The organism is Pseudomonas nunensis (assembly GCF_024296925.1).
Taxonomy (GTDB): Bacteria; Pseudomonadota; Gammaproteobacteria; order Pseudomonadales; family Pseudomonadaceae; genus Aquipseudomonas; species Aquipseudomonas nunensis.
On sequence record NZ_CP101125.1, the window covers coordinates 3,270,964 to 3,385,997 of the forward strand.

General features: G+C 60.1%; 103 protein-coding genes (2 of these 103 only partly in view). 52 read left to right on the forward strand and 51 right to left on the reverse strand.

Translation table 11 applies throughout. The annotated features are described in order from the left end of the window. Positions 1 to 297: the end of a bifunctional aconitate hydratase 2/2-methylisocitrate dehydratase gene (acnB, locus tag NK667_RS13910; protein WP_054047462.1), read on the forward strand. Its footprint begins 2,313 nt before the window's first position; 297 of the gene's 2,610 nt are visible here — the last part of the coding sequence; the start codon falls outside the window, past its left edge; its stop codon occupies positions 295 to 297. A 177-nt stretch (positions 298 to 474) separates the two neighbouring features. Here the strand turns inward: acnB and NK667_RS13915 are convergent, their stop codons facing one another. Further along, entirely contained in the window at positions 475 to 2,121 is a 1,647-nt protein-coding gene (locus NK667_RS13915) for a SulP family inorganic anion transporter (RefSeq protein ID WP_054615109.1), read from the reverse strand. A gap of 279 nt (positions 2,122 to 2,400) precedes the next feature. Further along, entirely contained in the window at positions 2,401 to 3,681 is a 1,281-nt protein-coding gene (locus NK667_RS13925) for an HAAAP family serine/threonine permease (protein WP_054615110.1), read from the reverse strand. A 413-nt stretch (positions 3,682 to 4,094) separates the two neighbouring features. Here NK667_RS13925 and NK667_RS13930 point away from each other — a divergent pair, with 413 nt between their 5' ends. The 3 genes from NK667_RS13930 (at position 4,095) to NK667_RS13940 (ending at position 6,349) form a co-directional block, all read left to right on the forward strand. After that, on the forward strand, positions 4,095 to 4,478 hold the full coding sequence (locus NK667_RS13930) for a tautomerase family protein (RefSeq protein WP_054047456.1): 384 nt from the start codon (positions 4,095 to 4,097) through the stop codon (positions 4,476 to 4,478). 92 nt (positions 4,479 to 4,570) lie between these two features. Continuing rightward, complete coding sequence (locus NK667_RS13935) at positions 4,571 to 5,170, forward strand: TetR/AcrR family transcriptional regulator (protein WP_054615111.1); 600 nt, start codon at positions 4,571 to 4,573, stop codon at positions 5,168 to 5,170. A 213-nt stretch (positions 5,171 to 5,383) separates the two neighbouring features. Continuing rightward, entirely contained in the window at positions 5,384 to 6,349 is a 966-nt protein-coding gene (locus NK667_RS13940; protein ID WP_054615112.1) for a 2-hydroxyacid dehydrogenase, read from the forward strand. 679 nt (positions 6,350 to 7,028) lie between these two features. Here the strand turns inward: NK667_RS13940 and tssA are convergent. From tssA to NK667_RS13965, 5 genes are read right to left on the reverse strand one after another with little or no spacing between them, the layout of a single operon-like run. After that, positions 7,029 to 8,108, reverse strand: a complete 1,080-nt coding sequence (tssA, locus tag NK667_RS13945; protein ID WP_054615113.1) for a type VI secretion system protein TssA — start codon at positions 8,106 to 8,108, stop codon at positions 7,029 to 7,031. Further along, entirely contained in the window at positions 8,105 to 11,926 is a 3,822-nt protein-coding gene (locus NK667_RS13950; RefSeq protein WP_054615114.1) for a type VI secretion system protein, read from the reverse strand. Before NK667_RS13950 ends, tssA begins: the two co-directional genes overlap by 4 nt. Then, a complete protein-coding gene (locus NK667_RS13955; protein WP_054615115.1) occupies positions 11,923 to 12,690 on the reverse strand; it encodes a DotU family type IV/VI secretion system protein in 768 nt (255 codons plus the stop codon). Before NK667_RS13955 ends, NK667_RS13950 begins: the two co-directional genes overlap by 4 nt. An 18-nt stretch (positions 12,691 to 12,708) precedes the next feature. Continuing rightward, a complete protein-coding gene (gene tssK / locus NK667_RS13960) occupies positions 12,709 to 14,040 on the reverse strand; it encodes a type VI secretion system baseplate subunit TssK (RefSeq protein WP_054615116.1) in 1,332 nt (443 codons plus the stop codon). Between the two features lie 56 nt (positions 14,041 to 14,096). Further along, the gene (locus NK667_RS13965) at positions 14,097 to 14,546 is read right to left on the reverse strand and encodes a type VI secretion protein (protein ID WP_177331435.1); all 450 of its coding nucleotides are present in this window, start codon (positions 14,544 to 14,546) and stop codon (positions 14,097 to 14,099) included. Positions 14,547 to 14,772: 226 nt separating this feature from the next. On the opposite strand from NK667_RS13965, the gene tssB reads away from it, so the two are divergent. From tssB to NK667_RS14025, 12 genes are all read left to right on the forward strand, one after another. Beyond that, a complete protein-coding gene (gene tssB / locus NK667_RS13970) occupies positions 14,773 to 15,321 on the forward strand; it encodes a type VI secretion system contractile sheath small subunit (protein ID WP_054615118.1) in 549 nt (182 codons plus the stop codon). A gap of 28 nt (positions 15,322 to 15,349) precedes the next feature. Beyond that, entirely contained in the window at positions 15,350 to 16,831 is a 1,482-nt protein-coding gene (tssC, locus tag NK667_RS13975; RefSeq protein WP_054615119.1) for a type VI secretion system contractile sheath large subunit, read from the forward strand. Between the two features lie 235 nt (positions 16,832 to 17,066). Then, a complete protein-coding gene (locus NK667_RS13980; protein WP_054615120.1) occupies positions 17,067 to 17,564 on the forward strand; it encodes an Hcp family type VI secretion system effector in 498 nt (165 codons plus the stop codon). Positions 17,565 to 17,579: 15 nt separating this feature from the next. Continuing rightward, positions 17,580 to 18,023 (forward strand): type VI secretion system baseplate subunit TssE, encoded by a 444-nt coding sequence (tssE, locus tag NK667_RS13985; RefSeq protein ID WP_054615121.1) that lies wholly within the window; start codon positions 17,580 to 17,582, stop codon positions 18,021 to 18,023. Then, the gene (tssF, locus tag NK667_RS13990; protein WP_054615122.1) at positions 18,007 to 19,800 is read left to right on the forward strand and encodes a type VI secretion system baseplate subunit TssF; all 1,794 of its coding nucleotides are present in this window, start codon (positions 18,007 to 18,009) and stop codon (positions 19,798 to 19,800) included. The genes tssE and tssF overlap by 17 nt, the downstream gene beginning before the upstream one ends. Beyond that, positions 19,764 to 20,789 (forward strand): type VI secretion system baseplate subunit TssG, encoded by a 1,026-nt coding sequence (gene tssG / locus NK667_RS13995; RefSeq protein ID WP_054615123.1) that lies wholly within the window; start codon positions 19,764 to 19,766, stop codon positions 20,787 to 20,789. Before tssF ends, tssG begins: the two co-directional genes overlap by 37 nt. A 2-nt stretch (positions 20,790 to 20,791) precedes the next feature. Next, positions 20,792 to 23,335 carry a type VI secretion system ATPase TssH gene (gene tssH, locus NK667_RS14000; protein ID WP_054615124.1) on the forward strand — a complete coding sequence of 848 codons (2,544 nt, stop codon included), beginning with the start codon at positions 20,792 to 20,794 and terminating at the stop codon, positions 23,333 to 23,335. Positions 23,336 to 23,368: 33 nt separating this feature from the next. Next, positions 23,369 to 24,040: a hypothetical protein gene (locus NK667_RS14005; protein WP_054615125.1), complete on the forward strand. Its 672-nt coding sequence runs from the start codon at positions 23,369 to 23,371 to the stop codon at positions 24,038 to 24,040. Positions 24,041 to 24,147: 107 nt separating this feature from the next. Then, complete coding sequence (locus NK667_RS14010; protein ID WP_054615126.1) at positions 24,148 to 24,888, forward strand: hypothetical protein; 741 nt, start codon at positions 24,148 to 24,150, stop codon at positions 24,886 to 24,888. 107 nt (positions 24,889 to 24,995) lie between these two features. Then, the gene (locus NK667_RS14015; protein ID WP_054615127.1) at positions 24,996 to 25,688 is read left to right on the forward strand and encodes a hypothetical protein; all 693 of its coding nucleotides are present in this window, start codon (positions 24,996 to 24,998) and stop codon (positions 25,686 to 25,688) included. 66 nt (positions 25,689 to 25,754) lie between these two features. After that, entirely contained in the window at positions 25,755 to 27,764 is a 2,010-nt protein-coding gene (gene tssI, locus NK667_RS14020) for a type VI secretion system tip protein VgrG (RefSeq protein ID WP_054615128.1), read from the forward strand. 14 nt (positions 27,765 to 27,778) lie between these two features. Next, positions 27,779 to 28,321: a toxin-antitoxin system YwqK family antitoxin gene (locus NK667_RS14025; protein ID WP_054615129.1), complete on the forward strand. Its 543-nt coding sequence runs from the start codon at positions 27,779 to 27,781 to the stop codon at positions 28,319 to 28,321. 166 nt (positions 28,322 to 28,487) lie between these two features. On the opposite strand, the gene NK667_RS14030 is transcribed toward NK667_RS14025, so the two are convergent. Next, entirely contained in the window at positions 28,488 to 28,880 is a 393-nt protein-coding gene (locus NK667_RS14030; RefSeq protein ID WP_054615130.1) for a DUF4280 domain-containing protein, read from the reverse strand. 188 nt (positions 28,881 to 29,068) lie between these two features. Here NK667_RS14030 and NK667_RS14035 point away from each other — a divergent pair, with 188 nt between their 5' ends. The 3 genes from NK667_RS14035 (at position 29,069) to NK667_RS14045 (ending at position 32,340) form a co-directional block, all read left to right on the forward strand. Continuing rightward, positions 29,069 to 30,136, forward strand: coding sequence for a phosphotransferase family protein (locus NK667_RS14035; RefSeq protein WP_054615131.1), 1,068 nt, complete (start codon positions 29,069 to 29,071; stop codon positions 30,134 to 30,136). A gap of 38 nt (positions 30,137 to 30,174) precedes the next feature. Further along, a complete protein-coding gene (locus NK667_RS14040) occupies positions 30,175 to 30,942 on the forward strand; it encodes an SDR family oxidoreductase (protein ID WP_054047414.1) in 768 nt (255 codons plus the stop codon). Positions 30,943 to 31,224: 282 nt separating this feature from the next. Continuing rightward, a complete protein-coding gene (locus tag NK667_RS14045) occupies positions 31,225 to 32,340 on the forward strand; it encodes a Gfo/Idh/MocA family protein (RefSeq protein WP_054615132.1) in 1,116 nt (371 codons plus the stop codon). 640 nt (positions 32,341 to 32,980) lie between these two features. On the opposite strand, the gene NK667_RS14050 is transcribed toward NK667_RS14045, so the two are convergent. The 3 genes from NK667_RS14050 to NK667_RS14060 all read right to left on the reverse strand — a co-directional run bounded on the left by NK667_RS14050 (position 32,981) and on the right by NK667_RS14060 (position 36,008). After that, a complete protein-coding gene (locus tag NK667_RS14050) occupies positions 32,981 to 33,229 on the reverse strand; it encodes a DUF1652 domain-containing protein (protein WP_054047410.1) in 249 nt (82 codons plus the stop codon). A 193-nt stretch (positions 33,230 to 33,422) separates the two neighbouring features. Continuing rightward, the gene (locus NK667_RS14055; protein WP_054615133.1) at positions 33,423 to 34,919 is read right to left on the reverse strand and encodes a helix-turn-helix transcriptional regulator; all 1,497 of its coding nucleotides are present in this window, start codon (positions 34,917 to 34,919) and stop codon (positions 33,423 to 33,425) included. Positions 34,920 to 35,081: 162 nt separating this feature from the next. Then, entirely contained in the window at positions 35,082 to 36,008 is a 927-nt protein-coding gene (locus NK667_RS14060) for a transcriptional regulator GcvA (protein ID WP_054615134.1), read from the reverse strand. Positions 36,009 to 36,183: 175 nt separating this feature from the next. On the opposite strand from NK667_RS14060, the gene gstA reads away from it, so the two are divergent. Next, a complete protein-coding gene (gene gstA, locus NK667_RS14065; protein ID WP_054615135.1) occupies positions 36,184 to 36,795 on the forward strand; it encodes a glutathione transferase GstA in 612 nt (203 codons plus the stop codon). Between the two features lie 147 nt (positions 36,796 to 36,942). On the opposite strand, the gene NK667_RS14070 is transcribed toward gstA, so the two are convergent. The 5 genes from NK667_RS14070 to selD all read right to left on the reverse strand — a co-directional run bounded on the left by NK667_RS14070 (position 36,943) and on the right by selD (position 41,727). Beyond that, positions 36,943 to 37,200: a DUF6124 family protein gene (locus NK667_RS14070; RefSeq protein WP_054615136.1), complete on the reverse strand. Its 258-nt coding sequence runs from the start codon at positions 37,198 to 37,200 to the stop codon at positions 36,943 to 36,945. Positions 37,201 to 37,721: 521 nt separating this feature from the next. Beyond that, positions 37,722 to 38,642: a DHH family phosphoesterase gene (locus tag NK667_RS14075; protein ID WP_054615137.1), complete on the reverse strand. Its 921-nt coding sequence runs from the start codon at positions 38,640 to 38,642 to the stop codon at positions 37,722 to 37,724. Further along, positions 38,642 to 39,835, reverse strand: coding sequence for a cysteine desulfurase family protein (locus NK667_RS14080; RefSeq protein ID WP_054615138.1), 1,194 nt, complete (start codon positions 39,833 to 39,835; stop codon positions 38,642 to 38,644). The genes NK667_RS14075 and NK667_RS14080 overlap by 1 nt, the downstream gene beginning before the upstream one ends. A gap of 72 nt (positions 39,836 to 39,907) precedes the next feature. Next, positions 39,908 to 40,678, reverse strand: coding sequence for a sulfite exporter TauE/SafE family protein (locus tag NK667_RS14085; RefSeq protein ID WP_054615139.1), 771 nt, complete (start codon positions 40,676 to 40,678; stop codon positions 39,908 to 39,910). Further along, a complete protein-coding gene (gene selD, locus NK667_RS14090; protein WP_054615140.1) occupies positions 40,678 to 41,727 on the reverse strand; it encodes a selenide, water dikinase SelD in 1,050 nt (349 codons plus the stop codon). The genes NK667_RS14085 and selD overlap by 1 nt, the downstream gene beginning before the upstream one ends. Before the next feature lie 298 nt (positions 41,728 to 42,025). On the opposite strand from selD, the gene NK667_RS14095 reads away from it, so the two are divergent. Together NK667_RS14095 and NK667_RS14100 are read left to right on the forward strand one after the other, a co-directional pair. Further along, entirely contained in the window at positions 42,026 to 43,525 is a 1,500-nt protein-coding gene (locus NK667_RS14095; protein ID WP_054615141.1) for a metallophosphoesterase family protein, read from the forward strand. A 23-nt stretch (positions 43,526 to 43,548) separates the two neighbouring features. Further along, positions 43,549 to 44,313 carry a hypothetical protein gene (locus NK667_RS14100; protein ID WP_054615142.1) on the forward strand — a complete coding sequence of 255 codons (765 nt, stop codon included), beginning with the start codon at positions 43,549 to 43,551 and terminating at the stop codon, positions 44,311 to 44,313. A 52-nt stretch (positions 44,314 to 44,365) separates the two neighbouring features. On the opposite strand, the gene NK667_RS14105 is transcribed toward NK667_RS14100, so the two are convergent. After that, positions 44,366 to 45,649: a Zn-dependent hydrolase gene (locus tag NK667_RS14105; RefSeq protein ID WP_054615143.1), complete on the reverse strand. Its 1,284-nt coding sequence runs from the start codon at positions 45,647 to 45,649 to the stop codon at positions 44,366 to 44,368. A gap of 142 nt (positions 45,650 to 45,791) precedes the next feature. Next, positions 45,792 to 47,276 (reverse strand): NCS1 family nucleobase:cation symporter-1, encoded by a 1,485-nt coding sequence (locus NK667_RS14110; RefSeq protein ID WP_054047393.1) that lies wholly within the window; start codon positions 47,274 to 47,276, stop codon positions 45,792 to 45,794. A 622-nt stretch (positions 47,277 to 47,898) separates the two neighbouring features. Between NK667_RS14110 and hydA the strand changes: the two genes are divergently transcribed. The 3 genes from hydA to preA all read left to right on the forward strand — a co-directional run bounded on the left by hydA (position 47,899) and on the right by preA (position 52,140). Beyond that, the gene (gene hydA, locus NK667_RS14115; protein WP_054615144.1) at positions 47,899 to 49,338 is read left to right on the forward strand and encodes a dihydropyrimidinase; all 1,440 of its coding nucleotides are present in this window, start codon (positions 47,899 to 47,901) and stop codon (positions 49,336 to 49,338) included. Positions 49,339 to 49,497: 159 nt separating this feature from the next. Then, on the forward strand, positions 49,498 to 50,865 hold the full coding sequence (locus NK667_RS14120; protein ID WP_054615145.1) for an NAD(P)-dependent oxidoreductase: 1,368 nt from the start codon (positions 49,498 to 49,500) through the stop codon (positions 50,863 to 50,865). Beyond that, on the forward strand, positions 50,866 to 52,140 hold the full coding sequence (preA, locus tag NK667_RS14125; RefSeq protein ID WP_054047386.1) for an NAD-dependent dihydropyrimidine dehydrogenase subunit PreA: 1,275 nt from the start codon (positions 50,866 to 50,868) through the stop codon (positions 52,138 to 52,140). It abuts the gene before it with no gap. 107 nt (positions 52,141 to 52,247) lie between these two features. Here preA and NK667_RS14130 read toward each other — a convergent pair whose 3' ends face one another. Further along, on the reverse strand, positions 52,248 to 52,868 hold the full coding sequence (locus NK667_RS14130) for a TetR/AcrR family transcriptional regulator (RefSeq protein WP_054047384.1): 621 nt from the start codon (positions 52,866 to 52,868) through the stop codon (positions 52,248 to 52,250). 137 nt (positions 52,869 to 53,005) lie between these two features. On the opposite strand from NK667_RS14130, the gene NK667_RS14135 reads away from it, so the two are divergent. From NK667_RS14135 to copD, 3 genes are all read left to right on the forward strand, one after another. Then, a complete protein-coding gene (locus NK667_RS14135) occupies positions 53,006 to 53,446 on the forward strand; it encodes an acetyltransferase (protein ID WP_054615146.1) in 441 nt (146 codons plus the stop codon). Between the two features lie 67 nt (positions 53,447 to 53,513). After that, entirely contained in the window at positions 53,514 to 53,879 is a 366-nt protein-coding gene (copC, locus tag NK667_RS14140; RefSeq protein WP_054615147.1) for a copper homeostasis periplasmic binding protein CopC, read from the forward strand. Positions 53,880 to 53,882: 3 nt separating this feature from the next. Further along, the gene (gene copD, locus NK667_RS14145; protein WP_054615148.1) at positions 53,883 to 54,743 is read left to right on the forward strand and encodes a copper homeostasis membrane protein CopD; all 861 of its coding nucleotides are present in this window, start codon (positions 53,883 to 53,885) and stop codon (positions 54,741 to 54,743) included. A 104-nt stretch (positions 54,744 to 54,847) separates the two neighbouring features. On the opposite strand, the gene NK667_RS14150 is transcribed toward copD, so the two are convergent. Together NK667_RS14150 and NK667_RS14155 are read right to left on the reverse strand one after the other, a co-directional pair. Further along, a complete protein-coding gene (locus tag NK667_RS14150; protein ID WP_054047376.1) occupies positions 54,848 to 56,008 on the reverse strand; it encodes an HlyD family secretion protein in 1,161 nt (386 codons plus the stop codon). After that, positions 56,005 to 57,669, reverse strand: coding sequence for an MFS transporter (locus NK667_RS14155; protein ID WP_054615149.1), 1,665 nt, complete (start codon positions 57,667 to 57,669; stop codon positions 56,005 to 56,007). The genes NK667_RS14150 and NK667_RS14155 overlap by 4 nt, the downstream gene beginning before the upstream one ends. A 343-nt stretch (positions 57,670 to 58,012) precedes the next feature. Between NK667_RS14155 and NK667_RS14160 the strand changes: the two genes are divergently transcribed. The 4 genes from NK667_RS14160 (at position 58,013) to NK667_RS14175 (ending at position 62,358) form a co-directional block, all read left to right on the forward strand. After that, a complete protein-coding gene (locus NK667_RS14160; RefSeq protein WP_054615150.1) occupies positions 58,013 to 59,308 on the forward strand; it encodes an OprD family porin in 1,296 nt (431 codons plus the stop codon). A gap of 323 nt (positions 59,309 to 59,631) precedes the next feature. Further along, positions 59,632 to 60,450: an NAD-dependent epimerase/dehydratase family protein gene (locus NK667_RS14165; protein ID WP_054047371.1), complete on the forward strand. Its 819-nt coding sequence runs from the start codon at positions 59,632 to 59,634 to the stop codon at positions 60,448 to 60,450. Positions 60,451 to 60,476: 26 nt separating this feature from the next. Continuing rightward, positions 60,477 to 61,364, forward strand: coding sequence for an SMP-30/gluconolactonase/LRE family protein (locus tag NK667_RS14170; protein WP_054615151.1), 888 nt, complete (start codon positions 60,477 to 60,479; stop codon positions 61,362 to 61,364). A gap of 127 nt (positions 61,365 to 61,491) precedes the next feature. Continuing rightward, positions 61,492 to 62,358 carry an aldose 1-epimerase gene (locus NK667_RS14175; protein ID WP_054615152.1) on the forward strand — a complete coding sequence of 289 codons (867 nt, stop codon included), beginning with the start codon at positions 61,492 to 61,494 and terminating at the stop codon, positions 62,356 to 62,358. On the opposite strand, the gene NK667_RS14180 is transcribed toward NK667_RS14175, so the two are convergent. The 13 genes from NK667_RS14180 to pedF form a co-directional block, all read right to left on the reverse strand. Next, positions 62,355 to 64,082, reverse strand: coding sequence for a PAS domain-containing hybrid sensor histidine kinase/response regulator (locus NK667_RS14180; RefSeq protein ID WP_054615153.1), 1,728 nt, complete (start codon positions 64,080 to 64,082; stop codon positions 62,355 to 62,357). The genes NK667_RS14175 and NK667_RS14180 overlap by 4 nt on opposite strands. Beyond that, the gene (gene ercA, locus NK667_RS14185) at positions 64,066 to 65,229 is read right to left on the reverse strand and encodes an alcohol dehydrogenase-like regulatory protein ErcA (protein ID WP_054047363.1); all 1,164 of its coding nucleotides are present in this window, start codon (positions 65,227 to 65,229) and stop codon (positions 64,066 to 64,068) included. Before ercA ends, NK667_RS14180 begins: the two co-directional genes overlap by 17 nt. A gap of 239 nt (positions 65,230 to 65,468) precedes the next feature. Continuing rightward, complete coding sequence (gene pqqE / locus NK667_RS14190; protein ID WP_054615154.1) at positions 65,469 to 66,611, reverse strand: pyrroloquinoline quinone biosynthesis protein PqqE; 1,143 nt, start codon at positions 66,609 to 66,611, stop codon at positions 65,469 to 65,471. Beyond that, a complete protein-coding gene (gene pqqD, locus NK667_RS14195) occupies positions 66,589 to 66,861 on the reverse strand; it encodes a pyrroloquinoline quinone biosynthesis peptide chaperone PqqD (RefSeq protein WP_054615155.1) in 273 nt (90 codons plus the stop codon). The genes pqqE and pqqD overlap by 23 nt, the downstream gene beginning before the upstream one ends. Further along, positions 66,858 to 67,595 carry a pyrroloquinoline-quinone synthase PqqC gene (gene pqqC, locus NK667_RS14200; RefSeq protein WP_236708628.1) on the reverse strand — a complete coding sequence of 246 codons (738 nt, stop codon included), beginning with the start codon at positions 67,593 to 67,595 and terminating at the stop codon, positions 66,858 to 66,860. Before pqqC ends, pqqD begins: the two co-directional genes overlap by 4 nt. Positions 67,596 to 67,754: 159 nt before the next feature. Continuing rightward, the gene (pqqB, locus tag NK667_RS14205; RefSeq protein ID WP_054615157.1) at positions 67,755 to 68,669 is read right to left on the reverse strand and encodes a pyrroloquinoline quinone biosynthesis protein PqqB; all 915 of its coding nucleotides are present in this window, start codon (positions 68,667 to 68,669) and stop codon (positions 67,755 to 67,757) included. Positions 68,670 to 68,724: 55 nt separating this feature from the next. Then, positions 68,725 to 68,796: a pyrroloquinoline quinone precursor peptide PqqA gene (gene pqqA / locus NK667_RS14210; RefSeq protein WP_003253598.1), complete on the reverse strand. Its 72-nt coding sequence runs from the start codon at positions 68,794 to 68,796 to the stop codon at positions 68,725 to 68,727. A 257-nt stretch (positions 68,797 to 69,053) separates the two neighbouring features. Continuing rightward, the gene (exaC, locus tag NK667_RS14215) at positions 69,054 to 70,574 is read right to left on the reverse strand and encodes an acetaldehyde dehydrogenase ExaC (RefSeq protein ID WP_054047353.1); all 1,521 of its coding nucleotides are present in this window, start codon (positions 70,572 to 70,574) and stop codon (positions 69,054 to 69,056) included. A gap of 251 nt (positions 70,575 to 70,825) precedes the next feature. Further along, a complete protein-coding gene (locus NK667_RS14220; RefSeq protein WP_054615158.1) occupies positions 70,826 to 72,604 on the reverse strand; it encodes a PQQ-dependent methanol/ethanol family dehydrogenase in 1,779 nt (592 codons plus the stop codon). Between the two features lie 309 nt (positions 72,605 to 72,913). Further along, positions 72,914 to 73,852 carry a quinoprotein relay system zinc metallohydrolase 1 gene (locus tag NK667_RS14225; RefSeq protein WP_054615159.1) on the reverse strand — a complete coding sequence of 313 codons (939 nt, stop codon included), beginning with the start codon at positions 73,850 to 73,852 and terminating at the stop codon, positions 72,914 to 72,916. A gap of 15 nt (positions 73,853 to 73,867) precedes the next feature. Next, a complete protein-coding gene (locus tag NK667_RS14230; RefSeq protein WP_054047348.1) occupies positions 73,868 to 74,629 on the reverse strand; it encodes a quinoprotein dehydrogenase-associated SoxYZ-like carrier in 762 nt (253 codons plus the stop codon). Continuing rightward, complete coding sequence (locus NK667_RS14235; protein ID WP_054615160.1) at positions 74,629 to 75,504, reverse strand: substrate-binding periplasmic protein; 876 nt, start codon at positions 75,502 to 75,504, stop codon at positions 74,629 to 74,631. The genes NK667_RS14230 and NK667_RS14235 overlap by 1 nt, the downstream gene beginning before the upstream one ends. Positions 75,505 to 75,507: 3 nt before the next feature. Continuing rightward, entirely contained in the window at positions 75,508 to 75,969 is a 462-nt protein-coding gene (gene pedF, locus NK667_RS14240) for a cytochrome c-550 PedF (RefSeq protein WP_054615161.1), read from the reverse strand. 240 nt (positions 75,970 to 76,209) lie between these two features. Between pedF and NK667_RS14245 the strand changes: the two genes are divergently transcribed. The 6 genes from NK667_RS14245 (at position 76,210) to NK667_RS14270 (ending at position 81,409) form a co-directional block, all read left to right on the forward strand. Further along, positions 76,210 to 77,394, forward strand: a complete 1,185-nt coding sequence (locus tag NK667_RS14245) for an ABC transporter substrate-binding protein (protein ID WP_054615162.1) — start codon at positions 76,210 to 76,212, stop codon at positions 77,392 to 77,394. A gap of 37 nt (positions 77,395 to 77,431) precedes the next feature. Further along, positions 77,432 to 78,391 carry a YVTN family beta-propeller repeat protein gene (locus tag NK667_RS14250; protein ID WP_054615163.1) on the forward strand — a complete coding sequence of 320 codons (960 nt, stop codon included), beginning with the start codon at positions 77,432 to 77,434 and terminating at the stop codon, positions 78,389 to 78,391. Further along, positions 78,388 to 79,119, forward strand: a complete 732-nt coding sequence (locus tag NK667_RS14255; protein WP_054615164.1) for an ABC transporter ATP-binding protein — start codon at positions 78,388 to 78,390, stop codon at positions 79,117 to 79,119. The genes NK667_RS14250 and NK667_RS14255 overlap by 4 nt, the downstream gene beginning before the upstream one ends. Continuing rightward, positions 79,116 to 79,907: an ABC transporter permease gene (locus NK667_RS14260; RefSeq protein ID WP_054615165.1), complete on the forward strand. Its 792-nt coding sequence runs from the start codon at positions 79,116 to 79,118 to the stop codon at positions 79,905 to 79,907. The genes NK667_RS14255 and NK667_RS14260 overlap by 4 nt, the downstream gene beginning before the upstream one ends. Positions 79,908 to 80,130: 223 nt before the next feature. Continuing rightward, positions 80,131 to 80,688 (forward strand): PQQ-dependent catabolism-associated CXXCW motif protein, encoded by a 558-nt coding sequence (locus NK667_RS14265; protein ID WP_054615166.1) that lies wholly within the window; start codon positions 80,131 to 80,133, stop codon positions 80,686 to 80,688. Positions 80,689 to 80,743: 55 nt separating this feature from the next. Continuing rightward, positions 80,744 to 81,409 carry a response regulator transcription factor gene (locus tag NK667_RS14270; RefSeq protein ID WP_054047333.1) on the forward strand — a complete coding sequence of 222 codons (666 nt, stop codon included), beginning with the start codon at positions 80,744 to 80,746 and terminating at the stop codon, positions 81,407 to 81,409. 374 nt (positions 81,410 to 81,783) lie between these two features. Here the strand turns inward: NK667_RS14270 and nahK are convergent, their stop codons facing one another. The 6 genes from nahK to NK667_RS14300 form a co-directional block, all read right to left on the reverse strand. After that, the gene (nahK, locus tag NK667_RS14275; protein WP_054615167.1) at positions 81,784 to 84,381 is read right to left on the reverse strand and encodes a hybrid sensor histidine kinase/response regulator NahK/ErcS'; all 2,598 of its coding nucleotides are present in this window, start codon (positions 84,379 to 84,381) and stop codon (positions 81,784 to 81,786) included. Then, positions 84,350 to 85,513 carry a nitric oxide-sensing protein NosP gene (gene nosP / locus NK667_RS14280; protein WP_054615168.1) on the reverse strand — a complete coding sequence of 388 codons (1,164 nt, stop codon included), beginning with the start codon at positions 85,511 to 85,513 and terminating at the stop codon, positions 84,350 to 84,352. Before nosP ends, nahK begins: the two co-directional genes overlap by 32 nt. A gap of 258 nt (positions 85,514 to 85,771) precedes the next feature. After that, positions 85,772 to 86,956, reverse strand: coding sequence for a porin (locus tag NK667_RS14285; protein WP_054615169.1), 1,185 nt, complete (start codon positions 86,954 to 86,956; stop codon positions 85,772 to 85,774). 209 nt (positions 86,957 to 87,165) lie between these two features. Further along, complete coding sequence (locus tag NK667_RS14290) at positions 87,166 to 87,972, reverse strand: sulfite exporter TauE/SafE family protein (RefSeq protein ID WP_054615170.1); 807 nt, start codon at positions 87,970 to 87,972, stop codon at positions 87,166 to 87,168. 9 nt (positions 87,973 to 87,981) lie between these two features. Further along, the gene (locus NK667_RS14295; protein ID WP_054615171.1) at positions 87,982 to 89,226 is read right to left on the reverse strand and encodes an NAD(P)/FAD-dependent oxidoreductase; all 1,245 of its coding nucleotides are present in this window, start codon (positions 89,224 to 89,226) and stop codon (positions 87,982 to 87,984) included. A gap of 310 nt (positions 89,227 to 89,536) precedes the next feature. Next, the gene (locus NK667_RS14300) at positions 89,537 to 89,872 is read right to left on the reverse strand and encodes an ArsR/SmtB family transcription factor (RefSeq protein ID WP_054054409.1); all 336 of its coding nucleotides are present in this window, start codon (positions 89,870 to 89,872) and stop codon (positions 89,537 to 89,539) included. A 104-nt stretch (positions 89,873 to 89,976) separates the two neighbouring features. Between NK667_RS14300 and NK667_RS14305 the strand changes: the two genes are divergently transcribed. Further along, complete coding sequence (locus tag NK667_RS14305) at positions 89,977 to 90,840, forward strand: MBL fold metallo-hydrolase (protein WP_054615172.1); 864 nt, start codon at positions 89,977 to 89,979, stop codon at positions 90,838 to 90,840. 161 nt (positions 90,841 to 91,001) lie between these two features. Here the strand turns inward: NK667_RS14305 and bkdR are convergent, their stop codons facing one another. Next, positions 91,002 to 91,490 carry a Bkd operon transcriptional regulator BkdR gene (gene bkdR / locus NK667_RS14310; protein ID WP_054054414.1) on the reverse strand — a complete coding sequence of 163 codons (489 nt, stop codon included), beginning with the start codon at positions 91,488 to 91,490 and terminating at the stop codon, positions 91,002 to 91,004. Between the two features lie 186 nt (positions 91,491 to 91,676). Here bkdR and NK667_RS14315 point away from each other — a divergent pair, with 186 nt between their 5' ends. The 5 genes from NK667_RS14315 to NK667_RS14335 all read left to right on the forward strand — a co-directional run bounded on the left by NK667_RS14315 (position 91,677) and on the right by NK667_RS14335 (position 97,947). Next, positions 91,677 to 92,912, forward strand: coding sequence for a 3-methyl-2-oxobutanoate dehydrogenase (2-methylpropanoyl-transferring) subunit alpha (locus NK667_RS14315; RefSeq protein WP_054054416.1), 1,236 nt, complete (start codon positions 91,677 to 91,679; stop codon positions 92,910 to 92,912). 1 nt (position 92,913) lies between these two features. After that, a complete protein-coding gene (locus tag NK667_RS14320) occupies positions 92,914 to 93,972 on the forward strand; it encodes an alpha-ketoacid dehydrogenase subunit beta (protein ID WP_054054417.1) in 1,059 nt (352 codons plus the stop codon). Beyond that, positions 93,973 to 95,244, forward strand: coding sequence for a dihydrolipoamide acetyltransferase family protein (locus NK667_RS14325; protein WP_054615173.1), 1,272 nt, complete (start codon positions 93,973 to 93,975; stop codon positions 95,242 to 95,244). Between the two features lie 3 nt (positions 95,245 to 95,247). Continuing rightward, positions 95,248 to 96,630, forward strand: a complete 1,383-nt coding sequence (gene lpdA, locus NK667_RS14330) for a dihydrolipoyl dehydrogenase (RefSeq protein ID WP_054615174.1) — start codon at positions 95,248 to 95,250, stop codon at positions 96,628 to 96,630. 297 nt (positions 96,631 to 96,927) lie between these two features. Further along, positions 96,928 to 97,947, forward strand: coding sequence for a branched-chain amino acid aminotransferase (locus NK667_RS14335; RefSeq protein ID WP_054615175.1), 1,020 nt, complete (start codon positions 96,928 to 96,930; stop codon positions 97,945 to 97,947). 200 nt (positions 97,948 to 98,147) lie between these two features. On the opposite strand, the gene NK667_RS14340 is transcribed toward NK667_RS14335, so the two are convergent. Both NK667_RS14340 and NK667_RS14345 read right to left on the reverse strand, forming a co-directional pair. Next, complete coding sequence (locus tag NK667_RS14340) at positions 98,148 to 98,990, reverse strand: TIGR03915 family putative DNA repair protein (protein ID WP_054615176.1); 843 nt, start codon at positions 98,988 to 98,990, stop codon at positions 98,148 to 98,150. Continuing rightward, positions 98,987 to 100,207, reverse strand: coding sequence for a putative DNA modification/repair radical SAM protein (locus NK667_RS14345; RefSeq protein ID WP_054615177.1), 1,221 nt, complete (start codon positions 100,205 to 100,207; stop codon positions 98,987 to 98,989). Before NK667_RS14345 ends, NK667_RS14340 begins: the two co-directional genes overlap by 4 nt. A gap of 157 nt (positions 100,208 to 100,364) precedes the next feature. Between NK667_RS14345 and NK667_RS14350 the strand changes: the two genes are divergently transcribed. Further along, entirely contained in the window at positions 100,365 to 100,706 is a 342-nt protein-coding gene (locus NK667_RS14350) for a hypothetical protein (protein ID WP_054054428.1), read from the forward strand. Here NK667_RS14350 and NK667_RS14355 read toward each other — a convergent pair. Then, entirely contained in the window at positions 100,652 to 101,410 is a 759-nt protein-coding gene (locus NK667_RS14355; protein ID WP_054615178.1) for an ArsR/SmtB family transcription factor, read from the reverse strand. The two genes, NK667_RS14350 and NK667_RS14355, sit on opposite strands and share 55 nt — an antisense overlap. 82 nt (positions 101,411 to 101,492) lie before the next feature. On the opposite strand from NK667_RS14355, the gene NK667_RS14360 reads away from it, so the two are divergent. After that, positions 101,493 to 102,611, forward strand: a complete 1,119-nt coding sequence (locus NK667_RS14360; protein WP_054615179.1) for a cytochrome P450 — start codon at positions 101,493 to 101,495, stop codon at positions 102,609 to 102,611. Between the two features lie 3 nt (positions 102,612 to 102,614). Here NK667_RS14360 and dmeF read toward each other — a convergent pair whose 3' ends face one another. From dmeF to NK667_RS14380, 4 genes are all read right to left on the reverse strand, one after another. Continuing rightward, entirely contained in the window at positions 102,615 to 103,535 is a 921-nt protein-coding gene (dmeF, locus tag NK667_RS14365) for a CDF family Co(II)/Ni(II) efflux transporter DmeF (RefSeq protein ID WP_054054435.1), read from the reverse strand. Between the two features lie 12 nt (positions 103,536 to 103,547). Further along, a complete protein-coding gene (locus tag NK667_RS14370; protein WP_054054437.1) occupies positions 103,548 to 103,823 on the reverse strand; it encodes a metal/formaldehyde-sensitive transcriptional repressor in 276 nt (91 codons plus the stop codon). Positions 103,824 to 103,940: 117 nt separating this feature from the next. Then, positions 103,941 to 104,180, reverse strand: a complete 240-nt coding sequence (locus NK667_RS14375; RefSeq protein ID WP_236708594.1) for an HAD family hydrolase — start codon at positions 104,178 to 104,180, stop codon at positions 103,941 to 103,943. Positions 104,181 to 104,316: 136 nt separating this feature from the next. Then, positions 104,317 to 104,655: an FKBP-type peptidyl-prolyl cis-trans isomerase gene (locus tag NK667_RS14380; RefSeq protein ID WP_054054439.1), complete on the reverse strand. Its 339-nt coding sequence runs from the start codon at positions 104,653 to 104,655 to the stop codon at positions 104,317 to 104,319. Between the two features lie 173 nt (positions 104,656 to 104,828). Here NK667_RS14380 and NK667_RS14385 point away from each other — a divergent pair, with 173 nt between their 5' ends. Next, complete coding sequence (locus NK667_RS14385; protein ID WP_054615181.1) at positions 104,829 to 105,902, forward strand: sensor domain-containing diguanylate cyclase; 1,074 nt, start codon at positions 104,829 to 104,831, stop codon at positions 105,900 to 105,902. A 34-nt stretch (positions 105,903 to 105,936) separates the two neighbouring features. On the opposite strand, the gene NK667_RS14390 is transcribed toward NK667_RS14385, so the two are convergent. Next, positions 105,937 to 106,245 carry an RcnB family protein gene (locus NK667_RS14390; RefSeq protein WP_054615182.1) on the reverse strand — a complete coding sequence of 103 codons (309 nt, stop codon included), beginning with the start codon at positions 106,243 to 106,245 and terminating at the stop codon, positions 105,937 to 105,939. 182 nt (positions 106,246 to 106,427) lie between these two features. Between NK667_RS14390 and NK667_RS14395 the strand changes: the two genes are divergently transcribed. The 4 genes from NK667_RS14395 (at position 106,428) to NK667_RS14410 (ending at position 110,495) form a co-directional block, all read left to right on the forward strand. After that, positions 106,428 to 107,033 carry a LemA family protein gene (locus tag NK667_RS14395; RefSeq protein ID WP_054054444.1) on the forward strand — a complete coding sequence of 202 codons (606 nt, stop codon included), beginning with the start codon at positions 106,428 to 106,430 and terminating at the stop codon, positions 107,031 to 107,033. Positions 107,034 to 107,055: 22 nt separating this feature from the next. Beyond that, positions 107,056 to 108,102 carry a M48 family metallopeptidase gene (locus tag NK667_RS14400; protein WP_054615183.1) on the forward strand — a complete coding sequence of 349 codons (1,047 nt, stop codon included), beginning with the start codon at positions 107,056 to 107,058 and terminating at the stop codon, positions 108,100 to 108,102. A gap of 302 nt (positions 108,103 to 108,404) precedes the next feature. Beyond that, positions 108,405 to 109,697, forward strand: coding sequence for an MFS transporter (gene tcuC, locus NK667_RS14405; protein ID WP_054054448.1), 1,293 nt, complete (start codon positions 108,405 to 108,407; stop codon positions 109,695 to 109,697). A 27-nt stretch (positions 109,698 to 109,724) separates the two neighbouring features. After that, positions 109,725 to 110,495, forward strand: coding sequence for a substrate-binding domain-containing protein (locus NK667_RS14410; protein WP_054615184.1), 771 nt, complete (start codon positions 109,725 to 109,727; stop codon positions 110,493 to 110,495). Here NK667_RS14410 and NK667_RS14415 read toward each other — a convergent pair. Further along, positions 110,485 to 111,399, reverse strand: coding sequence for a LysR family transcriptional regulator (locus NK667_RS14415; RefSeq protein ID WP_054615185.1), 915 nt, complete (start codon positions 111,397 to 111,399; stop codon positions 110,485 to 110,487). The two genes, NK667_RS14410 and NK667_RS14415, sit on opposite strands and share 11 nt — an antisense overlap. Before the next feature lie 542 nt (positions 111,400 to 111,941). Here NK667_RS14415 and NK667_RS14420 point away from each other — a divergent pair. Then, a complete protein-coding gene (locus NK667_RS14420) occupies positions 111,942 to 113,753 on the forward strand; it encodes a monovalent cation:proton antiporter-2 (CPA2) family protein (protein WP_054615187.1) in 1,812 nt (603 codons plus the stop codon). Between the two features lie 187 nt (positions 113,754 to 113,940). Here the strand turns inward: NK667_RS14420 and hcnC are convergent, their stop codons facing one another. Then, positions 113,941 to 115,034: the 3' portion of a cyanide-forming glycine dehydrogenase subunit HcnC gene (gene hcnC / locus NK667_RS14425; protein ID WP_054615188.1), read on the reverse strand. 166 nt of this gene lie beyond the right edge of the window; the window shows 1,094 of its 1,260 coding nt (coding positions 167-1,260); its start codon lies off the right edge, out of view; it ends in the stop codon at positions 113,941 to 113,943.

Below are 115,034 nucleotides of genomic sequence, written 5' to 3' on the forward strand. Positions count from 1 at the left end.
TGCTCGCTGTGCATGGGTAACCAGGCACGTGTAGAGCCGAATTCGACTGTTGTGTCGACTTCGACCCGTAACTTCCCGAACCGTCTGGGTGACGGCGCGAACGTTTACCTGGCTTCGGCTGAGTTGGCGTCCGTTGCTTCCATCCTGGGTCGCCTGCCGACCGTCGAGGAGTACATGGAATACGCTGGCAAGATCGACAGCATGGCGGCTGATGTTTACCGCTACCTGTCCTTCGACCAGATTGCCGAGTTCCGTGAAGCTGCTGCGAACGCCAACATTCCGGTCGTTCAAGCCTAACGCTGCAACGCAATAAAAAACGCCGCCCATCGCGAGATGGAGCGGCGTTTTTTTATGCCCGTAAGATTCACGCTGAACCCCCTTGTGGGAGCGGGCTTGCTCGCGAAGGCGGTGTATCAGTCACATCATTGCTGGATGACACACCGCTTTCGCGAGCAAGCCCGCTCCCACAAGGGGTTATGTGGATGGCTTTAGGGCTTGTTGGACCGCACCATCGACACTCAACCCACTGAGTACCACCTGCTCCAACTCCTGCGCCGGCAACAACGCCAGCACCGCTTTGGCCTCGTGCTTGAGTCGCGCCAGGATCAACAACTTGTCCTCCGCCCGCACCTGCAAAAAGAACGCTTCCAGCGCTTCGATGCTGGTGCCGTCCAGATCGGGCGACTCTTCCAGGCTGAGAATGATCGTGTGCACGGGTGGCGACGCATGCCGGGCCAGCCTCAGCGCGCCGCCGAGAATCCGTTCCACATTGGCAAAAAACAGCGCCTCACTGGGCCGCACAATCAGCACGCCAGGGATCTGCATGGCATCAGGATGGCGTTGCACATCAACGTAATCGTGACCGCCGTCCATTTGCCCCAGCACTTGGATATCTGCCGATGACATCTGCTTGAGCATCAGCACCACGCTGATCGCCACCGCCACCAGCAAGCCGTCCAGCACACCCAACACCAGCACCGCCGCCACCGCGCAGATCACCAGCACACGGTCGCGACGCCAGATGAAATAACGGCCCAATGGCTGCAGGCTCAAGCCTCGCGCCAGGGCATGAATGACGATGGCGGCCAGCACCGGTTCAGGCGTCAGGGCGATGTAGGGCAACACCGTCAGGACGATCAGCAACACCACCGCCGCCGCAACCATACCGGCCAGCCGTGACCCGGCACCCGCTGCCTCGTTCGCCGAGGTCGCGGAGTAACCGGCGCCCGCCGGCATGCCATGAAACAGGCCGGACAACAGATTCGCCGCGCCGAGGGCCAGCAGGTCGCGGTTCGAGTAGACCCGGTCGCCATGCTTGAGCGCAAAGGAGCTGATCGAGCCGTAGGATTCGGCGTACAGAATCATCACCATGGCAAACGCCAGTTCCCCGAGGCGCAGCCAGTCGGCAAACGGCAACACCGGCAGCCGGGGCACTTCCAGGCTCAGGTCAATCACGCCGATCAGGTCCACCCCGTAGGCCGGCAGGTTCAGCCACTGGCCGGCGGCGATGCCGAGCGCCACCACCAGCAATCCGCCCGGCACCCGCCGAAACCGCGCGCACACCCACAACACCAGCAGTGCCACCGCCGCGACCAGCAAGCCGACGCGGTTCCACTGCGGCCACTGTTCCAGCAGTTGCGGGACGAAACGGATCAGGTTGCCGTTGCTCAGGTGCACGTCAACAATGCTCGCGACCTGCTTGAGGATGATGGTCGCCGCCAGGCCCAGGGCAAAGCCACGCAGTACCGGTTTGGCGATAAAAGAGGTGACGCTGCCGAGCTTGAACAGCCCGGCCAGCAGGAAGAACCCGCCGGTGACCAGCACCAGGCCGATGGCCAGGGTCATGCGCAGGCCGGCTTCGCCATTGGCCAACGTGGCGGTGGCAGCTGCGAGAACCGCCGCCGAAGATGAGGTCGCGGAAACAATGGCAAAGCGGCTGGTACCCAGCAGTCCGTAGCACAGCAAACCGGCAAACAGCGCGATCACCCCGGCCTGGGGCGGCACGGCGGCGATACTGGAGTAGGCCACCGCCTCCGGTAACAGCAAACCGGCAATCGACAGCCCGGCCAAGAGGTCTCGCCAACGGTTGGGATTATCGGCAAGGGACAGCGCACGAGCCATGAAGCGTCTCCAGAGAAAATCGACAGGCCGTCGAAGACGCGTCAATGAAGGCTCTAGGTTAGCCGTTTATCGGGCTCGGCGTGTGCTCTGGGTCATGGCGTACGCCATAAAAAACGCCGCTCCTTCCGTAGGAGCGGCGCTTTGTTATGCCTGTATGAAGATCACCTGTGGGAGCGGGCTTGCTCGCGAAGGCGGTGCATCAGCCAATATCACTGCTGAATGACACACCGCTTTCGCGAGCAAGCCCGCTCCCACAAGGTATTCAGCATCTTCTGATACTTAAGCTGTCAGCGAATAAACCAACGCCGAAATCGCCACCAGGCCCACCGCCGTGACAAACACGTTGGACGCCTGGCCGCGATAGCGCGCCATGGCCGGCACTTTGCGGATCGCGTACATCGGCATCAGGAACAGGATCGCCGCGATAACCGGGCCACCGAGGGTTTCGATCATGCCGAGGATGCTCGGGTTCAGGGTCGCGACGATCCAGCAAACCACCAACATAAATGCAGCGGTCATGCGGTCCAGGGCTTTGGGCGACGGACGCTTGCCGCTCTTCACGATCAGGCCTTTCAAGCCTTCGCTGGCGCCGATGTAGTGGCCCAGGAACGACTTGGAAATCGCCACGAAAGCAATCAACGGCGCGGCGAAGGCGATGGTCGGGTTGCTGAAGTGGTTGGCCAGGTACGACAGGATCGACAGGTTCTGCGCCTTGGCTTCGGCCAGTTGCGCCGGGGACAGGGTCAGCACGCAACTGAAGACGAAGAACAGCACCATCACCACCATCAAGGCGTGGGCGCGGGACAGGATCTGCGAGCTGCGCTCTTCAGCGTGTTCGCCGTAGCGACGCTTCTGGTCCACCGCAAACGCCGAGATGATCGGCGAGTGGTTGAACGAGAACACCATCACCGGGATCGCCAGCCACAACGTGTGCAGCAGTGCCGACGGTTCAGGCAGCGTGGACGCGGTGCTGAGGATGCCACCGTTCCAGTGTGGAATCAGGAACACTGCCAGGAACAGCAGCGCAACGATGAACGGATAGACCATCAGGCTCATGGCCTTGACGATCACCTGCTCGCCGCAACGCACCACCGCGAGCAGGCCGAGGATCAGCACGAACGACAGAATCGCCCGTGGCGGCGGCATGATGTGCAGTTGATGTTCGAGGAAGCTGCCAACGGTGTTGGTCAGCGCCACGCTGTAGATCAGCAGGATCGGGAAGATCGCGAAGAAGTACAGCAAGGTGATCAGCGCACCGGCCTTGATGCCGAAGTGTTCTTCGACCACTTCGGTGATGTCCGCGCCTTCGCGACCGGACAACACGAAACGGGTCAGGCCACGGTGGGCATAAAACGTCATCGGGAACGCCAATACCGCCAGCACCAGCAGCGGCCAGAAACCGCCCAGGCCCGCGTTGATCGGCAGAAACAAAGTACCGGCCCCGATCGCCGTGCCAAACAGGCCGAGCATCCAGGTTGTGTCTTGGCGATTCCAGCCTTCAATAACTACTGGTTTCGCCGCTACATAGCGTTCGTCGACGCTATTGGCCTGATCATTCATCCGGTGGGATCTCCGCATTCCGGTCAGTTGCTACCCGGTCAGGACGAGTCGGAAAAACCCGACAGGCAGCGCCCTGGCCGAAACAGGGGCGCGATTGTCCGGGATTAATGAACAGAAGCAAAGACTTAGCTGAGGAGCGGTTATGCGGATCAGATGCCAAAAGCGCCGCGAGGCCGCAGTGGCAGCGACTTATAGACCTGTGGGAGCGGGCTTGCTCGCGAAGGCGGTGTGTCAGTCGACATCATTGTTAACTGATCCACCGCCTTCGCGAGCAAGCCCGCTCCCACATTGGATTGTTGTTGGCCTTGTGTCGGATTTAATAGATGCTCTGAAAAATCTATTTAATAAAAGACAGCTGTCATGTATTTTCGATCTCACCTGCTGACCGGCAGCTTCACTCGCGGAGCTCTCCCATGCCACTCGTTCGCATCGACATCAAAAAACACCAGGACCCGACCTTCGCCAAGCGTGTCGGCCAACTGATCTACGCGGCGATGCACAGCACCATCAACGTCCCCGAGAACGACAACTTCCAGATCCTCGCCGAACACGATGAGAACCACTTCATATACGACCCGACCTTCATGGGCATCAACCGCACCGATGGCTTGGTGATCATCCAGATCACGCTGATGGAAGGCCGCACCACCGAGCTGAAAAAACTGCTCTACAAGACCATTGCCGAGAGCCTGAATACTGAACTGGGCGTACGCCTGGAAGATGTGTTTATCAATCTGGTGGAGGTCAAGCGCGAGAACTGGTCGTTCGGCAATGGCATCGGTCAATTTGCTGGCTAAGCGGTCTAACTCGTCACCTCGTCAGGGAGACACGGCGCCGGCAGTTGCCTAAGATGCCGGTCATCGATACGTTTTAAGAATGTGAGCAGCCCATGCCCCGAGTCTCCCGCAAACAAGCCGAACTCAACCGCGAAATCATCGTCGAGGCCGCCACGCGGCTGTTTCGTGAGCGCGGCCTGCATGGGATCAGCGTCGTCGACGTGATGGGCGCCGCCGGTCTGACTCACGGCGGGTTCTACGGACACTTCGAGTCCAAGGAAGCCCTGGCGCAAGAGGCCTGCAGCCGGGCGTTCAGCCAATCGCTGGAACGCTGGAAGCAGAGAATCGACGACAGCAGCGACCCACTCTCGGCCCGCGAAAGCATCATCGCGCCGTACCTGTCAGTGGCCAATCGCGACAATCCGGGGGAAAGCTGCCCGGTGACCGCGTTTGCCGGCGATATGTGCCACGAAACGGCTGAAAGCGGTTTGCACCAGACCTACACCCAAGGCCTGGAAGCCTTGCTGCAAATGCTCACGCCGCTGATGGGTGCAGATCAGCCCGAAGCCAATCGGCAACGGGCGCTGGTGGATTACTCGCTGATGGTCGGCGCCCTGACCCTGGCCCGGGCGACTCGCGGGGAGGCGTTGTCCGAGGAAATCCTCGATGCGGCGCGAGGTTTTCTGTCGGCGGACACCACGCCGGTCGCGTAATCAGCCACGCTTTTAAAAGATCGCAGGCTTCACCAGCTCCTACACTGAACGCATTCGTCGACACAGGGTCGATTAACGCAATCCGTAGGAGCTGCCGAAGGCTGCGATCTTTTGATCTTTCCGGCGATCTTTGGTAATTGCCAAACCGCTCTGGAATCAGCAATCTGAGACGACTTACGAGCCCCGACATTTCGATGCCCACAGGAGCCCAGCATGACTGCAACCGTCCTGGTATTGGTTGAAACCATCAATGACTATTTACCGATTCTCGAACATCAGGGCTTTCATCTGATTCTGGCGCCTACGCCTGCCGAACGAGCCCAAGCCATAGCCTCACACGGATCGCGCATCGATGCCGTGCTGACTCGCGGCCCGCTGGGTTTATATGCCGAAGAGATTGCCGAGCTGCCCGCGCTGAAAATCATCTGCGTGATCGGCGCCGGTTATGAACACGTCGACCTGCAAGCAGCCAGCGACCGTGGCATTACCGTAACCAATGGCGCCGGGGTCAATGCCTCGTCGGTGGCCGACCATGCGATGGCGTTGTTGTTGTCGCTGGTGCGTGACATTCCCCGGGCCGATGCCGCCGTGCGCCGTGGCGAATGGCCGAAGATCATGCGCCCTTCCCTGGCCGGCAAACGCCTGGGCATTCTCGGGCTGGGGGCGGTCGGTATGGCGATCGCCAAGCGTGCGGGCAACGGCTTCGACATGAGCGTGAGTTATCACAATCGTCAGCACCGTAGCGATGTGCCCTACAGCTACTGCTCGACGCCGACGGAACTGGCCCGGGCTTCGGACTTTTTGATCGTCGCCACGCCTGGCGGAGTGGGCACGCAGCACTTGATCAACCGCCAGGTGCTGGACGCACTGGGGCCTAACGGCTTTCTGGTCAACATTGCCCGGGCCAGCGTCGTGGTCACGGCGGATCTGATCAGCGCCCTGGAACAACGAAGAATTGGTGGCGCCGCGCTGGATGTGTTCGACCACGAACCCAAAGTCCCCGACGCCCTCAAGGCCTTGACCAACGTGATCCTGACACCCCATGTCGCCGGCCTGTCCCCGGAAGCGACCCAAGGCACCGTGGAACTGGTGGGCAAAAACCTGGTGGCATTCTTTGCCGGCCGTCCGGTGTTGACGCCGATTACGTTACCGATGTCTGTGATTACCCGGACGGTCTGACCCCAGACTTCCCGACCATACACACAACCCTTGTGGGAGCGGGCTTGCTCGCGAAGAGGCCGGGTCAGTCGGCATCATCTTTGACTGACACACCGCTTTCGCGAGCAGGCTCGCTCCCACACAGGGGAATGTGGTGTACGCAAATTCCCGACTCACCGCAGAAAAAATGTGGGAGCGAGCTTGCTCGCGAAGAGGCCGTGTCAGCCGGCATCATTGTTACCTGATACACCGCCTTCGCGAGCAAGCCCGCTCCCACAGGGGGATGTGGTGGATACAAATTCCCGACTCATCACCGAAAAAAATGTGGGAGCGAGCCTGCTCGCGAAGAGGCCGTGTCAGCCGGCATCATTGTTACCTGACACGCCGCCATCGCGAGCAAGCCCGCTCCCACAGGGGAATGCGGTGTATGTAAATTCCCGACTCACCACAAAAAAATGTGTGCGGGCTTGCTCGCAAAAAGGCCGTGTCAGTCGGCATCATTGTTACCTGACACGCCGCCATCGCGAGCAAGCTCGCTCCCACAGGGGAATGTGGTGTATGCAAATTCCCGACTCACCACCGAAAAAATGTGGGAGCGGGCTTGCTCGCGAAGAGGCCGTGTCAGTCGGCATCATCGTTGACTGACACACCGCTATCGCGAGCAGGCTCGCTCCCACAGTTGTTTTGTGGTGTGTCGAGGTTAGAGGACGCCCAGTAGCGTCCAAAGCCGCCGCGATTCAGCATCCGCCGAAATCAGTTCTCCCAACAATTCACTCAACGGCTTGTTCCCCCACTCCACCCCGCGCCGGATCAAGTACGGCACCGGGCTGTGGGGTTCGGTGCGGGCCAGGTATTCGGCGATCAGCAACAGTTGCCGATACGCCTCTTCACGACTCGCGGGTTCACGAAACACCTGCGGCGCTACCGCGACCTCGGCAGGACCTGAAGCCACCACCGGCGCAGTTTCAACAGGAACCTCGGTGGACTGTCGTGGGTGCATGGCGATGAACTCCTGAACCAGCGTCAATAACGCCGTGATGACATCCTGCAAGCCTTTGAAGCCCGGCGCCTGGTCGCCGAGATAGGCGTCGCTCCAGGCTTCCAGCCGCTGCAAATGCTGCAGGCTCAACAACAGGCTGCCTTGGTTGTGAAGCCAGAAGGACAACGGCGTGGCGCGAATCTGCTCGTTGATTTTCTTCTGTTCGCCCCGGGCGTTTTCCGCCGAGGTTTTCGCGCCCTTGCTGTCATTCACCAGCACCTGCTGCACCTGCAAACGCCGCCAGGCGTCCAGGCATAAACCATCGAATTCGCCGTTACGCGGCTCCAGCAGCGGCACCCGGGTCAGCAGCACTTCGGTGTAGCGCCGGGCCAGCCATTCGAGCGGGATCACCCGCCACGACTGATCACCGTCCTCCGCCTGCGGATACAGGTGCTCGGGATAGCGTTCACACAACCCGGCGACCAGCGCCAGACTGCCCGGCAACCCTTCCAGTCCATCCTGATGCAACCACGCCTCGCCAAGCCAGGCACTGAGCATCAAGTCTTTGCTGCGCTCCAGCAGCAGGCTCGTTGTCAGTTTCTCCAGCTCGGGCCATTGCGCACGTTTGATCGACGACTGCCAAACCCCGGTCGGCAGGCTCGTATCGTCCTCTCGGCGCAGCTCCCGGGCCTGGTCGAATTCACGTTCATAACGCAAATCCTGACCACAAGGCGCCTCGCTGCTGATCGGTTCCAGCAAGCGGTCAATCAATTCCGGCAGCGGTGTCGAAGGCATATTCAATAGCCCTCCTCCTGAGTCATGGCCGTGGTGGACGCGGTCGCCCGGGTCTGCATAAACGGCGAGCGTGGGGCGCGGGTGGGCAGCGGTTGAATCGACAGCGGCAGCTTCGAACCCTGGCTCATCAATGACAGGCGTACAAACATCAGCGTTTGCTCAGCCGTGCTCGATTGCGCGGTGACCGGCAGGCGCAAGGTCAGCGGGAAATCCGTGAAGTCCATGTTCGGTTGGCGTGTCACCGACTGGTGCGAACGCATCAAGCGCAGCAGCGACCAGGGCCCGCCGTACTCCCAACCGGCCTCAAGGTCGCGCACCACCAGGTTCGGCTGCAACTGATCGTTAGCCGGACGCTGGGAACCATTGCGCGCCCAACGCAAGGTCAGCCGCACCGGTTGCCCAACCATCCAGCGCAAGTTCGGCTGCGCTTCTCCGGGGTAGCTGATCTGCTGATTGCCGGCATTCAGGCTCCAGGCGATGACTTGGTCGGCACCGCGTTCTTCCTCGCGATCGGTGCGCCAGCGCACATCCATTTCCACCCCGAGGATGCCACTCTTGTCCCGCACGAACAGCGGCGTCAGCCAAGTGCTGGCCTGCTTCAGACGATTGAGAAAATCCTCGGCAGCCAGCCGTTCCGGGGTCTGGCTCAAGACCAGACCGGCCTGGGCCACCGGCAGGCGCTTGTCGATCAGTTCCAGAAAATGCTCAACCCGCGCCGGATCGGCATCCGCCACCCGCACCCCATTGGCAAACGGAAAGCGCTCGGCCAGGTATTGGTTGAAGTAGTTGGCCAGGTCATTCCACGCCGCCGAAGCCTGTTGCTGTTGCAGCATCTGGCAGCGTTGCATGGCGGTTTGCTGCAATTCCAGCGCACGCATGGCCAGCGTGCCGCGACCGCCGGACAAGCTCGCGGTTTGCAGGATCTGGCCGCAGGACGTGGTGTCCATTTCGATGAAGTCACGGCTGACCAATTGCTCGATCTGCGCGGGTGAACTGGCAGGATTCGCATCCTTGTACTTGAGCAGTTCGTCGTTGAGCGCACTGAATTGCGTCACCCGCTCATAATCCAGTGCCGAGAGATTTTGCTGCTGGGTTTTCAGCCATTCCAGCGCCGAAGTACGCCGCTCGGTGATGCCGAGCATGGTGTTGAATTGCTGCTTGAGGCTCAGCTTCAAATCTTGCACATCGCTGGCGCCATACAGTTGCAGGCCGAGGTTTTTCGAGCCGTCCCACTGGCTGATTTCAGTGCGCCCGCTGAACAGCGGTTGCGCGGTGATTTCATCGAGGCCGCCGACCACCTGATCCAGCGCACGCCGGTTCAAGGCACTTTGCAGACGCGTCGCGAGGTCGCCACGGCGCAACTCAATAAAGGCTTTCTGCAGCGCTACCGCTTGCGGCGCCTGCACGTTGAACACCCCGTAGGCATGGGATTGGTCATTGTGATCCTTGAGGCTCAGCCACATGGCCTTGGCCACCGCACCTTCGGCGGCGGCCAGTACCGCACCGCGATACGCCGGCGGAATGCGCGGCAGTTCTTCGGCGGCGTAACTCTTGTAACTGGCGAAATAATTCAGTGCGCCATTGAGGTCATCACCATCGACGTTTTGCCCCTGCACGTCGGCGCCGTCCTGATCCGCACGCAAGGCAATCGCCACGAAGTCGCGCTTGAACAACGCTTGCACCGCGTTATTCAACTGGCTGACATGTTCCTGCAACACCAATTGCCCGCTGCCTTGTTGCACCAGCAAGTTGCCCCTGGAACCGGCCTGGGCAATCCACTGATCGCGAAAACTCTGTTGCAACTTCGAAGCCTGCTGCTCCAGTTGCTGCTCGACCTGCGGGCCGAGCAAGACGCTCTGGCGCACCTTGTCCATCATCTCGCGGTAACCGGGTACCAAGTCCTGGCCCTTGCCGCGACTCCACGCCGAGTTGGTCAGGCCGATCAGTGCTTGCAGGTCGTCGATCAGCGCGCGCAGGTCTTCAAGTTCGGTCAGGGAATTGCCACCGCCGGCCTCCAGGCGCTCCAGGTGCAACTTGAGATAACCGGCCTGGCGCACGAAGTTGTCGGCGAGAAAATACTGATCCAGCCAGCGCTCCATCAACCCGGAAAAGTTTTCCTCGATCACCGGGCGCTCCATGCTCAGGTCCAGCGGTTTCAGGTTGCCGTCATCGGCATCCAGCAGCACCCGATTGTAAAAAGCCGCGCGACGCAACGTGCCGACGTTGAGGTTCAGGGACAGCGCGTTGTTGCTCAGCGACACTAGGTCCTCCAGCGGTGCCTTGGGGTTGTTCAAGGCCTGATTGAACCACTGGTTCTGTTGCTCCAGGCGCACCGCGCGTGCCACCAGATCCTTGGCCTTGACGTAGTTTTGCCATTGCGCCGGGTCTTCGCTTTCCACATTGCCCCGGCGTTCGGTGTTGCGAATCGTCTTGAGTTGCGCCAGTTCCGTGGTCAGCAGTTCGTGCAACGGCTCCAGCAAATGACTCTTGGCGGTGGTGCGCAGTTCGTTCTCCAGTTGCACGTCCAGGGACGAGAACCAGGAGGTGGGAAACACCAACGAAGTGAAGGTCCAGCGCGGTGCCTTTTCCAGCACCCGCCAGAAACCCTGGACGTTGCGCCGGGTCGCGTCCAGTCGATGGGATTCATCGGTGACCGCCACGTAATTCTTCTGCACGCCTTGCAGCAGGCGCGACAGCTCATGGGCATCCTTGACCGAGTCCTGCCAGACCCAGAGCATGCCGGCGATCCAGATCACCCCGACCACCAACGCAATCGCCCCGGTCAAACGCTGCCAGCGCTGACGCAGACGCAACAGGCGCGGCACAACTTGGGCCAAACCCCGCTCGGCGACCACCCGCCGCTGCCACAACTGCCGGGCAAACACACTTTGCTGCAGGCCGCTGTCATCGGCGGAAAATCCGTCGAGTGCATCATCCGACGCTTGGTTGGCGGTGAAATACACCCCGCGAATACGTGGCGCTTCGCCTTGGGCATTGCCCTGAAACACTGGTTCCAGCAGGGTTTGCAGATTGCGGCGCAACGCTTCCATGCGTTCCGGCAAGCCGTACAAATCGCCACTCAAATGGCCGGACAAGGTGCCAAGTTCGATGATCGATTCCGCCAACGCACGGTTGACCTGATCCAGCGCTTGATCACTCCATTGTGATTGCCACATCGTCTCGACGCCGTGGGGCGAGGACCAGCCCAGCGCTCGCTCGCGGCTTTCTTCCGGCAGCGCACTGATCAATTCCTGAAAGCCCGGCAGTTCTTCCATGCCGGTGATCACCACGTACACCGGCAGGCTCAAACCGAAGCGTTGCAGCAAATCGATAAAGCGCCGACGCGCCGCCAGTCCGAGGTTCGCGGCCTGTTCGACATTGCCCAGGCGACTGACCGGCACGGTCCAGATAATCCCGTCGAGTGGCCGTTTGCTGCGCAGGCGCAGGATCAAGCCAAGCAAGCGCCACCAGCCACCCCGTTGCAGGTTCATGCCTTCATCCGGCAGGAACAACGCTTGCGGCACCACCAGCACCGCGCCCTCGGGGTCCGACCACCAACGCCCGAACCAGGCCGGTTTGTCGGTCGGTTGCAGGCGCCACTGGCTGCACAATTGCGTGCCCTGGGTTTCGTTGCCGAGCATCAGCAGCCACGGAATCTGATAACGATCCTGCGCGCCCTGCTCCTGTTCCATGTGCCGAACCGCCGCGTAAAAACTGCGGATCGCCGCGCCGCTCTGGGTGCGCAACCACCAGAGCGCCACGACGATCAGCGCCAGCAACACCAGCAGCGCGATGACCAGGCCGACAATCTGCAAGGTGCTCATGAGTCTTGCTCCGACGCGGCGACCGAGTCGGTCATCTGCAACACCGGCTCCAATTCCTGGCGGATATCGCGCCAGAACAATTGCCCGAGCCCGGTCAATAACAACACCATGGCGACAATCCCCAGGCCGAGGCGAAAGCCATCGGGCAACGACAAACGCACCGGCAACTGCACCGGCGACACCGTCGCAGGTTGCGCAAGCCGGGTGCTGACATCGGCATAGTCCGCCTCGTGCTGCCAGGCAAAGGTGAACAGCGCTATGCGCAATTTCTCATGCTGGACCTGACTGTGTTCGCCGCGCAGCCGTCCTTGAAAACCGAGCACCAGGCACTGCAAATAAACATTGGCGAGGTCGCGGGTGGTGGGAATCTGCTGATCCAGCAGCTCTTTGATCGCCGAGGGCAAGCGCTCGCCGGCCTGACGGCTGGCGTACATCCGCGATTCCAAGGGTTTGTCCTGCCAGGCGGATTGGCCCGGCCATGGGGTGAACAGCAGGGTTTCATCGATCAGCGCGACAAACGCATAGACCAGTGCCTTGACCTGCTCGGTCGCCGCATCGCCGACCCGGGCGAACGCGGTGCGCCACAAGCGCTGGGAAATTTGCGTGGACAGTTCGACCACGGCCTCGACCAGCACCGTTTCATCGCTGTCCTTGGGCAACTGGTTCCATTCCTCGGACCATTGCAACCAGGCCTGGCGAAAGGCGCTGCTCAGCGGTGCTTCGTGGAGGCCCCGTGTACCCGCCCCGGCATTCCCTTCAGACATACGACGCCCCTTCCTTGATCAAGCACTTTCACTGGCCTGGGCCACAAACAACACCACTTGCCATGGACTGCTCGCAGGCTTGGAGGCCGGCGCGGCAATCAGCAACGGCAACTGTCCGTCGAACCATTGGCCTTCGGCCGTCACCACGAACAACCGCGTATCGTCGCCGACGCTGTAGGCCACCTGCTCGTTGCGGCTCATGGCTTGATGCGCCAAACCGCTCATGCGTTGGCGGCTAAGCAACGGGATGTGCGGCTGCGAGGCGATGATCGCGCCGCTCAGCCATTCGCTCGCCGCCTGCTCGCCGACACCGTTGGGCATGCGCAAGCCGATCACCAGGCGTTGGCTCGGTTGATCGTCGGGCAGTTGAATCGAGAAGCTCTGTTCGCTGCGGGCAAACGGCAGGCTGCGATAGCCGGCACGGATCAATTCGAGGGTTTTCTCAAGCCAGTCGAGGACTGCTTCATAGCCGCGTTGCAGCTCCAGGAAATTCAGCGGAGCGAACGGCGGAACACCGGCCAACGGGTCCAGCGCCGACCAGGCTCCGGCCAGCCCGAGCAACCCGCCATATAGGGTTTGCGGATTGGCCTGGCGGCTGCCCAGCGCGCCTTCAACTTCCGGCAGCCGAGCCCACAGCGCGGTCAACTGGCGACGGATTTCCAGCACGTCATCCTGATTGCCGGCCTGCTGTGCCTGGCGCAAACGGCCGCCGAGGAACATGCATTTTTCTCGCGCCCGGGCACACAAACCAGCGACGCGCCGGCCGATCACGGATTCCGGCAACAGGATTGGCGTGGGTGGTGTATACGGCAACGGGATAAAGCCGCCGCCCTCTTTGCGGATTTTCAACAGCGGCAGGCAGATGGAATCGGCCTTGTTCAGTTGCGTGCACAAACGCGGATTTGGCCGCCACACGGTGATCGATTCGGGGTACTCGCCGCTGGTCAAATCCGGCAGCGCGTCGCCGACCACCGATTGCAACCGGCCCTTGAGCGGCAGCAACTGCCCGGCGCGCCACAACGGGCTGATCGCGAGGTACACCGTGACCGTGGCGTCGTCGGTGGCATTGATCGCTTCGCCGACGTCGAGCTCCAGGGTCGGGCCGATTCCGGCCTGCAGATTGACCGGCAAACCATCGGGCATCGTCGCTTGCAGATTGATCAGCCGCACCAGCCCGGCACTGAGTGCGCCAGGGTCGACTTCGATGCGACTCACGCCCCAGAACCACGGATTACACGCCTGGGCAAAATGCGCGACCAGCGCCTCGGCCCGCAGCCCTTGCAACTGAAAATGCTGGGGCAACAACTGCATGCCCTCGTGCCAGCAAACCGCATCAGGTAACAGGCTCATACGATTCCTTTCGAGGTCATGGTTTCGCCGCGCAACGCGGTGTTCTTGCAAGGTGTTCAGTTCGCGCTGTCGCCCACCAGCGTCATCTCGCGACTGTCGAACTTGAGCCAGGCATTGCTCTGGTCATCCAGCCGCAACCGGTGGGCTCCGGGAGTGTTATAGCTGGCGAAGACCAAAAGTCCAGCCGCCCGCTTGCCCCCCAGTGGGAAGGGTTGTTTGTCGATGAATTGACCCGGCACCAGCTCCAGGCCCCAGACCGTCATCAGTTGCCGGTAGTCGCGCTGGTACTGCTCGCGCTCGGTGAACCACTGGCGGGCGGTGATGCCCGACAGTTGCTTGAGCAGGTCCGGGTCGTTCACGGCGATGAAATCCACGGCAATCGGAGTGTCGTCGTTGGCCCTCGGCGCGACGTCGAGGGTCAGGTTGTCGAGGTCCACCCGTGGCCCGAAAAGCGAACACCCGGCGAGGGACAAAAACACGGCGCAGGCAAAAAAACGTGCAACCAAAATGAATTTTCCTTTTCTCATGACAGTCCTAAAAAGGTTTTCCCTTGCTTTTTTATAGACCTGTTCTAGCGTCTTGGGTAGTTCGGCCCACACGGCGAACGAGGAAGGTTTGTCAAAGGAACGACAGGTCCATCTGCCACCCTTTCTAACCTACGGTCCAGCAAGGGAAAGCGATGAACGGGCCTCCCGATGCATTGCGCCCGCTCATGCATCGGAGTCACTCAACATGGCAGAAAGTACTCAGCACAAGCTCGACAGGGTTCGCCCGCCCCGGGTGCAAATCACCTACGACGTCGAAATCGGCAACGCCATCGAGAAAAAAGAATTGCCACTGGTGGTGGGCATTCTCGCCGACCTTTCCGGCAAGCCTCTCAACGCACTGCCCAAGCTGACCGAGCGGCGCTTCACCGAGATCGATCGCGACAACTTCAACGAAGTCCTCGCCTCGATTGCCCCCCGCGCCACCTTGCAGGTCACCAACACCCTCACCGGCGACGAGAGCAAGCTCAACATCGAACTCAACTTCAAGCACATCGACGATTTCGATCCGGTGAAAGTGGTCGAGCAAGTCACGCCGCTGCGTCGTCTGTTCGAAGCCCGCCAGCGTCTGCGCGACCTGTTGACCAAGCTCGACGGCAACGATGATCTGGACAAGTTGCTGCGCGATGTCATCGCCAATACCGAGGGCCTGCAAGAGATCAAGTCTGCGCGTCCCGAAGCCGCTGCGCCTGCCGCCGCTGGCGACAGTGAAGCTCCGGCCGAACCGCAAGCCTGATCACTCATTCACTTAGGGAGAAGTCGCCATGCCCGCTTCAGCCGCCGCCAAAACCAGTGAAAGCACCACAGAAAGTTTGTCCCTGTTAGACCGGATCATCGCCGAAGGCCGCATGGCCCATGACGACAGCCAGCAGGACTATGCCCGCGACATGCTTGCGGAATTCGCCACCCAGGTACTCGACGAAGGCATGGCCATCGACAAGGACACCGTGGCGATGATCAACGACCGCATCAGCCAGATCGACGAGCTGATCAGCGCGCAACTCAACGAAGTGCTGCACCACCCGGACATGCAGAAACTCGAAGCGTCCTGGCGTGGCTTGCACCTGCTGGTGCAGAACACCGAGACCAGTTCCCGGCTGAAACTGCGCCTGCTCAACGTGACCCAGAAAGAGCTGCAAAACGACCTGGAAAAAGCCGTCGAATTCGACCAGAGCGCGCTGTTCAAGAAGATCTACGAAGAAGAATACGGCACCTTCGGCGGCCACCCGTTCAGCCTGTTGGTGGGTGACTACACCTTCGGCCGACACCCGCAGGACATCGGCCTGCTGGAGAAACTCTCGAACGTAGCCGCCGCGGCCCACGCGCCATTCATTGCTGCCGCCAGCCCGCGCCTGTTCGACATGAACAGCTTCACCGAACTGGCTGTGCCGCGTGATCTGTCGAAAGTCTTCGAGAGCCAGGAGCTGATCAAATGGCGCTCCTTCCGCGAAAGCGAAGACTCGCGCTACGTGTCGCTGGTGCTGCCGCACTTCCTGCTGCGCCTGCCCTACGGCCCGGAAACTTCGCCGGTGGAAGGCATCAACTACGTGGAAGACGTCAACGGCACCGACCACGGCAAATACCTGTGGGGCAACGCTGCCTGGGCCTTGTCGCAACGCATCACCGAAGCCTTCGCCAAGTACGGCTGGTGCGCGGCGATTCGCGGTGCTGAAGGCGGTGGCGCGGTCGAAGGCTTGCCAGCGCATACCTTCCGCACCAGTTCCGGCGACTTGTCGCTCAAATGCCCGACCGAAGTAGCGATCACCGATCGCCGGGAAAAAGAACTCAACGACCTTGGCTTCATCGCTCTGTGCCACAAGAAAAACAGCGACGTGGCGGTGTTCTTCGGTGGCCAGACCACCAACAAATCCAAGCTCTACAACACCAACGAAGCCAACGCCAACGCGCGGATTTCGGCGATGTTGCCGTACGTGCTCGCGGCGTCGCGTTTCGCGCATTACCTGAAGGTGATCATGCGCGACAAGGTCGGCAGTTTCATGACCCGCGACAACGTGCAGACCTACCTCAACAACTGGATCGCCGACTACGTGCTGATCAACGACAACGCGCCGCAAGAGATCAAGGCGCAGTACCCGTTACGTGAAGCCCGGGTGGACGTGACCGAAGTCGCCGGCAAGCCCGGCGCCTACCGGGCCACGGTGTTCCTGCGGCCACACTTCCAGCTCGAAGAACTGACCGCATCGATCCGCCTGGTCGCCACCCTGCCGCCACCGGTAGCTGCCTGATCACCGAAATCTGTGGCCTTACTGAAACCTGTGGCGAGGGAGCTTGCTCCCGCTGGACTGCGTAGCAGTCCCCTGCTCTTGGTGAAGAGAGGGCCGCTTCGCGCCCCAGCGGGAGCAAGCTCCCTCGCCACAGGTTCGGTGTTCGGCTTACAGGTTTTTTGTCTGGTTTAACAGGTTCAGCGTTCGACTCGACAGCCCATTTGCCTAATTTGAATTTCTTCAGGAGTTTCATGCGATGGATGCAATTATTCTCGACCTCGGCGGCGACATCAAAGGTGACAGCCTGCTCGAGGGCTACGCGGACAAAATCGAAGTCATGTCCTACAGCCACAACGTGGCGATGCAGGTCACCAACGACGTCAGCAACTCGGAACGGACCTCCGGCAAACCGCACATCGGCGAGTTCACCCTGACCAAATTCGTCGACAGCTCCACGCCGTCCCTCAACGAATACTGCTGCGCCGGCAAACCGATTCCGGAGGCCAAGATCACCATCGGCCGTAACGCTGCCGAAGGCAGCGGCAAGCTGATGCCGTTCATCATCTACACCCTGACCAACGTGGTGCTGTCCAACGTCAGCGTCAGCGGCGGTACGGGCGGCAAACCGGTGGAAACCATTTCCCTGAACTTCACCAAGATCAAATGGGAACTCACCGCCCAGAAAGACGATGGCACCAAGGAAGGCACAGCCGCCTCGACCTGGGACATGGCCGCCAACAAGCTCGTCAAGTAAGCGGGCGCGTCGGCCATGGCAGGCACCGGCATTCTTCCTCCGCTGTTCGAACGACTGTCCTCAAGCGACGCCGACACGGTGCAAGTGTTCGATCGCCAGGGCTTGCTCGACTCAGTGCAAACGGAGTTGCTGCGCCTGTTCAACACCCGACGTGGCCAACGTCCGTTGACCTCCCCGCCGAGCATTCTCGACTACGGCATCGCTGACTGGACCGCCCTGCAACAGCAGCGCAGCGATGACCGTCGTCAGTTGGCGCGGGAAGTGCGCGAGGCCATCATCCATTTCGAACCGCGCCTGAAACTGGGCGAGGTTCAGGTCAATCCAGTCCCCGGCCATCCGCAGCAACTGAGCATTCGCCTGCTCGGCGAGTTGCGCAGCGGCCAGCAGCTCTGGCCCGTGGCATTTGTCATCGAGAAGGTCGGCGATGGCCTTGAGGTGCGTCATGAGCGACTCGATTGATCCGCAACTGCTCGACTACTACCAGCGGGAACTGACCTGGCTGCGACATGCCGGGAGCATTTTCGCCGAACGTTATCCCAAGGTCGCCCGACGCCTGGAACTGTCCCCCGGCGAATGCCCCGACCCACACGTCGAGCGCCTGCTGGAAGGCTTTGCGCTGCTGGCGGCGCGCCTGCAACGACGACTCGACGACGACTACGCCGAATTCAGCGATGCGCTGCTGGAGCAACTTTACCCGTTGGCCATGCGCCCGTTGCCGTCCTGCGCGATCGTGCAATTCCAGCCGGACCCGAGCAAAGGCAACCTCGCCGGCGGCTATCCCCTGCCCCGGGACACACCGCTGTTCGTCACCACCAGCAAGGGCGAAAGCATCCACTTTCGCACCAGTGCAGCGGTTCAACTGTGGCCAGTGGAAATCAACGAAGCCTTGCTGCTGGGCAGTGATGAAGCCCAGGCCTTGACCGGCGTTCCCCTGGCCCGCGCGGCGCTGCGCCTGAGCCTGCGTTGCCTCGGTGAAAGCCAATGGTCGGAGCTGAACATCCAGCATTTGCGCATCCATCTGGCCGCCTCTCCGGTGATCAACGCCTGCCTGTATGACCTGCTCGGCGCCCACGCGGTGAAGGTGCTGGCCGGGCCGGCGGGCAGCGTGCCGAAAGCGTTGACGGGGCTGCCGCAGATTGTCGGGTTTGCCAGCAATGAAGTCTTGCTGCCGGACGAAGACGGTGTGCATCCGGGTATGCGCCTGCTGGCCGAGTACTTTGCCTTCCCGGACAAATTCAACTTCTTCGACCTGCCCCTGGCCGGCGCCAGCAGCGACAGCCAGACGCTATTTGTGTACATCGTCTTCGACCGTCCGCCCTCCAATCGCATGCACCTTCAGGCCAGCGACATCGCCCTCGGTTGTGCGCCGGTGATCAACCTGTTCCCGCGCACCTCCGAACCACTGCGCCCGGACGGCACCCGCAGCGAGTATCGACTGGTGGCCGACAGTCACCGCGAAAACAGTGTCGAGATCCACAGCATCCGCGCGGTGCGCGCCACCACTCGCCAAGGCGTGCAACGGGTGCCGGCCTATTACGGCAGCCAGCACGGTGGCGGCGACAAACAGTGCTACTGGCATGCGCGACGCGTCAGCGGCATGACCCCGAATCGCCTCGGCACCGACCTGTTGATGAGCCTGGTGGACACCCGACTCGACCCGCTCTCGGACAGGATCGAATACAGCCTCACCGCCGAACTGCTGTGCACCAATCGGCACCTGGCGCAAAGCCTTCCCGCCGGGACGCCGTTGGGTTTTGAGCGGCCGGGTCCGGTGGCCTGGGCACGTCTGCGCAACCCGCCGAGCCCGCAGAGTCTGCCGCGACTGGACGGTGAATCGCGCTGGCGGCTGGTGTCGCAACTGACCCTCAATCATTTGTCGCTGGCCGAAGGGCCCCAGGCGTTGGACGCCCTCAAGGAAATCCTGCAACTGCACAACCTGCGCGATGAAGCCAGCGCCCTGCGGCAGATCGAAGGCCTGTTGAGCCTGAGTTGCGAGCGGGTCATCGGCCATGTGGGCGAAGACGCCTGGCGCGGTTGGCGCAATGGGTTGGAGGTGCAATTGCAACTCGATTCACAGCATTTTGTCGGCAGCAGCGCGGTGCTGTTCTCGGCGGTACTGGCGCAGTTCTTTTCCCTGTATGCCACGGCCAATCGCTTTGTGCGCACGGTGTTGGTCCAGTCAGACAAGGAGGTGAAAACATGGCAACCCCAAGCCGGCATGCCGCTTTCCCTCTGAACCTAAGTGAAAAGCTGCGCCGCGATCCGCAAGCGTTTGAACTGCTGCAAGCGCTGTTGCTGCTGGAGCGTGAACACCCGCAGGCCGAATCCCTGGGCAGCGGCACTTCGCCCCAGGCGGAAGCCATTCGCCTGCGCGGGCCATTGACGCCGCTGTTCGCCGCCAGCGAAATCGAAAGCCTGACCCAGCAGAACGGCGAGCAACCCGTCCTCAGCACACCGGTATTCGGCCTCGGTGGCCCCGATGGGCCCCTGCCCTACGCCTATCAGGAATGGCTGCAACAACGGGCTCGGGCCAAGGACCATGCGCCGGCGGAATTCCTCGACCTGTTCCAGCATCGTCTGTTGAGCCTGTTGTACAAGGTGATGCGTAAACACCGGATCGCCATTGGCTTTACGGTTCCCGGCGCCTCGCCGGTTCAGTCTCAATTGCGCGCGCTGACCGGGTTGTTGCCCAAAGCCTTGCAGGAGCGCGGGGCCATGCCCGACTCGGCGGTGTTGGCGTGTAGCGCGTTGTTCGCCGACGGACGCCGCTCACTCGCCGGTTTCGCCGCTGTGGTCCGCGAGCATTTCGAACTGCCGGTGGAACTCAGCGCCTATGAAGGCGCCTGGCGCGAGATCCCGCCCGCCAGCCGCAGCCGCATGATCCCGGGCGGCCGCAATCTGCAACTGGGTCGCACGGCAGTGGCCGGCACTCGGGTCTGGGATGAACACGCGGGTTTCAGAATGACCCTCGGCCCGTTGTCCTCGGCCCAGGCTGCAAAGTTTTTGCCGGACGGCGAATCCCACCCGGCACTGGCCAGCCTCAGCGCTCTGTACTTCGGGCCGGACCTGGATTGCACGCTGGTGTTGCTGGTGCGCGGCGCCGGCCCGATGAAACTCGGTCGCGAGGCGCCGCCGCTGCTGAGCTGGAACGGCGGTTTGCAACGTCAGACCAGCCTCGCGGTGCAACGCATCGAAACCCGTCTTCGTCAGCTGGAGATCACCTGAACATGGAACTGGCCAGCCTGATCGGACGCCTCAACCCGGACAACCGCCGCGCCCTGGAACGCGCCGCGCAACGCTGTCTGCAACGGGGTCATCACTACGTCGAAATCGAACACCTGTTGCTGGAGTTGCTGGACATCGAGGGCGGCGACTTCGCCTGGCTGCTGCCGCGATTTGGTCTGGAACGCGATGCCCTGACGGTGGAAATCAACAAGGCTCTGGAACTGTTCAAATCCGGCAGCACGCGCACGCCGGCGTTGTCGACCCACACCACCGGGCTGCTGGAAGATGCGGTGGTTCAGGCCAGCGTATTGGGGCTGGACAGCATTCGTTCGGGCTTGCTGCTGTTGGCGTTGATCGACCGCGATGAGCGTCGCAGCCTGTTGCTCAACAGCGCTTCGTCGCTGTTGAAGATTCCTCGCGAAGCGCTGCGCAGCAACTTGCTGGAATGGACGGAAAGTTCTCGGGAACACGTCGGTGGCACCCGTCCTGCCACGCCGGGCCAATCAGCGCCGAAACAGGATTCGGTGCTGGACCAATACACCCAGGACCTGACTGCCGATGCGCATGCCGGGCGCATCGATCCCATAGTGGGGCGCGACGGTGAGATTCGTCAGTGCATCGACATCCTCCTCCGCCGCCGGCAGAACAACCCGATTCTCGTGGGCGCGCCAGGCGTGGGCAAGACTGCGGTAGTCGAAGGTCTGGCCTTGCGCATCGCCGCCGGGGATGTGCCGCCGTCGTTGCAGGAAGTCAGCCTGCGGGTGCTCGACCTCGGGCTGTTGCAGGCGGGTGCTGGCGTCAAAGGCGAATTCGAACAGCGTCTCAAAGGTGTGATCGACGCGGTGCGCAGCGCGGAAAAACCAATCATCCTGTTCATCGACGAAGCCCACACCTTGATCGGAGCCGGTGGCGCGGAAGGAGGCAGCGACGCGGCCAATCTGCTGAAACCGGCCCTGGCCCGTGGGGAGTTGCGCACCCTGGCGGCGACGACGTGGCTGGAGTACAAAAAATACTTCGAGAAAGACCCGGCATTGGCGAGACGTTTTCAACTGGTGCAAGTCGAGGAGCCGGATGAAATCACCGCCGTGGAAATGCTCCGTGGCGTTGCGGCGAAACTGGAACAGCATCACGGTGTGCAGGTGCTGGATGCAGCGATTCATGAAGCGGTGAAATTGTCCCATCGCTACATCTCCGGTCGGCAGTTACCGGACAAAGCCATCAGCGTGCTCGACACCGCATGCGCCCGGGTCGCCCTCGGTCAGCATGACGTTCCGCCCCCGCTGGAAAGCTTGCGGCATCGACAAAACAGCCTCAAGGATGAAGTCGAACGCCTGCGCCGGGAACAGGCCACCGGGCTTGATCACCGCGAACGCATCACCCTGCTGGAAAGCGAATCCATCAGTAATGTGCAGGCGATTCGCGAACTGGAAACCCGCTGGAACGAAGAACGGGTCGCCGTGCGTGAATTACTGGAAACCCGCCGCGAACTGCTCGCCCTCAGCGAACGCGCCGACAGCGATAAACCTGACGAAAACATCGACAGCCGCATCGATCACCTGGCCGCCGAACTGGTGCGCCTTGAAGCAGGCCTCGACGCGATTCGCCAGGACGATCCGCTGGTGCCAGAACAGGTCGACACCAAAACCGTCGCCGCCGTCATCGCCGGTTGGACCGGCATCCCGGTCGGCAAAATGCTCGCCGACGAAGCCCACGCCGTGCGCACCCTCGGCCAGCGCATGGGCCAGCGCGTGATGGGCCAAAGCATCGCCCTCGGCACCATCGCCCAGCGCTTGCAAGCCTACCGCGCCGGCCTCACCGACCCGCAAAAACCAGTCGGCGTGTTCCTGCTGGTCGGCCCCACGGGCGTGGGCAAAACCGAAACCGCCTACGCCTTGGCCGACGCGTTGTACGGCGGCGAACGCAACCTGATCAGCATCAACCTTTCCGAATACCAGGAAGCCCACACCGTCAGCCAACTTAAAGGCGCCCCTCCCGGTTATGTCGGTTATGGCAGCGGCGGCGTGCTCACCGAAGCCGTGCGGCGAAAACCGTATTCGGTGGTGTTGCTGGATGAAATAGAGAAAGCCCATCCGGACGTATTGGAGGCGTTTTACAACGTCTTCGACAAAGGCGTGATGGAGGACGGCACCGGGTTGGTGGTGGACTTCAAGAACACCGTGATGCTCGCCACCAGTAACGTTGGGGCGGAGTTGCTACTGGATACGCCAGTAACACAACTGGGCACAGATGCGTTTAACGAAGCGTTGCATAAGGTGTTGCTGCAAGCATTCAGACCGGCGTTTCTGGCGCGCATGACGGTGGTCGCGTACCGGCCGCTGGATGAGGCGACGCTGGAAGGAATTGTGTTGGCCAAGTTGGAGAAATTGCGTGGTCGGTATAAAGCGGCGACAGGGAAACAGTTTGAATTTGATGCCGGAATTGTGCAGGCGGTGTTGGCCAAGTGCAGCGCGGCGGGTGCGCGGGATGTTGAGAATGTGTTGATGACGCAGGTGACGGGGAAGTTGGCGGAGTGGGTGTTGGAGTGACGCTTTTTAACCAACAGCGCCGAGGAGATAGCAATGGGAAATAGTCCATCGAGCAACAAACCCAAACCGCCTGAATCGCCAGTACCTGTGCTGGCGACGCTCGCGTTACTCAGAGCACGTCCGGAGGTGTTTTTCACAACCTATGGTGTGTTCATGAGCTACAAGGCGGGACACGACGGCAACGGCGGAAAATGCTCTCTTATATTAAAAAAGACTACGGCGGCCAATGCATACGAGTTGGAAATTGGAAATGAAGCCGGTACCGATTGGTTCCTGCCTTTCAGAGATAAGCGTGCAGAGTTTATCGACGTTCCCAAAGGCCAGCCGGATGGCACCCTTGTCGTCACACACCCTATGAATGGCTGTGCTCTCTCGGTCCACGAGACGACTTCAGGCCAACTGCGTTTCTTTCATGACTCCGACGGCAAATGCATGGGTGAACTGCCCTCGGAAACGGGCGCAGAAAAATTCCGCGTAACGGCCTCTACCTATCGCAGCGGCATGACCCTTGATGAAGAAGAAAACAAACTACGGAAAATGAACATGATACAGAATACAGTCAACGCAATCATTTCAGTCAAAAGAGGAGTGAACTGGGAGATCTATAACTCAGCCATCATCACTATTTTCAACTTCGAAATGGAGCGTGTCCCTATCTGGATCACCAAAAACATACCCTACAAGCTGGGGAGCTTTATAGAGTAAGCAGATGCCATTTATCAGCAACAATGAAAGTGGGTGTTTATATTTTTAACCGCAAGCCCGATCAACCTGCCATTTTTTGTAGCTCACGGATTCAGTACGGAGAAAACATGGGGATTACCTATAATCCGACAACAGACACCTTTGTTTCCGACGGCGCACGTCCTGGAGCCCACTTGAACATTGGCGTCCTGAAAGTACTCATTGAAGATATCATCAACAACACTCCATTGAATGATGCCGAGCAATTGTTGCTCGATGCCCACGACCCTCATTCGATAGGAAATTCCCATCAGATTGCACAACAAATGAAAAGTAAAAATTTTTTATCCTCCAACAACTGTGCGGTGTGCCACAAAATCCCCTATTCGGCGGTCGAAAAGAGCTTTTTGAAGCTGGTGAAAACCAACCCTGCACCCAAGTCACTTCCGTGGGGTCATCTTGAGCTTTTACTGCAAGGGCTTTACGGAAATGGTTATGCCAGCGTTGCAGCACAGGAAGTCGCACTGTTGCAGAAACACCTCGCTTCCGCAAAGACCAAGCCACAAGCCGCACTGGAAGTGAACCGCATGCTACTTGAGTTTGACAAATCGACAGATAATTTGTACGTCGGTTTTGCCCAGACCAATTCGAGTATCGGTGATCGGATTGACAAGCATTATGACGTGGTGACGCCCGGCACCGCGCCGGTTACAGCGACACCCAGAGGCGCAAATCTCGAGAAACTGCTCAACTATTTAGAAGGCAGTTTGAACCTCGGACTGACCAAACCCGTTCAACTCTTTGTAAAGGGGCTCAAATGGGAGGAGTCCAGTAATGTCAGCCACATAGGATGGTTGGTCGTGACTTAAAATAAACTCCTATAAAACTTCTTTTTTTATTTTCCAGTAAACAACGTGTATGACATGGCAAAGGATCATCGAGTAATGCGTGCTTTCTAATTACAGGAGCGTATTCAATGCCATTAGGTCACTGGGGCACTGAAATGAAGAAACAGAACTTCAATGAAATCACTTATCTTGGAAAATACCCCGTTCTGGTGCAATGGTGCACCCAGAATGGAAAAGACTTTACGCTGCCCCAGTCCACCATAGATTATAACAATCTGACAGCAGGAGAAAAAACCGCCGCCGAGACGAGATTTCTGGCGACAACCGCCGGCAACTGTGGCGAGCTGGCTAATTATTTCCTTGAGTTGACGGGAGCCAAATATACACCTGGCGGAGTTCCAATCGATCACATTGAGCATGTACTGACCCAACAACCCAGTGGCGTTTTTCGAATTCACCTCGGCAAAGCTCATACGTTCATAGGCATCAAAAGTACCGACGCATCCTGCCAGATCGAATTACTTCAGGCGTGGCAGGGCGAATATACTATTGATGACTGGTTGAAGCGCGGCAACAATGTGTTCACTGTTGCGGAATTCATCACCACACTCAAAGATATCAACGACGCTGTAAAATTCTCGACGGCATCAAAAAGCCTGTGCGAAGTGAACTCCAAGGGAAAACTCAAGGCTCCCCAAAAGGTTTCTTGCTTCGGGTTCAAATCCATAGATGCGTCTCTTATCAAGACCTGTTTCTCACTTAAAACACTGTACGACGGTCACACGGAGTCGAAAGCTGATAAATACGAGTGGCCCATGTAAAAAAGAAGATCAATAGACACAATTATTTCAGTCACTTGTGAAGTTGACACCCATTGAGGCTGCTACATGCCCCGCACCACCGACAGCAACACCACCCTCTCCATCACCGCCACTTCGCTGTCGGCGCTTTACCCTGAATCACTGTCTGGCGAGGAAGCCCTCAACTCACTCGGTTCGCAAACCCTCAACGGCCTTAACGACGGCGCCTCCCTCATCCTGACCACCGCTGTCGCCACCCACGTCACCACCACTTTGCACAACGACGCCCTGCTCCGTCCGTTCGACGCGCTGGTCGCCGAAATCCGCCAACTCCCGGCCGACGCCACCGCCGAACGTTATCAACTGGTGCTAAGGCCGTGGCTCTGGTGGCTGACACTGGCCAGCAACAACCGCGTGTTCCAGAACCTCAGTACGTCGGACATCGTCACCACGATTTTCAAGGCCCACGGCTTCACCGATTTCCTGCTCAAACTCACCGGCAGTTACACCCCGCGCGAATACTGCGTGCAGTACGGCGAAACCGATTTCGCCTTCGTCTCGCGCCTGCTGGAGGAAGAAGGGATTTTCTGGTTTTTCACCCACGAGGCCGGCAAGCACACACTGGTGCTGGGGGACAGTAACGACGCGTTTGTGCCGATCCCCAACGGGCCAACAGTCACCTATCTCGGCCAGCAATTGGGCGAGCGTGAGTTGCATGGCATTCGCTCCGGCCAGGTCTGCATGCAAGCGGTGGCCGGGGTGTATCGCGCGACGGATTACGAGTTCACCACGCCGACGACTTCGCTCTACGGCCAGGCCGAAGCCGTCGCCGGGCCGCTGTCGATGTACGAGCATCCGGGAGGCTATAACGCCAAGGCGCGCGGCGATGCGTTGACCAAGCAGCGGGTCGACGGGTTGCGCAGTCAGGAGAAACGTTTTGTCGGTGAAAGTGACTGCCGCTGGCTGGTGCCGGGGCATTGGTTCACCCTTGCGGGGCACGATGATGCGAGCCTGAATATCGATTGGGTGGTGACGGCGGTCACCCACGAAGCCAGTCACGAAAACTATAGAAATCGCTTTGAAGCGATCCCCAAAGCCACGCCGTTTCGTCCGGCGCGGACCACGCCCAAACCGCGAATGCATACACAAACCGCGATCGTCGTCGGCAAGTCCGGCGAAGAGATCTGGACCGATGAATACGGCCGGATCAAGTTGCAGTTCCCTTGGGACCGCGACGGCAAGAATGACGAAACCAGTTCCTGCTGGGTGCGGGTGGTGTTGCCCTGGAGCGGCAAGGGGTTCGGCATGCAGTTCATCCCGCGTATCGGTCAGGAAGTGATCGTGACCTTTATCGATGGCGACCCCGATCGGCCGCTGGTGACCGGTTGCGTCTACAACGGCGACAACGCCCTGCCCTACGCGCTGCCGGCGAATCAGACCCAGTCCGGGATCAAGACCCAGTCGTCCAAGGGCGGTGGCGGGTTCAACGAATTGCGTTTCGAGGACAAGAAGGATGCCGAAGAGGTGTTCTTGCAGGCGCAGAAGGATTTCAAGATCAACGTGCTCAACGACACCACTGCCACGGTTGGCCACGACGAAACCCTGACCGTGCAAAACGCGCGCACGCGCACGGTGAAGGAAGGTGACGAGACGGTGACGCTTGAGAAAGGCAAACGCAGCGTGACGATCCAGACCGGCAGCGACACGCTCGATGTGAAGGACAGCCGCACGGTGACCGTCGGCGCTGATCAGACCCACAGCACCGGCGGCAACTATGAGCATAAGGTCACCGGTAATTACAGCCTGACGGTGGACGGCAACCTGACGATCAAGGTATCCGGCACGCTGACCCTGCAAAGTGGCGGTAGCTTCAGCATTAAGAGTGGCGCCGATTTGGCGGCGGAGGCCAGTACGTCAGTCACGCAAAAGGCCGGCACATCCATGAGCAATACCGCCGGCACTTCACTGACCAACAAGGCCGGCACCACGCTGACCAACGACGCTGGTGTCAGCTTGATGAACAAGGGCGGTGCCGAGCAGACCGTGGACGGCGGCGGCATGCTGACCATCAAGGGCGGGTTGGTGAAGGTCAACTGAGGAGGTTTACGACGATGTCATCCAGCAAAGTGGACCTGGACCGTGGTGACAGCCACATGGACGGGCGCCTGGTCGATGAGCGCCTTGAAGGCCCGCTGCATATCAAGGAAGCCGGGCGGCCCCAGGCGGATCTGAATTACAGCCAGGGGGAACTGCAGGGCACCAGTTTGCTGTATCACCCCAATGGCAAGGTCTCGGCGCATTTGCCTTTTGTGCGGGACAAATTGCAAGGCGTCGCCAGTTTCTATGCGCCCGAGGGTTGGTTGCAGCGCAAGGCCAGTTACCGCCGGGGTTTGTTGCATGGTGAGGCGAATAATTACTTCCCGGACGGGCAGCTGGCCGAGGCGGAGTTCTATCGCGACGGGGTGCGTGAGGGGCGATATCAACGCTTTCATCCCAACGGTAAACCGGCGGTGGATGCGCGGTATCTGAATGGACAGTTGGTAGAGCCCGAGCGGGGGTTTGCCAGCGATGGACGACCGCTGGATGCCGAGGGCAAGCCGATATCCAGGGTGCGTTGGTGGGTTCGGCGGTGGACGGATCCTGAGCAGGTTTGAGTTTTGTGTTGGTCGTGAGGGCCTCTTCGCGGGCAAGCCTCGCTCCTACAGGGGAAAGCAATCCAATGTGGGAGCGGGCTTGCTCGCGAAGGGGCCGGCACATTCAATATCAATCTCGTCTGACACACCGCCTTCGCGAGCAAGCCCGCTCCCACAGGGTTGGGTGTCAGGGAATGAGCATCTGCATCTGCCCCGGCATGGCGATTTTGATCACACCTGCCCAGTTGCACATCAGGATGCTGTTGGCGTCCAGCGCGGGCATGTTGCCCAGCAGCACGGTTGGCGTGCCGGGGAGCCAGGGCGAGGCGGTGGCCGGGATGCACGGCATCGGGGTCAACACACCGAGGGCGGCTGCGGTGGCGGCCGCGACCATTGGGTTGGCCATGCTCATGCACACGCCGAAAGGCATGACGTTGACCAACGGAATGTGGTCCATGATGTTGGCGGCCGGCATGCCGCCGGTCAGGGTTCGGTTCACCGGCAACACGTTGAGCACGGCGGGTGCCGCGCCGAAACTGCATTGCAGGGTGGCGGTGGCACAGACTTGCGGACAGCCCATTTCTAAGCTCCTTCCTGGAAACACAGCATCCCCAGAACCATAGACCGCCGCGCCGGTTCTCGCATCAGGAACGCTGATTATCCAGCAACACGCTAACCTATAAGACCGAGCCGCGCTTGTGGCACGCCCGTCTCACCATTAGATTAGCCAATGATGTCTGGCCTCCAAAATAAGCAGAAGGGATAAGCATGGCGCTTACTGACCAGTCCACCCGTATCCGCTCCGGCGAAGAACTCGATGCCAGCCTGATCGATCCGTACCTCAAGGCGCATATTCCGGGCTTGAGTGGCGAACCTGTGATCAGCCAGTTTCCTGGCGGTGCGTCGAACCTGACCTACTTGCTGGAATACCCCGAGCAGGAATTCGTCCTGCGACGTCCGCCGTTCGGCCACAAGGCCAAGTCCGCCCACGACATGGGCCGCGAGTTCCGCATTCTCAACCAGCTCAAGGACGGCTTCCCGTACTGCCCCAAGGCCTACGTGCACTGCACCGACGAATCGGTGATCGGCGCCGAGTTCTATGTGATGGAACGGGTCAACGGCATCATCCTGCGTTCGGAACTGCCGCCGGAACTGGGCCTGGATTCGGCCAAGACCGAAGCGCTGTGCAAAAGCTTTATCGACAAATTCGTCGAGTTGCACCGGGTTGACTACAAGGCCTGCGGCCTGGCCGATCTCGGCAAACCCGAAGGCTATGTCGCACGGCAGATCAAAGGCTGGAGCGAACGCTACGAGAAAGCCCTGACCCCCGACGCGCCACAGTGGGAAGCGGTCAAGGCCTGGCTCAACGACAAGATGCCGGCCGACCACCCGACGTCGAGCATCGTCCACAACGATTACCGCTTCGACAACGTGATCCTCGACCCGAACAACCCGATGGAGATCATCGGCGTGCTCGACTGGGAACTGACCACCCTCGGCGACCCGCTGATGGATCTGGGCAACACCCTCGCCTACTGGATCGAGGCCGGCGACCCGGCACCAGTGCAACTGATGCGCCGCCAGCCAAGCCACGCGCCGGGCATGCTGACCCGCCGAGAATTCGTCGATTACTACGCCGAACGCTCAGGCATCCAGATCGACAATTTCGACTTCTACTACACCTACGGCCTGTTCCGCCTGGCCGGCATCGTGCAGCAGATTTACTACCGTTTCTTCCATGGTCAGACCCAGGACAAACGCTTCGCGCAGTTCATTCACATGAACAAACTGCTGGAGCAGATGAGCTTGCAGGTCATTTCGAAATCCAGCCTCTGATCCAGGCTGTCTAATAAGACTTTTTATAAGAGAATCCCATGTCCAAGACTCAGTTGTTCGACCTCGACGGCAAGATCGCTTTCGTCTCCGGCGCCAGCCGTGGCATCGGTGAAGCCATCGCCAAACTACTGGCCCAGCAAGGCGCCCATGTGATCGTTTCGAGCCGCAAACTCGACGGCTGCCAACACGTGGCCGACGCGATCATCGCCGCCGGCGGCAAAGCCACTGCCATCGCCTGCCACATCGGCGAAATGGAACAGATCACCCAAGTCTTCGCCGCCATCCGCGAACAGTTCGGGCGCCTGGACATTCTGGTCAACAACGCCGCGACCAACCCGCAATTCTGCAACGTGCTGGACACCGACCTCAGCGCCTTCCAGAAAACCGTCGACGTGAACATCCGCGGCTACTTCTTCATGTCCGTGGAAGCCGGCAAGCTGATGCGCGACAACGGTGGCGGCAGCATCATCAACGTCGCATCGATCAACGGCATCTCGCCGGGGATCTTCCAGGGCATCTATTCGGTGACCAAGGCGGCGGTGATCAACATGACCAAAGTCTTCGCCAAGGAATGCGCGCAATTCGGCATCCGCTGCAACGCCCTGCTGCCGGGCCTGACGGATACCAAATTTGCTTCGGCGCTGGTGAAGAACGATGCGATTCTGAAGACTGCGCTGCAGCAGATTCCGTTGAAGCGCGTGGCGGATCCGAGTGAGATGGCGGGCGCGGTTTTGTATCTGGCGAGTGATGCGTCGAGCTATACGACTGGGGTTTCGTTGAATGTGGATGGTGGGTTCTTGTCCTGATTTGATTCGCCGGAACACAAAGAAGGCAGCCTCAGGGCTGCCTTTTTTTGTTGAGTTTGAGGGCCCCTTCGCGAGCAAGCCCGCTCCCACAGGGGATTAGGGTTGGCTGCAAATATCGCATCCCCACAGATCCAATGTGAGAGCGGGCTTGCTCGCGAAGCAGGCGACTCGGTCTCACAGACCAGCTCGACACAAAGAAATTTAATTCCAACATTTGCAAATAACGAATATTTATTCCATAAATAGCCCTCCTCAAAACAAAAATCCAAAAGGACCCCGGCTATGCGCGAACTCGGTATCGGACTCATCGGCACAGGTTTCATGGGCCGTGCCCACGCCTTGGCGTTTCGTAACGTCAGCGCGGTCTTCGAGCTGCCCTTGAAGCTCAAACTCGCCGCCCTCGCCGATGCCGATCCGCAGCGCGCGCGGCAGTGTGCCGAGGCCTGGGGTTTCGATGGCGCCCACAGTGACTGGCAACTACTGATCGACGACCCGAAGGTCAACCTGATCGCCATCACCACGCCCAATCATCTGCACTACCCCATGGCCATGGCCGCCCTCGCCGCTGGCAAACCGGTGTATTGCGAAAAACCCTTGGCGGTGAGCCTCGAACAGGCCAACGCCATGCGCCTGGCGGCGAAAACGGCGGGTGTGGTGACGCGAGTCGGTTACAACTATCAGCACAACCCGATGATTGGGCTGGCGCGGGAACTGATTCAGAACGGCGAGTTGGGCGACCTCATCAGTTTCCAGGGTGAGTTCAGCGAAGATTTCATGGCCGATGCCGCCTCGCCCTGGTCCTGGCGTTGCGACGCCGCGCATGCCGGTGGTGCGCTGGCGGACCTGGGCAGTCATTTGCTGGCGATGGCGCGTTATCTGGTGGGCGATGTCGAAGCGGTGTGCGCCGACACCCAGACCGTGCATCGGCAGCGCCCCGCCGCCGCTGGCAGCCAGGAACAACGCAGCATCGCGGTGGACGATCAGGTGCATGCGCTGCTGCGGTTTGCCAATGGCGCCCGGGGCACGTTCAGCAGCAGTTGGCTCAAACACGGCTACAAGAATCACCTGAGTTTCGAGATCAGCGGCACCAAAGGCACCCTCGCCTTCGATCAGGAACGCTTGAATGAATTGCGCCTGTTTCGTGCCGGTCAGGATGGCTTCCAGCGTTTGCTGGCGGGGCCGAATCTACCGGGTTACGCGGCGTTCAGCCCGGCGGCCGGGCATCAGCTCGGCTACAACGAACTCAAGACACTGGAAGTGCACGACCTGGTGATGGCGTTGGCCGGGCTCAGCCAGGGCGGGACAGATTTCGAGCAGGCGTGGGAAATCGAGCGATTGGCGACGGCGATACGTCTGGCCGCCGACGAGGCACGCTGGGTCAGGCTTGAAGAGGTTTAGTGCCGGGTGAAATTGAATCTGTGGCGAGGGAGCTTGCTCCCGCTGGGTCGCGTAGCGGCCCCCATCAAGGGACGGCTGTGCAGTCCGACGGGAGCAAGCTCCCTCGCCACAAGTTATTCGGTTTCCGTTTGATTATTGAGTCACGCAGCGGGTGGTCGTGGTGGTTCTAGTCACCTGCTCATCCATGCGCGCGTCGCCCATCACATCGGTTTTATCCAGGGTTTCACAGGTACGTTCAGGCGGTGGCGGTGGTGTCACAGGGGGCGGAGGCGGAGGACTGGCACAACCACTGAGTATCAACGCGCAAAATGCGAGCGACAGTGGCGTAAAAACGCGTTTCCCAAGACTGTTCATAGGCAGACCTGCGGTGGGTAATCGACGTATTTCCGCGACCCGCAAATACACCGCGCAGCCGCGGACCGGTCACAGAAAAATAAGTACCACGCATTTCTTATAGCCTAGCTATCGGCCAATGCCAGTAAACACCATGAAACGAGGGGGATGTATCGATCACAAATGGCGAGAACACCATCAATCTACTGTGGGAGCGGGCTTGCTCGCGATGACGGTGTATCAGTCAACAATGATGTTGAATGTGATGGCCTCATCGCGAGCAAGCTCGCTCCCACAGGGGTATGACTTACGAGGTTTCGGGGCGGTGCAAGCCATTGCTCTCAAGCTCATATCGCAGCTCTTCGATCAATGCGACCACGGCCTCCGGGGTCCTGAGGTTCGCCACACTCAACCCGCTGACCACCAGATCCACCTGGCCAGACGCCGGGTGATAGAGCTTCACGGTCAGGGAATTGTCGCCCGTGAGCGTGCATTCACAAGCCAGTGGCGAAAAACTGCGCTCCAGTTGAGCACGCAACTGCGCTAGATAGATCATCCGCTTCACCCGACCAACACTGCTTGATCGAGCACACTATTGAACTGTTGATTAGCCATCTGGCTGTTCCTTTACCTGTTTCGAAGGGGACGCGATAGCGCTCCGAGGGCGCCTTTCGCACCCTGACAGACTAAGAACTGTCGCCCCTCTTCAGAACATCCATTTGCACCCTCCCCCCTAGTGCATTTGCACCTTATCGCTGGCCCTTGGGTCGCCACTCGCTGGAGAACAAACCACGCTCCCGCGCCCAGACAATCGCCTCGCTGCGACTGTGCACATCCAGCTTCGAATACACCGTGGAAACGTGATTGCGCACGGTGTTCGGTGCCAGTTTCAACCGAGCCGCGATTTCCTTGTCGGCCAGGCCTTCGCAGATCAGCCCGAGCACATCGCGCTCCCGGGCCGTGAGGTCGGTGAACGATACGCTGGGCAACTTCGGCGAGTTGACGCTCTTCACGTTGGCGAGTTTTTCGATCAGGGTGCGACTGAACCAGGAGGCGTCTTTCATCACCTCTTCAATCGCCGACACCAGCTCCAGCTCGGTGCGTTTACGTTCGGTGATGTCCATAAACACCAGCAGGTAGCAGGGGCTGTCCTGGATGTTCACGGTGTCGGCCGACACGGTGCACTCGATTAATTCGGCGCCCTTCTTGCGCACCTGCACATCAACTCGATCCAGGCTGCCGGCCTTCTCCAGCGCGGCGAACAGTCGCGTGCGGGTGCTTTTGTCGTCAATAAAATCGACCTCGGTCACGGTCTTGCCGAGGACTTCCTCGCTGGGATAGCCCAAGGTATCGAGGAAGGCTTCGTTGACGTCGATCACCAGCTGATTCTCGGCGCTGCACACCAGCGTCGGCACCGGCGTCAGGCGAAAGGCCTTGGCGAAACGTTCCTCGCTCTGGCGCAGGGCGAGTTCGACCTTGTAACGCGGTTCCATGTCGACGAATGAAAACAGCATGCAGTCTTCTTCGTTGAGCTCCAGAGGCTGCCCGGCCACGATCACCTGCTTAGTACTGCCATCCGGCAGTTTCAGCTCGGCCTGCATCTGCGGAATGGTCGAATGCTGGCGCAGACGCTCGATCGCCAAGTCTTTCTTTTCCGCGCCTTCCAGGATGTCCAGCTCATAGATCGACACGCCGATCACCTGATCACGGCTGTAGCCAGTCATTTCCTGGAAGCCCTGATTGACCTTGATGTAGCGCAAGTCGCTGAGACGGCAGATCACCGCCGGGGCCGGGTTGGCGTTGAAGGTTTTCTCGAAACGCTGCTCGGCGCTGGCCCATTCGGTGACGTCGTTCATGATCAGCACCAGGGACTCCGGCTCACCGGTGCCGTTAGCAAGGCCCATGCTGCGCACGCTATGCACTCGCATGCGTTCTTCGTCGTCGGCCGGCATCACTTCCACCAGCACATCACTGAAAATCTCGCCCCGGGCGATCCGGTTGATCGGGTAATTGTCCACCGGCACCGGGTGATTATTGCGATAGCGCAAGGCGAAACGCTGGGCGTACTCCTCGGCATTGGCGCCCAAATCGCCAATCCGGCTGACCCCGTGCATGGCCAGCGCGGCGTCATTGGCCCAGAGAATGGTCTGGTCAAGCTCCAGTAGAATCACCCCGTCGGACAAACCGGCGATGATCTGCTGCAACTGACGACGATTGGTTTCGGTGGTCAGGACGTCCTGGCTCATTGGATCTCCACATATTGCGGCGGCGCTGTTACGCGCCGCTCTGTGAAGATTACGACCGCGGGGGATTACGATCGTGCAACCGAACCCGCTCAATGCTCGTGGCAGACACCTTCAATGCAGAGTTTGAAAGTAAAGACCGTGGCCGTTTTGGCGGTCGGGAAATCAACTTAGAATTTCATTGATTTTGGGTGAGTCCGAGTTCTTCAGCAAATCAATCAACCAGGTTCTAAAAGCCACGACTTTTTTCGAGTTGGCTAATTCAATCGGGGTCACGAGATAAAAGCCGAGGTCGGACTTTAACCTCAGATCAAACGGTGCAACCAATCGACCAGCCTGCAGATCATCATCAACGTAAGTTGAGCGCCCAATGCAAACGCCCAAACCGTCAATAGCGGCTTGTACCGCCATCATCGCCAAGTCAAATGTCAGTCGCGTGTCTTCGGCCATTTTTTTCGGTTGTCCGGCAGCACTCAACCAGATATTCCAGTCGTTACGGGTCATCCCGCTGACTTGCAACAGTGTCTGATTAGCCAGGTCAGCCGGACTTTTCAAGGCGTTTGGACCGGTCAACAACTTGGGACTGCACACAGGGAAAACTTCGTCGGACATCAGCCAGTCGGCGCGCAAGCCCTTCCACTCGCCGAAACCGTAACGGATGGCGGCGTCGATTCCACCCTTGCGAAAGTCGACCAGTTCGGTCGAAGCCGTGACACGCACATCAATAGTGGGAAACGCTTTCTGGAATGACGCCAACCGTGGCAACAGCCATTTAGAGGCCAATGAAACCAGGGTGCTGATGGTCAACACGCTGTTGTTGCAGGTGTCCAACAACCTTTCAGTCGAATAGCGTATTTCCTGAAAGGCAGAACGAATGCCGGGCAAGTAAGAGTGCCCCTCGCTGGTCAATGCCAAGCCGTCCTTTAGTCTCAAGAACAGTCGGATACCCAGTTCATCTTCGAGTCGTCGAATCTGATGGCTGATCGCAGTTTGAGTGACGTTCAACTCTTCTGCCGCTTTGGTGAAACTCATATGCCGAGCTGCGCACTCGAATGCTTTCAAGCCATTGAGGGACGGGATTCTGGTGGCCATACGTCTTGGTAATGTTCATGAGATTTTGTCATACAGTAGCAGCCAAGAAGTCCATTGCGAAATGTTTCAGCTATCGCGGATCCTAGCGTCGCCTGGCATCCGACCAAGATGTCCAGAGCAGTTTTCACAAGCGTATTCCACGATCCTGAAACGTGACACGCCCAAGGAGATAAACATGAAGCTGTACTTCGCCCCCATGACTTGCTCATTGTCCCCGCACATCGTGCTGCGCGAATTGGGTCTTGCCTTCGAGTTGATCCGTATCAACAACAAGACCAAGCAAACCGCTGACGGGCGCAACTTCCTCGACATCAATCCCAAGGGCTACGTGGCCGCCCTGGTACTGGACAACGGTGAAGTGCTGACCGAAGGGCCGGCGATCATCCAGTACCTGGCCGATCTGGTGCCGGGCAACACACTGGCACCGGCCAACGGCAGTTGGGAGCGGGTTCGCCTGCAAGAATGGCTGAACTTCATTTCTTCAGAGATACACAGCGGTTGCGCTCCGCTGTTCAACGCCGATTTCCCGGAAGCCACCAAGACTGTTTTCCGGCAAAAGCTGTTCAAGCGATTTGAGTACCTGAGCGAAGCGCTCGCCAAACGGGACTACCTGATGGGCACCTTCGGCCTGGCCGACGGCTATCTGTTTACCGTCCTCAAATGGTTGCCGTTCTTCAACATCGACATCAACGACTGGCCGGTATTGGCCTCGTTCATGGACCGGATCGAATCACGCCCGAGCGTGCAGGCCGCCATTGCAGCAGAAGAGGCAACGCAGCCGGTTTAACCGCCACGGCTGATTGAGTGACGCCGTTGTTTTTAAGGCATACGCAAAACCTGTGGGAGCGGGCTTGCTCGCGAAAGCGGTTGATCAGTCAACAACGATGTTGAATGTGCTGGCCTCTTCGCGAGCAAGCCCGCTCCCACAATGGACTTACTGTGCCTGCTCCTGCGGGTCAAGATTATCCAGCGCCCGGTTCACCGCCAGTTCGCCAAGCATGATGACCTGAGTGATGCCAAGCAGTGTGTTGCGGTGCGGGCCTTCGAGGAATCCCGCCAGATCACTGGCCATGACGTTGGCCGAGGCCAGCGATTCACAGGCATGAGCCAGCAACGACTCGGTGTTGATGTCGGGGGAGACGAAGAAGAATGGACTGGGTTTGCGCGGGGGATTGGGGGTGTCTTTAAACATGGTGAAACTCCTGTAGAGACGGAGCCGTCCCGACCTGTCGCTAAACAAGTAAGGGTGGCGGCTGAACGCAGGTTAGCGAACCGGGTACAGGCACCCCGGTAGACCCCGAAGGTCTCCCGCGCACAGCCGCCAAAACACAAATTGCAGACAAAGCTGCAATAGAGCTCGGAGTACTGTTGCGCCTGTATAGGATCCGGGTCGCTAAACCCGATCGCTGAACATTCAGCGACCCAGAGATGATAAAGACCCGGTACAAGGCGCAAAAGCCGGCGGATTCTGGCGTAGTTGTAGGCAAAGGCGCAAGGCGATGTAGCCTCGCTTTCCCCCTCGTAGGAAAAGTCTTTAGCTACAAGATTTTTCGATAATGGCGGCCAGAGCGGTCAGGAAAAATGAACCGAAAGATCAAAAGATCGCAGGCTGCGCCAGCTCCTACAGAAATTGCATACAACACGAAACATCGGATGTACCTGGTTCCTGTAGGAGCTGCCAAAGGCTGCGATCTTTTCGGCGCACTGATTTAGTTACGCACTGATCGAAGCAGCCAACCCCATCGCAACCAATTCTTTGCGCAAGATAGCCCGTTCAAAGACAAGCATCCCGGACTGACAACATACCTGCAGCAAATCGCTTAACTTCTGCTGACTGATAATAGGTCCCGCCAGAAAGTAACTCCTGCGCTCGCTAATACTGATGACATTCAGCAGCCAGTCATCCCCTTGTACCGCCAGCCATTCAGCGATCGTTTGACGATGCAGCTGAATCAATGCCTTGGCGTTCCACACCGTCATCTGCGCAAATACCTGAGGCAAACCTGTTTCCGGCTTCATCCGTTTCATGTCCGCCGCCAACGCTGCGGCAAGATCGGATTCGATCATCGACTGGCATTCGAGGAAATACAGTTCAGGCCAGTCTTCGGGCAGTTTGGCGTACCGCATCAGCGTCTCATACGCCCGGACATCCGCCTCAGTGACCTGTCGCCCGGTGAAGTTCATCGTGTTGTCGAGGATCGCCGTCGCCAGCAGGGCTGCGCTTTGCTCGCTGATTTGCGGCAATAACCCTGCCGCTTCCCAACGCTCAAACACCTGCGTCGCCGCAGCGCCAATCCGCCGAATGTCAGCGGCGCGGCCCAGTTTCTGCGTCCAGTAATGCTCGAAACCTGGATGGTGATCGATCACTTCCACGACCCGATCGAGCACCACCAGAGGATCGAAATGATCATAGTCAGAGACGTCCACCAGCACGAATTCATCGCCGGCCACGGGCAGGTAGTCGTCCAGGGTAACCGGCCAGTCGAGGACGGTTTTCGAGACACTGGCATTGGGCGCCGCGCTACTGACCGCGCGCGCCGTGACGCCTTGAAGATTGAGCAATTCGGCATAGGCAATCGCGCAGGCGTACGCGTCAATATCCAGATAGGCCGAACCTGATGTGACCACTTTCATCACAGTTGTGCCATCGATTGCTGTGGATGATCCGCGCAGGTCAGGCTTAGCGCTTGTGCGAAACCTTCGATAATCCGTTCGTAGGCAAATTGGCAATGCTCTTCGTCAATGGAAATGCGCAACGTGCTACTGGCCATTCGCTCGGGGTATCCCAGTTGAGTGACAGTATGGGAAACACTGTTCTTTTTGTCGGAACACGCCGACCCGGTAGTGATGTAGATCCCCCGGTTGTTCAACGCCCATTGCAACTTTTTGGTATTGACCCCTGGTAGTGCGACGAAGCTGACACACGGTATGCGTGAGGCATGCTGGCCGATCACGACGACGTCACCAAGCAACGCTTGCAGCCGGCACTCGAACGCCGCTCGGGCCTGCTGAGCCAAGGCATTACCGAATGAAAACTTGGTTTGCTTCTCCAAAAGTGCCGTTTCTATCGACAGGATACCTGGGTAGTTCTGGGTGCCACCGCGCAGCCCACCTTCCTGCCCACCGCCGGCGATCAGCGGCGACAAACCATAACGGTTCCTCGCGTACAGAAACCCGACACCAGGCAATGCGCCGAATTTATGTCCGGATGCAACAGCAAAATCGACGCCGCTGGCATGCAGATCTACCGCGATTTTGCCAATCGCCTGGGTCATGTCCGAGAAGAACAATCCACCGTAGGTCTTTACCAGATCGGCGATCGGCTCGATGGGCTGAATCACCCCGGTTTCGTTATGCACCGCCATGACGCAAACCAGTATCGGACGACCCTCATGGGTTTCCAGCAACTGCTTCAATTGTTCGGTATCGAGCAATCCATCTGCGTGATGCCCGATTTCCAAGGCTTGCAGACCCTCCAGGCAGTAGCGCTTGATGTTCTGCAACGTACAGGAATGCTCGATCACAGAGTGGAGTACCAGCGGCTGGTCATGTTTATAGCGTTCGAAAAAGTCATGAAATACCTGCGCGCAACCTTCACTGGATCCACTGTTGAATATCAGGCAGTCGGCGTCGACGCTCAAGAGACTGGCAATCGTCCCGCGCGCCCGCTCCACACGCTCCAGCAAATGAACACCGAGGGCGTGATTGGCATTGGGGTTGGCGCATTGTTTTGTCGAAAACAACATTTGAAGCATGTCGCTTACACTCTTTGAAACCGGCGCCGAACCACACACATCGGCATAAATAGCATCCACAGCAATATCCATATCAAACACTTCCAGTTTTCTGTTTTATGTCATTCAGGATGCTGCTCGCACCAAGCGAGCAGTCAGTCTTTGCTAGAAAATTAAACGCGCCATGAGTTGGACCGAACACAACAGAACGAACACGTTGAGTGCCCGTTTGAGGTGTCGTGAATCCAGGCGGTGCGACAGTGCTGCTCCCAGATAGCCCCCCAGCAATATCCCCACCACCAATTCTGCGGTGTAGTCGAGGAAATCCATTTGTGAGCCCACCCTCCCGAGTAATGCACCACTGGCTCCGATGACGCCGATCACTGCGGAGGTCGAAATGGCTTGTTTGATCTGCAGGCCAAAAAGGCTGATCAGGACAGGCAGGTAAATGAACCCGCCGCCCTGACCGACCAAGCCACACAACACGCCCAGAATCAAACCTGTCAGCGGTAACGACACGACCTGATGATTGCACAGTAAAGCCACCGGCCTGCGGAACAGGTACGTCACCATCAACGACATAAGTCCCAACAGGCCAAAAACGAACAGGATGAAGTTTTCACTGAAGGCATCGGCATGGATCGAAGCGAAGAAGTTAGCGATGGCCATCGGCACGGCGAAACTTCGGATCACTCGCCAATCGGGCCTAAACCTCACACGGTGCAGCGCGAACGACACCATTGAGGAGAAAAATCCCTGTGCCGAAGAGAGGCCGGTCACAACTTCAATCGGCAGTTTCTGACCGCCGAGCATCGGGTAAACAAGCACCAACAGAGGGGTCACAATGATCCCGCCGCCAATACCGAACAAACCCGACATGAAACCGGCCATCACGCCAACTCCGATCATCATCGGATAGACCGTCATGGCGACCATTAGCAGACCTTGATCTTGCCTGTCCCTTCAGTGATTTGCCCAATCACCGACAAGTCGGGGCAGATACTGCGCCAAGCTTGCTGGTTGGCCGCAAAACCGGCTGCACTGACGGTGAACAGCAATCCACCGTTGGTTTGCGGGTCATGCAACAAAAACTTCCTGGCAAGTGAAAGCTCGGCAAGGTATGCAATGTTTTGAGCATACTTTTTGATGTTGGCAAAGATGCCACTGTCAGCGGAAGTGACCGCGACAGCGAGTGCTTCGGCGCCGTCATAAAAGGCCAGGGTATTCATGTCCAGCGAAACGTCCAACTGGCCCAACCCGACCATTTCGCTGATATGGCCGATCAAGCCGAAACCGGTAATGTCGGTCAGGCTGCTGACGTCCTGACATTCGCTCAAAGTACGACCAAAGGCGTTGTCACCTGTAATCCGGGCCAACGTATGGGGGGCCAGATCAGATTGTTCCAGGACTCCAGCCTTCAGTGCATTCGCCAGAATGCCAACGCCCAGTGGTCGCGTCATGACCAGTAAATCGCCAGATTGCGCCGTGTTGTTTTTCTTGAGCCGATGCTTTTCAACTTCACCGATTATCGAAAAACCATATAAAGGCTGGCTGTTCTTGATCGTATGACCGCCTACGATGCTGACGCCGAATTTGTTCATAACCGACTGCGCGCCCAAAATCATCTGTGTCACCTGCTCGACCGAAACAACTTCCGGGTCGAAGGCCATGATCGAATTGGCGATCAGCGGATAACCACCGGACGCAAAGATATCGCTGACGGCATTACTTGCAGCCAATTGGCCAAAAATATAGGGATCATTGACGATAGGGGAGAAATAATCTGTGGTGAAGAGCAGATAGTTATTGCCGTTGTCATAGACAGCGCAATCATCAGAAGACTCGAAACCCAACACAACTCTGTCATCAGATACCGTATTGGCCGCAGCCGTTTGCGAAAGTATTTTTGTTAAAACGCTGGAAGGAATCTTGCACCCGCATCCACCGCTTTCAGATTTATCCATAATCTGACAAGACATCGACATCACACTTCCTTAGCATCCATTTCCATATTTTCAACAGAGCATCCGCTCTGCCACTCGTGTTACCTGATATTTCAGGCAGGGCAAAATCGCACATCTTTATGACGTAAATGTGACAGCTAAAAGGGATGAGACGATGCCGATATCGCTTAGAAGGAAGCAGGAAGATTTGTGCGTTTCCATAAATTGCCCCGATAACTCGCCCACTCTGTTCTAAAGTTGATGAACACACCCGCCCGACTTCAAGCAGTGTCCGGCCCTGACTTTGTATGGAAACCCAGGCAGGTAAAGGAGACAGTCGATGATTCTGGTCGCTCGCCCGTTGATCAGCCTTCCCTCGCAAAGAAGCACTGTGCGGCTTTGGGTCGGTTTGTTCGGTATCGAGAACCCGCAGGTGCCGACGTTTTTTCTGGGGGCGACGCCGGCCTCACAGGTCCCGGCTAACCCCGCGTCCGGGGAGAAGCTTTATCCAATCGACGATGGCGCAACGAATGCGGCGAAAAAACCGCTGAACCATCAGGGCGTGTTTACCTTTGCCCGGTTGGGCGCGGGTATCAATCACTGTTTGCGCATCGTTGCCAACGGTGTCGAATACAGCCTCGCGTTTGTGTCCCAACCTGATGCGGTGCCGGCCAACGGCGCGCCGTTGAATGTTCTGCTGACGTCCTGTTACTACCAGCCCAATGGCGATGACAAGGCGCTGGAGAGCGCTGTCGCGCACCTGCCCTCCGGCTACAAGCCGCACCTGAGCCTGATGGTCGGCGATCAGGTTTACCTGGACGTGCCGGTGATTCCGTCCTGGCGTTTCAGCCTGGAAGGCGTGCAAAAGCTGATCGGCCAGAAGTATTACAAGAACTGGTGCTCCGACTCCTTGGGCACGGGCGGCCTGCAATCGGTGCTCCGGACCGCGCCGACTGCTTGCATCCCGGACGATCACGAGTTCTGGAACAACTATCCCCTCGACCAGTTTCAACTGCCGCCGCTGGCCTTTGTCGACAAGCAGGACTGGTCTGACACGGCGATGGATTTGTACGCCGGTTTCCAGTTGGGCGGGCCAGCGAAGACGCCGCAGGAGATTCCCGGTTTCCAGCGCATCGAGGTCGATCCGCTGATCATTTTGCTGCTCGACACCCGGACCCGGCGCGACGACACCTTCAATCGCCTGATGCCCGACGATGCCGCGATGGCCCTGCAAAAATGGGCCGATGACCTGATTCTGGCCAAGCAGAACAACGCACCCAAAGTCGGTGTGTTGTCGGCAGGCCAGCCGCTGTTTACCAAGCCGCCGGGGGACTTCAGCAAAAAATACGTCGATGCCGACCTGGCCAACTATCAGCAATTCGAACTGATCGAGGTGCAACTTGAGCGGCTGGCCAGCCAGGGTATTCCGGTGGTGTTCCTGACCGGCGATGTGCACTGGAGTCGTGTGTGTGCGGCCCGCCACGGCTCGCAACCGACACCGATGTTGTACGAAGTGATCTGCTCGCCATCAACCATGATTCCCCGTGGCTCACTGGCGAAAATCACCCTCGACACCCTGCGCGGCAAGGACTGGCCCGGTTACCCCGAAGCGCCGGAAGAAAAGGACCTGACGAACAAGTTCGGCAGCCGCAACAGTTTCGTCGTGTCCTGCACCACCCAGGACAACTATTTCCAGTGCAACGGCAATCAGATTGCCGTGTTGCAGTTCACCCGATCAGGTTTTGGCCTGGACATGAAAGTGACGTTTTTCGGGGTCAGCAACGACAGTCGACTCAAGCAACCCAAGTCCACCGCTAACTACCTCTTACGCTTTTATTGAATCGATCCGACAGGAGATCTGCCATGGCGCACGCGCGCAACTCTTCGGCAAAGGATAAAAACCCGGATTTCGTACCGTTGAAACGCACCAAGCAGGAAGGCAATGACGCTTGGGTGCTGCGGGCGATTCAGAAGCTCGACCTGAACCCGAAAGAGTGGTCGTTCATCGCGCTGTTCGGCGCCATCGACATCCTCGCGTTCCGTCTCCGGGTGGCTCAATCACACTTGCGTAATGACCTGCTGCCTTCGTATTGGTCCGAGTCTGCATTTATCAACGTTGCACCGCGCTCGGCAGCCAAGACCACCGCGATCCACGTGCCGTTGTTCCAGCCGGAACAGGCCGCGTTCGCGACCAAACGCAACGGCGTGGTGGAACAGCCCTTGAGCCATTTTGCCGATGCCACGCACTGGGAAAACGTCTGCGTGATTGCGCTGCCGGTGCCGCAACAGACCATTCGCGAGTCGATCAATCGCTTCCAGCATTCACGCTCGCCGGTCGATAGCCTGGAGCATATTCTGCGCTGGCTCGCCTACGCCTGGGGCGCCGATCGCACGCCAAACCCAATCCATGAAGGCATCGGCATGCCCGGCGCGACCATGCTCGAAGCGGTCTACAACACGGCGCAATTCGACGTTACGCCGGGGCTGGAATCCCGGGCGGCGTGCCCGGAATACCTGTGGATCATGGCCAAGTATTGGTATCCGTATTACCAGCAACTGGGCACCCAACAGACACCTCGCGGGTTCTTCCATATCCAGCACACCTACGACATCAAGGAAACCCGCTGAGCCGTCGCCGGTTCACGTCGCGTCGAGGCGTGAACCGGCGACAGATTTCCACTCACACCGCGAGTTGACCGCTGGCAATCGCCGCCGACGCCGCCAGCATCGCCCGCAACAACACCGCACACCCGGCAGCCAGATCATCCGGCGCGGCGTTTTCGATTTCGTTGTGGCTGATCCCGCCTTCGCACGGCACGAAAATCATCCCGGCCGGACCGAGTTCGGCGACGAAGATTGCGTCATGCCCTGCCCCGCTGACGATGTCCATGTGTGACATGCCCAGCCCTTGCGCGGCGCCACGGACCGCGTCGACGCAACCCTTGTCGAAGTACAGCGGCGGGAAGTCGGCGGTGGGGGTCAGTTCGTAAGTCAGGCCATGTGCTTCGCAGGTGGTTTCAATGACTGCGCGCACCTCGGCGATCATCGAATCCAGGCGCGCCGGTTCCAAGTGCCGGAAGTCGAGGGTCATGCGCACTTCGCCGGGGATGACGTTGCGTGAGCCGGGGTAGGCTTGCAGGCAACCGACGGTGCCGCAGGCGTGGGGTTGATGGCCGAGGGCGGCGCGATTGACCGCACCGACGATGACGGCGGCACCGACCAGGGCATCCTTGCGCAGGTGCATCGGCGTCGGGCCTGCGTGGGCTTCGACGCCGCGCAGTTTCAGGTCGAACCATTTCTGGCCGAGTGCGCCCATTACCACGCCGATGGTTTTGTGTTCGTCTTCGAGGATCGGGCCTTGCTCGATGTGCGCCTCGAAATAGGCGCCGACGGCGTGGCCGCTGACCTTGCGTGGGCCGGCGTAGCCGATGGCGTTTAGCGCATCGCCAACGCTGACGCCCTCGGCATCGACTTTGGCCAGGGTTTCTTTAAGGGTGAATTTTTCCGCGAACACGCCGGAGCCCATCATGCACGGTGGGAAACGCGAGCCTTCTTCGTTGGTCCAGACCACCACTTCCAGCGGCGCTTCGGTTTCCACGCCAAGGTCATTGAGGGTGCGCAGCACTTCGACACCGGCCAGCACGCCGAAGCAGCCGTCGAACTTGCCGCCGGTGGGCTGGGTGTCGATGTGGCTGCCGGTCATGACCGGTGGCAGGTCGGGATTACGACCGGGGCGGCGAGCGAAGATGTTGCCGATGCCGTCGACGGTGACGGTGCAGCCGGCCTCTTCACACCAGTTGACGAAAATGTCCCGGGCCTGGCGGTCGAGGTCGGTCAGGGCCAGGCGACAGACCCCACCCTTGACTGTGGCGCCGAGCTTGGCCAGTTCCATGAGCGACTGCCACAGGCGATCGCGGTTGATGTGCTGATGGGTGGATTGCAGAACGTCTACGGCAGCGTTCATGGGGATCTCCTCAGGCTGTTCTTATGAGTTTCTTCAGGCAATTCTTTGGTGCTTTTGAGGCCGCCTTCGCGGGCAAGCCTCGCTCCTACAAGGGCCTGCGTAAACCTGTAGGAGCAAAGCTTGCTCGCGAAGAGGCCATCCACTACACCGCTGATTTCGCGACGGACGGGCTCGGGCGCATCGAGCACAACCCGTAATAAATCACCCCACCCAGCGCCGAGCCGGTAAACCAGCCGTAGCTGTAGAACCAGCTGAATGCATCGCTGCCCAGCGACAGCAACGTCAGCACCACCGGCACGCCAAACGCGATAAACCCGTACCAGTTCCAGGCCGGGTACACGTCATCGCGGTACAGGCCAGCCAGGTCCAGCTGCTGTTTCTTGATCAGGAAATAATCCACCACCATGATCCCGGCAATCGGCCCGAGCAGGCTGGAGTAGCCGAGCAACCAGTTGGAATAGACGGTTTCCAGGCTCACGTCAGAGACGATCAAACCGAGTTTTTTCAGCAGCTCATGCCCCATCAGCAGCAAGCCGACCAGCCCGGTGAGCAACACGGCTTTGGTGCGATTGATGTGTTTCGGTGCGATGTTCTGGAAGTCGTTGGTCGGCGAAACGATGTTCGCAGCGGTGTTGGTCGAGAGTGTGGCGATGATGATCAGCGCCATGGCCACGGCAACCCAGACCGGGCTCTGGATATGGCCGATCAGCGTGACCGGATCAGAGACAGTCACGCCCACCAGTTTTACCGACGCGGCGGTCATTACCACGCCGAGGGAGGCGAACAGGAACATGGTCAGCGGCAAGCCGATAATTTGCCCGACAATCTGGTCCTTCTGGCTTTTCGCGTAGCGGCTGAAGTCCGGGATGTTCAGCGACAACGTGGCCCAGAACCCGACCATCGCGGTCAGCCCGGCGGCGAAGTAACTGACCACGCTCGCCCCTTCCGGACGCTTGGCCGGGATCGCCAGCAATTCGGTCATCGACACATTCGGCATCGCCCACACCAACAGCCCGACGCCCACCGCCACCAACAGCGGCGCCGACAGGGTTTCCAGCCATTTGATCGATTCGGCACCACGGATCACCACCCACAGGTTCAGCGCCCAGAACACCATGAAGCCGATGACTTCACCGGTACCGCCGAGGGATTTCCAGCCCTCGAACACTGAACCGAGAAACAGGTGAATCGCCAAGCCGCCGAACATGGTCTGGATGCCGAACCAGCCGCACGCCACCAGCGCCCGGATCAGGCACGGCACGTTGGAGCCGAGGATACCGAAGGACGAACGCAGCAGCACCGGGAACGGAATGCCGTACTTGGTGCCGGCGAACGCGTTGAGGGTCAGCGGGATCAGCACGATGATGTTGGCAAACAGAATCGCCAGCAACGCTTCGCCGACCGTCAGGCCGAAGTACGCGGTGAGCACCCCACCGAGGGTGTAGGTGGGCACGCAGATCGACATGCCGATCCACAGCGCGGTGATGTGCCATTTGTTCCAGGTTCGTTCGTGCACCTTGGTCGGTGCCATGTCGTGGTTGTAACGGGGACTGTCGAGGACGTCGGTGCCGGCTTCGAGCTCAAACAAGCCGTCGCGCTCGGTCACTTGCGATCTGATCTGTTGCATGGCCACTCCACTGTTCTTTGAATTATTTTTGCTCATCAGGGGCTGGTGCCTGGGAGGCGCGAGCCGACGATGGCCGGAGGAACTGACAACTTTTACGGACCGGCCAAGGTGTCAGCGGCGGCATCAATAAACGTGCCGGGGTCCCCGCTGGTGCATCGCGCCGTGCCATAAAAACTTTATAACCAACTGATGTTCATCAGTTTTATTCATTCAACTTTCGAGTCCCCGGTTACTTGCCTCATCAATCAGGCCGAATGTGCAGCAAGTTGTCGGAACAGTCAGGACTCAATCTGGTGCATGGATCTTTTTTTCAAAGTTGCGCATCAACCATAGACCATCCTCAAGCGGCTGATTTCACATAAGAAATCTGGTCTTTTTTTCGATCCTGTCAAGTGCGTCAAAATGGTGATTGGCCTCACCATTTTGGTGATTTGTGTTTTTTATCGTTAGTTATCAACGTGTTATTAACTATATAAGCTTATAAAAAATAATCTTGCTCATTCGATCAACACCAGCTAGCGTCTATTCTTGACAGCGCTGACAGGAATACACCTGTTTGCATCAGCTTCATATAAAACATTTAGAACTGGCATAAGTCGGTCATGCCTGCGAGGAACTCGGAATGTCTCTGTTGATCCGTGGCGCCACCGTTATTACCCACGATGAAAGTTACCGCGCCGATGTGTATTGCGCCGACGGCGTGATCAAAGCCATTGGTGAAAACCTGGATATTCCCGCCGGTGCCGAAGTGCTCGACGGCAGCGGCCAATACCTGATGCCCGGCGGCATCGACCCCCACACTCATATGCAACTGCCCTTCATGGGCACCGTGGCCAGTGAGGACTTTTTCAGTGGCACCGCCGCAGGCCTGGCCGGTGGTACCACGTCGATCATCGACTTCGTGATTCCCAACCCGCAGCAGTCGTTGATGGAAGCGTTCCATCAGTGGCGCGGCTGGGCCGAGAAGTCGGCGTCGGATTACGGTTTCCATGTCGCGATCACTTGGTGGAGCGAGCAGGTGCGCGAGGAAATGGCCGAGCTGGTCAGCCATCACGGCGTCAACAGCTTCAAGCATTTCATGGCGTACAAAAACGCGATCATGGCCGCCGACGACACCCTCGTGGCGAGTTTCGAGCGCTGCCTGGAACTCGGCGCGGTGCCGACCGTGCATGCGGAAAACGGTGAGCTGGTGTATCACCTGCAACGCAAGCTGATGGCCCAGGGCATTACCGGCCCGGAAGCGCATCCGCTGTCGCGCCCCTCGCAAGTGGAAGGCGAAGCCGCGAGCCGGGCAATCCGGATTGCCGAGACCATTGGCACGCCGCTGTACCTGGTCCACGTTTCGACCAAGGAAGCCCTCGACGAAATCACCTACGCCCGCAGCAAGGGCCAACCGGTCTACGGCGAAGTCCTCGCCGGGCATCTGTTGCTGGATGACAGCGTCTACCGACACCCGGACTGGCAGACCGCCGCCGGTTACGTGATGAGCCCGCCCTTCCGCCCGCGCGGCCATCAGGAAGCGCTTTGGCATGGCCTGCAATCCGGCAACCTGCACACCACCGCCACCGATCACTGCTGCTTCTGCGCCGAGCAAAAAGCCGCCGGCAAGGACGACTTCAGCAAAATCCCGAATGGCACCGCCGGCATCGAAGACCGCATGGCCGTGCTTTGGGATGAAGGGGTCAACAGTGGTCGTTTGTCGATGCAGCAGTTTGTGGCGCTGACTTCCACCAACACCGCGAAGATCTTCAACCTCTACCCGCGCAAAGGCGCAATCCGCGTCGACGCCGATGCTGATCTGGTGCTGTGGGACCCGGAAGGTACGCGGACCATCTCCGCCAAGACCCACCATCAGCAGGTGGATTTCAACATCTTCGAAGGCAAGACCGTGCGCGGCGTGCCCAGCCATACCATCAGCCAGGGCCGCGTGGTCTGGGCCGATGGCGACTTGCGCGCCGAGCGTGGGGCCGGGCGGTATATCGAACGTCCGGCGTATCCGGCGGTGTTTGATTTGCTGAGCAAGCGGGCCGAGTTGAATAGGCCGGTTGCGGTGAAACGCTGAGATCGAGGCCTTCGGCCTTCGCGGGCAAGCCTCGCTCCTACATTTTGGAATGCATACCCCTGTAGGAGCGAGGCTTGCCCGCGAAGAGGCCGGCCCAGGCAACACAAAAACCACTGCCCACCAGAGGCAGCACCTCAAAAAAACATGAGGCCTTAAACCGTGATCAAGACCCTGAACCACCTCCCGCATCCTTACGAGAATGCGGCCGCCCTCGCCGGCCATTTCACCGATCTGGCGCCGCCGCTCAATGACCGTCAGGCGCATCTGGAAGCCTCGCGCTGTCTGTATTGCTACGACGCGCCATGCGTGAACGCCTGTCCGAGCGAGATCGATATTCCGTCGTTCATCCGCAATATCCATCAGGAAAACGTCCAGGGCGCCGCGCAGAAAATCCTCTCGGCGAACATCCTCGGCGGCAGTTGCGCACGGGTGTGTCCGACGGAAATCCTGTGTCAGCAAGCCTGCGTGCGCAACAACGATCACGAGTGCGCGCCAGTGCTGATCGGCCTGCTGCAACGCTACGCCGTGGACAACGCGCATTTCAGCGAACACCCATTCCAGCGCGCCGCCTCCACCGGCAAGCGCATCGCGGTAGTCGGCGCCGGTCCGGCGGGTTTGTCCTGTGCCCATCGCAGTGCGATGCACGGGCATGACGTGGTGATTTTCGAGGCGAAGGAAAAGGCTGGCGGCCTCAATGAATACGGAATCGCCAAGTACAAACTGGTGGACGACTACGCGCAAAAGGAGCTGGATTTCCTGTTGCAGATCGGTGGCATCGAGATCCGTCACGCACAGAAACTCGGTGAGAACCTGACGCTGAGCGAACTGCATCAGCAATTCGACGCGGTGTTCCTCGGCCTTGGACTGGCCGCCAGCAAACAACTGGGACTGGACCATGAAGATGCACCGGGGCTGCTGGCCGCCACCGACTACATCCGCGAACTGCGCCAGGCCGATGACCTGACGCAACTGCCGCTGGCCGACCGTTGCATCGTGCTCGGCGCCGGCAATACCGCGATCGACATGGCGGTGCAAATGGCCCGGCTCGGTGCTCGCGATGTGAATCTGGTGTATCGCCGGGGTGTCGAGGACATGGGCGCCACCGGTCACGAACAGGACATCGCCAAGGCCAATCAGGTGCGCCTACTGACCTGGGCACAACCGGAACAAGTGCTGCTCGACGATCAAGGCAACGTGCGCGGCATGCGGTTCGCCCGCACAACCATGGTCGAAGGTCGTCTGCAAACCACCGGGCAAACCTTCGAACTGGCCGCCGATGCGATCTTCAAAGCCATCGGCCAGACCTTCGACGGCAGCGCCCTCGCCGACCCGTTGGCGCGTGAACTCAAGCGCCAAGGTGATCGAATCCAGGTGGACGACAACCTGCGCACCAGCATCCCCGGCGTGTATGCCGGCGGCGACTGCACCAGCCTCGATCAGGACCTCACCGTGCAAGCGGTGCAACACGGCAAACTCGCCGCAGAAGTGATCAACATCCAACTCATGCTCAACGTGGAGGCTGCGTAAATGGCCGATCTCTCGATTGTCTTCGCCGGCATCAAAGCCCCCAATCCGTTCTGGCTGGCCTCCGCGCCACCGACCGACAAAGCCTACAACGTGGTCCGCGCCTTCGAGGCTGGCTGGGGTGGCGTGGTCTGGAAAACCCTGGGTGAAGACCCGGCGGCGGTCAACGTCTCGTCGCGCTACTCGGCGCACTTTGGCGCGAACCGCGAAGTGATGGGCATCAACAACATCGAGTTGATTACCGACCGCTCGCTGGAGATCAATCTGCGGGAAATCACCCAGGTCAAAAAGGACTGGCCGGACCGTGCGTTGATCGTGTCGCTGATGGTGCCGTGTGTCGAAGAGTCGTGGAAATTCATCCTGCCGCTGGTGGAGGCCACTGGTGCCGACGGTATCGAACTGAACTTCGGCTGCCCCCACGGCATGCCTGAACGTGGCATGGGCGCGGCGGTCGGCCAAGTGCCGGAATACGTCGAACAGGTCACTCGCTGGTGCAAGACCTATTGCTCGCTGCCGGTGATCGTCAAGCTCACGCCGAACATCACTGACATCCGTGTCGCCGCCCGTGCGGCCCACCGTGGCGGCGCGGATGCGGTGTCGCTGATCAATACGATCAACTCGATCACCAGCGTCAACCTGGAACAAATGGTCGCCATCCCCACCGTCGGCCACCAAAGCACCCACGGCGGTTATTGCGGCTCGGCGGTGAAGCCGATTGCGCTGAACATGGTCGCCGAAATCGCCCGCGACCCGCAGACCCAAGGCCTGCCGATCTGCGGGATTGGCGGCATCGGCAGTTGGCGCGATGCAGCGGAATTCATCGCGCTGGGCAGCGGCGCGGTGCAGGTATGCACGGCGGCGATGCTGCATGGCTTCCGGATTGTCGATGAGATGAAGGATGGCTTATCACGCTGGATGGACAGTCAGGGCTACGCCAGCATTTCGGAATTTTCCGGGCGGGCGGTGGGTAATACGACGGACTGGAAGTACCTGGATATCAACTATCAGGTGATCGCGAAGATTGATCAGGAGGCGTGTATTGGCTGTGGGCGTTGCCATATTGCTTGCGAGGACACGTCGCACCAGGCGGTTGCCAGCATCAAGCAAGCGGATGGGACGCATAAATATGAAGTGATTGATGACGAGTGTGTGGGGTGCAATTTGTGCCAGATCACCTGCCCGGTGGAGGATTGCATCGAGATGGTGCCGATGGATACCGGCAAGCCGTTTCTGGATTGGAATCATGATCCGAGGAATCCCTATCACGTTGCCGTCTGATCGTTGAAGATCAAGAGATCGCAGCCTCGTTTCACTCGACAGCTCCTACAGGGCAACGCATTTCTCTGTAGGAGCTGTCGAGTGAAACGAGGCTGCGATCTTTTGACCTAAGGCTCCAACCCAATCCCGCGCAATATCACGCTCGTCACCGTCTGCACCGCCCGCTCGAACTGCATGTCCGACAGCGGCTGGTGGTCATTCAGAATGTTCACCTGATGATCAAAATCCGCGTAATGCTGGGTCGAGGCCCAGATCATGTACAGCAGCGCCGAAGGCTCCACCGGCAGGATGCGTTTGTCCTCCACCCACTGGCGAATTTTTGCTTCTTTCATCTTGGCCCAGTCGTACAGGCTAGCGTCCAGCGCTTCGCCCAGCGTCGGCGCGCCGTGGATGATTTCGTTGGCCCAGACTTTCGAACCGTACGGCCGGCTGCGGGAATGGTTCATCTTGGCGCGGATGTAGCTGCTGAGCACCACTCGCGGGTCGTCGAACATTTCGAAGCACAAGGCGTCCTGCTTCCAGACTTCCAGCAGGTCGAACAACACCGCACTGTACAGCTCGCCCTTGGTGCTGAAGTAGTAATGCAGATTGGAGCGCGGCAGTTGCACTTCGGCGGCGATGTCCGCCATGGCGGTGCTGCCGAAGCCTTTTTCGGCGAAGACCTTTTCGGCCCCGAGCAGGATTTTTTCGACGTTACTGCGACGAATCTCGATCTTGTGATTGCCCATGAGGGCTCCCTGACAACAGCGTTGTCCAAGACTAGCATCCGCTCTGGGTCGCGGCGACAGACCTTTTTCACTTCCCCGGGGAAAACCGATTGGGTAGCATCCGCCGCACTTTTCCCGCCGCAATGGATCACCCCACCGTGAACATTCGACCTCGCGTCGCCACCGACGATGCCGCCCTCGCCGCCCTGTGGGAACGCTCGGTGCGCGCCACCCATGATTTCCTGAGCGAAGACGATATCCAGTTCTTCCTCCCGCTGGTGCGCGACGCCTACCTGCCGGCATTGACGGTGTGGGTCGGCGACAACCCGGACGGCACGCCCGCCGGCTTCATCGCCACCGGCAACAGCAACGTGGAAATGCTGTTTATCGAACCGGCCTATCGGGGTCAGGGCATCGGTCGACAGTTGCTCGACCACGTCAAAGTCCTGCACGAAACCCTGAGCGTCGACGTCAACGAACAAAATCCTCAGGCCCACGGCTTCTATCTGCACTATGGTTTTGAACAGACCGGCCGCTCGCCAACCGATGGCGAAGGCCGGCCGTTCCCGATCATTCACCTGAGATTGCGCGCGGCGTAAACATTCCCCGGCGCGTACCGTTCATGCTTAAGTGACGCCCATTAAACTGCCCAGAAGGAAACTGACCATGCTGCTGAAAAAAGCCCTGACCACCGCCGCCCTGCTCGGCTCACTGCTCGCCGCGTCGTCGGTGTTTGCCCACGCACATCTGAAAAGCCAGACCCCGGCCGCCGACAGCACCGTGAGCGCACCTGCGGAACTGCGCCTAGTATTTTCCGAAGGCGTTGAAGCGACGTTCACCAAAGTCACGATCAAAAAGGACGGTGTCGATGTGCCGGTGAAAAACCTGGCCACCGAAGGCAGCGACAAGAAAACCCTGGTCGTTACCCCGGCCGTACCGTTGGCCGCCGGCGCCTATAAAGTCGAATGGCACGCGGTGTCGGTCGATACCCACAAAAGCGAAGGCGCCTACAGCTTCAAGGTTGGCCAGTAATTCATGACCGACGCGCTGGTGCTGTGCCGCTTCCTGCATTTTGTGGTGGTGCTGATGCTGTTCGGGGCCTGGGTGTTCAGGCCCCTGCTGTTGAAGGCTGATGCCGAATATTTGGATCGGCGGCTGGCGCGTGTGAGTCTTGGTCTGACCGCCGTGGCATTGGTCAGCGGCGTGACCTGGCTGCTGCTGATCACCGCAAGCATGGCCGGGGCCTGGGACGCGGCTTTTGATCCGTCGACCCTGGGCCTAGTGCTGCGCAATACGTTTTTCGGCCAGGTCTGGACTTGGCATCTGCTGCTCAATGCGGTGCTGCTGGGGTTGCTGCTGACGCCGTTGCGCACCCACGTGCCGCTGAGACTGATCGTGAGTGGCCTGCTGCTCGCGACCCTGGCGCCGGTCGGTCATGGCGCGATGCTCGACGGGCTCAGCGGCCAGTTGCTGATTCTCAACCAGATCATCCACCTGACCTGCGTCGGCGCCTGGCTCGGCGGCTTGATGCTGTTGGTGATGATCCTGCGTCACCCGTCCGGCCATTCGTTAAGCACGATCCTGCGGCGTTTCAGCGGCGTGGGTTATGGCTTGGTCGCGGGGTTGGTGATTACTGGGTTGATCAATGTTCGCGTGCTCACCGGCGCATTCTGGCCGACGCCGTTACTGTCCGGGTTCGCCTTGATTCTGTTGATCAAGGTCGTGCTGGTGGCGTTGATGCTGGGGCTGGCGCTGTTCAATCGGTTGCGGATCAAGGACTGCGAACAGCGGGTTGGCATGCTCAAGGCCAGCGTGATCCTAGAGTGGTTGTTGGGGATGGGCGCGGTGGCGGCGGTTTCGCTACTGGGCACCATGCCGCCAATGATCGCCAGCTGACCCACAGATCCCCTGTGGGAGCGGGCTTGCTCGCGAAGGCGGTGTGTCAGGCGACATTGATGTTGAATGTACCGCCGCCTTCGCGAGCAAGCCCGCTCCCACATTTAGTTTTGTGTGGTGTCAGGATTATCGCTATGCCCTTCCCCAGCCGTATCAATACTCACCACCACCGACATCCCCGGCCTTAGCCGCTCACTCTGTTCCTGCCCCTCATCCACGGTAATCCGCACCGGCACGCGCTGGGCGATTTTGACGAAGTTGCCGGTGGCGTTATCCGCCTGCAACAAGCTGAACTCGGAACCGGTAGCCGGTGAAATCCGCTGCACCCGCCCCTTGAATTTGCGATGGTCGAGCGCATCGACGGTGAAGCTCACCGGTTGGCCGACCCGCACGTCGTCCATCTGGGTTTCCTTCATGTTGGCGATCACCCACAACTGGTTCGGCACCAGCGCCATCAACTGCGCACCGGAGTTGACGTAGGCGCCGAGGCGCACGCCGATCTGCCCGAGCTGGCCGTCACGCGGGGCCAGGACGCGGGTGTTGGACAGGTCGATGCGCGCCAGTTGCACCGCCGCTTCCGCACTGGCCACCGCCGCTTCCAGCGAACCGCGATTGACGATCACCGTTTGAAGGTCCTGCCGGGCGATTTCCAGATTGGCTTGAGCCTGGGCCACCGCCGCAATGGTCTGGGCGTTGGCGGCCAAGGTCACGTCCAGCTCGCGTTTGGACACCGAGCCATCGTTGATCAGTTCTTTGTTGCGCCGCAGATCGGCCTCGCTTTTGCGCGACTGAGCCTGGGCGTCGGCGACCGCTGCTTGACGCAACTTGATGGTCGCTTCGGCGCTGTTGCGTTGCTGCACCACGTTGGCCAGCGCGGCTTTCTGCACCGCCAATTGCGCCAGGGATTGATCGAGGTGTTGCTTGTAGATCCGGTCATCGAGCCGCACCAGCAAGTCGCCAGCCTTCACAAACTGGAAATCCGTGACCGGCACTTCGTACACGTAGCCGCTGAGCTGCGGGCCGATGATCGTCACCTGGCCGCGCACCAGGGCGTTTTCCGTGGTTTCCACCGCGCTGCTGAACGGCGGCAGTTGCCAGGCGTACAACACGATCAGCACGCCGACGATGGCAATCGCGGCAAAGCCCAATGACGAGATGACCCGCACCCGCAACGAGCGCGGTTCGGTGTCCGGCGTGGACGGAGGCGCCACGCCTTCTGGGGTGGCGGCGATAGCGTTGGTGGTCGTGGTGGTCGGTTCGGTCATGAAGAAGTGGCACCGTTGGGTTGAACGGATGGAGTGGCAGGCGCTGGGGCGACGGTTTGGGTGGTGCTCATCAACCACAGGGCGCGAATGGAGATCCAGATCATGGTCAGCACCGCAATCACGGCGATCAGCATGAACACATCGTTATAGGCCAGCACATTGGCTTCACGCGTGGCCGCCGTCGCCAGACTGCGAATACCTTGAATATTGCGCAAACTTGGATCGGCGATCAGTGAACCCACTGCGTTGCCGCCGCTCTGCACTCGGGCAGCGACACGCGGGTCCATCAGCGTCAGGTGCTCGACGATGTTGCTGGAATGGAATTTCTCGCGAACGATCTGGAACGTGCCGAGTAACGCCGCGCCAATCAAGCCGCCGAGGTTCTGGCAGATCCCGAACAGCACCGAAAAACTCACCAGATTGCGCGGGTTGGTCAACACCCGGCGCGTGCCGAGGACCATGGTCGGACCGAGGAAAAACGTGCCGCCGAAGGCTAGCAGAAACTGGCTGAAGTACATGTTTTCCGGGCGGGTCAGGTTGTTCGAATAACTGTCGATCACCGAGCCAACCGCCATCAGCGCCAAGGACACAATCAGCGGCATGAACAAGTGTTTGGGATCGATGGTCAGGGCGCTGGTGGCCAGACCCGCGATGCTGCCGAGCAACATCACCACGTACAGGCTGTGCAACTGCTGACTGCTCATGTTCAGCATCTGCATGAAACCGACCGCGCCGGTGGACTGCTCGGACAACACCATGCGAATCAGGATCACCGCCAACGCCAGGCGAATCATCACGCCGCTGCCGAGCCAACGCGTCATCAGCATCGGGTTGCTGCGGTTATGTTCGATGGCCAGGCCGGCGAGGATCAGCACGATGGAGGCCGCCGAGGCGACGCCGATCCACGGTGCTTCCAGCCACCAGTCGATGCGCCCCAGAGAAAGCACGGCACACAGCAAGGCCACGCCGCTCGCGAGGATAGCGAAGGTCAGGAAGTCGAGTTTTTCGAAGGTCTTGAAGCGGTCACCCGGCGGCAACTTGAGCAGGAACACGCAGCCCAGGGTCAGCAGCGCCATGCCCAATTCGAACAGGTACAAGCCGCGCCATTCGGCGATCTGCATCAGGTCTTCGGAGAATAATCGCGCCAGCGGCAGTGCCAGTTGCGACGTCCCCAACCCCAGCACCAACGCCTTCATCCGCCATTTCGCTGGGAACGCCTGGATCATGTAATACAGGCCCAGGGAACTCAGCGCCGCACCGACCATGCCATGGGCCGCGCGCACGGCGATGGCCGAGCTCAAATCGTTGACGAACAAGTGGCCGAAGGTCACCAGCGCGTAGAGCACCAGGAACACTTCGGTGAACGCGCGCAAGCCGAACTGCTGGCGAAACTTCACCAGCAGCAGGTTCATCGAGACGTTGGTCATGACATAGGCGGCCGGCAGCCAGGCCATCTCGGCGGTGGTCGCGCCGAGCGCACCTTGCAGGTAAGGCAGGTTGGCGATGACCAGCGAATTGCCGAGGCCACCGGTCAACGCCACCAGCAAACCCACCAGCGCATAGGCCAGGCGTTTGGGCGTGGAGTGATCGGGCGTCGAGGGAGAACCGGGCAAACTGGGCCGCTCGTGGGGCTGCCAGTCGCGCGGGGCGTAGTGATCCATTCAAGGGCCTTGTTCTGAGAGGCTGTCAGTTTGCCGCAAAACCGTAAGCGAAGCACAAATCCCTGTGGACATCGAACCTGTGGCGAGGGGGCTTGCTCCCGCTGGAGTGCGAAGCGCTCCCAATATTTTGGGTCTGCTTCGCAGCCCAGCGGGAGCAAGCTCCCTCGCCACAGTTATCTTTCACTGGGGAGTGATGTCGACTACAGGTTATTTTTTGCAGCCCCACGTCATCGTACAACTTGTGATTGACATTCCCGCAAAGCCTCGCAAATAATCGCCGCCAATGTTGTACGACGACGTATAACAAAAAATAAAAACAACAAAGAAACAAGGGAGCGTCACTGTGAGCAAGCTCGTCCGCCATTCCTCCGTCTGCACCCCTCGCCCGACTTTCGTCCGCCGCCACACCCTGAGCCTGATCGGTTGCAGCAGCCTGGCCCTGGCCTTGCCCATGAGCGGCCACGCCGAGGGTTTTGTCGATGACGCCAGCGCCACGCTGAACCTGCGCAACGCCTACTTCAATCGCAACTACACCAACCCGGCCTACCCCCAGGGCAAGGCGGAAGAGTGGACGCAAAGCTTTATCCTCGACGCCAAGTCCGGCTTCACCCAAGGCACGCTCGGGTTCGGCGTGGATGTGCTGGGGCTGTACTCGAAAAAGCTCGATGGCGGTAAAGGCACTGGCGGCACGCAACTGTTGCCGCTGGATCACGATGGTCGCCCGGCGGACAACTTCGGTCGCACCAACGTGGCGTTCAAGGCCAAGGTCTCGAAGACCGAATTGAAGGTCGGCGAATGGATGCCGGTGCTGCCAATCCTGCGTTCGGATGACGGCCGTTCCCTGCCGCAAACCTTCCGTGGCGGCCAGGTCACTTCCAGCGAAATCGATGGCCTGAAGCTCTACGGCGGCCAGTTCCGCGCCAACAGCCCGCGCAACGATTCGAGCATGGACGACATGTCGATGAACGGCAAAGCGGCGTTCACCTCGGACCGTTTCAACTTCGGCGGCGGTGAATACACTTTCAATGAAAAACGCACGTTGGTCGGCGTCTGGTACTCGGAACTCAGCGACATTTACCAACAAGAATATTTCAACCTGAGCCACAGCCAGCCCATCGGCGACTGGACCTTGGGCGCCAACCTCGGGTTCTTCACCGGCAAGGAAGACGGCAGCGCCCTGGCCGGCGATCTGGACAACAAAACCACCTTCGCCATGCTCTCGGCCAAATACGGCGGCAGCACCTTCTATGTCGGCCTGCAAAAACTTACTGGCGACAGCGTCTGGATGCGCGTCAACGGCACGAGCGGCGGGACCCTGGCCAACGACAGCTACAACTCCAGCTACGACAATGCCAAGGAAAAATCCTGGCAACTGCGCCACGACTACAACTTCGTCGCCCTCGGCATTCCCGGTCTGACCATGATGAACCGCTACATCAGCGGCGATAACGTGCACACCGGGGCGATCACCGACGGCAAGGAATGGGGCCGCGAGAGCGAACTGGCGTATACCGTGCAGAGCGGCGCGCTGAAAAACCTCAACGTGAAATGGCGCAATGCGAGTATCCGCAAGGACTTCAGCACCAACGAGTTCGATGAGAACCGGATCTTTATCAGCTATCCGATTTCGTTGTTGTAAGACGGGGATCGCTTCAAGACTGAAACCCTATTCGCGCGGCAACTCACTTTTTTTGTAGCAGCTGGCGAAGCCTGCGTTCGGCTGCGAAGCAGTCGCAAAACCTGCGTACGCGGTTCTTCTGATACACCGCGCCGCTTGGGTTCACGACTGCTTCGCAGCCGAACGCAGGCTTCGCCAGCTGCTACATCGATTGCGGAGCGACAAGACCCTCCGTCAACTTCCAACGCTGGTGCGTTGACAAGCACCGGAAAGCCTAACGATACTTCGCCCAAGTCATACGACAACTTACAACAACTGCAATGACTCCGAATTCAGGAACCGCCATGACCACGACTTCCCCTGCCCCTTTCAATCGCCTGCTGTTGACCGGCGCCGCCGGTGGCCTCGGCAAAGTGTTGCGTGAAACCCTGCGCCCTTATGCCAACGTGATTCGCCTGTCGGACATCGCCGACATCGCGCCGGCCCTCGATGACCGCGAAGAAGTCGTGACCTGCGACCTCGCCGACAAAAACGCCGTGCATCAACTGGTCGAAGGCGTGGACGCGATCCTGCACTTTGGCGGCGTCTCTACCGAGCACGCGTTCGAAGAAATCCTCGGCGCCAACATCTGCGGCGTGTTCCACATCTACGAAGCCGCGCGCCGTCATGGTGTGAAGCGAGTGATCTTCGCCAGTTCCAACCACGTCATCGGCTTCTACAAACAGGACGAAGTGATCGACGCCCACTCCCCGCGCCGCCCGGACAGCTACTACGGTTTGTCCAAGTCCTACGGCGAAGACATCGCGAGCTTCTACTTCGATCGTTACGGCATCGAAACCGTCAGCATCCGCATCGGCTCTTCGTTCCCGGAACCGCAGAACCGCCGCATGATGAGCACCTGGCTGAGCTTCGGCGACCTGACCCAATTGCTCGAACGCGCGCTGTACGCGCCGAATGTCGGCCATACCATCGTCTACGGCGTGTCCGACAACAAGAACGTCTGGTGGGACAACCGCTACGCGGCGGGCCTGGGTTATGTGCCGCAGGACAGCTCCGAAGTGTTCCGCGAAAAAATCGAAGCACAACCGATGCCTGCGGCGGATGACCCGGCGATGGTTTACCAGGGTGGCGCGTTCGTGGCGTCCGGCCCGTTCGGCGATTGAGTCAACGTCCAAAGGAATGAGTCGCCATGCAAGCCGAATTGATTGTCGATACCCGTAACGCGGTCGGTGAATGCCCGGTCTGGGTCCCCGAGGAAAACGCCCTGTACTGGGTCGATATTCCCGCCGGGGGCTTGCAGCGCTGGAGTGCCGCCACCGGGCACGTGGATGCCTGGACCACCCCGGAGATGCTCGCCTGCATCACTCGTCACCGCGACGGCGGCTGGGTCGCCGGGATGGAGAGCGGATTCTTTCATCTGCGCCCGCACAACGACGGCAGCCTCGACAGCGAATTGCTCGCCCACGTCGATCACGCCCGCCCGGACATGCGCCTGAACGATGGGCGCTGCGATCGCCAGGGGCGTTTCTGGGCCGGCAGCATGGTGCTGAACATGGGCGCCAACGCCGCCGATGGCACGTTGTATCGCTACAGTCATGGGCAGCGCGGGCCGCTTGAGCCACGCCTGACCGGCTTCATCGTGCCCAATGGCCTGGGTTTCAGCCCGGATGGCCAGACGATGTACTTGTCCGATTCTCACCCTTTGGCCCAGCAGATCTGGGCCTTCGATTACGACATCGCCAGCGGCACGCCGAGCAATCAGCGGTTGTTCGTCGACATGAATCACTTCGAAGGCCGTCCCGACGGCGCCGCTGTGGATGCTGACGGCTGCTACTGGATCTGCGCCAACGATGCCGGGTTGATTCACCGGTTTACCCCGGATGGCCGGCTCGACCGCTCCCTCTCGGTGCCGGTGAAAAAACCGACCATGTGCGCGTTTGGTGGCAGTCGATTGGATACGTTATTCGTGACCTCGATTCGGCCGGGTGATGATCATGATGAACAGTCTTTGGCGGGTGGGGTGTTTGCCCTGAATCCTGGGGTGAAGGGATTGCCTGAGCCACTGTTCCAGGATTGATCAACAGCCTGAAAGATCGCAGCCTTCGGCAGCTGCTACAGGATTGACGTTCGCCCGGATGTACCCGATCTCTGTAGGCGCTGCCGAAGGCTGCGATCTTTTCAACCCTTCACGCAGAACAAAAATCATGAAACTGCTCGAACTCGAAGACAACCTCACCCACCTCACCCTCGCCCCGGAACTCGGTGCGAGCATCGTCAACTGGACGGTTCGCAGCACCGGCCAGCCGCTGCTGCGCCACAACGACGCCCAGGCACTGAACACCGGCCTGCCCGGCAAACTCGGTTGCTATCCCTTGGCGCCTTGGTCCAACCGGATTTCCGAGGGCGGTTTCGACTGCCCCGAAGGCTGGCTCGCGCTAAAACCCAACAGCCTCACCGATCCTCTGCCGATTCACGGCAGCGCCTGGCAACAAGCGTGGCGGATCGTTTCCCGGACCGCCAACGAAGCCGTCCTGCGACTCGACAGCACCAGCCCTTTCGCCTACCGCGCCGAGCAGCGTTTCCACTTGAGCGAAGGACGGTTGAGCATCGATCTGAAGGTCACTCATCTCGGCGAACACGCGGTGTGGCACGGCCTCGGTTTGCACCCTTACTTTCCACGCACCGCACACACCCAATTGCAGGCCAAGGCCCGGCAAGTCTGGTTGTGCGACGCCGCAAAACTACCGACTCAACTCAGCGCGATACCCGAAGCCTGGGATTTCCAGCAGCTCAAGGCTTTGCCTGAAACCCTGGTGGATAACGGCTTCTGCGAATGGGACGGCCACTGCCTGATCCAGCAACCAGAGCTGGGTTATGAGCTGGAATGCCAAGCCACTGGCAGCGACTACTACCTGCTCTATTGCCCGGTGGGCCTGGGGTTTTTCTGCATCGAGCCGGTGAGCCACCCGGTCAACGCGCATCACTTGCCCGGTCGGCCAGGCTTGCGTTTGCTGGAGCAAGGCCAATCCGCTGAGCTGGGTTTCAGCCTGCAATACCGCGCACTCGCCTAACCCAGCAACTGACTGAGCACCGCGCGCAACTTGCCGGGTTTCACCGGTTTATTCAGCAGTGGCGCGTCGAGTCGTTGCAGGGAGCGGCGGCACTGGTCGGTACGGTCGGCGGTGATGATCACCGCCGGAATGGCCCGGTCGAAATGCTCGCGCAAGTGCCGCACCACGTCACAGCCCACCACCCCGTGGTCGAGGTGATAGTCCGCCAGAATCAGTTCCGGTGCGCGCCCCTGTAACGCCGCTAACGCCGAAAATTCATCGGTGGCGATCACCACTTCGCAGCCCCACTGCCCGAGCAACGCGCTCATGCTCTCGAGGATGCTGACTTCATTGTCCAGCACCAGCAAACGGCGGCCCGGCAACGGATTACCGGTGCCCGGTTGCGGTGCAGCGAGGCTGATCGGCAGCGGCACTTCATGGGATATCGGCACGTCGATGCTGAACACCGACCCGCGTCCCGGCCAAGAACGCACCTGAATCCGGTAGCCGAGAATCTTCGCGATGCGCTCAACGATGGCCAACCCAAGCCCCACGCCTTTGCGGTCAGCGGCGCGGCCAACGTCCAGTTGATTGAACTCCAGGAAGATCGAATCCAGCCGATCCGCCGCGATCCCGCGTCCGGTGTCCCAGACTTCCAGACGCAGGTTATCGCCCCGACGACGCGCCCCAAGCAGGATGCAGCCCTCGTCGGTGTAGCGGCAGGCGTTGCTGAGGAAGTTGCGCAGGATCCGCGTCATCAGGCGCAGGTCAGTGCTGATCGCAAAGTCGCCCATGTGCACCCGCAGGTTCAGCCCCGCCGCCTCGGCCACAGACTGGAATTCCGACACCAGTGGCGCGAGCAATTCATCGAGCCGGTACAGCGCAACGTCCGGCTTCACCGCTGCCTGATCGAGGCGCGAGATATCCAGCAAATCCGTGAGCAAATCCTCGGCGCCTTCAAGCGCCTGATGCGTGCGCTCCACCAGCACCTGCTCGACATCAGGCAACTTGCGCTCGCGCAGGGTTGAGATCAGCAACCGTGCGGCATTGAGCGGTTGCAGCAGGTCGTGGCTGGCGGCGGCGAGGTATTTGTCCTTGCTGCGATTGGCCGCCTCGGCAGCGTCGCGGGCATCGCGTAGGGCTTGGGCGATCTGTTTACGTTGGGTGATTTGCTGTTGCAGGTTGTGGTTGGCTTCGAGCAATTCGTCGGTGCGTGCGGTGACCCGCCGTTCCAATTCGTCGTTGAGTTGTTGCAAGCGTTGCTGGGCGAGTTTGCGTTCGGTGATGTCGGCGACAAAGCCTTCCACCAGCCCTTCCTGATCAGGCTTGAGCAACAGGTTCATCAGCACGTCGAGGCTGCTGCCGTCCTTGCGCCGCAATTGGGTTTCATAGCCGTGCAGGCTGCGTTCGGTCTTGAGGATCTCGCCGATGCGTTCCAGCTCCTTCGCACCGCCGACAAACAGGTTGCTGGCCAGGTCCGCCAGGGAAAACAGCACCTCCTGAGGATTGTCGTAGCCAAGCATCCGCGCCAGCGCCGGGTTGGCGGCGCGCATGCCTTCCAACAGGCTGGCCTGGAAGATCCCGTGCACCGCGTTTTCGAACAGCCACTTGTAGCGATTGCGTTCGGCTTCGAGCTCGTCAAGGCGCGCGTTGAGTTCCGGGTAATGGCTCTTGCGCGCCGAGTGGCTGCCTAATCCCAGCAGTCCGGCGAGCGCCCGCTGTTGCTCGTCAGAGGGCTTCGCCATAGACGACCTCGACATCTCGCTGACTGGACTCGCGCGGGTTGGTCAGGATGCACGGGTCGTGCATCGCGTGCTGCGACAGGAATGGAATGTCCGCCATGCTGACCCCGTGCAGGCCCAGGGTTTCGTGGAAGCCTATCGCGTGTTTCAACGCGATCAGGTGTTCCACCAAACGCCCACAGATCTGCCGGTGATTCAGGCCCCGGCAATCGATGCCGAAGGTCTCGGCGATCACCTTGAAGCGATCTGGCGCCGAGTTGTAGTTGAACGCCACCACGTGTTCCACCAGCACCGCGTTGCACAAGCCGTGGGGCAAGTCGAGGAAGCCGCCGAGGCTGTGGGACATCGCGTGTACAGCGCCGAGGATCGCATTGGAGAACGCCAGCCCGGCCTGCATGCTGCCGAGCATGATTTTCTCGCGCAGGGCGATGTCCGTCGGGTTGGCGATCATCTGCACCAGGTTGCCATTGATCAGGCGCATCGCCTCCAGTGCATGCGGGTCGGTCAGCGGGCCGTGACCGGTGGAGACGAAAGCTTCGATGGCGTGCACCAACGCGTCGATGCCGGTACACGCCGCCAGGAACGGGTCCATGCTCAGGGTGGTTTCCGGGTCGATCAGCGACACGTCAGGCACCACGGCTTTGCTGACGATCGAGAATTTCATGCGCTCTTGCTGGTTGGAAATGATCACGAATTGCGAGACGTCCGCCGAGGTGCCGGCGGTGGTCGGGATCAGGATCAGCGGCGGGCTCGGCACGCGGATGGTGTCCACGCCCTCGAATTCCAGAATGTTGCGCCCGTGGGCCACGACGATGCCGATGCCTTTGCCGCAATCCATCGGGCTGCCGCCACCGATCGCCACGATCACATCGCAGTGATTTTCCTTGTACAACTCGGCACCGAGCATGACTTCTTCGACCCGGGGGTTGGGCGAGACATCGCTATACAGGAAGTAATCGATGCCCTGGGCTTGCAGGCTGGCCTCGACATCCGCGACCCAACCGGCGGCAATCACCCCGGGATCGCTGACCACCAGCACCTTGCGAGCGCCGAAGGTCTTGGCGTAGTTGCCGACGTTGTGCCGGCAACCGGCACCAAAAATGATTTCAGGCGAAACGAATTTACGCAACTGGCTGAGATTCTGGCTCATTGGAAAGCCTGTTTTTATTGTTTTGGAAGGTAGATCCACACTAAAGCATCCGGCTGCGAATGCAATCAGACCAATGGGTAGCACGGTTGAGTCGTTCCCAAACTTTAAATCCAGTGGAGATCCCCTGTGGGAGCGGGCTTGCTCGCGAAAGCGGTGGGTCAGTTGACATGGATACTGACTGACACGACGCCTTCGCGAGCAAGCCCGCTCCCACAGGGGAATTTGTGTCAACTTCAGGCTTATCCGCGATATATCAGCCGCGAAGCCTTTTCATTGCGCAACGTCAGGTGTTCCATGCCCTGCCCCGGCGCATCGGCTTCTTCCCGGGCCTTGAGGATCACCCCGTGATGCGGCGACTTGCTGCACACCGGATCGGCGTTTTCGGCATCGCCGGTCAGCATGAACGCCTGGCAGCGACAGCCACCGAGGTCCTTGTGCTTTTCATCGCAGGAACGGCACGGTTCCTTCATCCAGTCATCGCCCCGAAAACGATTGAAGCCAAACGAGTCGGTCCAGATGTGTTCGATGCTGTGCTCGCGCACATTGGGAAACTGCACCGGCAGTTGTCGGGCGCTGTGGCACGGCAATGCGGTGCCGTCCGGGGTGATGTCGAGAAACAGGTTGGCCCAGCCGTTCATGCAGGTTTTCGGGCGTTCTTCGTAATAGTCCGGGGTGACGAAAATCAGCTTGCACGGGTGGCCCTGGGCTTCAAGCCGTTCGCGGTATTCGTTGGTGATGCGCTCGGCGCGCTGCAACTGATCGCGGGTCGGCAACAGCCCGACGCGGTTGAGTTCAGCCCAGCCGTAGAACTGACACGTAGCCAACTCGACGAAATCCGCCTCCAGTTCCAGGCACAAGTCGATGATCCGGTCGATGCGGTCGATGTTGTGCCGATGGGTGACGAAGTTCAGCACCATCGGATAGCCCTGGGCTTTAACGGCGCGAGCCATCGCGAGCTTCTGGGCGAAGGCCTTGCGCGAGCCGGCGAGCATGTTGTTCACCGCTTCGTCGGCGGCCTGGAAACTGATCTGGATATGGTCGAGCCCGGCGACCTTGAAGTCGCGGACCTTTTGCTCGGTCAGGCCGATGCCGGAGGTGATCAGGTTGGTGTAATAACCCATGTCCCGCGCAGCCTTGATCAGCTCGGCGAGGTCTTGGCGCACCAACGGTTCGCCACCGGAGAATCCCAGTTGCGCGGCGCCCATGTCCCGCGCTTCGCGGAACACGCGAATCCATTCGTCGGTGCTCAGCTCCTCACCGGATTGGGCGAAATCCAGCGGATTGGAACAATACGGGCATTGCAGCGGGCAGCGATAGGTCAGTTCTGCCAGCAGCCACAGTGGCGGCCCCGGTGGCGCATCACTCGATCCAGAATTGCGCACGGGCCACCTCCAGAAACGCCAGCACGTCCTCGTCGATGTCCGATACACCGGGAAAACTCGCGCACAGCAAATTGATAATCGCCGCCACACTGCGTTTGCCATCCACCAGATCGAGGATCTGCCCGGCGCTGGCGTTGAGTTTGATCATGCCTTCGGGGTACAGCAGCACGTGGCAATCCTGCCGGGGTTCCCATTGCAGGCGAAAACCCTGGCGCAAGGCCAGTAACTGTTCGCGGCTGATCAGGCTCACAGGGCAATCCCCCGGTGCCAGACGTTTTCGCGGGTGACGCTGTGGTATGGCGGGCGTTCCAGCTCGTAGGCCATGCTCATCGCATCGAGCATGCTCCACAGCACATCGAGTTTGAACTGGAGGATTTCCAGCATGCGTTGCTGACCTTCAAGCGTGACGTAATGCGCTAGGGTGATGCGCAAACCATGCTCGACATCGCGCCGCGCCTGACTCAAACGCGTGCGGAAATAGTCGTAGCCGTTGACGTCGATCCACGGGTAATGGGTCGGCCACGCATCGAGACGGGATTGGTGGATTTGCGGGGCGAACAGTTCAGTCAACGAGCTGCTGGCCGCTTCCTGCCAGCAGGCGCGGCGGGCGAAATTGACGTAGGCGTCCACGGCGAAACGCACGCCGGGCAGTACCAGTTCCTGGGAGAGGATTTGTTCGCGGTCTAGCCCCACCGCTTCGCCCAGGCGCAGCCACGCTTCGATTCCGCCTTCGCTGCCGGGCGCGCCGTCGTGGTCGAGGATCCGTTGCAGCCATTCCCGGCGCACGTCGCGGTCCGGGCAGTTGGCGAGGATCGCGGCGTCCTTGAGCGGGATGTTGACCTGGTAATAGAAGCGATTGGCGACCCAGCCCTGGATCTGCTCACGACTGGCGCGGCCGGCGTACATGGCTTGGTGGAACGGGTGATGGATGTGGTAATAGGCGCCTTTGGCGCGCAGGGCCAATTCGAATTCGCTGGGGGACATTGGGGTGTTGGTCAAAGTGGTTCTCCTGGGCGTTCTGCGGTGTCTGGTCTGGCACCTTCGCGAGCAAGCCCGCTCCCACAGGGGGCTCTGTTGTTCACACATTTTGTGGCCAGTGGAGATCTCCTGTGGGAGCGGGCTTGCTCGCGAAGAGGCCGCCGGCTACAACACAAGACTCATGCCGTCATAAGCCACCTCAACCCCACGCCGCTCCAGCAACGCCCGCTCAGCCGAGTCTTCATCCAGGATCGGATTGGTGTTGTTAATGTGGATCAGCACCTTGCGCTGACGCCCAAAACCTTCCAGCACTTCGAGCATCCCGCCAGGTCCGCTTTGCGGCAGATGCCCCATTTCACTGCCCAGGCTCTGGCCGACTTCACACACGCGCATTTCGTCGTCGCGCCATAGCGTGCCGTCCAGCAGCAGGCAATCGGCGCGCTGCATCCAACTCAATACTTCTGCGTCGACTTGCCCCAGCCCCGGCGCATAGAACACCGAGGCGCCGTTGCGCAGGTCTTCGATAAACAGGCCGATGGTGTCCCCCGGTTGCGGGTTGCCACGGTTGGGCGAGTACGGCGGTGCGTTGCTGACCAGGGGAATCGCCTGAAATTGCAGGTGCGCGCAAGCCGGAATATTGAACGGCTCACCCGCCAGTCCGATCGGCTGCCAGTGCAAACCGCCGTTCCAGTGTTTGAGCATGCTGAACAGCGGAAAACCGCTGCTCAAATCCTCATGCACCCGCTCGGTGCACCACACGTTATGCGGGCAGCCTTCGCGCAGGCTCAACAACCCGGTGCAATGGTCGATCTGACTGTCCAGCAGGACGATCCCGGCGATGGCGGTATCGCGCAATCGGCGCGCCGGTTGCAGCGCCGGGAAGCTTTCCAGTTGCGCACGAATGTCCGGTGAAGCATTGCACAGCACCCAGTCCACGCCGTTGTCGCTGACGGCAATCGACGACTGCGTGCGCCGTTGTGCGCGCAGGCTACCGTTGCGCACACCGGTGCACTGGCGACAGTTGCAGTTCCATTGCGGGAAACCGCCACCAGCGGCGGAACCAAGAACCCGGATGTGCATGAGCAATGCTCCAGAAGGCAGGCCCGGCCAACACTGCCGCTGGCCGGGTGGTCAATCAACGGTTGGCGAAATACATCGTCACTTCGAAGCCAATACGCAGATCGGTAAACGCGGGTTTAGTCCACATGGGTCAATCCTCTTCTTGTGCCGGGCAATTCCGGTAAAGCCATTAATGCACGGCGCGCCAAGGGCCCGAATGCTACTTTCGAAGGAGGTGGCGGCGTGCGTTGGTAGGGGGTGATTGGGTTTTCCAACACACCAAAAACCAATGTGGGAGCGGGCTTGCTCGCGAAAGCGGTGTGTCAGGCAACATCACTGCTGAATGACACACCGCTTTCGCGAGCAAGCCCGCTCCCACAGGGGAATTGCAGGGTTGCTGAAGGGTTAGAAGAACCCCATCGGGTTGATGTCGTAGCTCACCAGCAGGTTTTTGGTCTGTTGGTAATGGTCGAGCATCATCTTGTGGTTTTCACGGCCAACGCCGGACTTCTTGTAGCCACCGAACGCGGCATGGGCCGGGTACAGGTGGTAGCAGTTGGTCCACACGCGACCAGCCTTGATCGCCCGGCCCATGCGGTAGGCGCGGTTGATGTCGCGGGTCCACAGGCCGGCGCCGAGGCCGAACTCGCTGTCGTTGGCAATCGCCAGGGCTTCAGCTTCGTCCTTGAAGGTGGTGATGCCCACCACCGGACCGAAGATTTCTTCCTGGAACACGCGCATTTTGTTGTGGCCCTTGAGCAGGGTCGGCTGGATGTAATAACCCGTCGACAAGTCGCCCTCAAGCCGTTCCGCCGCGCCGCCAGTCAGCAACTCCGCGCCCTCCTCCTGGGCGATTTTCAGGTACGAGAGGATCTTGTCGTATTGCTGCTCCGACGCCTGGGCGCCGACCATGGTTTCAGTGTCCAGCGGGTTGCCGCGCTTGATCTTGACGATCTTCTGCATCACCACTTTCATGAAGTCGTCGTAGATCGATTCCTGCACCAACGCCCGGGACGGACAGGTGCAAACTTCGCCCTGGTTGAAGAACGCCAGGACCAAACCTTCAGCTGCTTTCTCGATGAACTGCGGCTCGGCGTTCATGATGTCTTCGAAGAAGATGTTCGGCGACTTGCCGCCCAGTTCCACGGTACTCGGAATAATGTTCTCGGCGGCGCAATGCATGATGTGCGCGCCCACTGGGGTGGAACCGGTGAAGGCAATCTTGGCGATGCGCTTGCTGGTGGCCAACGCTTCACCGGCTTCGCGGCCAAAACCTTGCACGATGTTAAGCACGCCGGCCGGAACTAAATCAGCGATCAGCTCGGCGAAAACCATGATCGACAGCGGGGTTTGCTCGGCAGGTTTGAGCACCACGCAGTTGCCGGCGGCCAGGGCCGGGGCAAGTTTCCACGCGGCCATCAGCAGCGGGAAGTTCCACGGGATGATCTGCCCGACCACGCCCAGCGGCTCGTGGAAGTGATAGGCAGTGGTCAGCTCGTTGATCTCGGCGGCGCCGCCCTCTTGGGCGCGGATGCAGCCGGCGAAGTAGCGGAAATGGTCAGCGGCCAGCGGTACGTCGGCGTTGAGGGTTTCGCGCACGGCTTTGCCGTTGTCCCAGGTTTCGGCGACGGCGAGGATTTCCAGGTTTTGTTCGATGCGGTCGGCGATTTTCAGCAGCACCAGGGAGCGATCCTGGGCCGAGGTCTTGCCCCAGGCATCGGCTGCGGCGTGAGCGGCGTCGAGGGCTTTGTCGATGTCAGCGGCGCTGGAGCGCGGGAACTCGGCGATGACTTCGCCGTTGACCGGCGAGGTGTTGGTGAAGTACTCGCCATTGACCGGCGGCACGAATTCGCCACCGATGAAATTGCCATAGCGCGGCTTGAAGGAAACGACGGCGCCGGGTGTGCCAGGTTGTGCGTAGATCATGGTGGGCCTCTGTCTGGGTCGATGCCTGTCGGGCAAACAGGCGATGCACCGATAGTAGAGAGCCCCGCGCGCCAGACGAATGCGCCGTTGGCAGGGGGACTCTCGTTATTTGGTCGTAGATTTCACACAAATCCAATGTGGGAGCGGGCTTGCTCGCGAAAGCGGTGTGTCAGTCACATCATTGTTGCCTGACACTCCGCCTTCGCGAGCAAGCCCGCTCCCACAGGAGGGGTATGCGGTGGGCTTGGGTTTTAGTGTTTGGCCACTACCAAGTCTTTCGGCAATTTGAAGGTCCAGAGCATGCCGCCCTGGTTGAAGTCCTTGATGCGCTTGGCCACTTCGCCGCCCCACAGCGGCACCGCGCCGCCCCAGCCGGAGAGCACCGAGACGTACTGTTCGCCGTCCATTTCCCAGGTCACAGGCGAGCCAAGCACGCCGGAGCCGGTCTGGAATTCCCAGACCTTTTCACCGGTCTTGGCATTGAACGCCTGGAGGAAACCTTCCGGCGTGCCGGTGAACACCAGGTTGCCCTTGGTGGTCAGCACTCCGCCCCACAGCGGCGCGTAGTTCTTGTGGCGCCAGACTTCCTTGCCGGTGACCGGATCGATGGCGCGCAGCACGCCGATGTAATCTTCGTTCAACGGCTTGATGGTGAACCCGGCGCCGAGGAACGCCGCGCCTTTCTTGTAGGCGATGCCTTCGTTCCAGATGTCCATGCCCCACTCGTTGGATGGCACGTAGAACAGCTTGGTGTCCTTGTTGTAGGCCATCGGCATCCAGTTTTTCGCGCCGAGGAATGCCGGGGCGACGAAGACTGAACTGCCCTTGGCTTCAGAGCCCGGTGCGCCGGGACGGCTGGCTTCGTTGTAGATCGGCCGACCATCCTTATCCAGGCCGGTGGCCCAGGTGATCTTGTCCACGAACGGGAAACCACGGATGAACTTGCCGTTGGTGCGGTCCAGCACGTAGAAGAAGCCGTTACGGTCAGCTGTCGCGGCGGCTTTGATTTCCTTGCCGCCCTCGGTGTAGTTGAACGACACCAATTCGTTCACGCCGTCATAGTCCCAACCGTCGTGGGGCGTGCTCTGGAAGTGCCATTTGATCGTGCCGTCGTCCGGGTTCAGCGCCAGGCGCGACGAGGAGTAGAGGTTGTCGCCCGGACGCAGGTGCGAGTTCCACGGCGCCGGGTTGCCGGTACCGAACAGCAGCAGATTGGTTTCCGGGTCGTAGTAACCGCCGAGCCACGGTGCCGCACCGCCGGTTTTCCACAAATCGCCGGGCCAGGTCTTGCCCGCTTCGCCGCCGGAGATGCCGTTCTCTATCGCTTTGCCGTCCTTGTAGACATAGCCCATGTGGCCTTCGACCGTTGGCCGGGTCCACAGCAGCTCGCCGTTTTTCGGGTCATAGGCGGAGATCTTGCCGACCACGCCGAACTCGCCACCGGCCACGCCGGTGATCAGTTTGCCGTTGATCACCAGCGGCGCGGCGCTGATGGAATAGCCTTCCTTGTGATCGGCTACCTGCTTGCTCCACACCACTTTGCCGGTGTCTTTGTTCAGGGCCACGAGCTTGGCGTCGAGGGTGCCGAAGAACACCAGGTCGCCGTACAGCGCCACACCACGGTTAATCACGTCGCAGCACGGACGGATGTCATCCGGCAGGCGCGCGTCGTATTGCCAGAGTTTCTTGCCGGTGCGCGCGTCCACCGCGAACACCCGCGAGTAGGAACCGGTCATGTACATCACGCCGTCCTTGATCATCGGCTGCGCTTGCTGACCGCGCTGTTTTTCACCGCCAAAGGAAAAGGCCCATACCGGCCGCAGGTCCTTGACGTTGTCGACGTTGAGGGTGTCCAGCGGGCTGTAGCGCTGACCCTGGACGCCCAGACCGTTGGTGACGATCTGCTCCGGGTTCTTGGGGTCCTGGAGAATGTCCTGGTCAGTGACGGCGGCCAATGCCGAGCCGGACAACAGCATGGCACTGAGCAGCGCGCTCAAGACGAAGGGTTGGCGACGTGCGGGTTGGGTCATGACGGCTACCTCTGCGGTTTTTGTTATACCCGGGAAATTTTCCCGGTCTGGTGCAGATTCTTGGGCGCCGCCGCCTCTGCAACAATTGCCCGCAGTGTTGAGATTGCTAGTTCCTTAGTACGGGGTCGATGATGCCACCCCCTAAGACTCACCTCGACCTGTAGCAGCTGGCGAAGCCTGCGTTCGGCTGCGCAGCAGTCGTAAACCCGACTTGCACGGTTTGCCTGATGCACCGCGAACGCTGATTTCACGACTGCTGCGCAGCCGAACGCAGGCTTCGCCAGCTGCTACAAGGGTTGCGCCGTTGGGTCATTGGGTCGCGGTGGAATCGATGCGGGTCATTTGGGCGCGTTCGTAACGCGGGTACAGGTGACTGACACTGCGAATCAGCTCATACCGACTCAGGCTGATCCCGCCAAAGCGCTCGGGAATCGGGCTGCGGATCATCTCGGACATGTCGCTGCCGTTGGCGGCGCCGTCGCGCAGCAGTTGATCGAGCCAGGTCAGGTAGTCGCGCATTTGTTCGAAGGGTCTGGCATCCGTGGCCACCGGTCCGTGGCCGGGCACGATCAGGGTCCAGGGCAAGCCTTGCAGGGTGGCGATGTCCGCCAGCCACACCGCCAGCCCCGGACTGTTCGGGGTGGTCAGGGCCCGTTGATAAAACACCAGGTCGCCGGCAAACAGCACGCCGGTTTGCTGGTCGAGAATAGCCAGATCCGCCCCCGTATGCCCACCCAGGCTTAGCAGGCGCAAATCGTGGTTCCCAAAACTTCGAACGCCCGGTGTCAGCGTCTCGGTAGGCAACACCACTTCGGTGCCGCGCATCCAGTCGCCCACCAGGCGATACATGTTCTCGGCCATCGCATCGCCCTGCTGATGCAACAGCTCGGTGGTGCCGGCCAACGCGCCAATCGGCACATCGGTGAAGGCCTGATTGCCCAGCGCATGATCGGGGTGATGGTGGGTCAGCAGCACTTCGATCACCGGTTTATCGGTGACCGTCGCAATCGCCTTGCGCAGCGCTTCGCCATAGCGTTTCGACGGTCCGGTGTCGATCACCACCACTCCGCGTTCGGTGACGATGAACCCGGTGTTGACGATGTTGCCGCCGTTGGCCTTGGCGAAATTGTCAGTGCTGCCTTCCAGCAGCCAGGTGTCGGCGGCGATCAGCCGGGGTGTGAGCGAGTACTCCAGCTCCGCCAGGGCCGGCAGGCTCAAAGCGATCAACAACAGCCACATCCAACGCATGACGCGCTCCTTTGGTCAGGGTATCGCCGCATCGAATTGATTGCCGCTGTTGTCGCGCAACAACAGGCGCGTCTGCCCTGCCCCTTCGATGTCGAAGGTCAGATTGGGGTTTTCGCTGACGGCGGGAAACAGTTCCAGACGCGCCAGCAGTTGATCGTTCTGATCCCGCAGTTCGGCGTGATTGATAAAGAATTCCGGGATGCCGCTGACCATGCCGTTGTCCATCGGGTGCGCCACCTGCAAGCGCACGCGACTGTATTCGCCACGGGGATAACGCCCGCCGAGCACTTCGCCGATGTGTTCTTCCCAACCCGGCTGAGTGCGCACCACGCTCGGCGCCGTGCAACCGCCGCCCGCCGCATCGATCAGGGTCGAGCCGACGTGCCAAATCCCATCGCGGGTCAGCACCGCTGCGCGCAATGGCGTGGCTTGCTCGATGCGGATGCGGATCGACAGCCACGGCAACACCCGCTCCAGCGGTTGGAAATCGACGATTTTCGGCAGCGGATTGAGTTCGGCCCAGGCGAGGATTTTCACCACCTCACCCTTGAACGCCCGAGCGTCGATTTCCAGCGGTACCTGGCGTGCGTCCTCAGCGAATGGCGGCGCCAGCAGCTTGACCCGCTGATCGAACACGAACGGGGCGTCACCGAGCATTTGCTTGTGATAGAACGCCCACATCACCGACGGCACCGGGTCCTTGCCCGGATCAGTGTCTGCTGCGTGGGCGGCCATCGGCAACCAGCAGGCCAACAGGCAACTCGCTCGCCAGTTCACTATTGATACATCTCCGGCACTTCGTACTGCAGGCCGTAACCGGCGTAAATCGCTTGCACTTTGCCTTCGCGGATCAACGCTTCCAGCGCCTCCTCCACGGCATACGACAATTGCCGGTTGCTTTCATGCACCGCCATGCCGATTTCCCAGCGTTGCTTGCCCATGTTCGGGTAGGCGTTTTCCGCCAGCGCCACTTGCGGGTCGTGGGCTTCATGCACTTGCCAATCGACCTCGCCGCGCATCGCCATCACCGCATCGACTTCACCGGCCTTCATCGCCGCAAAGGCCTGGGGCACGCCGGGATAGTGGTGGGTCTTGGCGGCGAGCATGCCGTTGAACACCGAGGTCAGGTAGAACGACGGCACGCTGTCGACTTCGACGCCAATCGGGTGCTGCTCGAACACCGCGACGCTGCCCACCGACTCCAGGCGACGCCGGTCAAACGCGACTTGCCATTGTTCGTTCTGGTATGGGCCGAACATCACCACATGATCGTTTTCCAGCTCACCGAGCTCGTTGCGCTTTTGTGAGTAATCGCGGTCGTAGGGCACGCGCATCATCAGGTCGGCCAGTTGCTGATTGTGCAATTGGCTGCTGCGCCAGATGTAATCGCGCAGGTCGTCGTCGAGCTTCTCCCCGGCCGGCGCCCAGATCAGTTTGAGCTTCACGCCCAGCGCCGTGGCCAAGGCTTGTGCGAGGTCCACATCCACTCCGCGCGGCTGTCCGACATCCTCGAAACTGTAGGGGGCGAAATCCTTGTAGACCGCGACTTTCAGTTCCCCGGCAGCGATCATTTGGTCATAGGTACGGACCTGCGCCTGCGCCACCTGGCAGCACAGCAACACAGCACTGATCAACACAGCGAGCAGGCGCATGGATTACTCCTCGACGTGCACGCTATCCAGGTAAGTACGCACCGCCCACAGGGCTTCCTGACTCAGGTAATCGGCCATTTTCGGCATGTAGACCCGGCCGTCGCGCACCGCGCCGTGACGCACCCGTTCGACGAACCATTCATCACCGGCATCGCCGACATCGAGCAGGCGCAAGTCGGGAGCGATGCCGCCGGACTTGGCTTCCAGGCCATGGCAGGCCGCGCAGTTCTGGTTGTAAGCCGACGAGCCGATTTCCACCGCTTTATCGTGTTGCGGCGAGGTGCGATACGGGTTGACTGACGCCCAGCCATCGCCATCCACCGGCACGCCGGCGTCCTTGATCGGGGTCAGGCCCGGGGTTTCCACCGCTTGCGGCACCACGTTGCCATGGGCCCAGACCGAACCTGCGCTGATAAAACCGGCCAGCAGCCCGGCAACCAGCAAGGCGTTGCGTTTTGTTGTCATTGTTATGCCCTCAGGATTGCACGCAAAACCTCTGTGAAGAGGCTATGGCACCCATCTTAGGAAGCACTTCGCCGCAACCCCATGCTGCTTTGGTGGCCGCCGCCCAGTACCTTGGTAGTAGGGCTTGTGGCGCACCGTCGCCGCGAATTACGACCTTGGTACTGGCTCTCCGGTACTTTCTGCATATTTCCTCGGCCCCTCGGGCTTCCTATGCTGGCGCTACCCGTCATGGAGTGCCCTATGCGCCAGCTCGCCCCTTACGCCTTGATCTACCTGCTGGCGATTGCCTGCGCCGCCGGCCTGGCGACCCAGAGTCAGGCCGCCGACGCGCCGTTGCAGGTGCAAATTGGCTACCTGGGCTATCTCCCCGATCCGGGGCCGCTGCTGTCGAATGTGATTCCCGAACCCGCCGATGCCGGCCTGCGTGGCGCTGAACTGGCGATCACCGACAGCAACAGCACCGGACGTTTTCTCAACCACAGCTACAGCCTGGTCAGCGCCAGCGCAGAGAGCCCGGATGCGCTGATCGAAGCCGCGAAAGCCCAGCACGACCAAGGCCTGCGCCTGTTTGTGGTGAATGCGCCAGTGGAAACCCTGCGCCGGCTCAGCGCGGTGCTGACCGACAGTTTGCTGTTCAACGCCGGCAGCCCGGATGACAGTCTGCGCACCACCGACTGCTTGCCGAACGTGCTGCACACCTTGCCGAGCCGGGCGATGCTCGCCGATGCGCTGGCGCAATTTCTGGTGGTGCGCAAATGGCAGCGGGCGCTGCTGATCGTCGGCCCGACCCCGAATGATCAAGCCTATGCCGCCGCCCTGCGCCGTGCCGCCAAGCGCTTCGGTCTGAAACTGGTGGCGGAAAAAGCCTGGAGCTTCGACAACGATCAACGCCGCAGCGCCCAGGCGGACATGCCGCTGTTCACCCAGACCGCCGAGTACGACGTGGTGCTGGTGGCGGACGAGCGCGGCGACTTCGGCGAATACGTGCCTTACCAGACCTGGTATCCGCGTCCGGTGGCCGGCACTCAGGGTTTGACCCCGGTGGGCTGGCACAAAACCGTGGAAACCTACGGCGCCGCGCAACTGCAAAAACGCTTCGAGGCCATGGCCGGACGCTGGATGAATGACCGGGATTTCGCCGCGTGGATGGCCGTGCGCAGCATCGCCAGTGCCGTGAGCAAACTGCGCCAGGTCGATCCGATGGCGATCCGCGCGCTGGAGATCAGCGATCAATTGCCGCTGGACGGTTTCAAGGGTCGCAAGCTCAGTTATCGGCCGTGGAACGGCCAGTTGCGCCAACCGATTCCCATCGTGCAACCACGAGCGCTGGTCAGCACCTCGCCCCAGGACGGTTTCCTGCACCCGTTCAACGAAATGGACAGCCTCGGCTATGACAAGCCAGAAGTGACCTGCCGTTTTCCCTGATTTTTTCCATCACAACGACAATAAAAAGGAATCCGCCATGCGCCGTACCCTGCTCTCATGCGCCCTGCTGCTTGCCGCCGGGCACGCCGTGGCCAGCACTGCCTGGGTCTCCAACGAAAAGGACAACAGCCTGAGCCTGATCGACATGCAGACCCTGCAAGTCACCGACACCCTGCCCGTCGGCCAGCGCCCGCGCGGTCTGTTGCTGTCCCACGACAGCAAGTTGCTGTACATCTGCGCCAGTGACTCGGACCGGGTCCAGGTGATGGATGTGGCCACTCGCAAGATCATCAAGGAGTTGCCATCGGGCAAAGACCCCGAGCAATTCGCCCTGCATCCCAACAACCGTTGGCTTTACGTTTCCAACGAAGACGATGCGCTGGTGACCGTGATCGATACCGAAACCTCCAAGGTGCTGAGCCAGATCAACGTCGGCGTCGAGCCGGAAGGCATGGCCGTCAGCCCCGACGGCAAATGGGCGGTGAACACCAGCGAAACCACCAACATGCTGCACTGGATCGACACCAGCACCCAGACCCTGGCCGACAGCACGCTAGTGGATCAGCGCCCGCGCTTCGTCGAGTTTTCACCGGACGGTTCACAGCTGTGGGCCTCGGCGGAAATCGGCGGCACGGTGACGATTCTCGACGTGGCGACGCGCAAGGTCCTCAAGACCGTGAACTTCCAGATCAAGGGCGTGCACCCGGACAAAGTGCAGCCCGTGGGGATCAAGCTGAGCGCCGACGGCAAGTACGGCTTCGTCGCCCTCGGCCCGGCCAACCATGTGGCGGTGGTGGATGCCAAGACTTTCGAAGTGCTGGATTACCTGCTGGTCGGCCGGCGCGTGTGGCAGATGTCGTTCACCCCGGACCAGAAGCAATTGCTCGCCACCAACGGCGTGAGCGGCGATGTGTCGGTGATTGATGTCGACAGTCTCAAGGTCAGCAAGTCGATCAAGGTCGGGCGCTATCCATGGGGCGTGGTGGTGACCCCATGAACGCTCTGGAAGTCAGCGAGCTGAGTTTCGCTTATGGCGCAAAAGAAGCGCTGCGCCAGGTGAGTTTCAGCCTGGTGCCGGGGCGCTTTGCGGCATTGCTGGGGCCGAACGGTGCGGGGAAATCGACGCTGATTGCTCTGCTGACGCGGCTTTATGATTTGCAGCGCGGCGATATTCGGGTCGGCGGCTGTTCGTTGCGCGATACCCCGCGCCCGGCACTCAAGCAATTGGGCGTGGTGTTTCAGCAAAGCACGCTGGACCTGGACCTCAGCGTCGAACAAAACCTGCGTTATCACGCCGCGCTGCACGGCATGTCCCGGCGCCAGACCGGCCTGCGTGTCGACGCCGAACTGGCGCGCCAGGCACTGACTGAACGCCGTCGTGAAAAAGTGCGTGAACTGAATGGCGGCCACCGTCGCCGGGTGGAAATCGCCCGGGCGTTACTGCATGAACCGCGTTTGTTGCTGCTGGACGAAGCCAGTGTCGGCCTCGACCCGGCCAGTCGTTTGGCACTCAATCAACACATCCGCAGCCTGTGCCGCGAGCAAGGCATCAGTGTGCTCTGGACCACGCATTTGCTGGATGAGGTGCAGGCCAGCGACGACTTGTTGATCCTGCATCAAGGCCGACTCGTCGCCAGCGGCCAAGCCGACGCGCTGAGCCTGGAACACGGCGGTGACCTCGGTTCTGCCTTTGCTCGACTGACCACCGCAGGAGCCGCCCGATGAACGCTTATTGGCAGTGTTTCAGCGGCATTGTGCTGCGCGAATGGCTGCGTTTTGTGTTGCAGCGCACGCGGTTCCTCAGTGCTTTGGTGCGGCCATTGTTGTGGCTGTTGGTGTTCGCCGCCGGGTTTCGCGCGGCGCTGGGCATTGCGATCATCGAGCCATACGACACCTACATTCCGTACGAGGTGTACATCATTCCGGGGCTGGCTTGCATGATCCTGCTGTTCAACGGCATGCAGGGCTCGTTGTCGATGGTCTACGACCGGGAGATGGGCAGCATGCGCGTGCTGCTCACCAGCCCCCTGCCGCGGATTTTCCTGCTGTGCAGCAAATTGCTCGCGACCTCACTGATTTCGCTGTTGCAGGTGTATGCCTTCCTCGCGATTGCCTGGGTCTACGGCGTGCAACCACCGGCCATGGGCTTGCTGATCGCCTTGCCGGCGTTGCTGCTGGTGGCGTTGATGCTGAGTGCACTGGGGTTGTTGCTGTCGAATGCGATCCGCCAGTTGGAGAACTTTGCCGGGGTGATGAATTTCGTGATCTTCCCGCTGTTTTTCCTGTCGTCGGCGCTGTATCCGCTGTGGAAAATGCGCGAGTCGAGTGAGTGGTTATATTGGCTGTGTGCGTTGAATCCGTTTACCCATGCGGTGGAATTGGTTCGGTTTGCCTTGTATGAACGCTTTAACCCGCTGGCACTCGCGGTGTGCCTGGGGTTGGCGCTGGTGTTCGTGCTGCTCGCCGTACTCACCTTCAACCCGCAACACGCCGCCCTGCGCAAAGCCACCTGACACACATCCCCCGTAGGAGCTGTCGAGTGCAACGAGGCTGCGATCTTTTGATCTTTAAAAGCAAAGATCGCAGCCTCGTTGCACTCGACAGCTCCTACAGGGAGATTGTGTTGAGCACAGGCACAAAATTACTACTTTAGTACTGCTTTACCTGTCTATCGTCGCATTCCCTTCGCACCGCGACTGGCATGTAATGGGTTCATAACTATAAGGATTGAACCCCATGCCGCGTGCCCGACGTCGTCTGCTACGCCCTTGCCTTGCTGCCCTGTCGCTCAGCCTGTTGCTGAGTACCGCGCAGGCCGAAACCCCGCTGTTCTCCGCTGACGGCTACCGTATCAGCCTGTACCGCAGCCCGACGCCGAATCAGTTGCAAGGCGCGACCATCCTCGACACCCCCGCCCTGCAAACCCTGCTCAACCAGACACCGCGCCCGGTGCTGATCGACGTCTATCGCCGCCAGTGGCTGCAAGGACGGTTCATCGAAGACCAGCCCCACGCGAACCTGCCCGGCAGCCATTGGCTGGCCAATACCGGTGACGGTGATCTGACGCCTGACTGGCAGGCTTACTTTGCGCGTAATCTGGACACATTCACCGACGGCGACCACCAGCAACCGCTGGTCTTCTACTGCCGCTCCGATTGCTGGTTGAGCTGGAACGCGGTAAAACGCGCCACCGCCATGGGCTATAAGTCAGTGTATTGGTATCGCGATGGCCTGGATGCCTGGCAAGCGGCGAACCTGCCTGTTGCGCCGGCCCAGCCCGAGCCCTTTCCCTGACTGAACACTGCGTGTTGTTGCCCCACCCAAAAACACAATAATGAGGTGAAAGGCTATGTACAAAATTCTGATTGCCGACGATCACCCGCTGTTTCGCGAGGCCATTCATAACGTCATCAGCGACGGGTTCCCCGGCAGCGACGTGATGGAAACCGCCGACCTGGACAGCGCCCTGCTGCTGACCCAGGAACACGACGACCTGGACTTGATCCTGCTGGACCTGAACATGCCCGGCATGCACGGCCTCAACGGTCTGATCAACCTGCGCAACGAGGCGCCGACCATTCCGGTGGTGATCGTCTCGGCCGAGCAGGACAAACAGATCGTGCTGCAAGCCATCACCTATGGCGCGGTGGGTTTCATCACTAAATCCTCGCCACGCCTGCAAATGACCGAGGCGATCCAGCAGATCCTCAACGGCAATGTGTACCTGCCGCCGGACATCATCCGCACGCAAAAACCCGGCACCCATCGGCGCATGAACGACAACCCGAGCTTCCCGCCGGAACTGCTCCAGGCTCTGACCCGCAAGCAGTTGCTGGTGCTTGAACGCATGACTAAGGGCGAGTCGAACAAACAGATCGCCTACACCCTGGAAATCGCCGAAACCACGGTCAAGGCGCATGTGTCGGCGATCTTGCGCAAATTGAATGTGCACAATCGGGTGCAGGCAATATTGAGTGCCGGGGATATTGATTTCGGGTCTTACTTACGGCGCTGAAACACAACTCCTGAGCGCAGGACACACTCCCTGTAGCAGCTGGCGAAGCCTGCGTTCGGCTGCGCAGCAGTCGTGAATCAGGCAATGGGGTTCATCAGGACGACCGCGCCGTCAGGGTTTACGACTGCTTCGCAGCCGAACGCAGGCTTCGCCAGCTGCTACAAGGTCTGGGGCGAAGGGCTCGGTCGTCCTGATGAACCGCGCCGTCAGGGTTTACGACTGCTGCGCAGCCGAACGCAGGCTTCGCCAGCTGCTACAGGGTCTGGGGCGAAGGGCTCGGTCGTCCTGGTGAACCGTACCTTCTGAACTCACGACTGCTGCGCAGCCGAACGCAGGCTTCGCCAGCTGCTACACAGGTTCTGGGGCAACTTGGGTTAGCGGGATAGGCCGAGCAAATGACTCATCGCCGTCTTGAGTTTCATCGGCCGCACCGGTTTGTGCATCAAGGTGTGCCCCAACTCGCGAATCTGCAACTTCAGCTCGTTGCTGTAATTGGCGGTGATCATCATCGCCGGTATGGCTGACCCGCGCCGCGCGTTGATCCGGGCCACGGCATCGACACCGTTCTGGTCGTCGTCCAGGTGATAGTCGGCGATCAGCAAGTCGGCCTCTTCGTGATAATTGTCCACTTGCCGCGCAAGGTCCTGCTCAGACAGCGCGGTGACCACCAAACAGCCCCAACCTTCCAGCAACGTGCGCATCCCGGCGCAAATCGCCGCGTCGTTGTCCAGCACCCACACTCGGGCACCGCGCAGGCGTTCAAGCATCGGCTCGCTCATCAACAGGCTCGGCAATGCTTTCGGAGCCGTGGCGCTGAGCGGCACTTCGACAGAAAACATCGAGCCCTTGCCCGGCCACGAGCGCACGTGAATCCTGTGCCCGAGGATCCCGGCGATTTTCTCGACAATCGCCAGGCCCAGGCCCAAGCCGCGATCCTGATCCGGACGCTGCACATCGCCACGCTTGAACTCCTGGAAAATTTCCTCCAGACGATCTTCGGCAATGCCCATGCCGCTGTCCCAGACTTCGATCGACAAGCGCTGATGATGGCGCCGGCAACCGAGCACCACGCGCCCGCTGTAGGTGTAGCGGATCGCGTTGCTCAGCAGATTGCGCAGGATTCGCGCCAGCAACTGAATGTCGCTGCGCACCAGCGCCGAACAGGGGATGAAATGCAGTTCCAGCCCTTCACTGCGGGCCACTTGGGTGTATTCGGCAGCGAGGTTTTCCAGCAATTCGCTGAGGGCGAACGGCGCGATATCAGCCTTGATCACCCCGGCATCGAGTTTGGAAATGTCCACCAACGTGCCCAACAGGTTTTCCACGTCTTCCAAGGAATTGCTGACGTTGCGCACCAGAATCGCGTTGGCCACCGGCTCCCGGCGTTCCAGCAAAGCGCTGGTAAACAGCCGCGCGGCGTTGAGCGGTTGCAGCAGGTCGTGGCTGACGGCGGCGAGAAACTTGGTCTTCGACAGGTTGGCCTGCTCGGCTTCGAGTTTGGCTTCGCGCAGGCGCGATTCCGCGCGGCGACGCTCATCGATCTCGCGCAGCAACTGGTCGTTGAGGGTGGTCAGTTCGGTGGTGCGTTCGCGCACCCGCAACTCAAGGTTCTGATAGGCCTGGTGCAGCGCTTCGGCAGTGCGGCGGCGTTCGGTGATGTCTCGGATCAACACGAAAATCCCCACCACTTCCCCGGTGGCCAGGCGATTGGGCACGTAGGAGCGCAGCATGTAGCGCTCCTGATTATTGATGTTGGTTTCGGCGAACTCGAAGGTCACGCTCTCACCGGCCAATGCCCGGGCGACGTAGGCTTCCAGGCGCTGGTAATGCTGCTCGCTGTGCACCTCGCGCAGGCTCTGCCCGAGCATCACGCCCCGAGGCCAGCAGTACCATTCTTCGTAGACTTTGTTGGTGAATTCGTAGACCAGATCGGCGTTCAGGTAGGCGATCAATGCCGGCACGTGGTCGGTGATCAGGCGAATCCAGCGTTCGCTTTCGCTGAGCGCTTCGGCGTGCTGGTAGCGTTCGGTGATGTCGGTAAAGGTGTTGACGAAGCCGCCAGTGGGAAGCGGATGGGTGCGGATTTCCAGGACCCGGCCATCGTAGAGGCGCTGTTCGCATTCCTGCACCGGCCGCCCATTGCTGTCGCGACTGGCCGGGGTCAGCAGGTTCAGTTCGCTGTCGGCGATCACCTCCGTGAACGGTCGATGGGCCGCCACTGGCGCGAGGCCGCTGAGTTCAAGAAAACGTCGGTTCCACAGTTCCAGGATGCCGTCGGCGTTGACCATCGCCACGCCCTGGGACAGGTTGTCTACAGCCCGTTGCAGCAGATGGGATTTCTGCGCCACCGCTTGCTCGCGGCGCACGGTTTCGCTGAGTTTGACGTCGGTGATGTCGGTGAACAGGATCACCCGCCCGCCCTCCTGGGTCGGCCGTTCGCTGACTTGCAGCCAGCGGCCATTTTGCAGGCGATACAACAGATTCTGATCGGCATGCCCACGCGGTTCTTCGGTGAACAACCCGGTCGCTGTCATCAGCCGCTTGACCTCGGCCAGGTGCATGCCGGCGATGATCCGCACCCGGCTGTTGCCCCAGAACGCCTTGAAGCGGCTGTTGAACAGCACGATGCGCTGGTCTTCATCGAACAGCACAAAGGCATCGGAAATGCTCTCGATCGCATCGATCAAATGCTGGTGGGCCGTTTCTGCCCGCAGGCGTGCGTCGCTGAGCAGGTGATTGCCGGCCTTGAGCTCGGCCATGGCCTGGTTCAGTGCGTCGGTGCGTTCGCGGACCTGTTCGGCCAGCACCACCGAATGCTGGAATGCGGCATACGGGTCGTTGCCCCGGGTGATGCCGGATTCGATGCGTTCGATCAGCGCGCCATTGATGCGCTGCAGTTTGTGGTTGTCGCGCTGCAGGCTGGCGATTTGCGCCTGGAGCTCAACGGTGTCCAGGGGAACGGCCTCGGGCAATGGCAACCCCGGTGAAGGTCTGGTTGATGTGCATGCCATTGAACTGTTCTCCGTAGGTGTTGAAACCCATCACCCGATGCTCACGCAAAAACGCCCCGATCGGCTCCAGACTGCCGCGATCTTCCAGTTCCAGACGTCGCAGAAAACAGTCGCAGCCGATGGTCAGCAACAAGTCGCCGAGGCGTTGTTCCAGGCCTTCGAACAGCGCTTGCAGGTTCGGCAGCATCGGGCCGGGGGTCATGGCGGTGAGGACGATGCCGTTTTCCACGGCGCAGTAGAAACTCAGGCTCAGGTCCGGGTGCACTTGCTGGATCGCGCGCACGTAGTACTGGTCGTTGATCCGCACGGCCAGCGGGTGCGCGGCGAAGATTCGGTGATCGAGCTCGGCAACCGGCACGCCGATGTGCCGGGCGTACTCCTCGGCGGCGGGTTCGGCGTTGAGTTCGAAGACCCGCCGCGAGGCGCTGTCGGCGCCGGTGACCACCAGTTTCTCCGCGCGGGGCAGGATGTGGTGGGTGGTGAACACTTCGAAATCGAGCCAGGTGTTGACCAGCACCACCACCGCCGCGCCGCTGTGGAATTCGCCGCCGAAGTACACGTGGGTGTGGGTCAGGTAGTTGTCATCGCCAGCGGAACCGCCGAAATGCGGAATGTCGCCCAACGCTGCGCTTAATGCGGCGAGGACCATTTCTTCACGGCTGGACAGGCCATCGAGCAGGGTCAGGGCGAAGCTGTTGCCCTTGATCGGCGCCAGGGTGTTGCTGCGGCAGCCGCTCACCAGTCGCTCGACCATTTGCTGGGCGTCGATCAGGCTGAAGCGTTCCATTTCGTCGATCAGTTCGATGGCGATGGAAAAGTGCCGATGATCAAACCCGACCGCCGTCACGCAATTGCGACCGTAGCCCTGCGGGGTGATTTCCCCGGCGCTGGTGCAACCCACCAGGCGAATCCCGCCGAAGCTCTGCTGCAAGGCCTGGCCCAGCGCCTGCAAGTCGTACTCGGCGGAACAGAAGAACAGCACAAAACCCAGGTGCGGATGCAACAGCTGCCGCGCCAACTCCTGCGCCGCCTGCTGCGCGTCGGTGGCCTGGGACATCGCGCTGACCACGCCTTCACTCTGGACCTGCTGCATCGTCGCCTCCCGCAGGTGCGCATGTATGAGGTGCGAGTGTACGAAGCCTGCGGGCCGGGACGTATGCTACTTGGGTAGCGGTCTTGGGCTTCGATGGGATGAGAGGGTTTGCGTAGGTTCCCCCAAACACCACACATCCCTGTGGGAGCGGGCTTGCTCGCGAATGCGGTGGGTCAGTTGACATAAATGCTGACTGACACGACGCCTTCGCGAGCAAGCTCGCTCCCACAGGGGTTTTGTGTGATGCAAATTCCATCGTTACCAGGTCAACACCGCCCCCACCGCAAACGTATCGGTATCTTCGTTCTGCGCACTGGTGTCGTGGCCGTCGATACTGAACTGGTTGTACTCAGCCACTAGCTTCAGGTTGTCATTCACGTCATGGAACAGCGCAATCCCGCGGGTTTTATAGTCCGCACCAGTGCCCACCACGCCGTTGCCATCGTCATCGGTCTTGCCGTAGGACAGCGCCAGGCGGTTCTTGCCGAGTTTGTAGGAGCCCTGCATCAGGTAACCGGTGCTGTCGACGTTGCGCAGCGTGGCTTCGCCGGCGTTGTTGGTGAAGAACGGGTTGATGCCCTTGGCCTGGAAGCCGGAACCGGTCAACGACAACCCGCCCATTTTCGCCTGCACGCCGTAGCCGAGGCCTTTGGAGGTGACGGACTGGACGGTGGAATCGGTGTTGTCCGAAGTCTGGTAGCTGCCGTTGACCCAGCTGTAAATCTTCGCCCCGGCGACGTCGAACTGGTAGGTGATCTCGCTCTCGGTGCGCGGGTTTTCCTGGTAGGCCTTGCCCAACGGACTGCTGTCGTTGGTGTCCACCGGGTCCATGATCCCCACCGCTACGCGCAAGCCGTCCATCACCGGCGTGCGGTAGGTGATTTGCGAAGTCGGAAACGGATACGGATAACCGCTGCCGATGTTGCCGAACGACACCCCGCCACCGTCCACCAGCCCCAGGCTGTCGCTGACCTGGCCATAACCGGCGAGCAGTTCATCGAGCAGGATGTTGGAACGGGCAAACAGGCCGAAGTCCTTGCCGATCAGCACTTCGCCCCACTCCGGGTTGGCCACGGTGCCGTAGAACTGCCGCACATCGATGGCAGTGTCGGTGCCGTTGGTTTCGCTGTCGTTGATGGTCACCCAGAACGACGCGCGGGCGCCGAGTTTGAGGTCATCGATCTGCTTGCCCATGTTGAAGCCCAGGTAGTTGGGCAGGAAACCCATCTTGACCCGCGCCTGGCGCCGGTCGAACTGATCGCCGGCGCGGTCGACCTTGCTGTTCACATAGAAGGCGTTGATGTAGCCGTCGGTGGAGAACGTGGTCTGGTCCTTGTCGTACAGCATGATCTCGGCTTCGGCGAATGAGCTCAGGCCAAGGGACGACAGACCGGCGATGACGGCAGGCAGGATTCGATGCGTGAAGTTCTTATTGTTGTGCATGACGCGCTCCGCAACAGGGGACAAGTTGTCGGAGGCGATTATCGAAAGCTGACCGGCGGCGTCATACGCTGCCTTGGCGGCGGTTTTGAAGTGCTTTGGAGGGGCCGGGGATGCGCGGCAAATTCGGTGTAAGACCGGGCCGTGGCAAGGCCCGGAACTTTGGGTGTACGCCTGCGAGCGCGACTGGCGCCCGGAGGAACCGGTCCTGCCTAGACGCCCGCTCTAAACAGCATGTAAACGGCGACCACGATGCAGACGCTGGCGAAGCCGACTTGCAGCGCACGGGCCGGAACCCGGGCGCATAACTGGCGGCCAATGATCATGCCGACGATGCTGGCGACGATAAACGCCACGCCCAAACCATCAATTCTGACGCCTGCATGGAGCGCCCCGATCACGCCAATGGCCGAGATCAAACTGATGACCATCAACGACGTGGCGACGATCCCGCGCATCTGCACATCGGTCAGTTGCTTGAACGCCGGGACGATCAGGAAACCGCCGCCGACGCCGAGCAACCCCGAGACCACGCCGGTCACCGCGCCGAGGGCCGCCAGGGTTGCGGTACATTTGGCGGTCCAGGAAAAGCGCCCGGTCTGTTGATCGAGCATGCAATTCTTCTGGCCCCAGTTGGCGTGGCCGTGGTCGCTCGGGCCTTCGTCCTGACGCTCCCGGCGCAACATGCGCCAGGCCACCATGACCATCAGCAGGCTGAACAGAATCATCAGGATTTTTTCCGGCAACTGATGGGCGAAGTAGATGCCCAACGGCGAAAAAATCGCGCCAAGCAAGGCAATCAGCAACGCCGCGCGATAGCGCACCAGGCCATGGCGTAAGCCGTCGATGGCGCCGACCGCGGCTGCGCTACCCACCGCAAACAACGCAACCGGCGCCGCTTGGGTCATGCTCCAGCCGAGCCCGAGCACCAACGCCGGCACCGCCAGAATCCCGCCTCCGGCCCCGGTCAAACCGAGGACCAGCCCCATCAGCACACCAAAAAAACTTGCCAGCAACATAGGGTTCTCTCAGTCGACCTTGGACACAGCGGTCAGCCACTCGCGGCCCTTGAGCATGCCGTTCCAGTAGAACCACGGCAGCAGGCTCGCCTTGAGCCACCACGCGGAACGACGCGGCACGGTCGGGTCGAGGGGAAAGGTCGGCAGCAACTTTCCGGCATAGCCGAATTCGGCGAGGATCACCTTGCCCTTCTCCACCGTCAGCGGGCAGGAACCGTAGCCGTCGTACTTGAGCGGCAATGGTTGTTGCTTGCGCAGGGCCAGCAGGTTTTCCGCGACCACCACGATTTGCTTGCGCACGGCGGCAGCGGTTTTTGCGTTGCAGGTGGAGCAGATATCGCCTATGCCAAACACCTCGGGATAACGCACATGTTGCAGCGTGTGCATGTTGACTTCGCACCAGCCGGCGGCGTCGGCCAAGGGGCTTTGCTTGATAAAATCCGGGGACACTTGCGGCGGCACGACGTGCAGCAGGTCGAAGGTTTTCTCTTCAATCGTCACCGTGCCGTCAGCATCCTTGACCTCGAACCACGCGCTTTTCGCTGGGCCATCGACCTTGATCAGGTTGGAAGTGAAGGCCAGCCGGGCGTTGTATTTTTCGATGTATTTCATCAGCGGCGGCACGAAGGTCGGCACGCCGAACAACGCGGCACCGGCCAGGTTGAACTCGACGTCGATGTTGTTCAGCACGCCGCTTTTCAACCAGTGATCGCAGGACAGGTACAGCGCCTTTTGCGGCGCCCCGGCGCATTTGATCGGGATCGGAGGCTGGGTAAAGATCGCCTTGCCGCCGCGCAAACCCTTGACCAGTTCCCAGGTGTAGGCCGCGTGTTGATAGCTGTAGTTGGAGGTCACGCCGTGCTGGCCGAGGGTTTCCTGCAAGCCTTCGATCTTCTCCCAGGCCAGGCGCAGGCCGGGGCAGACGATGAGGTTTTGGTAACCGACGGTGCGGCCGTCGTCGAGGGTCAGGTGTTTGCTGTCGGCGGCGATGTCAGTGACGGCGGCTTGCAGCCACGTGGCTTGATGCGGCATCACGCTGGCCATTGAACGCACGGTGTCTTCCAGCGCATAGGCGCCACCACCGACCAGGGTCCAGGCAGGTTGATAGAAGTGTTGGGCGTTGGGTTCGATAACGGTGATGTTTAACGACGGGTCGCGCTTGAGCAGGCTGGCGACAAAACCAATCCCTGCCGTGCCGCCGCCTATCACCACGATATCTGCACTGATGGTTGGGCCCCAGTGTTGATCGTTCATAGGTTGTTCCTTTTGTACTGCTGCACGCATTTAGTCAGGTCAGGCACGCTCTGTGTAGCAGCTGCCGAGGTACGAGGCAGCGTTCGCTCGTAGCAGCTGCCGAGGTACGAGGCTGCGTTCGCTCGTAGCAGCTGCCGAGGTACGAGGCTGCGTTCGGCTGCGAAGCAGTCGTAAAACCTGAGCACGCGGTTTACCTGAAACACCGCGCCGCCTGATTTTACGACTGCTTCGCAGCCGAACGCAGCCTCGTGCCTCGACAGCTGCTACATCGGCCGAACGCAGCCTTCGGCAGCTGCTACAACGGGCATCGTCATGCAAAGCTTTTCAGTACCGCTCCGCAATATAGGCCGGACAGGGTCTTCATTACTTGGATCACTTCGTGACTGGCCAAGCCGTAGAAAATGTATTTGCCTTCGCGGCGAGTCGCGACCAGGCCTTCATCGCGCAGGATGCCCAGCTGTTGGGACAGTGTGGGCTGGCGCACGCCGGTCATGGTTTCCAGTTCGCCGACATTGCGTTCGCCCTGGGTCAACTGGCAGAGGATCAGCAAGCGATCTTCGTTGGCCAAAGCCTTGAGCAGCGCGCAAGCTTTGGAGGCTGAAGCGCGTAGTTGGGCGACTTCACATTCGGTCAGACTGGATTGCATTTGCAGGATGCCTTCGACGTCACTTAAGCTGCAGACATTATGTGTAAACATAAAGTGTTGCAACCGGTTACTGTCTTCCTACCCTTTTCACAGGTCCGTGTCCCATGCCCGCGCTGATTGAAGCCTTCCTCGACCCCGCCTCGTCGACCTACAGCTACGTCGTCTACGAGCAGGACGGCGGGTACTGCGCAATCGTCGACCCGGTGCTCGATTACGACCCGGCCGCCGGGCGCACCACCACGGTCCAGGCCGACCGCGTGATCGCTTTCGTGCGCGCCCATCAGTTGCAAGTGCAATGGCTGCTGGAAACCCACGCCCACGCCGATCACCTGTCCGCCGCGCCGTATCTGCGCCGGGAACTGGGCGGGAAGATTGCGATTGGTCAGTCGATCAGTAAGGTTCAGGGCGTGTTCAAGACCCTGTTCAATCTGGAGCCGGAATTCTGTGTGGACGGCTCGCAGTTCGATCACCTGTTCGCGCCGAACGAATCGTTCATGATCGGCAACCTCAAGGCAACTGGCCTGCACGTGCCCGGCCATACGCCGGCGGACATGGCGTATTTGATCGATGGCGATGTGATTCTAGTAGGCGACACGCTGTTCATGCCGGATGTCGGAACCGCGCGTTGCGACTTCCCCGGTGGCAATGCCAATCAAATGTTCGCCTCGATCCAGAAGTTGCTGGCCTTCCCCGCTGGCGTGCGGCTTTACGTTTGCCACGATTATCCGCCCGAGGGGCGTGAACCGCAGTGCCAGACCACGGTGGGCGAGCAGCGCCAGGGCAACATTCATGTGCATGACGGGATTGATGAAGCGGCGTTTGTTGCCATGCGAACCCAGCGTGATGCCGGGTTGGGCATGCCGAATCTGTTGCTGCCAGCGATTCAGGTGAATGTGCGGGCGGGGAATATGCCGCCGGCTGAGGACAATGGCGTGACGTACCTGAAAATCCCCCTGAACAAACTCTGACCCGTAGCAGCTGTCGAGCCCCGCGAGGCAGCGTTCGGCGGCGAAGCCGTCGCAAAATCCGCAACAGTGCTCTTTCAGGTAAACCGCGTTGAATGGATTACGACGGCTTCGCCGCCGAACGCTGCCTCGCGGTGCTCGACAGCTGCTACAGGGGAATGCGTTTAGGTGCCGAGGGTTAACCCATTCGCCGGCAACGGCAGTGCGGTTTTGTAGCGCACTTGTTTGAGTGCGAAGCTTGAGCGGATGTTGGCGACGCCGGGGACTTTGGTGAGGAAATCCATCATGAAACGCTCCAACGACTGAATCGTCGGCACCAACACCCGGATCAGATAATCCGGATCCCCCGCCATCAAGTAGCACTCCATCACTTCCGGGCGATCCGAAATCGCCTCTTCGAAATGCGCCAGCGCCTCTTCCACCTGCTTCTCCAGGCTGACGTGGATGAACACATTCACGTGCAGCCCCAGCAGGTCGGCGTCCAATAGCGTCACTTGCTCGCGAATCAGCCCCAATTCCTCCATCGCCTTGACCCGGTTGAAACACGGGGTCGGCGACAGGTTCACCGAACGGGCGAGGTCGGCGTTGGTGATGCGGGCATTCTCCTGAAGGCTGTTGAGAATGCCGATATCGGTACGGTCCAGTTTGCGCATGAGACAAAACCACCTGTTATTTTTGTTTATGCAGATTTTTTATCCTCAAATGATCGCCAACGCAACGAAACACAGATAAATATTCTCCTGCGCCGGGCCTATGATGTTTGTAGGACAAGATTTCCATCACCCATGGAATGACGGTCAGCTCACTACAAGAAATTCACAAGATCGAGCGTAGAAGCCATGAACCAAGCGTACGAACCGCTGCGCCTGCACGTTCCCGAACCTTCGGGCCGTCCCGGCTGCAAAACAGACTTTTCCTACCTGCATCTGACCGACGCAGGCCTGGTGCGCAAACCCCCAATCGACGTTGAACCGGCCGACACCGCTGATCTGGCCAAGGGCCTGATTCGCGTGCTCGATGACCAGGGCAACGCGCTTGGCCCATGGGCCGAAGGCGTGCCATCGGAGATCCTGCGTAAAGGCATGCGCGCCATGCTCAAGACGCGGATTTTCGACAACCGCATGGTGGTCGCCCAGCGTCAGAAAAAAATGTCGTTCTACATGCAGAGCCTTGGCGAAGAAGCCATCGGCAGCGCCCAGGCCCTGGCTTTGAACATCGACGACATGTGCTTCCCCACCTACCGTCAGCAAAGCATCCTGATGGCCCGTGAAGTGCCGCTGGTGGACCTGATCTGCCAACTGCTGTCCAACGAGCGCGATCCGCTCAAGGGACGTCAGTTGCCGATCATGTACTCGGTACGCGATCACGGCTTCTTCACCATTTCCGGCAACCTCGCCACCCAATTCGTACAGGGTGTGGGCTGGGGCATGGCGTCGGCGATCAAGGGTGACACCAAAATAGCCTCGGCCTGGATCGGCGACGGCGCTACCGCTGAATCCGACTTCCACACCGCCCTCACCTTCGCCCACGTTTACCGGGCGCCGGTGATCCTCAACGTGGTCAACAACCAGTGGGCGATTTCCACCTTCCAGGCGATTGCCGGTGGTGAAGCCACTACGTTTGCCGGTCGTGGCGTTGGCTGCGGGATTGCCTCCCTGCGGGTCGATGGCAACGATTTCGTCGCGGTATACGCCGCCTCTGCCTGGGCCGCCGAACGGGCGCGCCGCAACCTCGGTCCGACCATGATCGAGTGGGTCACCTACCGCGCCGGCCCGCACTCCACCTCTGATGATCCTTCGAAATACCGTCCCGCCGACGACTGGAGCCACTTCCCGTTGGGCGACCCGATTGCGCGCCTCAAGCAGCACTTGATCAAGATTGGCCAGTGGTCCGAAGAGGAACACACCGCCGTCAGCGCCGAACTGGAAGCCGAAGTGATCGCCGCGCAGAAAGAAGCCGAGCAGTACGGCACCCTCGCCGGTGGCCAGACGCCAAGCGCCGCGACCATGTTCGAAGACGTCTACAAAGAGATGCCGGAGCACTTGAAGCGCCAGCGTCAAGAGTTGGGGATCTGACATGAACGACCACAACACCAGCATTGAATTGGAAACCGCCATGACCACGACCACCATGACCATGATCCAGGCCCTGCGCTCGGCCATGGACGTGATGCTTGAGCGCGACGACAACGTCGTCGTATTCGGTCAGGACGTGGGTTACTTCGGCGGCGTGTTCCGTTGCACCGAAGGCTTGCAGAGCAAGTACGGCACCTCCCGCGTCTTCGATGCGCCGATCTCCGAAAGCGGGATCGTCGGCGTCGCGGTGGGCATGGGCGCCTACGGTCTGCGCCCGGTGGCCGAGATTCAGTTCGCCGACTACGTGTACCCGGCGTCGGACCAGATCATTTCCGAAGCCGCGCGCCTGCGTTATCGCTCGGCCGGTGAGTTCACCGCTCCGATGACGCTGCGCATGCCTTGCGGCGGCGGCATCTACGGCGGCCAGACCCACAGCCAGAGCATCGAGGCGATGTTCACTCAGGTCTGCGGCTTGCGCACGGTCATGCCGTCCAATCCCTACGATGCCAAAGGCTTGCTGATCGCCTCCATCGAAAACGATGACCCGGTGATCTTCCTCGAGCCAAAACGCCTCTACAACGGCCCGTTCGACGGCCACCACGACCGCCCGGTAACCCCGTGGTCGAAGCACCCGGCCGCGCAAGTGCCGGACGGCTACTACACCGTGCCACTGGACGTCGCCGCCATCGCCCGCCCGGGCAAGGAAGTGACCATCCTGACCTACGGCACCACGGTCTATGTGTCGCAAGTCGCCGCTGAAGAAAGCGGTGTCGACGCGGAAGTCATCGACCTACGCAGCCTGTGGCCGCTGGACCTTGAAACCATCGTCAAATCCGTGAAGAAAACCGGTCGCTGCGTGATCGTTCACGAAGCCACCCGTACTTGCGGTTTCGGTGCGGAGCTGGTCGCGCTGGTGCAAGAGCATTGCTTCCACTACCTGGAAGCGCCGATCGAACGCGTCACCGGTTGGGACACTCCCTACCCGCACGCGCAAGAGTGGGCGTATTTCCCAGGGCCGTCCCGAGTGGGCGCGGCGTTGAAACGGGTTATGGAGGTCTGAATGGGCACGCACGTTATTAAAATGCCGGACATTGGTGAAGGCATTGCAGAAGTTGAATTGACGGTGTGGCACGTCAAGGTTGGCGACATGGTCGTCGAAGATCAGGTGCTGGCCGATGTGATGACCGACAAGGCGATAGTCGACATCCCTTCGCCGGTGCACGGCAAGGTGATTGCGTTGGGCGGCCAGCCTGGCGAGGTCATGGCGGTCGGCAGCATTCTGATCAGCATTGAAGTCGAAGGCGCGGGCAACGTTAAAGAGTCCGCGCAGCCTGTTGCTGCTGTTAAAGAAGCACCGGTTGCAGCGCCTGCAAAAGTTGAAGCCGTCGCTGAAAGCAAGCCTGTAGCAGCGCCACGCCCAGCGGTTTGTCAGGGCCCGATGGTTGCCCGTGAAGCCGACGAACGTCCGCTGGCCTCGCCGGCCGTGCGCAAACATGCGCTGGACCTCGGCATCCAGTTGCGCCTGGTGCGTGGCACTGGCCCTGCTGGTCGCGTGCTGCATGAAGACCTCGACGCGTACCTGGCTCAAGGTGAGTCGAATGCCTCGGCACCGGTGGCGGCGTACGCCCAGCGCACCGGCGAACAGCAAATCCCGGTGATCGGCATGCGCCGCAAAATCGCCCAGCGCATGCAGGACGCCACCCAGCGCGCCGCACACTTCAGTTATGTCGAAGAAATCGACGTCACCGCCGTGGAAGAACTGCGCGCCCACCTGAACGAAAAACATGGCGCGACTCGCGGCAAGCTGACTTTGCTGCCGTTCCTGGTTCGTGCCCTGGTGGTTGCCCTGCGTGACTTCCCGCAGATCAACGCCCGTTACGACGACGAAGCCCAGGTCATCACCCGCCTTGGCGCGGTGCATGTCGGCGTCGCCACCCAAAGCGATATTGGCTTGATGGTGCCGGTGGTGCGTCACGCCGAAGCTCGCAGCTTGTGGGACAGCGCGCAGGAAATCTCGCGCTTGGCCACCGCCGCGCGTAATGGCAAGGCCAGCCGCGATGAGCTGTCCGGCTCGACCATCACCCTGACCAGCCTCGGCGCGTTGGGCGGCATTGTCAGCACGCCCGTTTTGAACCTGCCGGAAGTGGCGATCGTCGGCGTGAACAAAATCGTCGAACGCCCGATGGTAGTCAAAGGCCAGATCGTGATTCGCAAGATGATGAACCTCTCCAGCTCCTTCGATCACCGCGTGGTCGATGGCATGGACGCGGCGCAATTCATCCAGGCCATTCGTGGCCTGCTCGAACAACCCGCCACCCTGTTCGTGGAGTAAGAGATGCAAAACTTGAACACCACGCTGCTGATCATCGGCGGCGGTCCTGGCGGTTATGTGACGGCGATTCGTGCCGGCCAGCTGGGCATCTCGACCATTCTGGTGGAAGGCGAATCGTTGGGCGGCACCTGCCTGAACATCGGCTGCATTCCATCGAAGGCGCTGATTCACGTTGCCGAACAATTTCACCAGACACAGCATCACAGTCAGCATTCAGCCCTGGGCATCAGCGTTTCGGCGCCGACCCTCGACATCACCAAAAGCGTCGAGTGGAAGGATGGCATCGTTGATCGCCTGACCACTGGCGTCTCGGCGCTGCTGAAGAAGCACAAGGTCCAAGTCATTCAAGGCTGGGCGAAGGTGATCGACGGCAAGACCGTTGAAGTCGGTGACACGCGGATTCAATGCGAACACCTGGTGCTGGCCACCGGTTCGAAAAGCGTGAACCTGCCGATGCTGCCGATTGGCGGGCCGATCATTTCGTCCACCGAGGCGCTGGCACCGAAGTCCGTGCCTAAACGGCTGATCGTGGTCGGCGGCGGGTACATCGGCTTGGAGCTGGGGATTGCCTATCGCAAGCTCGGCGCCGAGGTCAGCGTGGTCGAGGCTCAGGATCGCATCCTGCCAGCTTATGACGCCGAACTGACGCATCCGGTGCACGAAGCGCTGAAGCAACTCGGCGTGAAGCTTTACTTGAAACACAGCGTTCAAGGCTTTGATTCAGCTAGTAATACACTGCAAGTTCAGGATCCGGATGGCGACATTTTGAATCTGGAAACCGATCAGGTATTGGTCGCAGTCGGCCGCAAGCCGAACACCCAGGGCTGGAACCTCGAAGGCCTGAATCTGGCGATGAACGGTTCGGCGATCAAGATCGACAACCGCTGCCAGACCAGTATGCGCAACGTCTACGCCATCGGCGACCTGAGCGGCGAACCGATGCTCGCGCACCGGGCCATGGCCCAGGGCGAGATGGTCGCCGAGCTGATCAGCGGCAAAACCCGCGAGTTCAACCCTACCGCCATTGCCGCCGTGTGCTTCACCGACCCGGAACTGGTGGTGGTCGGCAAGACTCCGGACGAGGCGAAAGCTGCCGGCCTGGACTGCATCGTTTCCAGCTTCCCGTTCGCAGCGAATGGCCGGGCGATGACGCTGGAATCGAAAACCGGCTTCGTGCGGGTGATCGCTCGTCGGGACAATCACCTGATTGTGGGCTGGCAAGCGGTGGGTGTTGGCGTGTCGGAGTTGTCAACGGCGTTCGGCCAGAGCCTGGAAATGGGCGCACGGCTGGAAGACATCGCCGGCACCATCCATGCGCATCCGACGCTGGGTGAGGCGGTGCAGGAAGCGGCGTTGCGTGCTTTGGGACATGCGCTGCACCTCTAAAACCACACCGATCCCTGTAGCAGCTGTCGAGCACCGCGAGGCAGCGTTCGGCGACGAAGTCGTCGCAAAACCATTGATCGCGTTTTTTCAGGCAGACCGAGTCAGCCGAATTACGACGACTTCGTCGCCGAACGCTGCCTCGCTCCGCTCGACAGCTGCTACGTCGAGAGCATCGATGGTCGTGGAGATCGAATTCCGGGCTGCGAAACCACCCCGGAATGAAGTATTGTTGTCCCCATCCAAAAAACGTCAGAAGCCTTGAACCGTTTCGGCGGTTGTTAAGTGATAGAGGGTGTCATGGGTAACGAAAGCATCAACTGGGACAAGCTGGGTTTTGACTACATCAAGACCGACAAACGCTATCTGTCGTACTGGCGCAATGGCGAGTGGGACGCAGGCACCCTGACCGAAGATAACGTGCTGCACATCAGCGAAGGCTCGACTGCCCTTCACTATGGCCAGCAGTGCTTCGAAGGCATGAAGGCCTATCGTTGCAAGGACGGCTCGATCAACCTGTTCCGCCCGGACCAGAACGCCCTGCGCATGCAGCGCAGCTGTGCACGCCTGCTGATGCCGTTCGTCGAAACCGAGCAGTTCATCGAAGCCTGCAAAGCCGTGGTTCGCGCCAACGAGCGTTTCATTCCGCCTTACGGCACCGGCGGCGCGCTGTACCTGCGTCCGTTCGTGATCGGCGTGGGTGACAACATCGGCGTGCGTACCGCCCCCGAGTTCATCTTCTCGATTTTCTGCATTCCGGTCGGCGCCTACTTCAAGGGTGGCCTGACCCCGCACAACTTCCTGATCTCCAGCTATGACCGCGCAGCCCCACAAGGCACCGGCGCGGCCAAGGTCGGTGGCAACTACGCCGCCAGCCTGATGCCTGGCTCCCAGGCCAAGAAGGCGCACTTTGCCGACTGCATCTACCTGGACCCGATGACCCACACCAAAATCGAGGAAGTCGGCTCGGCCAACTTCTTCGGGATCACTCACGACAACAAGTTCGTCACCCCGAACTCGCCGTCGGTACTGCCGGGCATCACCCGTCTGTCGTTGATCGAGCTGGCTAAATCGCGTCTGGGCCTGGAAGTGGTCGAAGGCGACGTGTTGATCGACAAGCTGTCGGACTTCAAGGAAGCCGGCGCTTGCGGTACGGCTGCCGTGATCACCCCGATCGGCGGCATCAGCTACAACGACCACCTGCACGTGTTCCACAGCGAAACCGAAGTCGGCCCGGTCACCCAGAAGCTCTACAAAGAGCTGACCGGTGTACAAACCGGCGACATCGAAGCGCCAGCGGGCTGGATCGTCAAGGTTTGACCTGACGCCAGCTGCACAAAAGCCCTCCATTGCCTGGCAATGGGGGGCTTTTTTATGAGGTCCGAAGGCAATAGAGATCCCCTGTGGGAGCGGGCTTGCTCGCGAAGAGGCCGGTACATCCAACATAGATGTGACTGATACGCCGCCTTCGCGAGCAAGCCCGCTCCCACACTAATCCCGGTCGAACACATATTCTGTGTTCACGCAGAACCGTGTCTGTTTTCTCCCAGCGCAATCCGCTTACCGCCCCTTCCCTTGATCCCACTGGCCTGCCCATCCTGCTGTTTCCCGGTACGCGCCTGAGTAATCAACCCCGGAATCAACGCCCCCTCAGGCAAATTCTTCCAGAACCTCGCCGGCAGATGCCCCTGCATCACCTTCGGATTCAGCCGCGCCGGGTTGAAGATGTGGCTGTAGTAGGTCAGCCACATATCACCGTGAGGATCGTCAACGTTCTGCGCCAGCCGTTGCCATTCAATCGGGCATTGGCGTTGGTGAATCAACTGTTGGCCATCGTAGTAGACCCCGTCGCGAGGCGTGGCGATCAGCCAGCGGTGGCGGCCCATTCGGGCGACAAAATGCTCGCTGGCGCTGTGCAGGATGTCGTGCGCCGGCTCATGCCACGCGACATATTGCGGGCCTTCGCTGGCTTGAGGCCGCTCGACAAAACGCACGAACGCATGCAGGTGATGGGCTTCGCGCTGCACTTGCTTGATTCGCCGTTGCAGTTCGCTGCCGAGCTTATCGCCGGCCAGCATCGCCGTGCGGTCGCCATGACTGACCCGCCACAACACCTCATACAGCAAACTCCAACGTTGATCGCCGCGATAGCGTGCGGCGCTTTCAAGAATACCCAGCAACGCCAGCGGGATTCGCGCCTGAAACGGACCATTGCCCTCGGGCGGCGCATCATCGCTGGCGAACAGATCAGTGACACCCTCCGACGCCCAACTGACCAGACTCGGATCGACCTCATGACTGAGCAGCCAACGGGCCTGCTGACGCCAGGTCTCGAACAGGTCGTCGCAATCCAGATTGATCATCCCCATAATCCCATCTGTTGCGGCTGCGGCCGGTCACGCAGTTGTTGATACAGCAAGTGACTGGTGACTTCGGCCTGCTGCGGGTGGTAATCGCTGGTAATGATGAATGGCTTGGCCTTGGCCAATACGCAGCGCATGCGTGCCAGGTCTTCGTAGCGAATGTGCCGTTGCTGGCGCAGTTCCACCAGCCGTTCGGTGGTGCGCAGGCCAATCCCGGGAATGCGCGCAATCAATGACGCCGCTGCGCGGTTGAGATCCAGTGGAAACACCTCCCGATTCTCCAATGCCCAGGCCAGTTTCGGGTCAATGTCCAGCGCCAGGTGCCCGGGCCCCTTGAACAACTCGCCAGCAGTGAATCCGTAGCTGCGCAACAGAAAATCGGCCTGATACAAGCGGTGTTCGCGCATCAGCGGCGGCGCGGCGAGCGGCACGCTTTTCGGACTGTTGGGGATCGGGCTGAACGCCGAGTAATACACCCGACGCAGACGGTAGTTGCCATACAGCGCCTGGGCGCTATGCAAAATGGTGCTGTCGTCGGTGTCATCGGCGCCGACGATCATCTGCGTGCTCTGTCCCGCTGGGGCGAATTTCGGCGCCCTAGGTTCGTTGAGCACGGTTTGTTCGCCGGTGTAGATGGTTTGCATCGCTTGTTTGATCGAGCCCAATTGCTTTTCCGGGGCCAGGGTTTGCAGGCTGGCGTCGGTGGGCAGTTCGATGTTGACGCTCAGCCGGTCGGCATAGCGCCCCGCTTCCTCGATCAGCGCCGGATCAGCTTCGGGGATGGTCTTGAGGTGGATGTAGCCCCGGAACTCGTGGTCTTCGCGCAGCAACTTGGCCACGCGGATCAACTGCTCCATGGTGTAGTCCGCCGAGCGGATGATCCCGGAACTTAAAAACAAGCCGCTGACGCAGTTGCGCCGGTAGAAATCCATGGTCAGCGTGACCACTTCTTCAGGCGTGAAGCGCGCCCGGGGCACATCGCTGGAACGGCGGTTGACGCAATACTGGCAATCGTAGAGACAGAAATTGGTCAGCAGGATTTTCAGCAGCGAGACACAACGCCCGTCCGGCGTGTAGCTGTGGCAAATGCCCATGCCATCGGTGGAGCCCAAGCCGCTCTTGCCCTCGGAACTGCGCTTGGGCGCCCCGCTGCTGGCGCAGGACGCGTCGTACTTGGCCGCGTCGGCGAGAATGCTGAGCTTGTCGATGAGTTCCATGGTCAATGCCTGATACTGTTCGGATATACAGTATAGAGTCGGCCTTTCGTGCACAAGCCATCAACGCACCTCTCATCGGACAGGATGAAATCGACGCTATGCCCGATTCGTCACTAGACTTGCCCGTGCACTCGCAATCGACAGGTGTCAGGAAACCATGGGCAAACTCTGGCGAAAGTATCTGGCCTTGCTGGACACCGACTTCACCACGCAGGTGTTCGACAACATCAAGAATCTGCTGGTCTGCGCGTTGCTATTCGCGGCGGGCACCAATGCGTTGCACAGCGAGCACCATCCGTACATGGGGCTGCTCACCTCGGATGTGGCGGGCTGGGCGCTGATCGCGGTATCGGCGCTGCTGATGCTGCTCAATGTCAGCGACGGTTTGCGGCGCTTGTCCCGACTGCCGTATCACACGGCGTTCCAGGTGATTTTATTTTTGATCTACCTGGTGCTGGCGGTGCGGGTGGTCGAGTATGTCTGGGATTTCCGGGCGTAGGAAAGATCGGTGGGCAGCACCAGCTCAAACCGCGCGCCCATCTCCTTGCGCCCCACCGCCGTCAACGCCAATGCCCGACTGTCCAGGTCCTGGGTCACCCATTTACGCTTGATCGCCACCTGCAACAACGCCGCCCCCAGCGAGCCGCCCAGATGCGGCCGGCGCACGCTCCAGTCCAGGCACGGGCAGGCGAAGCGGCGACGCTTCGTGCTCAAATCCTTGACCTCGATACCCAACCCTTCGAAAAACGCTTCGCCGCTGTCGCTCAGTTGATAAACCTGCTCGTCGGTTTCCAGCACCCACCCCGCCTCAATCATCCGGTCGTGCAGCAACACCGCCAAGGTGCCGGCCATATGGTCGTAGCAGGTGCGGGCGAATTGCAGGCGATCCGGCGTGCGCGGGTTGAAGGTCGGCGCGGCGTTCTGGCCAATCACCATCAAGGCTTCCAGCGCCTGAGCCACCCGTTTGTCAGCGAGGCTGTAATAACGATGGCGGCCCTGAACGTGCAGCCGCAACAGTGCCAGTTCCTTGAGTTTGGCCAGGTGCGCGCTGGCCGTGGAGGCACTGACCTCTGCAATGGTCGCCAGCTCGGTGCTGGTGCGGGCGTGGCCGTCCATTAGCGAACAGAGGATTTTCGTCCGGGCCGGCTCCGCAATCGCAGCTGCCACTTGAGAGACGCCGATGTCGTGTTGTTCAACGTTCATATTTCGCTCCCGGACGAATCAAGGCCCTTGTGAACTGGAGATAGTAGCAACACTTTCCCCACCACGAACAAGGCTGCGACCCATGGACCCGATCATCGCTGCGACTCATGCCGATCCTTATCCCTATTACGCACAACTACGCGCCGAGGGCGGACTGGTTTTTCATCAAGGACTGAAACTGTGGGTGGCCAGCAGTGCCGCGACCGTGGCGGCGGTGCTGGCGCATCCGGATTGCCACGTGCGTCCGTCAACTGAACCGGTGCCCAAGTCGATTGCTGACGGGTTGGCTGGCGAGGTGTTTGGCCGGTTGATGCGCATGAACGAGGGTGAACGGCAGCATTGCCCTCGGTCGGCGATTGAGCCGGGGCTTGCATTGATTGATGTGAAGGAAGTGCAGGCGTTGGTCAGTGCGCGTTTGATCACTGCGGATGCGGAGGGTTTGTCCAAAGCGATGTTTCGCGGTCCGGTCGGCGTGGTGGCAGCGTTGTTGGGGTTCTCACCCGCCCAGGCACGATTTGTCAGCGAGTTGACCGCCGATTTCGTGGCTTGCCTGTCGCCGTTGAGCAGCCCCGTTCAACTGGACGCTGCCCACGGAGCGGCTGAACAGTTGCGGGGGTATTTCATCGAATTGCTGGAGGATCCGGATGCGCAGAGTTCGCTGTTGAACGGCATCAAGCAGCGATTCACGTATTCGGATAATGAAATGCTGATCGCCAACCTGATCGGGCTGTGTTCGCAAACCTATGAAGCCACGGCCGGGTTGATCGGCAACGCATTGGTGGCGTTGATTCGAAACCCGTCATTGCAACGCGACTTACCCTTCACCGACGACCTGATCGCAGAAACCCAGCGCTTCGATCCATCGGTTCAAAACACCCGCCGCTTCGTCGCCGCGTCTTGTGAAATCGACGGCGTGCGCCTGGAGCCCGGCGATACAATCCTGGTGCTGCTGGCCTCGGCCAACCGCGATCCGCTGCTGAACGACAACCCCGACGCGTTCATCCTCGACCGTCCGAATCGTCGCAGCTTCACCTTCGGCAGCGGCCGCCATCAATGTCCCGGGCAGACGCTGGCCTTGAGCATCGCCAGCGCAACGTTGACGCAGATACTGGCGATAAAACCCAAGCTGGACGGTTTGACCTGGCACTACCGCCCTTCCCTGAATGGTCGGATTGCGCTTTTCAGCGAGGCCCAATCTTGATCGTTACGCAATGCGGTGTTCCACCGTCAGGTGAGACAACTCGTGAACTGAAGACAGGCGTTCGCGAATGGCGTCGGCGCTGACACTGGCCGCCGTCACCACACTGACAATCGCTGCTCGCGCCTCGGGACCGACCTGCCAGACGTGCAGGTCGCTGATGGTCACGTCCCCGGACGATTCCAGCAATTCGCGAATTTCCCCAGCCACGTGTTCATCGGTGGTATCGAGCAGCACGGCGGCGCTGTCGCGCATCAGGCCATAGGCCCATTTCGCGATGACAACGGCGCCGACAATGCCCATTACCGGATCAAGCCAGACCCAGCCCAGATAGCGGCCGGCCAACAATGCGGCGATGGCCAGGATCGAGGTCAGGGCATCGGCCAGGACGTGGATGTAGGCAGAACGCAGATTGTTGTCGTGATGGTGTCCATGGTCGTGGCCGTGATCATGACCGTGAGGCCCATGATGTCCCGCCAGCAGGAATGCACTGACGATGTTCACCGCCAGCCCCACCACCGCAATAATCGTCGCTTCAGTGAAGGCCACGGTGGTCGGTTGAAACAGCCGCAGAATCGACTCGCCAGCGATCCCGAGCGACACCAGCCCCAGCACCATTGCCGAGGCAAAACCGGCCAGATCACCGACCTTGCCCGTGCCAAAGCTGAATCGCGCATTACTGGCGTGGCGCCGGGCAAACCCATAGGCCGCCGCCGCGATGCCAAGGGCCACGGCATGGGTCGCCATGTGAAAACCGTCTGCCAGCAGCGCCATGGAACCCGTCATGTAACCGGCGGCGATCTCTCCAATCATCATCACAAACGTCAGCGCCACCACCCACAACGTGCGGCGGCCATTTTCATCATGGGAAGCGCCGAGAAACATGTGGTTATGCGTGAAGGATGCAACCTGAGGTGTCAGCGTCATGGTGATCGGCCTCTATTTCGAGTAACGGCGGATGGCTTGCAGCAACTCTTCCACGCCTTGGGCGCGCTGTTCGTTGCTGAGATCGGGATGGGCCACGTGCTCACGGGCGTGGGCGTCGATGAACTGATCCATCAAACCGTTGACCGCGCCACGGATCGCCGCGACCAGGTGGAGGGTCTTGGCACAGTCAGCGTCGGATTCCAGCGCCTTCTCCACCGCTTGCACCTGCCCGGCGATGCGTCGGACGCGGTTGAGCAGATCGTCTTTGTGTTCGTGAATATGCGACATACCTATACCCCCTATCCCTATACGGCAAGCATGGTCGTTCATATGACTGGGAGTGGCAAGGTGTTACTGGAAACACATGCGAGAGCGGGTAGCGTATTGAGGCTATGTTGCTTCTGGTCAAATTGTCGGCAGCAAGCCTTCGACAACGCCAGGTGATGTCCAATGTGTGTCGGCGAGGGCGAGCGCTCCACTGTCCTTCAATTCATCGACGGATCCATAGCCCCAAAGTGCCCCTACCGGGATCACCGCATTGCGCTGGGCGACCACCATGTCATCACGTTTATCGCCAATCATGAACACACGGGATGGCGGCTTCGCAAGGGATGCCAGCAGTCTCATGACTTTGAATTCAATCACGCTTGGAACCTCCTGTTCGCAAAAGGGGCTTTGCCGAAGGCTGCGATCTTTTGATCTTCTTCCCCAACACAACAAAAAACCCGCCCTCATTTCACCGAGATGGCGGGTTTTTTCGTTTCAAACCACGGGCAATCCATCAATCATCCCGCGTCAGCACTTCCAGCAATTCAATCTCGAAAACCAGATTCGAATTCGGCGGAATCGCGCCCATCGTGCGTTCGGCATACGCCAAATGCGCCGGCACCAGCAGCTTGCGCTTACCGCCCACTTGCATGCCCATAATTCCCTGGTCCCAGCCCTTGATCACCCGCCCAGTCCCGATCACACACTGAAAAGGTTTGCCTCGGCTGTAGGAAGAATCGAACTCGGTACCGTCTTCCAGCCACCCACGATATTGCGTGGTGATCAGCGCGCCTTTGACCGCTGCTTTGCCATCACCCGGTTCAAGGTCGATTACCTGAAGCTCATCATTCATTACATGCACTCGTCTGTTCATTCCCTCGGTAGGGCTTATGGGCGTCGTTTTCCCAGATTTGCGAGCAATTGGCAACCGTTCGGCGCGGTTTGGATCTATTTACGCTCGTCAGCCTGAACTAAGATAAGCACCATCACCCCCACGGTTGAACATGTCATGACGGCCATTCCTGAATGAGTTTCCTCTGGATCAGCGCTGCCATTGGCTCAGTGATGCTTGCCCTGCTGGTCGCGTTGCTCTGGCGCCAGTATTCCCTGCAACAGCAGTTGACCGAATGCCGTGCCTTGATTGCCAGCCTGTCCAAAGGACAAAACATTCACCTGGACGGTGACGCTGAACGCTTCAAGCGCAGCCAGTACTTCGCGCGTATCGGCACGTGGGACTGGGACGTGGACACCGACAAGCTCTACTGGTCGGAGGCGATCTACGGCATGTTCGGGTTCAAGATTGGCGAAGTCACGCCCTCCTACACCTTGTTCTGCTCCTGCGTGCACCCGGACGACCGGGTCAAGGTCCGTGCCGGTGAATTACGTTGCCTGGAAACCGGCGAGAACCATGACGAGGAATACCGTGTGGTCTGGCCGGACGGCACCATCCGTTGGCTGCGCGAAACCGGCAATGTGGTGAAGAACGATCACGACACCACGATCAAAATGATGGGCGTGGTGCGCGACATCACCGAAGAAAAAGCCTCGGCCAGTTACCTGCAACACCTGGCCCACTACGACCCGCTGACCGGCCTACCCAATCGCATTGTCCTGGAAGAACGCTTGTCCGAAGCACTTGAGCAGGCGCGGATTAGCGCAACACGGGTGGCGCTGGTGTTTGTCGACCTCAATGGATTCAAGGCCATCAATGACCATTACGGTCATGCGGCGGGCGATCGGGTGTTGGTTACCACAGCCACACGGCTGAAAAAAATCCTGCGCGCAACCGACACTGTCGCCCGGATTGGCGGCGACGAATTCGTGGTCATCCTGCAAGGCTTGCCCACAGGCATCAACTTGCAGGACGAAGCGCGCAGCATCTGTCAGAACATTTTCATCGAGCTTTCACCGCCGGTAACGATCGGCAACGATCAGCGGCACATCGGCACCAGTCTTGGGGTCGCGGTGTTCCCGGATCATGCGCCGAGCATGGATCGGCTGATTCATATTGCGGATCTGGCGATGTATGAGGCGAAGCGCAGTGGGAATAATCAGTATCGGTTGGGGGCTATCAGCCCGGCGCGTGCTCATAGTGAATAACTCCGAACACGCGCCAAGACGCTAGCTGCGCCGCTTACCGCTCTACCGGCGTGACATCCACAATCGTCCCGTTCGTGATCTTCACCATCATGTACTTGTCATTGATCTGCACCCACTGCGCATCAGCCGACGGCGCCTTCAGGCCTTTGGCCTTCCAGTTCTTCACGGCTTTTTCGCTGCGTTGATACATGTCCGGTGCGCGGTCGCCTTTCACCAGGCTGCGGGAATTGTTGACGCCGGGCTGGACGGTTTTCTGGGGTGGATCTGCGGCCTGGACGATGGGGCTGATAGTGGCGATGCCGGCGACAAGGGCGAGGCTGGCGATAAGGGTTTTGCTGTTCATCGGTGAACCTCTATAAAAAATGCGGTGTTCGAAGTGGGACCACGACCACCATCAAACATTCGAAACCATTCATACAGACTGTAAGCCAAGCAATCAGCCAGCGCGGCCGACAGCAGTCAAACCCTGGGTTTTCCGCTAACATCCTGCGCAAAATCCCGCAGAGTGAACAAGGACATCACACCATGAGTACTTCCAATATTGTCATGCTGGTCATTTTGGCCATCCTGATTCTCTGCGTTCTGTATGCCATCGGGCTCTTCAATAACCTGGTCGCCCGCCGTAACGAAATCACCAACGCCTTCGCGCAGGTTGAGGTTCAACTCAAACGCCGCTACGACCTGATTCCCAATCTGGTGGCCACCGCCAAGGGTTATCTGGCCCACGAGCGCGAAACGCTGGAGGCCGTCATTTCTGCGCGAAATAACGCACTGGCCGGGCTCAAGGCCGCACAGGCGCAACCGGGAGATGCTCGAAATATTGCCCAACTGAGCCTTGCCGATGGCGTGCTCAACAGTGCCATGGGTCGCCTAAGCGTAACCCTGGAAGCCTATCCCGAACTCAAGGCTTCGCAGGCCATGCAGCAACTGAGTGAAGAAATCAGCAGCACCGAAAACAAAGTGACCTTCGCACGACAGGTGTTCAACGATGCAGTACTGACTTACAACAACCTCAAGCAAAGCTTCCCCGCCGTGCTATTCGCCGCTCGCTTCGGCCATGGCGCTGATGCCACCCCGCTGGAATTTGCCGACACCGCGGCTATTCAACAAACCCCACAGGTTTCCTTCTGACACGTTGCCCACGGATGGCTCGATGAATTTTTTCGCACAACAACGCCAGGCCAAACACCGGACAGCGTTACTCGTCCTGCTAATGAGCCTGGCGGTGCTTAGCCTGATCACCGTCACCAGCCTCATCTTCAGCCTTGATCGTGCCAACGACGGCAGCGATACATTGGTCATCAAGTGGCAAAACATCACGGTGCCAGCATCGATCATCATTGGCGTTGTTTTACTCGGTAGCCTGGCCAAGTACGCCCAGCTTCTGGCTGGCGGTAAAGTCATTGCCGAAGAATTGGGTGGACGCCAGATCGATCAAGGCGGCCGAACGCTGGAAGAGCAACGCCTGCTCAACATCGTCGAAGAAATGGCCCTTGCCTCGGGCGTGACGGTGCCGACCGTCTATCTGCTGCCGGATGAAGGCATCAATGCTTTCGCGGCAGGGTTTACCCCTAAGGATGCAGTGATCGGCGTGACGCAGGGGGCGATAACACTGCTTACACGGGAAGAACTGCAAGGCGTGATCGCCCACGAATTCAGCCATATCTACAACGGTGACATGCGCCTGAACATGCACATGGTGGCAGTCGTTAGTGGCTTGTTGGTCCTGGGCCTCATGGGCGGCCTGATCCTGCTCAAAGTGAGTCAGGGAAATCAGCGTGACAACCGTCTCAAGATAGTGGGTCTGTTTATCGGTCTGATTTTGTGTGTGGCCGGATTTGCCGGAAGTTTGTTGGGCAGCCTGATCAAGGCAGCCGTCAGTCGGCAACGCGAGTTCCTGGCTGATGCTACCGCCGTGCAGTACACCCGTAACCCTGACAGCATTGCTGGCGCACTGAAAAAGATTGGTGGTTATGCCCAAGGCTCACACATCAACGCCAAAAGAGCCGGTGAGTTCAGCCACCTGTTTTTCAGTCCTGGCACGTCGTCGGTAATGGAGCGTTTATTTGCAACGCATCCTGACTTGAGTGAGCGAATCCGGCGTATCGATGCGCAATGGGATGGCACGTTCCCTATGGTTGAAGCGGCAAAAATGCCAGACACTCGGGCTGCGCGAACGGCGGATCACTCCCTACTATAGAGATGATTTATCTGACGGGTGGGTTGCCTATTTGGACGCCTTCGCGAGCAGGCTCGCTCCCACAGTTGTTCGCGGTTGTTCGCTGATTCTGTGTTCGCTGAAGCCCCCCTGTGGGAGCGAGCCTGCTCGCGAAGGCGGTAGGCCAGACACCAACAACCCCAGCCCATTGATCCGCCTCACGCATCAATACATGCCAACTATGCAATTAACATATCGATGCCCCTGCTCCACTATCCGCCCCAATAAGAACCGTGCGCCGCCCCCACGCGGCGCACGTCATAAAAGCGGTGGAGTACACGTCAATGACAGCAGCAATCCCTTCCGGTCGTTCCCGGGCCGGTGCGATTTTCCGGGTCACGTCGGGCAATTTCCTCGAACAGTTCGACTTCTTCCTTTTCGGCTTCTACGCCACGCAGATCGCCGCCGTGTTCTTCCCGGCCAGCAGCGAATTCGCCTCCCTGATGATGACCTTCGCGGTGTTTGGCGCCGGTTTCCTGATGCGCCCACTCGGCGCCGTGGTGCTGGGTGCCTATATCGATGATGTGGGCCGGCGCAAAGGGCTGATCGTCACACTGTCGATCATGGCCAGCGGCACGATTCTGATTGTGCTGGTGCCCGGATACGAAAGCATCGGGCTGTTCGCGCCGGCCATCGTGTTGATTGGCCGCTTGCTGCAGGGCTTCTCCGCCGGTGCGGAAATGGGCGGTGTCTCGGTGTACCTCTCGGAGATCGCCACGCCGGGTAACAAGGGCTTTTTCACCAGTTGGCAGTCGGCCAGCCAGCAAGTGGCGATCATCGTCGCTGCAGCGCTGGGTTATGGGCTGAACCAATGGATGGCGCCGGCCATGATTGCCGACTGGGGCTGGCGGATTCCGTTTTTCGTGGGCTGCATGATCGTGCCGTTCATCTTCTTCCTGCGCCGCAACCTGGAAGAAACGGAAGAGTTCGCCGCGCGCAAGCACCGTCCGAGCATGGGCGATGTGTTCCGCACCCTCGCGCAGAACTGGGTGATCGTGTTCGCCGGGATGATGATGGTCGCCCTGACTACTACCGCGTTTTACCTGATCACCGTGTACGCACCGACCTTCGGCAAAACCGTGCTGCACTTGAGCACGTCCGATGCGTTGCTGGTGACGCTGCTGGTCGGTGTTTCCAACTTCTTCTGGCTGCCGCTGGGCGGTGCCTTGTCCGATCGCATCGGACGGCGTCCGGTGCTGATCGCCATGGCTTTACTGACTCTGGCCACGGCCTATCCGGCATTGACGTATCTGGTGAACGCGCCGAGTTTCATCAACATGCTGCTGGTGTTGCTGTGGTTGTCGTTCATCTATGGCTTGTACAACGGCGCGATGATCGCCGCACTCACCGAAATCATGCCGGTGGAAGTGCGAGTCGCCGGGTTCTCGCTGGCGTACAGCCTGGCCACCGCAGTGTTTGGTGGTTTCACCCCGGCGATGTCGACCATGTTGATCCAGTACACCGGCGACAAGGCGGCACCCGGTTACTGGATGAGTTTCGCCGCGCTCTGTGCGCTGTGCGCGACGCTGTTTCTCTATCGCCGCGCTTCCGGGCGCCTGCAACCGGCCGTGTCGTGACCGACCTTTAACTGCGAGAACCATTCGATGAAAAAGCTTTTCAACTATGCAGCACTGATCCTCATCGCGAGTCTGAGCGCCGTCGCCCAGGCTGAAGAAATTCGTGTGATGACCTCGGGCGGATTTACTGCGGCCTACAAAATCCTCGGCCCTGAATTCGCCGCGTCCACCGGCAATACGCTGGATACGGCACTCGGTCCGTCCATGGGCAAGGCGCCGGAGGCGATCCCTAATCGCCTGGCGCGCGGTGAACAGGCCGACGTGGTGATCATGGTCGGCTACGCACTGGATGACTTGATCAAACAAGGCAAAGTCGACCCCGCTTCACGGGTTGAACTGGCGGACTCACGCATCGGCCTGGTGGTGCGCGAAGGCGCGGCGAAACCGGACATCAGTTCGGTGGAGGGCCTGAAAAAGACCCTGCTCGGTGCGCAATCGGTGGCCTATTCCGACAGCGCCAGCGGTGTGTACATCGAAGAGCAGCTGTTCAAGAAATTGGGTATCGAAGACCAGCTCAAGCCGAAGTCGAAGATGATCCCGAAAATCCCGGTGGGCTCGGTGGTTGCCACGGGCGATTACCAACTCGGCTTCCAGCAGGTCAGCGAGTTGCTGCCGGTACCGGGGGTGAGTTTTGTGGCGAAGATTCCCGAGTCGGTGCAGTCGGTGACCCGCTTCGCCGCTGGCATTCCGGTGGGTGCGCAACACCCGGCGCAGGCCAAGGCGTTGCTGGCTTACCTGGCTTCGCCGGCCGTTCAGCCGCAGGTACAAGCCACGGGACTGGATTCGGTCAGCCGCTGATCGTTGGTGGCTGGACTTTCATTTCCACCACCAGCCGCTCCAATTCCAACGCTGCCGGGGTCAAGGTTCGACCCCGGCGCTTGATCAAGCCGACACTGCGCATCACTTGCGGATCGGTCAGCGGCACCCGAGTCAAAATCGGGTGATCCTCCGCCGGCATCGCCATCAACGGCACCGCCGCCACACCCAGCCCCGCCTCCACCAGACCGATCATCGTCGTCACATGACGGGTTTCGCAGATGCTTGGCCGCTGCGGCACCACACCGGCCAGTGCTTGATCGAGCAAGAAGCGATTACCCGAGGTCTTGTCGAGGGAAATGTAGTCTTGCTGGTAAAACTCGTCCCAGGTCACGCTGCCGCGCCCGGCCAATGGGTGATCGCGCCGACAGGCCACCACGTAGCCTTCCTGCACCAGCGGTTCGAATTCGACTTCTGCTTCGAGGGTGCCCATGAAACTCAGGCCGAAATCCGCCTCGCCATTGACCACGGCACTCAGCACGTCGTGGGCGCTGGAATCGAGGACTTTGACCTTGATCCGCGGAAATTGTCGGTGGTAATGCGCGATCACTCGCGGCATGAAGTAATACGCCGCCGACGGCACGCAGGCGACGGTGACATGGCCGAGACGGGTTGAGGCGACTTCGCTGATACCCAGCAGCGCTACATCCAGATCGTCCAGCAGACGTTCGACACTGGGAATGAAACCGCGCCCGGCCTGGGTCAGGCTGACTTTGCGGGTGGTGCGCTCGAAGAGTTTTACGCCGAGGGCGTCTTCAAGCTTTTCGATGCGCCGGCTCAGGGCCGGTTGGGAAATACGCACCGTGTCGGCAGCCTTGCGAAAGCTGCCCTGCTCAACCACCGCGCGGAAGGCTTGCAGGTCGTTGAGGTCGAAGTTGATGGCCATTGGTTGAGCTCGGGAGGTTTATTGATCAGCTTAAACTATTAGTCCTGGAAATTGATGTTGCTAGTGAGGACGCCTTCGCGAGCAAGCTCGTTCCCACAGGGTGTTCTCTGGCGGGCACAGAATATGTGTACCAACCCGGATCCCCTGTGGGAGCGAGCCTGCTCGCGAAGGTGGTGTGTCTGGCGAAAAGGGTGTTGGATGTGATGGCCCCTTCGCGAGCAAGCCCGCTCCCACATGAGGCTCTGCTGGGCACAGGATATGTGTACCAACCCAGATCCCCTGTGGGAGCGGGCTTGCTCGCGAAGGCGGTGTGTCTGGCGAAAAGGATGTTGGATGTGACGGCCCTTTCGCGAGCAAGCCCGCTCCCACAGGGGGGTTATTAGCGGCCGCAGATGATGTGTACGGCACAGATCCCCTGTGGGAGCGAGCCTGCTCGCGAAGGCGATCTGTCAGGCAACTTGATTTCATCTGCAAGGCTGACGCACGCGGCCTCAGCCTTTATCCTTGTCACCCCCGCTATACCGAGTCTATGGAGTTTCGCCATGCCCCATGAAGGCAACCTGTTGCAAGCCGCTGTCGTGTTTCTGTTCGCGGCGGTGCTCACCGTGCCTTTGGCCAAACGCCTGCAATTGGGCGCGGTGCTGGGTTATTTGTTTGCCGGGGTGATCATCGGGCCGTCGGTGCTGGGCTTGATCGGCAATCCGCAAAGCGTCAGTCATATCTCCGAGCTCGGGGTGGTGTTGCTGCTGTTTATCATCGGCCTGGAGCTGTCGCCGCGACGTTTATGGGTGATGCGCAAATCGGTGTTCGGCGTCGGCCTTGCGCAGGTATTGCTGACGGGCTCGGTCATCGGCGTGCTGGCACTGTTTGTGTTCGGCCAGTCGCTGAACAGCGCGATAGTGCTGGGCCTGGGCCTCGCGTTGTCGTCCACCGCGTTTGGTTTACAGAGCCTCGCCGAGCGCAAGGAGCTGACCAGTCCCCATGGGCGTCTGGCGTTCGCGATTCTGCTGTTCCAGGACATTGCTGCAATCCCGCTGATCGCCATGGTGCCGTTGCTGGCGGGAGGTGATCACACCACCAGCGCCGCCGAAGATTTGAACCATGGCTTGCGGGTGTTGGGCAGTATTGCCGTAGTGGTGATCGGTGGGCGTTATCTGCTGCGGCCGGTGTTCCGGGTGGTGGCTAAAACCGGTCTGCCGGAAGTCTCTACCGCCACCGCGTTGCTGGTGGTGATCGGTACCGCGTGGCTGATGGATCTGGTCGGCGTGTCGATGGCATTGGGCGCATTCCTCGCCGGATTGCTGTTGGCGGACTCCGAATACCGTCACGAACTGGAAGCGCAGATCGAACCGTTCAAGGGTTTGTTGCTGGGGCTGTTCTTTATCAGCGTCGGTATGGGCGCCAACCTGAGTCTGCTGCTGAGCGCGCCAATCACGGTGCTCGGGCTGACCCTGCTGCTGATCGCGATCAAGCTGCCGCTGTTGTTTGTTGTCGGGCGCCTGGCCGGTGGTTTGGGCAAGGTCAGCGCGATTCGCCTCGGCATCGTACTCGCGGCGGGCGGTGAGTTTGCGTTTGTGGTGTTCAAGATCGGTCGCGATCAGGGCCTGTTCGAGCCGCGTCTGTACGACCTGCTGGTGCTGACGATTACCCTGTCCATGGCCGTGACGCCGCTGCTGTTGCTGCTGTGTGCGCGGCTGTATTCGCCGAAAGTGCAGCCAGTGGTGGTGCCGGAAAAATTCCGCGACATCGACACCGACGCCCCGCGTGTGGTGATTGCCGGTATGGGCAGGATGGGCCAGATCGTTTCGCGGATTCTGCGCGCGCAGAACATCAAGTTCGTGGCGCTGGACACGTCCGTGGAAACCATCGAACTGTCCCGCAGCTTCGGCGGTGTGCCGGTGTTCTACGGCGACCCGATGCGCCCGGAAATCCTCAGTGCAGCCAAGGTCGAGCAGGCGGAATATTTCGTGATCGCCACGGACGACCCGGACACCAATATCAAGACCGCCGAAGTGGTACACCGCTTGTACCCGCACATCAAAATCATCGCCCGGGCGCGCAACCGCCAGCACGTTCACCGCTTGGTCGACCTCGGCGCCGAGGCGATTCGGGAGACCTACTATTCCAGCCTGGAAATGAGTCGGCGCACACTGGTTGGCCTCGGACTGACCCAGGCGCAGGCGGATGCGCGGATCAAACGCTTCAAGCATCACGATGAACAGGTGCTTGAAGCGCAGCATGCGGTGTATGACGATGCGGCGAAGGTGTTGCAAACCGCGCAGGAAGCGCGGGCGGAACTGGCCAAGTTGTTTGAGTCGGATCAGTTGGAGGAGCAGGAGTCGGGTAAGGCTTGAAGGCTTGCGTAATAGACAGGCCGCCTTCGCGAGCAGGCTCGCTCCCACAGGGACTCTGGTTGACCACAAATTGTGGATACACCTAAGAACCAGTGTGGGAGCGGGCTTGCTCGCGAAGAGGCCGTGTCAGTCGAATCAATGCTGACTGATACACCGCTTTCGCGAGCAAGCCCGCTCCCACAAGGGGTCAGGCGGTTTCCAGTGCCTTCACCTCAACCGCGCCCTTCACCTCAAACCGGTCCGCCAGGAACGGTGTGATGTCCAGCGGCAGCGGTTCGTGGTTCACCAGTTTATCCAGCAACACCCCGGTAATCGCCGACGTCAGGATGCCGGTGCGGAAGTGCCCGCAGGCATTCAGATACCCCTCCACTCCCTTCATCGGCCCCAGAATCGGTAATTCATCCGGCGACCCCGGACGCAGCCCGGCCCAGGTGCGCTTGAGATTCACGTCAGCCAGCTCCGGAATGCAGCGCACCGCGCCTTGCACCAGCCCGGCGATTTCCGGGTAGGTGGTAGTGACGTCGAAGCCTTTGTCTTCGGTGGTGCTGCCGATCAGGATTTCACCGTTGTCCTTCTGCGCCACGTAGCAATCGCTGGTGGTCAGGCAACCGCGCAGGATCTTCGGCATGCGCTCGGTCAGCAGGATTTGTCCCTTCACCGGGTTCACCGGTATGCGAATCCCGGTGGCCTGTTCGCTCAGGTCCGCCGCCCAGGCGCCCGCCGCATTGATCAGCGTGTCGCAATGAAACACCCCGGCCTCGGCGGTTTGCACGCCGGTGACCCGCGAGCCGTGGTGCAGCACCCCGGTGACGTTGGCGTTGAAATACAGGTCCACGCCGTTCTGTCGCGCGCCTTCGGTATAGGCATCGGCCAGGCGGAACGGGCTGACCTGGTGATCGCAAAGGAACTCCAGCGCTCCCCTCGCCTCGTGGCTGACGGCTGGCTCGGCTTCGCGCAGGGCGGCCTGATCGAGCCAGCGCACCTGATCCGCCAAATGCGGAATGCAGGCAACGATATGCTCGGCGTAGAGCCGGTCTTCATCGTCGTAGATCACAAACTTCAGTCCGGTCTTCTCGAACTTGAAATCCATCCCGTGGTTGTCTTGCAACTCCTTGTGCAGCGCCGGGTACATCGCGTTGGATTGCAAGGCGAAATCAAAGAACGACTGCGGCAGGATGTGCGGCGTGCTGGAATCCACCACTACCGCTGAGCCGTGGGCTTCGCGCTTGCGATTGGCCGACATCATGCGAAAGAAAATCACCCCGCAGCCCAACCCCACTG

Excerpts from the sequence above, each read along its gene's own strand:
- NK667_RS14320 (WP_054054417.1), top strand. The coding sequence starts at position 92,914 with ATGAACGACCACAACACCAGCATTGAATTGGAAACCGCCATGACCACG.
- NK667_RS14155 (WP_054615149.1), bottom strand. The coding sequence starts at position 57,669 with ATGGATCACTACGCCCCGCGCGACTGGCAGCCCCACGAGCGGCCCAGT.
- NK667_RS14015 (WP_054615127.1), top strand. The coding sequence starts at position 24,996 with ATGCCATTAGGTCACTGGGGCACTGAAATGAAGAAACAGAACTTCAAT.
- tssB (WP_054615118.1), top strand. The coding sequence starts at position 14,773 with ATGGCAGAAAGTACTCAGCACAAGCTCGACAGGGTTCGCCCGCCCCGG.
- NK667_RS14035 (WP_054615131.1), top strand. The coding sequence starts at position 29,069 with ATGGCGCTTACTGACCAGTCCACCCGTATCCGCTCCGGCGAAGAACTC.
- NK667_RS14075 (WP_054615137.1), bottom strand. The coding sequence starts at position 38,642 with ATGAAAGTGGTCACATCAGGTTCGGCCTATCTGGATATTGACGCGTAC.
- NK667_RS14040 (WP_054047414.1), top strand. The coding sequence starts at position 30,175 with ATGTCCAAGACTCAGTTGTTCGACCTCGACGGCAAGATCGCTTTCGTC.
- NK667_RS14395 (WP_054054444.1), top strand. The coding sequence starts at position 106,428 with ATGAGTACTTCCAATATTGTCATGCTGGTCATTTTGGCCATCCTGATT.
- NK667_RS13925 (WP_054615110.1), bottom strand. The coding sequence starts at position 3,681 with ATGAATGATCAGGCCAATAGCGTCGACGAACGCTATGTAGCGGCGAAA.
- tssH (WP_054615124.1), top strand. The coding sequence starts at position 20,792 with ATGGAACTGGCCAGCCTGATCGGACGCCTCAACCCGGACAACCGCCGC.
- NK667_RS14285 (WP_054615169.1), bottom strand. The coding sequence starts at position 86,956 with ATGCACAACAATAAGAACTTCACGCATCGAATCCTGCCTGCCGTCATC.
- NK667_RS14360 (WP_054615179.1), top strand. The coding sequence starts at position 101,493 with ATGGACCCGATCATCGCTGCGACTCATGCCGATCCTTATCCCTATTAC.
- exaC (WP_054047353.1), bottom strand. The coding sequence starts at position 70,574 with ATGATCTACGCACAACCTGGCACACCCGGCGCCGTCGTTTCCTTCAAG.
- NK667_RS14100 (WP_054615142.1), top strand. The coding sequence starts at position 43,549 with ATGGCGCACGCGCGCAACTCTTCGGCAAAGGATAAAAACCCGGATTTC.
- NK667_RS14300 (WP_054054409.1), bottom strand. The coding sequence starts at position 89,872 with ATGCAATCCAGTCTGACCGAATGTGAAGTCGCCCAACTACGCGCTTCA.
- NK667_RS14005 (WP_054615125.1), top strand. The coding sequence starts at position 23,369 with ATGGGAAATAGTCCATCGAGCAACAAACCCAAACCGCCTGAATCGCCA.
- nosP (WP_054615168.1), bottom strand. The coding sequence starts at position 85,513 with ATGCAGCAGGTCCAGAGTGAAGGCGTGGTCAGCGCGATGTCCCAGGCC.
- NK667_RS14030 (WP_054615130.1), bottom strand. The coding sequence starts at position 28,880 with ATGGGCTGTCCGCAAGTCTGTGCCACCGCCACCCTGCAATGCAGTTTC.
- NK667_RS13980 (WP_054615120.1), top strand. The coding sequence starts at position 17,067 with ATGGATGCAATTATTCTCGACCTCGGCGGCGACATCAAAGGTGACAGC.
- NK667_RS14165 (WP_054047371.1), top strand. The coding sequence starts at position 59,632 with ATGACCACGACTTCCCCTGCCCCTTTCAATCGCCTGCTGTTGACCGGC.
- NK667_RS14150 (WP_054047376.1), bottom strand. The coding sequence starts at position 56,008 with ATGACCGAACCGACCACCACGACCACCAACGCTATCGCCGCCACCCCA.
- NK667_RS14095 (WP_054615141.1), top strand. The coding sequence starts at position 42,026 with ATGATTCTGGTCGCTCGCCCGTTGATCAGCCTTCCCTCGCAAAGAAGC.
- copD (WP_054615148.1), top strand. The coding sequence starts at position 53,883 with ATGACCGACGCGCTGGTGCTGTGCCGCTTCCTGCATTTTGTGGTGGTG.
- NK667_RS14390 (WP_054615182.1), bottom strand. The coding sequence starts at position 106,245 with ATGAACAGCAAAACCCTTATCGCCAGCCTCGCCCTTGTCGCCGGCATC.
- NK667_RS14045 (WP_054615132.1), top strand. The coding sequence starts at position 31,225 with ATGCGCGAACTCGGTATCGGACTCATCGGCACAGGTTTCATGGGCCGT.
- NK667_RS14340 (WP_054615176.1), bottom strand. The coding sequence starts at position 98,990 with ATGATCAATCTGGATTGCGACGACCTGTTCGAGACCTGGCGTCAGCAG.
- gstA (WP_054615135.1), top strand. The coding sequence starts at position 36,184 with ATGAAGCTGTACTTCGCCCCCATGACTTGCTCATTGTCCCCGCACATC.
- NK667_RS14290 (WP_054615170.1), bottom strand. The coding sequence starts at position 87,972 with ATGTTGCTGGCAAGTTTTTTTGGTGTGCTGATGGGGCTGGTCCTCGGT.
- copC (WP_054615147.1), top strand. The coding sequence starts at position 53,514 with ATGCTGCTGAAAAAAGCCCTGACCACCGCCGCCCTGCTCGGCTCACTG.
- NK667_RS14235 (WP_054615160.1), bottom strand. The coding sequence starts at position 75,504 with ATGCGCCTGCTCGCTGTGTTGATCAGTGCTGTGTTGCTGTGCTGCCAG.
- NK667_RS14380 (WP_054054439.1), bottom strand. The coding sequence starts at position 104,655 with ATGAATGATGAGCTTCAGGTAATCGACCTTGAACCGGGTGATGGCAAA.
- NK667_RS14410 (WP_054615184.1), top strand. The coding sequence starts at position 109,725 with ATGAAAAAGCTTTTCAACTATGCAGCACTGATCCTCATCGCGAGTCTG.
- NK667_RS14105 (WP_054615143.1), bottom strand. The coding sequence starts at position 45,649 with ATGAACGCTGCCGTAGACGTTCTGCAATCCACCCATCAGCACATCAAC.
- NK667_RS14130 (WP_054047384.1), bottom strand. The coding sequence starts at position 52,868 with ATGGGCAATCACAAGATCGAGATTCGTCGCAGTAACGTCGAAAAAATC.
- NK667_RS14080 (WP_054615138.1), bottom strand. The coding sequence starts at position 39,835 with ATGGATATTGCTGTGGATGCTATTTATGCCGATGTGTGTGGTTCGGCG.
- NK667_RS14225 (WP_054615159.1), bottom strand. The coding sequence starts at position 73,852 with ATGCGTTGGATGTGGCTGTTGTTGATCGCTTTGAGCCTGCCGGCCCTG.
- NK667_RS14070 (WP_054615136.1), bottom strand. The coding sequence starts at position 37,200 with ATGTTTAAAGACACCCCCAATCCCCCGCGCAAACCCAGTCCATTCTTC.
- NK667_RS14175 (WP_054615152.1), top strand. The coding sequence starts at position 61,492 with ATGAAACTGCTCGAACTCGAAGACAACCTCACCCACCTCACCCTCGCC.
- NK667_RS14220 (WP_054615158.1), bottom strand. The coding sequence starts at position 72,604 with ATGACCCAACCCGCACGTCGCCAACCCTTCGTCTTGAGCGCGCTGCTC.
- NK667_RS14085 (WP_054615139.1), bottom strand. The coding sequence starts at position 40,678 with ATGGTCGCCATGACGGTCTATCCGATGATGATCGGAGTTGGCGTGATG.
- tssK (WP_054615116.1), bottom strand. The coding sequence starts at position 14,040 with ATGAGCCTGTTACCTGATGCGGTTTGCTGGCACGAGGGCATGCAGTTG.
- tssG (WP_054615123.1), top strand. The coding sequence starts at position 19,764 with ATGGCAACCCCAAGCCGGCATGCCGCTTTCCCTCTGAACCTAAGTGAA.
- NK667_RS14350 (WP_054054428.1), top strand. The coding sequence starts at position 100,365 with ATGGGCAAACTCTGGCGAAAGTATCTGGCCTTGCTGGACACCGACTTC.
- tssF (WP_054615122.1), top strand. The coding sequence starts at position 18,007 with ATGAGCGACTCGATTGATCCGCAACTGCTCGACTACTACCAGCGGGAA.
- NK667_RS13915 (WP_054615109.1), bottom strand. The coding sequence starts at position 2,121 with ATGGCTCGTGCGCTGTCCCTTGCCGATAATCCCAACCGTTGGCGAGAC.
- NK667_RS14355 (WP_054615178.1), bottom strand. The coding sequence starts at position 101,410 with ATGAACGTTGAACAACACGACATCGGCGTCTCTCAAGTGGCAGCTGCG.
- NK667_RS14325 (WP_054615173.1), top strand. The coding sequence starts at position 93,973 with ATGGGCACGCACGTTATTAAAATGCCGGACATTGGTGAAGGCATTGCA.
- NK667_RS14335 (WP_054615175.1), top strand. The coding sequence starts at position 96,928 with ATGGGTAACGAAAGCATCAACTGGGACAAGCTGGGTTTTGACTACATC.
- NK667_RS14245 (WP_054615162.1), top strand. The coding sequence starts at position 76,210 with ATGCGCCAGCTCGCCCCTTACGCCTTGATCTACCTGCTGGCGATTGCC.
- NK667_RS14250 (WP_054615163.1), top strand. The coding sequence starts at position 77,432 with ATGCGCCGTACCCTGCTCTCATGCGCCCTGCTGCTTGCCGCCGGGCAC.
- hydA (WP_054615144.1), top strand. The coding sequence starts at position 47,899 with ATGTCTCTGTTGATCCGTGGCGCCACCGTTATTACCCACGATGAAAGT.
- NK667_RS14370 (WP_054054437.1), bottom strand. The coding sequence starts at position 103,823 with ATGTCGCATATTCACGAACACAAAGACGATCTGCTCAACCGCGTCCGA.
- NK667_RS14055 (WP_054615133.1), bottom strand. The coding sequence starts at position 34,919 with ATGAGCCAGGACGTCCTGACCACCGAAACCAATCGTCGTCAGTTGCAG.
- NK667_RS13950 (WP_054615114.1), bottom strand. The coding sequence starts at position 11,926 with ATGAGCACCTTGCAGATTGTCGGCCTGGTCATCGCGCTGCTGGTGTTG.
- NK667_RS14385 (WP_054615181.1), top strand. The coding sequence starts at position 104,829 with ATGAGTTTCCTCTGGATCAGCGCTGCCATTGGCTCAGTGATGCTTGCC.
- bkdR (WP_054054414.1), bottom strand. The coding sequence starts at position 91,490 with ATGCGCAAACTGGACCGTACCGATATCGGCATTCTCAACAGCCTTCAG.
- NK667_RS13940 (WP_054615112.1), top strand. The coding sequence starts at position 5,384 with ATGACTGCAACCGTCCTGGTATTGGTTGAAACCATCAATGACTATTTA.
- tcuC (WP_054054448.1), top strand. The coding sequence starts at position 108,405 with ATGACAGCAGCAATCCCTTCCGGTCGTTCCCGGGCCGGTGCGATTTTC.
- NK667_RS14415 (WP_054615185.1), bottom strand. The coding sequence starts at position 111,399 with ATGGCCATCAACTTCGACCTCAACGACCTGCAAGCCTTCCGCGCGGTG.
- NK667_RS14010 (WP_054615126.1), top strand. The coding sequence starts at position 24,148 with ATGGGGATTACCTATAATCCGACAACAGACACCTTTGTTTCCGACGGC.
- NK667_RS13930 (WP_054047456.1), top strand. The coding sequence starts at position 4,095 with ATGCCACTCGTTCGCATCGACATCAAAAAACACCAGGACCCGACCTTC.
- preA (WP_054047386.1), top strand. The coding sequence starts at position 50,866 with ATGGCCGATCTCTCGATTGTCTTCGCCGGCATCAAAGCCCCCAATCCG.
- pqqB (WP_054615157.1), bottom strand. The coding sequence starts at position 68,669 with ATGCACATCCGGGTTCTTGGTTCCGCCGCTGGTGGCGGTTTCCCGCAA.
- NK667_RS14170 (WP_054615151.1), top strand. The coding sequence starts at position 60,477 with ATGCAAGCCGAATTGATTGTCGATACCCGTAACGCGGTCGGTGAATGC.
- NK667_RS14050 (WP_054047410.1), bottom strand. The coding sequence starts at position 33,229 with ATGATCTATCTAGCGCAGTTGCGTGCTCAACTGGAGCGCAGTTTTTCG.
- tssI (WP_054615128.1), top strand. The coding sequence starts at position 25,755 with ATGCCCCGCACCACCGACAGCAACACCACCCTCTCCATCACCGCCACT.
- NK667_RS14400 (WP_054615183.1), top strand. The coding sequence starts at position 107,056 with ATGAATTTTTTCGCACAACAACGCCAGGCCAAACACCGGACAGCGTTA.
- NK667_RS14315 (WP_054054416.1), top strand. The coding sequence starts at position 91,677 with ATGAACCAAGCGTACGAACCGCTGCGCCTGCACGTTCCCGAACCTTCG.
- tssC (WP_054615119.1), top strand. The coding sequence starts at position 15,350 with ATGCCCGCTTCAGCCGCCGCCAAAACCAGTGAAAGCACCACAGAAAGT.
- NK667_RS14270 (WP_054047333.1), top strand. The coding sequence starts at position 80,744 with ATGTACAAAATTCTGATTGCCGACGATCACCCGCTGTTTCGCGAGGCC.
- selD (WP_054615140.1), bottom strand. The coding sequence starts at position 41,727 with ATGTCGATGTCTTGTCAGATTATGGATAAATCTGAAAGCGGTGGATGC.
- NK667_RS14025 (WP_054615129.1), top strand. The coding sequence starts at position 27,779 with ATGTCATCCAGCAAAGTGGACCTGGACCGTGGTGACAGCCACATGGAC.
- pedF (WP_054615161.1), bottom strand. The coding sequence starts at position 75,969 with ATGACAACAAAACGCAACGCCTTGCTGGTTGCCGGGCTGCTGGCCGGT.
- NK667_RS13935 (WP_054615111.1), top strand. The coding sequence starts at position 4,571 with ATGCCCCGAGTCTCCCGCAAACAAGCCGAACTCAACCGCGAAATCATC.
- NK667_RS14260 (WP_054615165.1), top strand. The coding sequence starts at position 79,116 with ATGAACGCTTATTGGCAGTGTTTCAGCGGCATTGTGCTGCGCGAATGG.
- NK667_RS13955 (WP_054615115.1), bottom strand. The coding sequence starts at position 12,690 with ATGTCTGAAGGGAATGCCGGGGCGGGTACACGGGGCCTCCACGAAGCA.
- ercA (WP_054047363.1), bottom strand. The coding sequence starts at position 65,229 with ATGAGCCAGAATCTCAGCCAGTTGCGTAAATTCGTTTCGCCTGAAATC.
- pqqC (WP_236708628.1), bottom strand. The coding sequence starts at position 67,595 with ATGTCCCCCAGCGAATTCGAATTGGCCCTGCGCGCCAAAGGCGCCTAT.
- NK667_RS14060 (WP_054615134.1), bottom strand. The coding sequence starts at position 36,008 with ATGGCCACCAGAATCCCGTCCCTCAATGGCTTGAAAGCATTCGAGTGC.
- NK667_RS14345 (WP_054615177.1), bottom strand. The coding sequence starts at position 100,207 with ATGGAACTCATCGACAAGCTCAGCATTCTCGCCGACGCGGCCAAGTAC.
- NK667_RS14420 (WP_054615187.1), top strand. The coding sequence starts at position 111,942 with ATGCCCCATGAAGGCAACCTGTTGCAAGCCGCTGTCGTGTTTCTGTTC.
- NK667_RS14305 (WP_054615172.1), top strand. The coding sequence starts at position 89,977 with ATGCCCGCGCTGATTGAAGCCTTCCTCGACCCCGCCTCGTCGACCTAC.
- tssE (WP_054615121.1), top strand. The coding sequence starts at position 17,580 with ATGGCAGGCACCGGCATTCTTCCTCCGCTGTTCGAACGACTGTCCTCA.
- dmeF (WP_054054435.1), bottom strand. The coding sequence starts at position 103,535 with ATGACGCTGACACCTCAGGTTGCATCCTTCACGCATAACCACATGTTT.
- NK667_RS14295 (WP_054615171.1), bottom strand. The coding sequence starts at position 89,226 with ATGAACGATCAACACTGGGGCCCAACCATCAGTGCAGATATCGTGGTG.
- NK667_RS14180 (WP_054615153.1), bottom strand. The coding sequence starts at position 64,082 with ATGGCGAAGCCCTCTGACGAGCAACAGCGGGCGCTCGCCGGACTGCTG.
- NK667_RS14255 (WP_054615164.1), top strand. The coding sequence starts at position 78,388 with ATGAACGCTCTGGAAGTCAGCGAGCTGAGTTTCGCTTATGGCGCAAAA.
- NK667_RS14110 (WP_054047393.1), bottom strand. The coding sequence starts at position 47,276 with ATGCAACAGATCAGATCGCAAGTGACCGAGCGCGACGGCTTGTTTGAG.
- lpdA (WP_054615174.1), top strand. The coding sequence starts at position 95,248 with ATGCAAAACTTGAACACCACGCTGCTGATCATCGGCGGCGGTCCTGGC.
- NK667_RS14265 (WP_054615166.1), top strand. The coding sequence starts at position 80,131 with ATGCCGCGTGCCCGACGTCGTCTGCTACGCCCTTGCCTTGCTGCCCTG.